The following is a 113654-nucleotide window of genomic DNA, read 5'->3' as shown; positions in this document are numbered from 1 at the left end:
CACTTCGGGCAGGTGGAGGAAGTGCCGGCGGGATTAACAAACTCGATTGGAACACGGTAAGAAAGTTTCCGAACAATCTTACCCCAAGTGGCGCGGGAGAGCTTCCGATTAAACCTCTTCGAACCGTTCTCCAGCATTTTGAACTTGTTCAAGTCCTCGAAGACGAAGATAGTGTCAGGAAACTCCCTTGAGAGCTGAACAGAGAGTTTATTCAAAAAGTCTTCGATTCTATTCCTTCTTCTCACCCAATACTTTTTCAACAACATACCAATCCTCTTCGGGGCCTTCCGCTGGATGCTCTTGAGTCTGTCAATAACCCTATCGTAAGTCTCCGAAATCCTGTGAAGTTCGCTCAAATCAACCTTAACCCAGCCCTTCTCAGGGTGATAAACGTCGAGGCTGAGCAAGTTGCTATCAATCCCAATTTTAATCTTTCCAGAGAACTCAACCTCTTCCGAGAAGGCCAGGTAAACGTCCTTATCCCTGATTACCAACTCTCCAACCTTCCAGCCCTTAACCCTCTCGTAGAACCACTCACCAGAAAAGTCGAGTTCAAGGTATTCTTCCCTCGGTTTGATTGTTATTCTGATTTTAGAGCCTTCAACCTTCATAAGAGTGGTCTTGACCCGAACAAACTTCCTCTTCACAACTGGTTTCTTTCTCTTCCTTCTTCCTTTGAGGTAATTCTGACGCCAGCTCTCAAGGATTGAGTAAGCGGTTTTTATTGCCGAATCAACGTAGTGTTTTGCAAAAGACCAGTTTTGAAGGAGTTTGTTTCTCAGTTCTCTCTTGAACTCGCTGGATTTTGGGAAATAGGGGATTAATCGTGTCGTCTCATAATACTTGTATTTTCCTTTTCCAACTGAGTACCAGTGTTTCACCCTCTTCTCCTTCCAAACCGTGTTATCCCATATTTCATCAATCGCCTGTTGGAGTAGTCTTCGATAGGCCATGAGGAGGTTTTCAACGTCCCAATTGTGCTTCACTCTGTATGTGAGGACGATTTTCACTCGCTTTCAACCTCCGCTATGAGTTTCTTAGCGCCTTCCTTGAGTTTTTTGTATTTGGGGGAACGCATCCCGTAAAGTTTTCCTGCAAAGTGGCTGATTATTGTAATCAAGTCTTCAATGAGTTCTTCCCTCGGCGACTTTTCCTTCTCGTTGATGGCGATTATCTCTGCCCCGTGTTGCTGGAAGAAGAATTCAAGCGTTTTGAATCCAAAACGGGTGAGCCTATCTGGACAAGTGATGATGACTTTCGAGACTTCGCCTTTTGCGACCAGTTCGAGGAGTTTAAGGTAGTTTTTCCTGTTCTCGTTTAATCCAGAGCCGATGTCCTTGAGGATTTGGATTTGCCATCCTTTTTCTTTCGCATACTCTCTTATCGTCTCGATTTGACTTTCCAAGTCGTCTTTTTGTGTGTGGCTGGATACTCTTGCGTAGCCTATGATGATGCCGTTTTCAGTTGTTTCTCCGAGAAGGCGTTTGATTTCGTTCTCTGGAATTCTTCTCCGCCCACCAGGGGTTCTGACTACTTTGATTTTCCCTTCTCTGTCCCATTTCTGGATTGTTTTTGGGTGAACTCCGAGTATTTCACTCGCCTGTTTGAGAGTGTAGAGTTTTTCCTTCACTACCATATACTCACAATTAATCACAAAAACTTTTAAAGATTCCGCTCAAAAAGAACAGTCAGCGAAGGCGAAAACTAAATAAGATTTCCCATCTTTCCCCCATCGGTGAGAGCCGGGTGGAAGAGTGGGACGAAATCGAGGTTCCAAAAAACGTCAAGGACATATTCGTTGAGATGAAGAACACCGCAGAGCTGATGGTTGACCTCGCGTACTCCTCGGTACTCTTCAACGAGGAGGAGATGGCCGAGGAAGTGCTTGAACTTGAGGAGTACCTCGACCTGCTCAACTATCACCTCATGGTCCACGCGGTTCTGGCCGCGAGGAAACCCAGGGAGGCGGAGCAGATAACGTCCATACTCCACATGGCGCACGCCATAGACGACATGTCCAACGCGGCCGCCGACCTGGCGAAGATGGTTCTGGAGGGGGTGGAGCTTCACCCTGTCATAACCGAGGCGATACTGGGGAGCGAGGAGATAATAGGTAAAATCTACGTCTCGGCGGACTCACTGCTCGTCGGCAGGACTCTTGAGGAGCTTGACCTCGCGACCAACACCGGCGTATGGATTGTCGCAGTGAGGAGAGGCAAGCGCTGGATTTTCGACCCCGATGGGGACTTCAAGATATTCCCCGGCGACATACTCATAGGCAGGGGCACGAACACGTCCATAGACTACCTCAAAGAGATAGCCAGGGGCAACATAAAGGTGATGGGCAATGAATGAGCTTGAGGAGATTAGGAACTGCCTCATAGAGATGAAGGACCTCTCATCCCTCATGGTCGACCTGGCGTTCTCCTCCGTCATGTACAACAGCGAGGACATAGCCGAGGAGGTCTACCTCCTCGAAGAGCGCATGGACGAGCTTACGCTCAAAGTCAAAAGGCTCGCCCTGAGGCTCGCCAAGAAGGAGGATGATCCCGAAAAGCTTCTCAGCGTCATAGATATGGCCGAAATAAACGAGCAGATAAGCGACGCGGCATACAAGATATCCGACCTCGTCCTCCGCGACGTCGAGCCTCACCCGATAATCAGAAAGATTATGGAGGACACCGAGGAGGAGCTCGGCAGGGTGACGGTTCACAGTGGCTCCGTTCTGCACGGCAGGACACTCGAACAGCTCAAACTTCCAAGCAAAATAGGAACCCGGATACTGGCAATAAAGCGCGGGACAAGGTACATCTACAACCCTGGAAGAAACGACACAATACAGGAAGGCGACGTTCTCATAGCCGTCGGTTCCGACCTCGACAAGCTGAGGAAGCTCGCCGGCGAGGAAGTGGAAGAGGAGTGAATTATTTCTTTGAATTTCCCTTTATATCTGCGTCAGTTACCAGGCCCCTCGCGTAGGGGCACAGTTCCCTCAGCGGACACTCGCTGCATTTCGGCCTTATCGGGTTGCATATCCTCTTCCCGTGGTCGACCATCGCGTGGTTGACGTAAATCCATTTCTCGTAGGGGATTAGCTCTGCAAGGTACTCCTCGACCTTCTCCGGCTGAACCCTCGGTGGGGCCAGGCCGAGGCGCTTGCTTATCCTGTTCACGTGGGTGTCAACGGGTATGGCCTGCCTCCCAAAGCCATAAGCGAGAACTATGTTGGCACACTTCCTTCCGATCCCCGGGAGCTCCATAAGTTCCTTAATGTCGTCCGGCACCTTTCCGCCGTATTCTTCGAGGATTATCCGCGAGGCCTTGACAATCCACTCGCCCTTGGTCTTCCAGAGGCCGACCCCGTTCTTCCTCAAAAACTCCTGCATCTCCTCGACGGGCGTTCCTGCTATCCTTTCAATATCCCCGTATTTCCTGAAAAGCTCCCTCCACACTTTATAGGTCACCTCGTCCCTCATGCGCTGGGAGATTATGCAGTGTATCAGCGTTCTATATGGATCGCCGATGAGGAGCTTCTCCCTCGGGTAAGTTTCCATCAGAATCTCGACGATCTTTTCCGCGCGTTTTTTCTTCTCCTCCCAGCTTTCATCAAAGGTGAACATGTCAAGGCTTAACGAGCCTGATTTTGCTTCTGCCATGGATTATCACCACTGTCCCTTTGGAGGCCCTAACTCCTTTTAGGTCATCGAACTCACCGCTATAAATCTTTTGCCCATTATGGTTCAGAATCAGAACCTTTCTTTCGAGCAGGATGACGAATCCTTTCTCAAAGGGAACCACATCTTTAACGGGCTCATCGAACTCAAGATCTATCACTTCCATGCTTCCGGTTGAGAACTCTATCCTCGTGTTTCCCCTGACTTTCAGAGGTGAGGGCTCAGCCAGGAGAACCTTGAATCGCAGCGGCTTTCCAAGGAGGTCTACCTCAATCTCCTCTCCAGTTCTGACCTCCATCCCCATGAGCTTGCTCCGTATGAGTTCCTCGAAGTCCGCCGGCAGTTCTGCTTCAAATAGAGGTTTAAGAACCAGCTTCATGCTACCACCATTGGATAGGTGGGAGGGAAGGTTTATAAGGATGACATATCGACCGATATATCGGTGAAGCAAATGGAGCGTCCAAACTTTCGTGGACATATGAAAGTTCTCATCCTCAACCTTCTCAGGGAACCAAAGCACGGATATGGGATAATGTCCGAGCTGGAGAGGCTGTACGGAATAAGGCTGAGCGCCGGAACCGTGTATCCGATACTCTCCTCCCTGAGGAGGAGCGGCCTCATCAAAGTCGCCGGAACGGGAGCGAGGGACAGAAAGGCCTACGTCATAACGGAGAAGGGCCGGAAGTATCTTGAGGAACACACGGGGGAGCTTGAAGAGGCCAAACGCAGGATGCGCGCCTACAGGGTCTTCCTCGAACTGGGGGGAGACGAGCTGAAGGCCGCCTTCAGGGAGCTGTTTGAGTCGGTTGATGAGCTGACCGAGGAGCAGAAGACGAAAATTCGGAAGCTCCTCACCGGATGCGCCAGAGAGTTGCGCCTGATCCTTCTTGGAGGCGAGTGATATGAGCGCAATTGAAGTTGAGGACCTCGTGAAAAAGTACGGCGACTTCGAGGCCGTCAAGGGGATTTCATTCAGGGTCAAAAGGGGCGAGATATTCGCCTTCCTGGGGCCGAACGGGGCGGGAAAGACCACCACCGTCCACGTCCTGACGACCCTGCTCCGGCCGACCGCTGGAAGGGCCATCGTAGCCGGCCACGACGTTGTTAAAGAGCCAATAGCTGTGAGGAGGAAAATAGGGATAGTCTTCCAGGATCCAAGCGTTGATAGGGAACTTACCGCCTACGAGAACATGCTCATCCACGGCAGGATATACGGCCTGAGCGGAAACGAACTGAAGGAAAAAATCGAGCGCCTCCTCAAGTTCGTTGAGCTGTGGGAGTTCAGGGACAGGCCCGTCAAGTTCTTCTCCGGTGGGATGCAGAGGAGGCTTGAGATAGCGCGCTCGCTCCTCCACGAGCCTGAAATCCTGTTCCTCGACGAGCCGACGATAGGCCTCGACCCGCAGACGAGGGCGCACATCTGGGACTACATCAGGGCCATGAAGGAGGAGCAGGACATGACGATATTCCTCACCACGCACTACATGGACGAGGCCGAGCAACTCGCCGACAGGATAGCGATAATGGATCACGGGAAGATAATAGCGGAGGGGACGGCTGAAGAGCTGAAAAAGCTCGTGGGGAGCGACATTATCTACCTGAAGCTCCAGGCAAGGGAGGAACTGAAGTGCCTCAAGGCGGACTTTATCAGGGGGTGCAGGCTCCTGCCGGACGGGCGGGTCAGGCTCGACGTTGAGAACGCCGCGGAGTCCCTGCCGAGGCTCTTTGAGCTCGCGGAGAGAAACGGGGTCAAAATACTTGAGGTAACTTACCACAGACCGACCCTCAACGACGTCTTCCTCCACCTGACGGGGAGAGAGATAAGGGACGAGGGCGGCGAGCAGAACGTGGCAAAGATGATTATGCGGGCCAGGAGGAGGTGAGTTGCATGCAGGTGTTTGCCACGATGATATACCGTGAGCTCAAGCGCTTTTCCCGCTCCCGCGCAAGAGTTATAGGGAGCCTCATTAACCCGCTCATCTGGCTCATCTTCTTCGGAAAGGGATGGGCCGGCGTCTTCGACAACCCCTTTGCGTCTCAGATATTCGGCGGCGTTGACTACATGACCTACCTCGTTCCGGGAATAGTAGCGATGACCGTCTTCAACATGAGCTTCATGCAGGGCATCACCCTCATCTGGGACAAGCAGTTCGGCTTCCTTAAGGAGATTCTCGTAGCCCCTGCCAGCAGAACGGAGGCAATACTCGGGAGAATCACGGGAGGAGCGCTCATGGCCATGATACAGGGGGTCATAATCCTCGTGCTCAGCTTTTTCCTGGCCGACCTAAACATGAGCGGAATCCTTCCAGCGCTTGGAATGAGCTTTCTCGTCGGAATAGCGATAGCCGGCATGGGCGTTGCCATAGCCCTCAAGATGACGAGCATGGAAGGCTTCCAGATGATAGTGACCATGATAATGCTCCCGATGACCTTCCTCAGCGGAGCGTTCTACCCGATAAGCACTATGCCGGAGTGGATGCAGTGGCTGGCCAAGATAAACCCGCTGACCTATGCGGTAGATGGTTCCCGCTACTACCTCGCGGGTGTCGAGCCGGCCTTTGGGATAGTCACGGACTGGGTGGTTCTAGCCGGCCTCGCCGCGCTGTTCGCAGGAGTTGCCGCCCTCGGCTTCAGAAAGGCGACGATAGACTGAGGGATGTACTTATTTCTATTTTCAATCGAAACCTTTTTAATATTTCAAGTTCCAAAAACCTCGATGCGGAATGGATGATATGATCTCCGCCGCGATCCTGCTGATGGTCGGCGTCCCTTTCTTCGGCATCTATCCAACCTACCTCTTCAGGAAGGGACGGCTCTCGCCGGAATCCCTGGCAGTTTACCTAACTTTTACCGCATGGGTCGTTATGCTGGCCTTCGGGGCAATCCTCGACAGCGGGTTCTTTGTAATCGGCTCCTTTGCGTTGATGGTGGCTGCGGTTCTACTTGCCATTGCCTTCCGAAAGCAGATGCTGAGGGACGCCTACTCGGTGGAAGTTCCCCCGGACGAACCCCTCAGGCTCCGCTGGCTGGTAATGCTCAACTCCTCGTTCTGGGTGTGGCTCGCGTACCGCCGCGGAGCAACGTTGGCGGCAGCCCTCGACGTTCTCACAACATACCTTGCCGTTCTGGGGACTATATCCCTGCTGAATCACTTTCTCGGCGGCCACTTCCCCCTGAAGTCCTTCGCGGTGCTCTATGCGGTCATAATGGTTTTCCAGTTCAGAGGGTCCTACAGGAGGCTCTACGAGAAAACGAAAAAAGATTGAACCTATGCCTTTCCTCTGAACTTCTCGTAACTTATTCTGAACGCCTCCAGGACGGGGAGCTTTTCGCCGGCGAAGAAGCTCAGCATCGCGCCGCCGCCGGTTGAGACGTGGCTTATCCCGGTGATGTTGTGCTGGTATATGCTGGCTATGCTGTGGCCGCCCCCAACAACGCTGAAGGCCGGGCTCTCCCCGATGGCCCTGAACACGCCGACGGTTCCAACGGCGAACTCCTCCCTCTCAAAGACACCCATCGGCCCGTTGGCGACTATTATCTTCGCCCTCATGAGCACCTCGCGGTACTTTTCAACCGTCCTCGACCCTACGTCGAGTATCGGATGCTCGTCGAAGAGACTCTTCTCACCGCCCAGCAGGTCAACCTCAACGCGCTCCCCCCTGTACTCGACGGCGAAATCCACTGGCGTCCTGACGTATGGATAGAACTCGTCCAGTATCCCCTCCGCCCGCTCGACGAGCTCAAGGAGGCCCCGCTTTGCCATGAACTCCAGGTTTGCATCACCTATGTGGAAGCCCTTGGCGAGTGTGAAGACGTGGGCAACAAGCCCCCCGGTGAGGATCAGGTCGGCGCGGCCGTTTCTCAGCACGTTCTCGGCAACCCTTAGGGAGTCGTCCACCTTTGCCCCACCGAGGACGTAGACCCTAGGTTTCTCCCCGGTCCCGTACGCCCTTGTGAGCGCCTCGACCTCCCTCTCCATTAGAAACCCCATTATCATAGGCTTCAGCCTTGCAAAGCCCACCAGGGACGGCTGGCTTCGATGGGCGGCTGCAAAGGCATCGTTCACGACGTAGTCTATGAGCGGTGCCAGCTTCTTCACGAAAAAAGTCCTCTCGCAGTCCTCAATGGGCTTGTATTTAACCTCCTCCGCTGAAAAACGGAGGTTTTCTAACATGAGCGCCTCGCCGGGTTTTAGCGCCTTTATCCTCTCGCGGGCGTAATTACCAAAGATGTCCTCGACGTATTCAACTTCCTGACCAAGGAGACGGCTCAGAATCTCAGCATGCTCTTCGGTGGTGATGTAGTCGCCCTTGTATGGCTTGCTCTGGTGGGTGCCTATAACGACCTTTGCCCCGTGTTCAAGGAGGTATATTATCGTCGGGAGAACCGCCCTGAATCTGGCGTCGCTTATTATCCTCCCATCCTTGACGGGAGAGTTTAAGTCGGCCCTCAAAAAAACGGTCTTGCCGTGATAGCTGAAGTCCGTGAGCCTGAACATTCCATCACCATCGCGGTGTTAAATTTCACCCGTTAAAAACTTATTTTGAACACCTCTAGTGATAATGAATTTCCGGGGAAAGAGATTTATAAAATGAGATTCAAAAATACGTCAGTGTCTGATTCCGCTCTCATGGGTGAGAGTGATGCCGTGGACCCAGGATATAATAATGCTTGCGCCAGAGGACGTTCTCATTGAAAACGTAATCGAACTGCTGAAGAGGATGGGGTTCAGAGACTATGAAAGGGTTTCCAGCAAGAAGGACTGGGGAATAGACATCGTGGCCATAAGGGATGACCCCATAGCCGGCATGGAGAAGCTTGTGATAGCCGTTCACCGTAAGGGACTCGCTTCATCACGTGACGTCAATGTCTTCGCAGACTTGGTGGAGAAGTACAAGGCCGACAAAGGGATACTCATCTCAACCGCGGGATTCACCAAGGACGCCAAGGTGCTCATATCGAGGGAATACCGGGGAAGGATAATTCCGTGGGACGGGGAGAAGCTGGCCTCGCTGTTCCATAACTACTCCGTTGAACCTCCCGAGGAACTTGTGAGAATGGCTGAGAATGCCAGAAAAAAGCCCGAAAAAAAGAGTGCTCTCAACGAGTTTGAGCTCGATGCCCCCCTTCTCCACGACTTCTCTGCCGAGAACGTGTTTAAAAAGGTGGCGTCCTTTGCTTCTTCCAGGTATCCGGTCAAGCCCTCCGAGATGAGCCTCCTCTCCCTTTCCGTAACTCTGTCCAGCGCGTACATATTCTCCTGGTCCATTGAGGAGGGCAACCAGAAGGATAAGGCGGTCGTGTTCTCGGGCGATAAAATTGTCCTCCGAGCAACCGAGGACAAGAATCTCAGCGTCCCGGTAACAAAAGCCTTGCTCAACGATGCGTCCGCCATTAGAGCAACCGAGAGAGACATAGAGGTTCCAATAAGCCCAAGCGAGGCAGTCCTGCTGCTCAAGGAAAGGGCCGCCGGGGAGCTGAATGTCCCGGAGGGGAAGATATCAATCCACGAACGAAAGAAGGTCTACGTTCCAAAGCTTGCCAAACTCGACCTTAAGGTGGGAGATAACAGGGCAAAGGCCACTGTAAATCTGGAAACTGGTGAGGTTCGGTTCGATATAAGCCCCTTACCCGATGAGTACTTTGTCAGGAAAACCGAGGAGATGGTGTTCGAACAGACTGGGGAGGAAGTGCTGGAGAAAGAACTACGGAGGGAGAGAGGGAGGGTCAGGATCTCAGGTAAGACCAAGAGCTTCTCCTTTGAAATGACGTTCAATGAGTATACCGGGAGGCCTCTCAGTCTCGAAGCCCTTCTGAGTGATGAGGCTCTGGACGAGCTGTTGAGGAAGGTGTACCCGGATGGGAAGGTCATTAACCTTGAGAAGGGCAGGAAAGTGGCCGTTGCAGATATCCTCCTCTCTGACGGTATAGCGGTTCTTGAGGTAGATTTGACGAACGGCCAGCACAGGGAGATTAGGAAGCTTCCTTCTCCTGATGAAGCCTTCAAAAACGCCCGGGAGGTTATAGAGGCAAACTTCCCGCTCAGAAACCTTGAGATGAAGTCCCACAGGGTGCTTGAACACAAATACCTTGAGCTGGCCCTTGAGAGCCCCGACGGGAAGGCAACCGTGAAGGTGGACGGTGCCACGGGGGACGTCCTCGATTACCTCGTGGAGATAACCCCCGAAAGAGCAAAGGAACTTGTCGCCGAGAGGTATCCGGATTTTGAGATAGTCTCGGTGGAAGGAAACGAGGCCGAGTACACACTGAAGGCTGAGAACGACAGACACGTGGTAACCATAAGGCTGAGCAGGGACGGGAAGCTTGTCGAGGAGGTAGACCGCGTTCTTAGACGGGAGCTGGCGGAAAAAATAGCCCTGGAACGTGCCAGGGAGATTGACGAGGAGGCTGGAATAGACTCGATTTCTCTGGATGAAAACTGGAATGTGGAGTTTGCCGGAAAGACCAAAATAGGAAACCTGACTCTCCACAGGGCCACAGGGGAAGTTCTCAAAGAAAACGTGCGCTTCACTGAGATGGCCATTGAGACCATGTACCACGAACACCTGAGGAAGACCTTCGGCGAGGAAGCCCTAACAACGGAGAGGCTCACACACTATAAGGACAGGGGATACATAAACATCAAGGTCTCTGGCAGGGGGAAGTTCTACTATGCGAGGATAGACACAAAAACGGGCAAAATACTGAGCGAAGACACCGCACCGATAAAAGGAATAGCGGCAAAGCTAAAGCGGCTCCAGCTTGAGAGCAAATACAAATGATCACGTCATCAGCATGTTCTCTATCATTTTTATTGCTTCCACTATTTTCCTCTCCGGCTTCTCCTCGTTCTTTGGAATTTCAAGGTTGATTACGAGCCTCTCTTCCTTGCTGTCCTCGAAGTCGTAGACCTCAAGCTCCTCGACCTCAACGTCCTCAAAGATGCTCTCTATCTCTGGGCTGATGATCTTCTTGTCGTTGCCGTAGACCTCAACGCGCACCACGTCCTCGGTGGTAGAGGCCACCACCACTATCTCATACGCACCAACCTTTTTGGTGAACCTGAGCACACTCCCATAGCCCTCCACGTCCTCCCTGAAGCCGAGCTGGTGCATGGTGCTCCTTATGGCTTCGGTCTTGCTTTTTATCCTGTTAAGAATCCTCTCGCGGAGCTTGTAGCTCTCCCGGAGGGCCTTCTTTATCCCCTCCCCTGCCTCTTCAACCGTACCCTCCCATATGCCGATGACCTTTATTCCAGAGGATGTCGGTTTGAGCTCTATCTTGATGGAATCAACGTCGAAGTCTCGCAGGTCATCTATTTTAAGCTCGCTGAGGGTGAGGATATCAAACTCCATCCTCACGATGTCGCCGAAGGCTTTACCCTTGAACTTCACCTTCATCACCATGGAGGGCTTATGGAGATGGTTTAAAAACTCTTCCATGGGAGGTGCCGGGAGAACTGTAAATACAAGAAAAAAGAGGGGAGGGTCACTTCCTCCTCCTGAGGAGGAGCGGGACGAGTGCAAGGCCAACGAGGGCAGCCGGACCGCAGGTGCTTCCGGTAGTGCCCTGGGTGGCGCTTTCGGTGGTGCTCTCTGTGGCGCTCGTTGTTGGGGTGGTTGTCTTGGCCGTTCCCCCGACGGTGTAGGTGGTCTCGCCGGTGTTGCCGTAGAAGTCGGTCGCTATGACCTTGATGGTGAACTCGCTGGCGTCAACACCTGGAACCTCGGTGAAGTAGGTGGCCGAGACCTCCGCTGGCTTCATTGAGAACGCCGGGTATTCAGCTATGACCTTTCCGTCGCTTATTATCTGCACCTTCATGTCCCTGATTCCAACGTTGTCGCTGGCGCTGATGTAGACCTTGAAGGCCTTGCCCGGCTTGGGCTTGCTGGGCGAGAGGTAGCCGACCTTGACTTCAGGCGCCTTGGTGTCAGCTTCCTTTACAACGGCTATCTGGCTGATTCCCTCCGGGACGGTGACGTTGAGGAGCATGTAGTATGTTCCACCTATCTCCTTCTCACCGAGAACGGTGTAGGTTATGTTGGTCGCCTGGGGGTCGACTTTGGCTCCAGCGGGTATCTGGAGGGCTATCGGGCCGCTTATGCTCTTGCCGAGCTCGTTGATGAACTTGACCGCAGTCCCGTCCTCTCCGTCCTGGCGGAAGACGATGAACTTTTGCGGAACCGGAAGGGAAACGGGGTTGTCCTTGTCAAATATGTCCCTGAGGAGGTACGGGAACTCAACGGTGCCGTTGTCGTAGACGTATATTATCTGGGAGCCGTACCAGCTGGGCTTGGTGTAACCCCTCTTTTTGTCGGTCTCACTAACAGGATTGCTGGTCTTGTCCGGCGCTCCTGTGGTGGTAAGTGCATAGAACCAGTGCTTCTCACCGTTTTTGTCAATGTAGAGGACGGGCTTGTCCTTGTGGATGTGGCCGCTGAGGACGAGCCTGACGTTGTACTTCTCGACCATCTGGAGGAAGTACCTGGCTATGTCCTCGTACTCGCCGTTCCTGCCAACCCAGTCCCAGCTGGCGAGCTTCTTTATCTGCTGCCAGTCGTTGTCGTCGAAAGCAGTGAGGTTCTCCACCACTCCACCGTTGAGCCTGCTTATGTACCAGAAATAGTGGTGGACAAACACGATCGGTATCTTGTCGGGGTGGCTCTTGAGGACATCTTCCATCCACTTGAGCTGCTCCATGTCCGGGTGCCTCTCCTCACCGCGGCTGTCGAGGCCTATGATGAGGAAGTTCCCGATGACCCTGTAGAAGTAGCTCGGGCCGACGTATTTGTTGTAGTACTTCGGCGGATGGTCGTGATTTCCTTTAACTGCCATGAAGGGGGTTCCCGCTGCGGTTGCGTGGAGGATTGTTTCGTCGAGGAGCTCATAGCCACGCCTGTCGCCGTTGGTGTCGACGTCATCACCGGTGGCGAGGATGATGTTTATGACGTTTGTCCCGTCCTGTCCGACCATACCGTAGTAGGTCATGAAGCTGTCTGTTGCTGTGTAGCTGTGGAGTGCTATCGGGTTCTTGCAGTACTCAAGAATGCCGGTTAGGCTCTTCTGGAAGTAGTCGCCGCAGACGAACCCCATCTTTGACCCGCTCGTCACGTGGAGGTCACTTCCATGGGCTATCTTGAGAACCGTCGGGGCCTTTTTCATGACCCATACGCCGTTGGGGATCGTGATCTCGCCCTTGTCGCTCTTGACCGCGAGGAAGTAGACGTCTGGCTCAACGTTTTCGGGTATTTTAGCCTTGACAGCCCCGTTCTCCGTTCCGACGATCTCCAGATTATACGGGCCGTGCAGTATTGAAACTATCTGCAGTTCCTGGATTGTAACGCCCTCCGCGGGATATATCTCCACGGTGTCACCCGGCATGCCTATCACAGGCGCTCCCGGCAGAGGCTGAATCAGGATGTCCCCTGGAGTGGCTGGAGTCGCTGCCCACACCGTGCTCGCTGGAATCGCTGCCAGTGTAAAAAGGGCTATCAACAGGGAGATTATTTTCCTGCCCAGCATAGCATCACCAAAAACATCGTTGCAAAAATAGGTTATAAGCTTTCCTTTGCAGGAGTCTCTGTGGAATTCTGGCCAAAACTGGCCTCCGCGGTTTCAACCATCCTCTTGGCAACCTCGGAACGTCCACCAAAGCGTTTATACATAAGGTAGTTCAACATCACATCATCGTGGAGCCGCTTTGCAACGTCAAGTTTTCCCTTCCTGACTGCCACAAGGAGTCTTGTGAGGTGAACCGCCATCTCAATGAGGTGGAAGTCCGCCCTGCTTATCGGCCTCGGCGGCAGGGTACCATCAATCTCCCCCTCTGGGGTGAGGCTACACTCCAGAACGGTGGCCGACCCAAGTTCGTCATTGTGGGGCTCCTCCATGAACTCAACCCTCCCGTAAACACCCGGAAGGCCCGCTATCCAGCGGTAGCCGTCACTTTCTTTGAACTCAGTCTGCACAGGAAAGTTGAGGGCGAGTTTAACAATGAGTTCGGCGTCGTTGGTTACCTGTATCGAGGCCCTGGGGTGGTCTTGTATGTCCTCTCTACTTTTCCCGCCGAAGAGTTTGAAAAACAGTCTATTCCCCTTCCTTACAACGCCGACGGGAGTGACGTTCGAGCGAGTGACCAGGAGAACCTCGTAGACCTGACCCTCGTTGAAGAAGCCAATGAGCTCCATGACACCACCAGGGGAGAATAGAAAAGGAGAATTTAAAGCTGCTGCTTCGGCAGGACGATGATGTCGTCCCTGTTCACATAGAACGTTACCGGTTGCGTGGGCCTGAGCCCTCCGATGTCCCTGTCGCTGATGGTTCTGGCTATGATCCTCGTCTCGCCGAAGAGGCCGACGACCTCAATGAAGAATCCGTAGTACTCGACGAGGTCAACGGTTCCGGTGAATGAGACCGCGTTCTCGACCGGCTTGAGCTTTATCCTCTCCGGCCTGATGACTATGACGACGTCGTCGCTCTTTTCAGTGTAATGGAGGCCGTCAAGCCTTATCCCTTCGAATTCAACGGTGACCTTGTTGCCGTCCCTCTCCACGACCCTGGCGGGGATGACGTTGGTCTTGCCCATGAATGAGGCGACGAACTCCGTCCTCGGGCTCTCGTATATCTCCCTTGGAGTTCCGACCTGCTCGACGGTGCCGACGTTCATCACCGCTATCCTATCGCTTATCGCCATGGCCTCCTCCTGGTCGTGGGTGACGTAGATGACGGTGATGCCCAGCTCGCGCTGGATCCTCCTGATCTCGGAACGCATCTCAAGCCTGAGCTTGGCATCGAGGTTGCTCAGCGGCTCGTCGAGGAGGAGAACCTTCGGCTCGACGACCAGCGCCCTAGCTATGGCGACACGCTGCTGCTGACCACCGGAAAGCTGGGTCGGGTACCTGTCCTCGAAACCGCGGAGCTTGACGAGGTCAAGGGCCCACTCGACCTTCTTCCGTATCTCTTCCTTGGGGAGCTTCTTGAGCTTGAGGCCGTAGGCGACGTTGTCAAAGACCGTCATGTGCGGCCAGAGGGCGTAGTTCTGGAAGACGAGAACGGCACCGCGCTTGCTGGAATGCAGGTAGGTGACCTCCTCGTCGCCGAAGTATATAGTTCCGCTGTCCGGGAAGTCGAGGCCGGCTATAATTCTCAGCGTCGTTGACTTTCCACAGCCGCTCGGTCCGAGCAGGGTGAAGAGTTCCCCCGCTTTTATGTGGAGGTTTATCCCCTTAAGGGCGACCGTTTCTCCGAAAGTTTTAACGATGTTCTCAAGCTTGACGTCAACCATTTCAACCACCTCATGTGAGACCTATGAACGAGTACCTCTGCTTGGTTATCACGTTGGCAAGGACTATGGCGATTATCTGAACCGTCATTAGGAACACGCCCAGAGCTGCCGCCAGGTTGGCGCTTCCGACGGCGCTGGTCATGAGCTCGACCATCCTTGCCGTTATCGGGTAGTAGTCCGGGTTGATGGAACCCAGGGTGATGCCGACGCTGGTCTCGCTCATACAGTAGACGAAGCTCAGCATTGCCCCTCCGAGGAGGTTGAGGAGTATTAGGGGTATGAGGATCCCGGTTAGGGCCTTCCACCTGCTGGCACCGAGGTTGAGGGCAACTTCCTCAAGCGAGACGTGAACCTGCTGGATTCCCGCGGAGATGGAGCGCGCCGCGAAGGGCAGACGTCTGATAGAATAGGCCAGCACCAGCACCATGGCCGGGTTGAAGCCGAGCAGGTTGGTCGGGTCGAGGGGCGTGTCGGGGAACACCTTGGCGAAGAAGAAGAAGTAGCTCATGGCAATGACTATTCCCGGAACCGCTATCGGGATGGTCGCAAGGCTGTCGAGCACCGGGCCGAGTTTGCTCTTCTTGAACCTGCTGGATGCGTATGAGGCGGTGAGGGACAGGAGGATTATGACCACTATGGCCACGGTTGAGTACATGACGCTGTTGAGGATCACCCTCTCGATGTCGGGCTGGGTTATGATGCTCTTTATGTGTGCCGTGGTAAAGCCGTCGGGCCACGTGCCGGCCCAGCTTTTGCTGAAGGCCAGAAGGACAACGCCCACCTGGGGGAATATAGAGATGAGGAGCATCGGCAGGACTACAAAGTATATGAGGATGGCCTGCCAGCCCTTGGGCTTGGCCACGCGGGGCTTCCACCTTCCGCCCTTGCTGAGCATCGCGTACTGCCGCATGCTGACGTACTTCCTGATGCCGAGGAACATGAGTATCGCTATCGTGAGCATTATCAAAGCGAGTGCCGCGAGCTGTGGGCTACCGACGTTGAAGCCGCTGGTGAACGCGCTGTAGATCTGGAAGGACATGAGCTTCCTCGCGAGCGGGTTGCCCTGGAAGACTATCGGTGCCGCAAGGTCCTCAAGGCTGAATATGCCGACGAGGGTCGCTCCGGCCGCAATTCCCGGCAACGCAAGGGGAAACGTTACCGTCCTGAAGAGGTGGAACCCTCTGCTTCCGAGGTTCTCCGCCTGCTCCTCAAGGGTCGGGTCAATGTTGATGAAGCTGGCATAGGCGTTGAGGTAGACTATCGGGTAGTACGTCATGGTCTGGGCGACGATTACACCGATGAGGCCGTCGATAACGATTCTGTGCGGGAACACATGGAGGATGTCGTAGAAGATCCAGTTAATGAGCCCGTCTGGGAGGAACATCTTCTTAACGATGAAGACGTTCACGAAGGGGGTGACGAGAAGCGGTACGAAGAGCAGGATTCTGACGATGTTCTTGCCCGGAAAGTCGTAGCGGGCCATGACAAAGGCGAAGATCGTCCCCAGAATCGTCGTCAGTATCATGACGCTGACGGACACTATTATTGAGTTCAGAATGACACCGAAGTCTACGCCCTGGACGTAGTATATCTGCTCACCGTTGGGCATCGTTATCAGCTGCGAGAACGTCCCTTCGGGGCGGAAGCTGATGTAGTAATCCGAGGTCAGTATGCTCGTGAACCAGTGGAGGGAAAAGCTGCCGTTGTACTCAAAGGCCACCGCCAGCATTGCCAGCACGGGAATTATCAGGAACGCCACGAGGTACAGAAGGGGTATCATGAACGACGCAGTCACAACAGGGTCGAAAATAGGCGTTCCAAAGAGCCTCTCGCTCCACTTGCTAACTCTCATGGGTTATCGACCTCCCGTCCTCTTTGTGTATGTGCAACACTCCTTTGCTTCTCGCATGGTCTCAAGGGCCATATTTAAACGTTTCCAAAGCATTCTTGCGCCGGGCACATAGAAATTAGGAAAGGCAAAAAGGGAGAATTTCCAGAAAAATGTCAAACTCATCCGGTGATCTGCTTGAGGTCCTGGAGCACCTTGTTGTACTTGTCCATCGCCGCCTGGCGCCATGCCTGGACGAGCTGATCCTGGAAGTTCCTGTCCTTCACAATCCTGTCGTTGATGCTCTTGGCGTACTCCTCGGTGAAGGTGACGGTCTTGCCGGTCTCCGGATCCTTGAACTGTATCGGTGCGGTGAGCTCGTCCTTGAGCTGCTCAAACTGCTCCTTGGTTATCTTTCCACTCCTGTAGGCCTGGACTATGGCGACCCACGCGTTGTGGAGCTGCTGGTTCGGGTCAACGAGGGTTGCCTTGAAGTAGTACTGAAGGGCACTCACAGTTTCGAGGGCCCTCTTGTCATCGAACGGGATTCCCTGGGCGCTGGTGGCGTCCTGGTAGGCCTTCTTAAGGGCCGGCCTGGCCTCGCCGTAGGTCTGGCCCTCGTGCTGGCCCTTGAATATAACGTCCGCGTAGACCTTTGTTATCTTCATGTCAAATATCTGCGGGTTGATGGGCAGCCTGTTGACGTCCGGGCTCATCCAGACGGCCTGGCCCTCGGTGAGAACCCAGTAGATGAAGGCCTGGGCCGCCTCGGGGTGCTGGGCTTTGGCAAGGAGTGCTATCGGGTCGCCGTTGATTATGCTCTCTCCCTTTGGAACAACATAAAGACAGTCGGGGTTCTGCTGCATGGCGGTGTACCCGTAGAAGTCAATGGTGTTTCCTGCGGCGATTTCGCCGTTTATAACTGCATCTCTGACGGCGTCACTTGCCATGTACACCTTGGAGTTGGCAGCTATGAGGGTCATGATGCGCCATCCCTGGTCCCATCCAAAGGCCTGGAGGATGATCTGGTATATCCTGGTGTTGGAGGTGCTCCTCGTCGGGTCGGCTATGCCGTACTGCGGTGGGTCAAGAGCCCAGTCCTCACTGGCAACGTCCTCCCACTTCTCGGGCATCTTGAGGTTCCACTTGGCGAGCTGCTTCTTGTTGACGGTGAAACCGAAGGATGAAAGTGCCGCGGCGATCCAGTAAACCTTGTCACCGTCCTTCCTAACCATGGGCATTCCGGCGAGCTCGGTCGGTATCGGGTTGCCGAGGAGGTCGAGTACTTTCTTATCAGTTATCGGGGCAAGGTATCCTGCCTTGTAAAGGTCGTCGAAGAGGGTCGGCCCTCCTCCCCAGCCGACATCGGCGCCCTTCTGGATGTAGCTGGGCCAGAGGCTCTCGGGAACCTTGATGAACTTGAGGTCTTTTATGTTGTACTGCTTGGCTATGTCGCTCTGAAGGAAGGCCTGCTTTACCATGTACTGGATGGTCGCGTCGTGCCTCGTGACGACGACGAGGGTTATGCCCTCGCCAGAAGTCCCTGTGGAGGTCTCCCCTCCGCCTATACATCCGCTGGCCACTATGCTGAGTGCAAGAAGAAAGATTATACCCACCGACACGATCTTTTTCATTTTTACCACCCTGCTATGTCAATCAGCTGAAGTTGGCAAAACACAATAAAAAATTAATGGTTCAAATGACAGAAGAAAGGAAGGGAATCACTTCCTCCTGAGGAGGAGCGGGACGAGTGCAAGGCCAACGAGGGCAGCCGGACCGCAGGTGGTGCCTCCGGTTTCACCGCCTTCGGTGGTTTCGCTGCCAGTTTCAGAGGCCTCGCTGGTCGTTTCGCTTGCGGTCTCCTTGCCGAGCTCGCCCTGGACGTAGACTGCCCACTTAATGAAGTTGGAGACAAACTGCGGGCCGTCGAGCTTGACCCCGTGGTACTCGGGTGCCCACATTGGCTCGTAGCCACCGTAGGGGGTCTCACCGCTGACTATAAGGACGTTCTTCATGTCCGGGAAGAGCTGGACTGCCATGAGCGGGAACTGGCCGGTGTCGCCGGCAGTGTAAGCGTTGGCAGCTGGATCAGTGTTCTCAACGATCTGGCCGTCCTTACTGCTGGTGACGATCACATATATGTTCTCAATGCCGCCTCCGACAGGGAGGGGCTTCCAGTCGCCGTTCTCGTCGTAGTAAGCGACAACACCCGGGCCGTGGAAGAGGACCTTTCCGCCGTTGGCGAGGTCCTTGGTTATCATGTCCTTCTCGGGAGTGTCCGGGTCGGGGTTAACGAGGCCGATGACACGGTATCCGGCACCGGCGTTGCTTGTTGCATCCTCAACTGAAGCCTGGTCAACACGCAGGTTGGCGCCGATGGCGTCAAGAATGGTGTCAGCAAAGTCAATCCTGTTCGGGCCGTCTCCATAGTCGGAATCAGCGGCAACCCAGAGGATCCTGTTTCCATCGTTCCACCACTGGACGATGGCCTGTATTTCATCAGGGCTGAAGGCCTGGCTCGGCTGTCCAAGGATAAGGAAGTCAACGTCCTTAATCGCGTCGTAGGTTATCTTGTCGCCGACGTTCTGGATTCCAAGCGTGTCGGCAACGGCAGGGTCGCCGATGTAGACCCAGTTGAAGTCGCTGAGGGTCTTTATCATTCCCTCCGCGAGGACGTTGCCGTCCCTGTCGGTCAGAACTGCCAGTCCCTTGTCGCTCTCGCCGTGGGCGAGGTCAACGCCGATTGTCGTTGCACTTGCCATGGCAAAACCAAAACACCAAAGAACACAAACACTGCCATTATTATTGCAGCCTTCCTCATGGTATCACCGGGTTATTTACGCTCCATGAAGTTATAAATCTTATGAATCCGAACTTTAACAGCCTGGAAAAACTTCCGTAAAGTCCTTAAAGGCTTATACCGTTCAGGCTTCAGGTGGTGAGTATGGATATTGAGAGGAAAATAGAACTTATCAAGAGGAAGCCCACGGAAGAGCTCCTGACGGAGGAGAACCTCAGGCACCTGCTTGAAGTTGGTGTCCCCATGCAGCACTACATCGGATTTGAGATAAGCGGTTACATTCACCTCGGAACCGGGCTTATGGCTGGAGCGAAGATAGCCGACCTCCAGAAGGCTGGAATCAAGACGAGGATATTCTTAGCTGACTGGCACAGCTGGATAAACGACAAGCTCGGTGGAGACCTTGAGGTCATCCAGAAGGTCGCGCTGAGCTACTTCAAGGAGGGAATGAAGCAGAGCATTAAGGTAATGGGCGGCGACCCGGACAAGGTCGAGTTCGTTCTGGCCAGCGAGATACTGGAGAAGGGTGACTACTGGCAGACCGTCATAGACATCTCCAAGAACGTTACTCTGGCAAGAATGATGCGCTCGATAACGATAATGGGCAGGCAGATGGGTGAGGCCATAGACTTCGCCAAGCTCATCTACCCGGCTATGCAGGTTGCTGACATCTTCTACCAGGGGGTCACGATAGCCCACGCCGGAATGGACCAGAGGAAGGCCCACGTTATAGCCATTGAAGTCGCTCAAAAGTTGAAATACCACCCGCTCGAGTGGAATGGGGAGAAGCTCAAGCCGGTCGCCCTGCACCACCACCTCCTCCTGGGCCTGCAGGAGCCGCCGGTCTGGCCGATAGAGGACGAGGAGAAGTTCAAGGAGCTAAAGACCCAGATGAAGATGAGCAAGAGCAAGCCTTACTCAGCCGTCTTCATCCACGACACGCCGGAGGAGATAAAGCAAAAACTCAGGAAGGCCTTCTGCCCGGCCAGGGAGGTCAAGTACAACCCGGTTTTAGATTGGGCCGAGTACATAATCTTCCGGGAAGAACCAGTCGAGTTCACAATACACAGACCTGCCAAGTTCGGCGGCGACGTCACCTACACGACCATCGAGGAGCTCAAGAGGGACTTCGCCGAGGGCAAGCTCCACCCGCTCGACCTCAAGAACGCGGTGGCAGAATATCTCATTGAGCTCCTCAAGCCGGTCAGGGACTACTTCGAGAGGAATCCAGAGCCGCTTGAGCTGATGCGGGAGATAAAGATCACCCGCTGACTTTTCCTTCCCTTTTAGCTGGTGGAGCCGATGCCGGGGATAGACGAGAAGGACAGGGAGATACTCAGAATCCTCCGGAAGGAGGGCAGGATAACCCTCACAGAGCTCGGGAAGAGGGTTGGCCTGTCCCCGGCGAGCGTGAAGAACAGGGTAGAAAAGCTGGAGAAGCTCGGGGCAATTAAGGGCTACTCCGCCATCGTTGACCCAGCCTTCCTCGACGAATACGTTCAGGCGTTTTTTGAGCTGAAGCTTGCCATAGACGACCACACCGTTGACCCAATTCTGAGGCGGATTGCTCGGCTGGAGGAAGTTCAGAGCCTCTACCGGCGCAGCGGTGAGAGGCAGATACTCGTGAGGGCGAGCTTCCACGATACGGATGAAGTCAAGGCCTTCGCCGGAAGGCTCAAACGGCTCTTCGGCAAAAACTTGGAGCGGGTTGAAGTCACACTTATAATAGATATCTTTAAGGAGAACTGGGTGCCCAGTGAGAGCAAGAGGCGCTGATCGCTTGGCGAGGGAGTGGGGATGCTCTTCGTCGTGAGGCCCGGAAGAAAGAAAAACGAGCTTGAGGCTTTCTTCATTGAGAACGAGCCCGAAAAGCTCTCACAGATGAGGAACCTCAAAGCCGATGCTATATACCGCTTCATAATGCGCGAGGGAAGGCTCTTCAAGGTCCTTGAGGGGAGCAACTACAGGAACCCAAAGGAGATTGAGAAACTTCTCCGTGGGGCAAGGATAGTCCTCATAAATGCGGGCGAGTGGGAAGACTACTTTAAGAGAAGGCTCCAGAACAAGCGCGTTGAGAAAGCCGAGCTCTGCCGCCTCTGCCTCCTCGACGGCAGGGTGACCGTCCTCACCGAGGGGAACCGCATTAAATACCAGGGCGAGTACATCTGCGAGAGGTGTGCGGAAGACGAGCTGAAGAGGGAGCTCCGCTTCAGGTTCAGGAGCGTTGCAATGTTTGACCAGGCTAGAAAGCTCCTCGACAGGTTTAGAGACCTTGATAAAGTTCTCTACGCCTTCGACCCGCGTTTTGACCCTACCGGGCACCCGGAGATAACAAAGTGGGACGAGCTGAAGGCCAAACACGTGCGCGTTGAGAAAGTCCACCTTGACGAGCTTCCGCTTCCCGAGAAGTTCAAATCCGTTCTCAAAGCTGAAGGCGTTAACGAGCTCCTCCCCGTCCAGAGCTTGGCGGTAAAAGGCGGCCTTCTTGAGGGTGAGAGCCTCCTTGTGGTTTCAGCCACTGCGAGCGGTAAGACCCTCATTGGCGAGCTGGCCGGTGTCCCAAAGGCCATGAAGGGCGGGAAGATGCTCTTCCTCGTCCCCCTCGTTGCCCTGGCAAACCAGAAGTACGATGACTTCAAACGGCGCTATTCCAAGCTCGGCCTCCGGGTGGCGATAAGGGTTGGCATGAGCCGCATAAAGACCCGGGACGAGCTGGTTGTGGTTGATACTGGGATAGACGCGGACATAATCGTCGGAACCTACGAGGGAATAGACTACCTCCTCCGCGCCGGCAGGAAGATCGGCAACATCGGAACCATAGTGATAGACGAAATCCATATGCTGGACGACGAAGAGCGCGGGCCGAGGCTGGACGGTTTAATAGCCCGCTTAAGGAGGCTCTACCCAGATGCCCAGTTCATAGGCCTGAGCGCCACCGTCGGGAACCCTGGCGAGCTGGCCAGAGAACTCGGGCTGAAGCTGGTGCTCTACGACGAGAGACCGGTCGATCTGGAGAGGCACATAATCATAGCGAGGAACGAGAGCGAGAAGTGGCGCCACATAGCGGTTCTCTGCCGTGCTGAGGCGATGAGGAAATCCCCGCAGGGCTACAAGGGGCAGACGATAGTCTTCACCTTCTCGCGCAAGAGGACGCACGAATTAGCGGCTTACCTCACGAGCAAAGGCCTTAGAGCCAAGCCTTACCACTCCGGCCTGCCCTACAAGCAGAGAAAGCTCACCGAGATGGAGTTTTTGGCTCAGAGGCTCGACGTTGTGGTCACCACAGCCGCCCTTGGAGCAGGTGTGGACTTTCCGGCCTCCCAGGTAATCTTTGAGAGTTTGGCCATGGGCAACAAGTGGCTCACCGTCAGGGAGTTCCACCAGATGCTCGGCCGTGCCGGAAGGCCCCTCTACCACGAGAAGGGCAGGGTCTACCTCATAGTCGAGCCCGGGAGAAAGTATTCTGCCCAGATGGAAAGCTCGGAGGACGAGGTTGCGTTCAAGCTCCTCACCGCTCCAATCGAGCCAGTAATTGTGGAGTGGAGCGACGAGCTTGAACAGGACAACGTTCTGGCCCACTCCTGCGTCTTCAACCGCCTTGACGTCATCGAGGATGTCCAGTCCAGATGCCTCGGCGCCAACCAGAGCGCGGAAAAGGTTCTCGAAAAGCTTAGGGAGTTCGGCTTCGTCCGGCTTAGAGGGCCGGTTGTTGAGGTCACGCCCTACGGGCGAGCTGTGAGCATGAGCTTCCTCCTGCCCACGGAGGCGGCGTTCATAAGGGACAACCTCGGAAAGAAGCCCGCCCGGTGGATGGCCGTCAAGCTCCTCCCATTCGAGAACCTCTACCTGAGCGGGACGCTCCAGAGGGAGCTTGAGGGCGCAGTTAGGGGAAGGCTGAGTGCAAACGTCTTCTCGCCAAGCTTCGCTTCCATCCTTGAGGAGCTCGACAGGGTCATCCCGGAGCTCAGCCCCAACGCGGCGGAGAGGCTCTTCATGCTCTACCAGGAGTTCTTCATGTGTCCTGAGGAGGACTGCACCGAGCACGCGATGGAGCGCGTGAGCGATATGATAATCGAGCTGAGGAGAAACGGCAAACACCCGACGCAGATAGCGGAGCACTTCAGGAAGGTCTACGGGCTGATAGTCTATCCGGGCGACGTCTTTACTTGGCTCGATGGCATTGTGAGGAAGCTTGAAGCAATCGAGAGAATTGCAAGGGTCTTCCGTGTCGGGAGAGCTGAGAAAGAAGCAAAAATCCTGAAGATGGAGATTGAAGAGGGCAAAGTTAGTAGAGAAAACCAAAGAGGAAGAGGGGAACGCGGTTATCACCGGTAACTATGCCGTCGGAGACTACGTAATCCGGCCTTTGTCCTCTCCCCTTCCCAGGACCGCCAATTTCAAATATCTTTCCTGCCACCACGAAGTCCGGTTTCTTTGTGAGCCGAGAACTCTTGGGATAGCAGAGTCCAACCTGCCGCACATGGTTAACGAAAAACTCCTCACGGAGCGAGCCCAACTCCACTGAAAAGCCCTTCCTCTCAAAAAACCTCCTGAGCGGTACTGTCAAATAAAGCTTGGGTTCCTTTCGAATGTTCTCGCAGGGAAGAACCCTGATTATCAGCCCAGCTTTTTCCAGGTCGGAGACGAGCCTTATGGCAAGGGTCTTTGATATTTCGAGGCTCTTGGCTATCCTGGAATAGTTGGCCTCAAAGGGTTTAGACCTCGCAATGAGATAGAGCAACTTGAAGGCATCTTCCTCGTATTTGACACTAACTTCCCTCAATGCAGCCATATCTTCGAGGATAACCTTCCTCAGAGAGTTTTCGAGTGCGTCAAAAAAGCCCCCATCTGGATACAGTACTCCCCCCTTCAGCATGTACTCTTTCCACATAGGCTCGTATTCCATGTACCGGTATGTTGTCTCGAATGCCTTCGAGAGGATTTCATCGAGAGACAGTGGTTGGATATCAGCCCCCCTCTTTATGTTAAGCCACTCCCTAAACGATGCCGGAGGGAGTTCTTTGAGTACCACCCTTCTTGAGAGATCGGCGGAAGAATGCAGTATATCTATGGCAGAAGATCCAGAAAAAAACACCCGGACCTCGTGCTCATCATACAGGGTTTTCAAATCTTCTTCCCATCCAGCCTTTCTGTGTATCTCATCGATGAAGATGTTCTTAAAGCCCATGCCTTGGAGCTCTTTAACGATTTCATAAAGTGAATAGGGCTTTAAAAGCGTTGAATCCGCAGAGAAATAGACGCTCTTTTCTGTCTCAAAGGCCAATTGGAGAAGAAGCACAGTTTTTCCAACACCTCGAATCCCTTTTACCCCAACATAGTACTCTTTATCTATTTCTTTTAGCTCACTGTAAAGAAATCTTCTCTTTGGGAATCTTGAGGCCCACTTCATCAACCTCTTACTCGTTGAAACTATCGAGGAAATAATCCTGCTCTCCACAGTGTCCACCATTATTCTCTTTGGCACAATCTTTAAAAATATTGTCTTCGAGTGAAGACAAAATTCAACAATTTTGTCTTCATGGAAAAACAAAATTCAAACCTGGAGCACCAGCTGGGCCGGGTCCCTTATGGCCGGGCCCAAGCCGAGGATGTATATTGCGAGATACCAGAAATAGCGCTCCTCTTCGTCGGGCACGAGGTACCTGAGCCCGTAGTAGACCACTACGAGTATCAGCGTTATCCATGGGTAGTATGAGTACGCCCCCAGGTAGTTCACCAGGATGTTCTCCAGCCAGTGCACCTCGCGGTAGCCGTAGAAGTGGATAGCAACGACGGTCGAGGCTATATCGAAGTAGTGTGCCAAGACAGGGTAAAGGTAGAGCCTCTCAAAGGGCCTCCACCGGTAGAACGCGAAGACCGCGGCAAAGCTGACTGCGGTATGGATGAGGGTCAGCCCGTAGGGCTCCCAGCTCTTGGCGTTGGTCACCAGGAGGTAGTTGGCCCAGAGCGCCAGAAGTGCCCCCCACGCAATGGTTATCCTGGGGTACATCTCCATTTTTGCGTCCGCCGCGAGGGCGGGGAGTATCAGGATGAAGGCCGTAAAGAATATGCCCGGTGTCAGTATGAGGGGGTTCTTTGGGAGAACTCCCCCGTCAACGAGCGCCCTCACCGTCGAGCCAAAGATGACCATTGGTGTAACCGCCAGAAAGAGCCTCTCGTCGACCTTTATCCGGAGGGGTTTGATTATATATTTATATGAGTATATCACTCCAAGGCCCAGCAGGAAGGCGTAGACGAATGTGTTAATCGGGTTGTAGCCGCTCCTCGTGAACATCGGCTCCCAGAAGTAGCGGTAGAGAAAGTCCATCAGGGATTCCAGCATTTTTTCACCCCCAGATGAGTCCCCCTACCCCTTTAAAGGTCTTTTGGGAGCAAAAAGGAAAAGCTGATAAACTTGGATGTTTCAAAAATTAAGGGGTGATGTAATGCCGTACGGGCCTGCTATGGTTTTTGGGATGGGTGCTGTAGCTATACTGGGCTTCCTGCTGGCGCTCTTCATAGCGGCGCTGTTCCTGTGGATGGGGGCAAAGCTGATTGGGATCCATGACGCCTCGATAGGGAAAGCAATGATCGCAATACTCGGCGGAGGCATCCTGGCGGCCATTGTTGGTGCCCTGGTTGGAGTGGTTCTGGGGCCGTTTGGACCAGTACTGGGTTTCTTGGCCAACATCTGGGTCATCAAGGCAGTGTTCAATACTGACTGGCTCAGGGCCTTCTTGGCATGGTTGCTCTCGGGGATTATAGCCATCCTGGTGATGGGAATCCTCGCGCTCCTGGGACTCTTCACAATCGGTGCCCTCGCGGCGCTCTGAGTTTCTATTTTTGGGCAAGGTATAAATATCCCCAGCGCACTAAGCTATGTGATGCCTATGTTCTTCAAACCGGCCGAGCTCCAGCCAAGGGAGGTCAAGCCATTCGATGCGTTTCCCCTCTCGTTTGCCGAGGGGAGCATGTCGGCCATGATAGCGGCCGATGGGCTCGCCGAGACCGTCTTTTTGTACCATCTCATAGCAAATGCCCTTGAGAACGGCCCCGCCTACCATATCGGCCCGGGGGCATCGTTTTCCGTTAAGGTTCTGAAGCGCATCGCTGAGGACGTCTCGAACCTCTACGCAGGCAACGTCTACTCCGTTGAGGAGCTCCTCCAGGCGTTAAACGTCGTTGAGGATGGGTCCCTTGTGGTGGTCTCGCTCTTTCCAGCGCTCCTCAACCGGTCCGCCGGGGGAATAGTGGAGGTTAGAAAACTGGTTGACAGAAAGGGGCTCATTCTGGTTCTCGGACACTCAACCATAGAGCTCAACGAACTCGACCTTCCCGGGGAGTTCAGGCGGTTCTATGACCTTCCGGAGATTTTTGATGTCCTCGCCGTACTGAGAACCAGCTCCTACCGCGGCCACTACCGGCTCAACATGACAGTTCTCAGGGCACCTCCCGATTATGTCTCCGCCGTTGGTGACCACTCGATACCGATTGACTCCTTAATAAAGCCCCTGCTCTAGCCGTACATACTTATATGCCCCAGTCCAAGGCCGTAGCGGACGTAGAGCGCCAGTGCAAAGAGTAGCAGGAGGACGGTCATGGCGAGATAGTCCTTACCCCTCATCTCGATGTCGTAGAGAAACGTCCTTTTCTTGGTGGCACCGAGGGCGCGGCTCTCTAGGGCTATGCTCAGCTCGTGAGCAGTCTTGAGAGACGCCACAAGAAGGGGTATAAGGACTGCGCTCATCCTCTTCATCCTGACCAGGAAGTTGCCCTTCTCCATCTCCCATCCCCGGCTCTTCTGGGCATCCATGATGTTGCCAGTCAGGATGTAGAGGGTAGGGATGTAGCGGAGTGCTATTGAAATCGTCAGGCCGAACTCGTAGGGCATACCCAGCTTCACAAAGCCGAGGATCAGGTCGCGCTGGCTCGTCGTCATCAGGAGCATGAACGTCAGCAGGGCGAAGGTCAGCAGGCGCATCGAGAAGGAGATGCCGAAGAGAAGCCCCTCAAGCCTCGGCTTGTATATCAGGGGCCATATCACAATGGTTATAACAACTATCGGGATGAGGGGCTTCAGAAGGCGAAGCACCTCCCGGATTTCAATCCTTCCAAGAGCTTTGGCCGATATGAGAGTGAGAAAGAACAGCGGGATCAGGAAGAGGGGGTCATTGTAGAGCATTATTGCGGCAATCCCGGCGAGGGTCCCGATTATCTTGACCCTCGGGTCGAGGCTGTGAAGCAGGGAGTCCCTCTCAAAGTAGAAGGGGTATATCATCGCGAACCACCCGCCAGGACGTTTATGACCTCCGAGGCGCTCCTAACAAACCCTATTCCGAGTTTTTCACTTATTCTGAGGAGCTCCGGTTTTTCAAGCCCGTACTCATGAAGTTCGAGGGAGAAGAACTCTTCCACAGGGCCGTCGAAGACCTTCCTGCCCCGGTGGAGCAGAACTACCCTCTCGGCCAGCTCCAGGACCAGGTCCATATCGTGGGTGATGAGGAGTATTCCATGACCGCTTTTTCTCAGTTCGCGTATGGTCTTGACGACTCCTGCGGCGTTTCTGGCGTCCAGACCGGTAGTAGGTTCGTCCAGAATTAGGTACTTCGGCTTCATGGCCAGGACGCAGGCTATAGCCAGTCTCTGCTTTTCACCACCGCTGAGGGAGTACGGTGTTCTCTCTTCGTAGCCCTCAAGGTTGACGGTCTTCAGTGCCCACCTCACCCTGCTCTCGACCTCGTCCTCATCCAGGCCGAGGTTCTTTGGGCCGAATGCAACCTCCCTGAAGACACTCTCCTCAAAGAACATGTGCTCCGGGTTCTGAAAGACGTAGCCGACTATTCTGCTCAGCTCTGCGACGGTATGCTCCCTTGTGTCCATTCCATCGACGATTACCCTCCCCTTTGTGGGCTTCAGGAGGCCGTTGAAGTGCTTTGCCAGCGTCGTCTTTCCGCTCCCGTTCTGGCCCACCAGAGCCACTATCTCCTCGCCCATTTCAAAGTCTATGCCTCTCAGGGCCTCTCTCCCGTTCTCGTAGACATGCCAGACGTTCTCAGCCCTCAGCATCGCTTTCAACTTCCGACTGCTGATTTAAAAAAGTTCCCAGTGAGAGCTTGAGTTCCCTGAACAGCTTCCTGGAGACATCTATGAGTGTGGGCGCCCTTCCGAGCACACGTGCCATGGACGTCGCATCGTCCGGCACAGGATTGGAAACGTTCAGCCCAACCCCGATGATGGCGTATCGAACCATATCCAGCTCCCCTGCCGCCTCCAGAAGGACGCCCGCTATCTTTTTTCCTCCTGTATAGATCCCCTCCTCAAGAACCTCCACAGGGATCCTGTAACCTCCCAGGGTTCTCGCGACCGCTTTGAGGGAGGGCTCCATGAGGTTTCCGACGTCCGTAAGCCTAATCCCTGGCCGCAGAATCACCGAGAAGTACAGGCCTCCCCTCCTCGAAAGCCACCGCCCTCCCCGACGGGCCCTTCCTGCGGTCTGCTCCTCCGCTATGACAAACGTCCATTCCGGTTCTCCCCTCTCAGCCAGCCTTTCCGCGACCTCCATGGTTGACGGTGTCTTCAAAAGGTAGTAGCTTCTGACGTCAAGCTCCCAGGGATATGGCTTTTCGGGGGTGGAAACGAGCCGGTACCCCTTTCCTGTGGTCTCTATGCCGTATCCGAGGGCCTGGAGCTCTTTAATGTGCTTCCATACGGAGACCCTCGAAACTCCCAGCTCTCTTGCCATATCCTCCCCGGATACCATCTCCCTGCTCCTCATCATGGACAGTATGCCCCTCTTAACGGGACTGTCCTTTATCAGCCCCCTCATACCGACCAATTTTCGTTAACTAAAACGTTTTAAAGATTAACGGAAGTGCTCCCGGATGGTGGTCAAATGAGAGCACGCGATGTAGCCTTTGCAGGTCTCTTCGCGGCCCTGACTGCAGTGGGGGCTCAGATCAGCATTCCAGTGGGGCCGGTTCCAGTAACACTTCAGGTGTTCCTCGTTCTCCTTAGCGGACTCGTTCTTGGGGCAAGACTCGGCTTTTTGAGCCAGCTGGTTTACGTTCTCATGGGTGCCGTGGGCATCCCGGTATTTGCCAACTTTCAGGGAGGGTTTGCAGTCCTCTACGGGCCAACCGGTGGATACATAGCGGCCTTCCCCATAGCGGCATTTCTTACAGGTTATATAACCGAAAAATCGGGGAGAAAAACAGGAATGGTCCTCGGCTCCCTTGCGGGGGTTGGGGCCATATACCTCCTCGGCTGGCTGAGACTCGGCCTGTTCCTCGCGGGAGACTTCCACAAAGCGTTTCTCCTCGGGGTGCTGCCCTTCATCCCCGTGGACGTTATAAAAGCCGCCCTGGCGGTTTTGATAGCCGACAGGGTAAGAAAAGCAATGGATTTGGGGTGATGGCGTCACCGGTCCGCCATCGCTTCTTCAAGTATTTTTACGGCCTGCTTCTGATGAAGCGCTGCCTTTCTCAGGTCTATGAAGATGTAGATTCTCGGGAAGTTCGCCACAACCGGGCCGTACTGGCTTGCGTTGGCGTAATAATCAGCGGCGGTGTCGTTCTGGATGGTCGCCAGTCCCAGGGTCTCGTTGTCCATGCCTCCCGCAAAGGCCTCTTCGTACAGGGCGTTGTATCTCTCAAGGTTCCTGTGGTACTGGGTGTAGTAGTAGAAGTTGAAGAGCATCACGTTTATTCCCCTCTGGATCGGCATCTCCGGAGCCGGTGCCGTCTGAGAATATCCGAGGTTATTCATGACCATCTCGGTGTAGAACGCTTTCCATTCGGGGCCTCTTCTGGCAACGCTGTACTCAATGGTCAGGCCGGTGACGAAGACCCTGCCGTTCCCGAGGGTGTATATTGCGGTACTTGGCTTGCCGTAGTCTGGGCTTCCGGTGGGTGCCTGGACGGTTATTATCTCTGCATCGGCCGGGAGGCCGACGAAGTAGCCGTGGCTGGCGTAGCTGCTGTAAAGCGTCGTGTTGTTGGCTATCACATAATCGTAGCTCGAATAGCTCCGCACTATCGTGACGTTCCTTGGGAGGGGTGTCGTCCAAAGCCCTCCGTTCCATCCCCAGTTGGCGGCATGGATCTCAAGAACCTTCCCTGCCCTTACGTACTCTTCCAGCTTGCCCATCTGGGGCCCTATCTGGTCGTAAAAGCTCTGGGGCTGGTCGCTTACGACAATAATCATATCGTACGCGTCTATGAGCCCTTGGGCCGTCTTGTTCTGAAGCTCAGTGCTTGTCATGACATCATACGGAACCCCCATGTCGGTGAGGGTATCCTCAACCGCCGGCGAGTTCCATGCGTCCACGTTCTTCAGTATCAGCACGTTGTATCCGCTCAGCGGTTTTGCAGAAACGGCGGGGGGGCCCAACACCGCCATCAAACTAAACAGTACTAGCAGCGAGAGCGCTGCGCTCAGAATTTTTTTCATAATAAATCTCTCCTTTTGGTCCGAACCGGGCAGAAGAACCTGTGGAGCCCTGCCCTTAATATATTGTAGGTCTTACACTATTTAAGTATTCTTGCATTAATTTGGGAAACCTCCAAAGTGAATTTGCATCACAGCTTCCTGAGGGTCTCGGCCGCGAATCTAACGTCAAAGGAGTTCCTCACTCTGAAAAAGCTCAGCGTCACCTTGGGGTTCCTCTTCGCCAGCTCCTCAATGGGCAGTGGCTCGTAGTCCAGGAACTCTGCTATTCTGCTCAGGTTCCTGTAGCCCTCTGCCAGCGCCGCTTCTATGGCGTCCATGAGGGCATCAGGCTCGTAAATTGCGTGCGTGACCTCCGCCGTCCCGTCCTTCCAGACCGGTATCAGCGCCTCCGGTTCATTCTCATAGAAGAGCCCGACCATGTAGTTAACAAAAAACGGCATTATCAGTGGCATGTTCCCTTCGGCCAGAAAGAAAGGCCCATCCGGAAGGGCCTTCAGAAGTGCTTCCATCTTGCTCCTCGCGGAAACAGGAAGGGGATTTGAAACGTGGAGGGAATAAGTTTTGAGCTTGTCCCTCCGAACTACCGTGATGACTTCGTCTGTCCTCTTGCTCATGAGGAGCCTCTGCTCGGTGAGCTTAACAACGGGCTCGCCCGCAACGGGGAGGGTGTAGTTCTCCCACCGCTTCTCTGGAAACGCCAAGATGTACGCCCTCATGGGCGGAACTAGGGCGGGCTGTTTAAAAACCTTTTTCCGGCTTCCTGTCATTTATACAAGTTTTTCTCCAAAAATTTGAATTATGTCAGTTCTTTGTCGGTTTGGTTGGAGAAACAATGCTAAAAACGATGGGTACTCAGCACTTCGACAACGTATTTATTCCCTTCTTCAAGAGCGACCAGATGGATAGAGGGGAGACGTTGAGTTAAGTTTTAATACTCCCCCACTGAAGAACTCACGGTGCGGTGCCATGCTCACGGAGTTCATACTGGGTTTAGTATTTACCCTCACATGGGCAGGATTCTTCATTTTGGTAGGACGACAGAGAAGCACCGTGAAGGCATCGCGGGGTGTTTTTCTCCTGTTTGTGGCAATGGTGACAACAAACTATCCCAAATGGCAAACTGGTGACCCTCGGCTGGTTTCTGGGCCTTATTGTGGGATTTCCACTCGGCTTGTGGATAGTTCGGAAAGTTGATCCAGAGAAACCAACGGAAGAATCTGCGGTGGCCATGTTCCTGCTCGGCCCGTTGGTTTTGGCGGCCCTTCTAGTCTTGGGCCTGATGCCCTGAGTGAGAGTTCCGTGTAAACGCTAAAACTCTCCGATAAAACGTGGGAATCCAGAGGCTACAAGCGCCCTGGAGGTTAATAAAACTGGGATTATATGCTCTGAAGTTTTAGATCTCCAAACTCTCCTTTTATCCACTCGAAGTGTTTATCTTTCGTGACGAGCGTCAACTCCCGGTTTATCGCAACCGCAGCAACTATCGCATCAACCGCTGGAACTGAAGTTCCTTTTCTGACCATCGCCTGAGATACCTTGATTGCCAGCAGGTAGTCTTCGAGGCTCGGCGTTATCACGGTCAGGCCGAGCTCAAGCGCCCTCGGAAACTCCACAACGTTGAGAACCGTTGTGTATCCTTTGAGCTTTTTGCGAGATTTTACAGCCTCAATCAAGACGTTGGTGTCGTAGAGAGCCTTTTCCATTCGGCATCCCTCGTCTCTTTGAGTGCTTTCTCGTACTCGCCAACTGGTGTGCTCTCAAGCTCCTTCCTAAACTCGTCTCCAAGGAGCGAGAGCAGTTCGTCCGAGCTAAGCTCCTCGGCCTCAATTTTCGCGAGGTATTCCACTATGGCTTTCCTTGCCACCTCGCTCCACTTTATCTCCGGGTGCTTCCTCATCCTTCGGTAGATGTCTGGCGGGATGGAGAGTGTTATGTTTGGCATGCCATCACCGCACAGAAATATGTGGATTCACGTATTTAAGGGTTACTCCACTAAGGAAAAGAGAGAAAAGTCATTCCTTCAGCCACCTCTCCATCCACCCTGCTATCAGCTCCAAGCGCTTAACCCTGTGCTTCGGTTTGCCGGAGCGGCTGAGGTCGTGGTTCTCTCCGGGGAAGATGGCAAGCTCAACGGTCTTGCCCAGGTGTTTGAGCGCCGTGTAGAACTGGAGAGCCTCGGGAAGCCAGCAGCGGTAGTCCTCCATCGAGTGGATTATGAGCAGGGGCGTTTCAACGTTGGGTGCGTACTTCAGCGGGCTCTTCTCCCAGTAGCCGTCGGTGTTGCTCCATGGGTCGCCGCCTATCTGATCGGGCGCGAAGAAGTAGCCGATGTCAGTTGTACCAAAGAAGCTCACCCAGTTGGAGATTGAACGCTGGGTTACAGCGGCCTTAAATCTGTTTGTGTGCCCCACTATCCAGTTGGTCATGAAGCCGCCGTAGGAGCCGCCGGTGACGCCAATCCTCTCCGCATCGATGAAGTCGAAGCGCTTAACGGCTTCGTCAACGACCTCCATCAGATCCTGGTAGTCCCTTTCGCCGTAGTGCTCCCTGATGTCGGCGAAGTCCTCGCCGTAGCCGTCACTCCCGCGTGGGTTGGAGAAGATTACAACGAAGCCTTTCGCTGTTAAAACGTGGAACTCGTGCATGAAGGAGTAGCCGTAGGCTGTCTTAGGCCCGCCGTGGATTTCCAGAACGGCCGGATACTTTTTGCCCGGCTCAAAGTCAACGGGCTTCATAATCCACGCGTCAATCTCAACGCCGTCGCTGGTCCTGACGGTGAAGTGCTCCGGCTTCGAGAGCTTGTACTCCTTTATCCAGCCGTTGAAGTCCGTGACCTTCTTTTCCTTCCCGTCACGGAGAACGTAGAGCTCCGTTGGAGTGACCGCGTCCTGGGCGGTGAAGGCTATGTAGTCCCCAATGGCAAAGCTCTCGACGCTTCTATCGCCGCCGATGACGCGCTCTATCTTCCCCTCAAGGTTTACCCTGAAGAGGTTCGCCCTCGGGCCATCCGTTGCCACGTAATAAACCCAGCCGTCCCTGAAAACCAGCTCCGCCCTCTGGCTCCCCCTGACGTCGCAGTTGAGGGAGTTGTAGGCCGAGCGGTCGAGTTCCGAGGTGAGCTTCCTCATCTCGCCCGTCTCCGGGTTGTAGTGGTAGATGTTGGTGTTTGTGGGGATACCGCGCTCCCTCGTGTTTGCCTTGAGGATGAACGTGCCGTCGTCGAGGGGAATGAAGTCCTGGACGCTCCACTCTCCGGGGGTGAGCCTTTTCGCCTTCCTGCCCTCAAGGGCGTAGAGGTCGCTCACCATGGGCTTCCTCTCGCGGTCTTCCTGGGCAATGAAGTAGAGTCTGCCCTTGTGGAAGCGAACCTGCGAGACGTCGAGGTTCTTGGGGGTTAAGCGCCTTTTTCTGCCCGTCTCGATGTCCACCAGATAGACGACGCTCCTCTTTCCGTAGACCCAGCCGACACCGTTGAACCAGAAGGGAATCTCCTTGATGACGTGGACGTCGTCCTTCGGCTTCTTCTCGATGTCCACTGGCGTGACGACCGCTATGCCCTTTCCGTCCTCGGTGAAGCGGAGGTTTTTAATCCCATACTTGAACTTCACTAAAAGCCTCGCCTCGCCGCCGTCGGTTGGGATTACATACAGCTCGGCCTCCTTGCTCTCCTTGTCTCGCTTCGAGGTGAATGCTATGAGCTTTCCATCGGGGGAAAAACGTGGGTTTCCGTCCTTCTTTCCCGCCGTAAACGGCCTGACCTTTCTCCCATCGTAGATGTAGAGCCTCGAGAAGTAGTCGTCCTTTTCAAGGCTTATCTCCGTGACCTGAAAGACGAGCCTTTTCCTGAAAGCATCAACGTTCCCAACGAGCCTGAACTTCCCGAGGTCTTTAATATCCAATCCCTTAGCCATAGACGCCACCGAACTAACATCGGCCTTTTTCGTATAAAAGCTTAGCGTTTCGACAAGCATCTAAAAATCATGGACTCTTAGGCCATTCGTTTATTCCGAAGACTTCCATATTAATAGCCTTGTATTTATTGAGTATTTTTTGATATTTATCCTCGCTGGTATCTAACTCTCCAACAAATTCCTCCAGAGTTCCACTCCATAATTTTTCTCCATACGTCCGTATCTTTCTGAATAGGGTTCTCCAGGGTTCTATTAGTTCTTCAAATTTCTGGATATCTTTAGTTGTTGCATTAAACATCTCTTGGGATCCAATCAGTATGAGTTTCTCTTTCATTCTACTCATAGCAACATTGAGCCTATTGGGGTTAAATAGAAACTCTAAAACTGCACTTATATATGAGGGGTCACTTGCCGTGAGGGAGATAATTATAATGTCCTTTTCTCCTCCTTGGAATCTTTCCACGGTGTCAACTTGAACGTGCTCTAACCCAAGCTCTCTAAGAAGGCTTTTAATCTGAGCTCTCTGCGCCTTGAATGGCACAACAATTCCTAACTTATCCTTGGATGTGTATTCTTTTGGAAGCTTTTTGACAATTTCACTAATGATAATTTTTTCAACTTCGTTGACTTTAGTTGATTTGTTCTCATCGTGAAGTACTAAGGTTACAGGATATTCGGGATTGATTACGCTGGCTATGGGGGTTGTGTCAGGATTGTCCCCTAATCTCTCGATATATTTTAATAGTCCTTCTTTGAATTTCTTTGAGTCCTCTTTTAGTTTTTCTATTTCGTGTTTCTTGCTTTTAAGTTCGATATTGTCATGTATATAGAACAAATCTGTGAGCATATCAGCGACAATCTGAGGTAATCGGTATGTCTCATTGAGTCTATGGAACGGTAGAATGTCCTTTTTCAGGTTGTTGTATTCCCATAAAGGAGGGTCCCTATAGAGAACTTTCTTGAACTCTTCTCTTTCCGATTCTGAGAGTTCTCCACGTAAAAATCTTATGAAATTGATAGCAGACAGGAATGGTGTATGCTGTTCGATTGTTTCGCGATCTTCATGTTCCCAGTCATGTTGCTGAATAGGTTGCATTTGTCTATGATCACCAACTAGTAAGACTTGTCCATTTTCTTTGAGAAATGAAGTTGCTAAGAGAAACATAGGCAAATCCATCATACTTGCCTCATCAATTACAATTAAATCTGGATTTAGAGAGATTTTTTGAACGAGAATAAACAGTGAACTTGTAGTTCCAAATATTAACTGTACATTTTGGTTATCCCTATTGAGTATATTTAAATTTTTTGTACGGTTATAATTTATAAACGTTATTAAGCCCTTATCCCTTAGTTTTTGGATATCTTTCTTTATTTTTTTACTTTGTCCTGAACTATTCACTAATCTATATATTCTGACACGATTAAGGAGTTTTTTTCTTGTTTGGGTATCTAAGTGGTCTAAAAGTCTGATAGTACTAATCAAAGCTTCATTAACTGCTCTGTGGGATATTCCAGTTACAAAGATAATAATTCTCTTGTTTTGTTTTAACGCTGAATATACTCTACTCCAAATTGCTGGGGCTATTGCATAAGATGTTTTACCTGTTCCTGGAGGACCCTGAAGAGTTACTAGGGACGTGTAACATTCCTCAATAAATTTTCTTTGATCAGGGTTTATATACTGCTGGAGATATCTATCAATGAATTCCCGAATGTCTTCTTTATTCCATGGAGGCTTGATAAACATTAGATTACTTAAACTTTCAGATATTATTTTAGACTGATATACATCCTTCAGTTGATTATACAAAATGTGTTGAATTTCACCCTCACTTAACGCAACAAGGATGCTGTATGCTCTTGATGAATTTATATCATCAATAGCCTCATCAATGACAATTAAATCTCCATTTTTTATTCTTTTTTGGGTATTTTTTATACCTTTGACCTCAAGAATATTTCCATAATCTTTTTTCTTGTGATTTGTTTGTTTCTGTTGTGATATGAATGAATCTAATGAGCGTTGTTTATTATCAATAAATTTCACATATAAATGATCATTATTAACAAATTCATAATTGCTAAGTGAAAAGGGATTTTGCAATTTTAGGGATATCCTTATTTGTTTGCTTTCATATTCTTCAATAGATTGAATAAATCCCAAAATTGAATATTTTATTGAACTAGGATCTTTGTACTTAGTTACCTGCCTTAGATTACCATTCTCATAAACTACAGGTGTAATAACAACAAGAGAATCTTCAGACAATGATATTGGAGCATCCATTAAATTCCATTCTTGTTCCTCTGAGAGAGGCACGTGACCCGTTATTACTACTACTTCTCTTCCATCTTCTTTCTTCTTTTTAATCGAGTCAATCTTAATTAAGAGCGATTTTCCAGTACTACAGCGTTCTTTAATTGGAAGTCTGTAGTACTCCTCCATATTCTCTTTTTTTGTCTGGTATTCAAGTTTTTGATACTCTATTAAGACTTCTGCTAGGGAAATGTCTTCAAAGCCGATACGTTCCAATTCACTAATGGGGATAGGCTCTTTCCTTACGGTGGTATCCTTAGACCACTCTGGAATACTTCTTTCGATGTGTCGTACTGCCAATGCAAGATACATAGCGAATTTTTCAAGATGCCGTCTTCCGGAGTTTGTGTCAATCTTTTCCCAAAGATATTTGAGAGGGATCTGTTCAAGTTCCCTATTCATAACTGGATAAGCTCTGTTGGAAATCCTTGAGATTCCATCAGGAAATATATCAGAAAGCTCATCAAGTATCAGTTTTTTGTCTGTATTATCACAGTTTTTTCTTGCTGCAATTTTAAAAATCTCTTCAAATTCAGTTTTTATTTCGGGATCCCATTCAAACCATCCCCCATTATCTTTCCAGTAGTAGTGGGCTACAACTGGGATTATTCCAAGTCCAGGAAATCGTAATGCATGCCTTTTTGATATCTCTTCTTTTATAATGGAGACCATTTCTTGATCAATTTCTTTTCTTAGTCCAAGTAACCATCTAATGCTCTTGTAATATGTTAACTTGTTTCCATGTCTTTTTACAGCATTCATTAATGCATCTCGCTGGAATCTGCTATAGAAATAGAGGTGAACAAACACATAATCGTCGGATTTTTCGGAGGAGGGCTGAGTGAGATTTGGTCTTACTTCTTTTATCGCCTTGAATAAATCCTCAAAAAATTCATCAATTAGTTTCATTTCAAACTCGTTCATTTTGTGTTCATCATCAGAAAGTTCCGGGATAATCTTGACAACACTTCTTAGTTTTTGTGAGAGAGTATTTTCAACAGTAGCACTCAGTATTGCAAGTCTATCATGCACGGGATCATACTGAACAAAAATATAAACGCGAATTAGGGATCCTGAAGGGTATTTTGGTATAGGAACCCTCTTTTCTCTGAGTTGCTCTTCATCGTAGATGTCCCTTGGCAGATTATATCCAGATCCATGTATCCAATCGGAAAAATTATCTGGATTACAATTTAACTCCCTTACAAGCCGATATGCACCCTGAGCAAGTTTTTGGAGATTTGCTATGTTCAAGCGGCTTAGTATATTGTTCACTAAATGTTCTTTGCCTTTTTGAGGTTTAAACGGCTCAAATTTTGTAGGGAGCATTCCAAGCCTCGATGGTTTTTTTGGATGCGGAGGATACTCATATAAATCTGCTAAATCCTCTAAAGTACTAATACCTAGTTCCTCTAAAATTTCCTGATCGCCAGGCCGAATACCCAACAATTCGAGACCTTTCTTTTCTACAGCTTCTTTGATACAGAATGCCTCATATGGACATTCTTGACATCTCTTGCTAATCCAAAATCTAGGAATCTCCCTTCCAGTTATTATCCTGTCAAAAGTTCCATCCTTTTTTAGGGCATTCTCTAAAATTTCAACATACGTTCCTGCGTCGTCGGGGAATTTGAGTTTTTTTATGTGGTTAAGCCCCAAACCAAGATTGTTCTTTTTCGTTATAACAGAAACATAAATCTCCAGTGAACGTCCCTGATTTTCTATTTTCTTGTGAACAGCATCATAAATCAGCTTTGCATACATTATAGCTTGAAGTCTATGATGAAACTTTTCCTCATTGGTAAATTTTGCTTCAAAAACCCATATCTCTGTTTTTTGCTCGTAGTGTCTTACCAAAACAATATCAGCTCTACCTTCAATAGTATAAATTCCAATTCGGCCATTTAAAGAAGGCTGGGAAAATATGCAGGCTTCCCCCTCGTACTCTTGTTTATTGATTATGTAGTTTACTAACTCTTCAAAACTGCTATTATTCTGTATCCCTGAAGGTTGGGTTATCTGTGCCAATATTCTTTGTTGAGATTCCTCAAAATTTCTACCTTGTCTTCTCAATACTTCATCAATTTCTCCTTTCAAGCGTTTTCTTATTTTCTTATCTAGAATCCTTGATATTCTTTCAAGTTCATTCTTTCTACTTAGCCAGAAGACATATTTTGGACATTTATCAAGCTCAAAATATTTGGCAATCTCACTTGGATGTAGCGTTAAGCTTACTCTATTCATAATAACTGCCACCTTCATTTTATGAGAAAGTACGTAAATATTTTTAAATCTAACGTGAGGCTTTGAGATTAGGGGTTAATCATGTCTGCTCGTCCAAGGTCACTGCAGGAATTCACATTTTTCCCCGTGGTCAATTTTATGACAGGTCCCCCGGGAGTTCTTCGAAATGGGGGCATATGGAAATCTATTAAACGGGGGATAATACACGAGTTAAAATTGCCCGCAATTATGACTCAAGTTCTTCACTTTGTGGATTTTAATCTCAATGAAAAGAGCTTTAATGAATGGTTTAAGGATGGAAAGACATTAAAAGACTGGATTATACAAGAGAATCCAACTTATTCCCCTATCCTTTTCGCAGATAGTGGTGGTTTTAAACTTCTGTATAACCGGGAGTATGATTTGTCAAAGTACCAACTTAAAGCAACACCCGAAAGCGTTTTGGATTTGCAACTTAAACTTGGTGCAGACTACGTTGCATCTTTGGATTATCCAATACCCCCTGGACTAAATAAGGAAGAAACTAATGAAAGAATGGAAAAGAGCATTATGAATGCTGTACGCCTGATGGAATTAGTATATGATTCACATGATGTGGATGTTTTTCCGTATCTTGCTGTCCATGGCAGATCCTACGAAGAAATTCAGTATTATGTCAAAAGATTGTTCAATCTCCTTGAGGAAACCGGATTTAATGAGTATTCCCACTATCCTTTTGGGTTGGCCATTGGTTCAATGGTTCCAATAAAGAACCATTATGAGCTAATCGTTGAGATAATAAAAGCTCTCAAGGACACATTAATTGAGATAAATTCTGACCCAGAAAAAATCCCCATACATGTTTTTGGGATTTCTGGAAGGATAACTCCTTTCATGTATTATTTGGGAGTAAACAGTTTTGATAGTAATACATATGTCAAAGCTGCCCAAAATCTTCAGTTTTTTGTTTCATACACTCAAAAAAAGAAATTTTACATGATAACCAACAGAGATTTGGATTTATGCCCATTTTGTAATTGTATCAGAGGACGAAATCTTCAGAAAGCAAAAAAGATACTAAAGAGCAAAAGTTACTCTCGATATAGCCTCCATGGGAAAGAAGTAATCAAGTCGGATATCTATGGTATAATTGCACTTCATAATCTATCTGTTCAATTGAATCTTATAGGAGAACTGAAAAAGTACAATCCTAAATCTCGCGAGTTTAAAGAGTGGCTTGTTGGATATGCAAATAGTGACAACAAGCTTTTGAAAGTAGTTGCTAAGTTATCAACGATTGACGAAGACTTCATCGATATTGCTACTAAATTTAAGTTGAAACTTCCGAAACTCCCCAAGGGTCAGTTTTATGCCCGGAGAATTTCATTAAAGCGTGATCCTACCAAGTTTGACATAACGAAAACACCATATAGTGTCCCTCCAGAGAAGAGAGTTATTTTAATCTTATCCTGCACTCCAGAAAAACCATACTCAAAATCTACAACACACAAGCTTATTTTTAGATATCTCCAGGAGCATGGTGTTAATATTAAAAAAATTGAAAAGGTTACTCTCTCTGGAATGTATGGTCCGGTTCCCCAGAATTTTGAAAAAGAAACTTCGATATTGGAATACGACTTTGTACTATCTTCTCGCACTCCAGAGGAGCAAGTAAGTCTCGTATCTACTCGGCTGAAGGAGTTTCTGGAAAACCATGCGCGGGATAAATGGGTTGTTGCGTACATTGGGAGTGGAGCATATAGGAAGATTATCCAGAGAGTTCAAAAAGAGTTAAAAGGAAATATTTCCATAATTCTCCTTCCAGATGAATCTCAACTGAGAAGGAGAGTTAATTCAGAAGTTAGAAAAAAGACTCATCTAAGGACTCTTGTAGCGACATTAGAGAAACTATTAAACACAGGTACTGAACCTTTTTAAACCCCCCTTCTCCCTTTTATCCGGGAGGTGGCGGCCGTGACCGTCAAGGTCCGCTTTGATAAGGAAGTGAGAGACTACGCCAAAGGCGAGAAGGTTAAGGATCAGGTTCTCAGGCTCACCGAGACGGCTTTAGCCCAGGCGCTTGAGAAGTTCCACAGGAGAATGATAATCATAGAGGGAGACACACTGAGGAAGGCGGAATTAGCGGGAATCCTGGCCGGCGCATCGGCCCGGATTCTCGGGGATGTCCTTGATGAGCTCAAGGAAAAGCGTCTCCGCGACGAGAGCGAGGATAAAATTGAGGTCCTCTACGCGACGGACGCGCTCGGCGAGGATACCTTTGGAAGGAAGCGCTACGAGGCTTTCAGGAAGCACTTCGACCTTTTGGCAGGGGGTGCCGAGGTAAAGGCGGTTACCTTCAAGCACACCCGCGACATTCTTGGCAGAACCTATGACTTGCTCGTCCTGGACATGAGCTACGACTATTCCCCCAACGACCTCGGGAGGATTATAGAGACCGTCCGCGGCGGCGGGTTCATCTTCATACTCGCCCACCCATTCGAGAAGTGGAAGAACATGTGGACGGGCTTCCACAAGAGCCTCGTCACGCCGCCCTACACGATAGACGACGTCAAGAAGCGCTTCAACAGGCGCCTCATTAGGAAGTTCACCGAGCATGAGGGCATCTACATCATCACCGAGAACGGAAAGCTCAGGAAGAAGCCGAAGAGGAACAAAACTCAGGCAAAGATCAGAGCGAGGAAGGGCGTTGAGATTCCCGAGGAGACTATCTTCCCGCGCGAGCTCTACGAGATGGCACTCACAGAGGGACAGGTTGAAGTCCTTAAGGCCTTTGAGGGTCTGGTTGAGGAGGAGGGCATGCTCGTCCTCACCGCTGACAGGGGCCGTGGAAAGAGCGTCTCCGTTGGAATAGCCGCGATAGGCCTCGCACTGGCGCTCAAGAAGAGAACCAGAATAGTCGTGACTGCCCCCGAGCCGGAGAACGTCCAGGCCCTCTTCCGCTTCGCCAAGAGGGCCTTAGAGAGGCTCGGGTTCAAGCCGCACGTCGTCGAGGAGAGGGGCCTCATCAAGGAGCTCTACGCGAGGAAGATCGGCCTCCGCTATTATCCCCCCGCTGAGGGCTACAAAAAGACCGCCGACCTGTACATCCTCGATGAGGCTGCTGGAATCCACGTCCCGATACTCCACAGGTACCTCAGCAAGCCGCGTGTGGTGTACTCCTCCACCATACACGGCTACGAGGGAGCGGGAAGGGGCTTCTCGGTCAAGTTCCTGAAGAGGGCCAGGGAGAGAAGGCAGTTTAGGGAGCTCCACATGGAGGAGCCGATACGCTATGCCGAGGGCGATCCCATAGAGAAGTGGCTCTTTGACGTTTTGCTCCTCGATGCCGAGCCAGTTGAGCTTACCAATGAGGACTACGAGCTCATAACGAACAAGGAGGTCTACTTCGAGGAGCCCGACCTCGACGACTGGTTCGAGAACGACAGGGATGATCTCAGAAACTTCGTCGGCATCTACATCCTCGCCCACTACCGCAACAGGCCGAGCGACGTTGCCCTGCTCGCGGACGCGCCGCACCACAGGGCGAGGGTTCTCCGCCTCAAGAACGGCAAGATAGTTACGGCGATTCAGATAGCCGAGGAGGGCAACATACCCAAGAAGGTCATCGAGAAGATGGCGAAGGGCTACAAGCCGCGCGGCAACATAATCCCGGACATGATGGTCAAGCACCACATGGCGAAGGAGTTCGCGAAGCTGAGGGGGTACAGGATAGTTAGAATTGCCACCCACCCGGACGCGATGGATATGGGACTTGGAAGCAAGGCGCTGGAGCTCCTTGAGAAGGAAGCGAGGGAGAAAGGCCTCGACTGGATCGGCTCGGGCTTTGGGGCGAGTGAAGAGCTCGTCCGCTTCTGGGTCCGGAACGGCTTTGCGGTAGTTCATCTCAGTCCAGCCAGAAACCCTGTTAGCGGCGAATTCACCGCTATAGTCCTCAAGCCGATAAGCGAGAGGGCGAAAAAGATCATCAAGAAGGCCAACGACGAGTTCCGCATAAGGCTGACGGAGTGGCTGGGCGATACCCACCGCGAGATCGAGCCCGAGATAGTCAGGTGGCTCTTCGAGACGCCCTTCGGGGAGGCGGTGGATTACCCGATACACCTCACGGACGTCCAGAGAAAGCGCCTCGACGCCTTCACGGGCAAGGTTCTCACCTACGACACCGTGGTTGACGCCGTTAAGCCCATCGTCAAGCTCTACTTTCTCGACGGCTGGATGAAGCCCTACCTCGACGAGAGGCAGATAAGGCTCCTCATCTACCGCGTTCTTCAGGGGCACAGCTGGGAGGAGGCGGCAAAGCTGATAGACAGAACCGAGACCTTCACCATGATAGAGGTGCGCGATATCATAAGGGGCCTCTGGTACTACTATAAGAGGGTCATCTCATGACCCTAAACTAACTTTTTATAGGATTGGTGCATAGTTTCCTCGGTATCTCTGGTGTATCCATTCCAACGGTGACTCCTATGCCGGGCGGCAACTGGGAGAAGATAATCTCGATAACGAAGGATGGCATGAGGAGCATAGGAACCATGAGACGAAAGATAGGCCGCGGTAAGAGGATAGCCCTGCTCATCGACGGCCCGAACATCCTCAGGAAGGAGTTCGGTGTCAAGCTGGAGGACATAGTTGAGGCCCTGGAGGGGCTGGGCGACCTCAGGGTCTCCAAGGTGATACTGAACCAGTACGCTCCCCAGGGGCTCATAGAGGCGGTATCGAACCAAGGATTTGAGGCCATCGTCGTCTCGGGTGAGACAGGCGTCAAGCTCGCCGTCGAGGCGATGAGGGAGATATACAACCCCAACATCGACGTGATTGCGCTCGCAACGAGAAACGCCGAGTTCCTGCCGGTGATCCTCAAGGCCAAGGAAAAGGGTAAGGAGACCATAGTGATCGGCATCGAACCGGGCTTTTCAGCGGCTCTGAAGCACGCGGCGGACTACACCATAATCCTTGAGGGCGGTGAGGGGAGATGAAGGAGCGCTTCTTTAGGGTTCTCAGGCGCGGGGAGAAGGAGGTCAGGGAGGTCAGCACCCCGGAAAAGCCAAAGAAGAAGAGGAGCATAGGCCTAATCATCGACGGCCCTAACATCCTCAGGAAGGAGTTTGGGATAAAGCTGGAGGACATAATAGACGCCCTTGAGAGGATTGGAAAGCTCCGCGTCGCCAAGGTAGTCCTCAACCAGTACGCTCCCCAGGGGCTCATAGAGGCCGTCGTCAACCAGGGGCTTGAGCCGATCATAGTCGCCGGCGACACCGACGTCAGGATAGCCATAGAGGCCATGGAGCTCATCTACAACTCCGACGTGGAGGTAATAGCCCTTGCCACCCGCGATGCCGATTTTCTTCCGATAGTCAACGAGGCGAAGCGCAGGGGAAAGGAGACGATAGTCATAGGAGTTGAGCCGGGCTTCTCTGTGGCGCTCCAGAATGCGGCCGACTACGTCATCAAGATGGAGGGCAAAGGCGAAACCCATGAGTTCAAATAAACTTTTAAGCTTTCTTTCCAGCCCTACTCTGGTGGGAGAAAGTGATAGTTGAAATCATACTCTTCGCGCTAGGCCTCGTCCTGCTCATCAAGGGGAGCGACTATTTTGTTGAAGCCGCCTCGCGCGTTGCAAAGGGCTTCGGGGTGAGCGAGTTCCTCATAGCGCTCGTTCTGGCCAGCATAGCCACCACCCTGCCGGAAGTTACGGTCTCGGCAATCTCATCCTACCAGGGAAAGCCCGACATAGCGCTGGGAAATGCGATTGGAAGCGCACTCGCGAACATAGCCCTGATCCTCGGTGTGTCTTCCCTTCTCCGCCCCCTGAATGTGGAGAAGACCGCCTGGAAGAACTCCCTCTTCATGATAGCCGTCACAGCATATGCGGGTCTCTTGATGTACGACGGCAAGATAAGCCGGCTCGACGGGGCGAGCCTGATACTGATATACTTCGGCTTCCTCTACTACCTCTACCGGAAGCACATGACGCTTGAGGAGCTCCCCGAGGGCGGGCGCGGAAACCCGAAGAGGGATGCCCTCATAATGTTTGGAAGCGGCATTCTCGTCGTGACCGGTGCAAAGCTCGTTGTGGACAGCGCCGTCACGATGGCCAGGGCCTTTGGAGTCCCCGAGGTCGTCATAGGCCTCACGATGGTCTCCATTGGAACGTCCCTGCCGGAGTTCACAAACTCCCTCATGGCGACCCTCAAACGGCTTCCAAACATAAGCGTCGGCAACATAATAGGTGCTAACATCCTGGACATCCTCATGGTCATCGGCATAGCGGCTCTCATAAACCCGATATACGTCGACTCCACCATCTACACCTTCACCCTGCCGCTGACCCTCCTGGTCATGGCCATACTGACGGCAGTCCTTCGCTTCACCGGCAGGATAGACAGGCTTACTGGGGGAGTACTGCTGGCTATCTATTCCTACTTCCTCTACGTATACCTCACCGGGGGCGTCCACCTGCCGCAGGGCTGACCATTCTCTATTTCCCTAATATTTTTTAGGACACAGTTCTGGGGCGCAAAGCTTTTTAATCCCGTCTATTACCACCTTATGAAAACCCAAAACCTGTTCATGGAGGTGGAAAAATGAGAAAGCTTGCCACCCTGCTGCTTACCTTCCTGCTCCTCGGTGCCCTCGGGGCGGCAAAGCCCGTTAAGGCCCAGGAGCAGCTGACTGTTTACTCCTACGACAGCATAGAGTGGTGGATGAAGGAGATCGTTCCAATCTTCGAGGAGAAGTACGGCGTCAAGGTCAACCTCGTCCTCATCGGCGACGCAGGAGAGGTTCTCAACAGGCTCGTCCTTGAGAAGGACAACCCGCAGGCCGACGTTGTGGTCGGCATAGACAACAGCTACATGGCCAAGGCCATCGATGCCGGAATACTGGAGCCGTACAAACCGGCCAACGCTGATGTCATCCCCCAGTGGATAATCGACAGCTTTGACCCGACGTTCCACCTCACCCCCTACGACTACGGCTACATAGCCATCAACTACCGCAGGGACATGGTCCAGAACCCACCGGCAAGTCTAGAAGACCTCACCAAGCCCGAGTGGAAGGGCAAGCTGATAATCGAAGACCCGCGCACCAGTTCGCCGGGAATGGCCTTCCTCCTCTGGACGATAGCGGTCTACGGCGACGACTGGCTGAACTACTGGGAGAGGCTCAAGGAGAACGACGTCCAGATAGTCGAGGGCTGGAGCGCGGCCTGGAACGCCTTCACCAAGGGTGAGTACCCGCTCGTCCTCAGCTACGCCACTTCCCCGGCGGCGACCGTTTACTACGACAACAACACCAACGTCGGTGCCGTTGCCTTTAAGGAGGGCAACTACCTCCAGATAGAGGGGGCCGGAATAGTAAAGGGCGCCAAGCACCCTGAGCTGGCCAAGAAGTTCATCGAGTTTCTCATCAGCGAGGAGGCACAGGAGAAGCTCCCCCTCAACCAGTGGATGTACCCGGTTAACAAGAACGTCCAGATCCCCGAGGTCTTCAAATATGCGGTAAAGGTTGACAAGCCCGTTACCGTTGATCCCAAGGAGATCGAGAATAACTACGACCTCTGGCTCAAGCAGTGGACCCAGCTAATGGTGGAGGGCAAGAGCCCAGAGGAGATAACCGGAAAGACGACCACCGAAACCGGTGGAGAGTCCAGCAACTCAAGCATCTGCGGGCCAGCACTCATAGTTGGCCTTGCCGTCCTTCCGCTCTTTCTCAGGAGGAGGCGGTGAGATTTCTCCCTTTTCTCTCCACCGCAACTTTTATAAGAGCGCTCCAAAAGGATAGGAGCGAGGGCCCGTAGCCTAGCAGGATAGGGCGCCGGCCTTCTAAGCCGGAGGTCGCGGGTTCGAATCCCGCCGGGCCCGCCATAGCAAACTTTTGCTTGGCAAAAGTTTGATCAAGGTTCGTGATTCTTCTTGAGTGGGCTTTCCATGGGAGGCTCTTACTCAACTTACCGTTCTGGTTTTGGAATGCATTCTCCTCTGGCTTTTTTCAAGGAGTTTACTTCACCCCACTCATCCGGAGCGCTAAACAAAAGTAAACCCCTGCTAATCGGCTGAATTAAGACTGCATTCCTCTCATAAATTCCAACTCAAACGCAAAACCTTGTAACAAGAAAAATTGAGGAGGAATCACGAACTTTGGTCAACCTTTGTCCAGCAAAGGTTGCTACGGATACAGCCTGCTCGGCGTCCTCGGGAAGAGGGTGGCCCAGCGGACGTGGTCGAGCTTCAGCACCCACGCAACGAGCCTCTCAAGGCCCAGTCCAAAGCCGCTGTGCGGAACTGAGCCGTACTTCCTGAGGTCGAGGTACCACTCGTAGTCCTTGGGATCCATGCCCTCGTCGAGAATCCTCTGCACGAGCTTGTCGTAGTCGTCCTCACGCTGTGAACCACCGATGACCTCGCCGTATCCCTCCGGCGCGAGCATGTCCGCCGCGAGAACCTTTCTCGGGTCGTCTGGATCCTCCTTCATGTAAAAGGCCTTGATGTGCTTCGGATAGCCGTAGACGAAGAAAGGACTCTCGAACTCCTGGGTCAGAATGCGCTCCTCGTCGGCGCCCATGTCCTCGCCCCATTCTATGTTCACGCCCTTGCCCTGGAGGATGTCTATAGCCTCGTCGTAGCTTATCCTCGGGAAGGGCGGAACCGTGTTCTTAAGGGTGGTGAAGTCCTTCCTGAATGTCTCGATGTCGCTCTTCCTGAGCTCCAGCGTCCTCTGCACCATGTAGCTCACCAGTTCCTCCTCGACCTTCATGATGTCCCAGAGGTCCATCCAGGCTCCCTCAAGCTCGAGGTGCCAGAACTCGGTGAGGTGTCTCCTCGTCCTGCTCTTCTCCGCCCTAAAGCTCGGCGTGAGCGACCAGACCTTCTCAAGGCCGAAGATTGCCGCCTCAAGGTAGAGCTGTGCCGACTGACTGAGGTAGGCCGTCCTGTCGAAGTACTTGAGCTTGAAAAGCGTCGCTCCGCCCTCAACCGCTCCGGTGACGAGTATGGGCGGGAAAACCTCGTACCAGCCGTCCTGGAGGAGCCACTCGCGAGCGGCCTGCATCATCGTCGCCTTGACCTTCATTATGCTGGCGACCTTCGGGGAGTGCAGGTGGAGGTGCCTGACGTCCAGCAGGAACTCGTCGCTCGCGTCCTTCGTTATCGGGAAGAAGTCAACGTTCTGGACGACCTCTATCTTATCTGCCTGGATCTCGACACCGGTGGGAGCGCGGGGGTCGGCCTTAACGGTGCCCTCCACGATGATGCTGGACTCTATTCCGACCTTCTTTGCTTCGGCGTAGGCTTTCTCGCTCAGCTCCTTCTTGAATATAGTCTGAACGATTCCGCTTGAGTCACGGAGGACTATGAACACCTTCTTTCCAACTTCTCTCTTCCTGTAAACCCATCCGGCGAGTTTAACACGCTTGCCTTCCATATCGGGCCGAACATCGGCGCAGTAAACCTTATCAATCATCATTACCACCTCCAGAGGCTTTGAAGGGGGCTTTATAACGGTAGCGATTGGGCTAAGAAAAGCGTCAATTTATCCAGAGCGGAAATGCCCCAATTCTGTGCTCGACCACTATCATCAACGGCATGGGTGTAGGTTTGAAAACCCTAATTTAAATCCTTTGTTTCATTGATTGTCATCTCATCATACGTTTGGAGATTTTGGCTAAAATATGACGACATACTGTTTTGGGCACTATTGAAGGGATTGTAGGTAATCCAACCATTAGATAGATTTTATCCAAACTGGAGAAACCTTCAATAATGGAATATTCATTGGTGTAATAATTACATTTTGATAAGTTGAACGGCGCCATTAGTTCACAAATCGTAACACTTATATAGTATTGTGCCCAACATATCCCGGTGGGAATTGGATAGTCTTTAATTATTGTGGGGTCGTGGTGGGGGGATGTTCAAATGTTTATTGATCCCTTTGTAATACGCTCCATTAATCGCAGCGAGTTAAGGAAGAGGATACTCTTCTACCTCGATGAAATATATCCCACCCCCACCTACCTCTCTGAAATTGCAAGGGTGGTTAAGTCAGACCCCTCGAATGTGAAGGGTGCCCTTATCGGCCTTGGGAACAGGTACAACGGCCACAGCTCCCTTGTGAGCCTCGGTCTCGTTGAGGTCGTCATCGAGAAGGGCTTCAAGTACTACCGGCTCACCGAGTACGGAAAGCAGGTCGTCAAGCTCCTGAAGTCGTACCACTCCTATTATTCAAGGTACACATGAGGTGAAGGTAATGAACGCACTGATCGAAGTCCTCGACAGGAACCTCGAAGCGATGACGGACATCTCACTCGCACACCTCTTCAAGCTCGGGCTGAAGCACGACATCTTCCGCAGGCTTACGAGCGGAGCGACCCGCGAAGAGCTTCTGGCAGCGATTCCGGTGTCCAACAGGGATTACCTCGGAAAGCTCATCGACACGTACGTTGCCCTTGGCATCGTCGATGAGTCCGACGGCGTGCTGAGGGTTCCGGGCTTCTCATACGAGTTTAACCTAAGTGCCGAAGACGCCGGAAGGTTGCTCTCTGACTGGGTTCAGGTGCTTGAGGAGATATACAAGATGGCGGACTACGCCTTCATATCCGCGGAGCACCCGAAGATACTCATGGACTTCGACAAGGGTGCCGACTTCTGGGACATGCGCCTGCTGATGGAGCTCAACAGAATCTACCGACAGCTTCTCATAGACCTGCTGGGCCTTGAAGATGGGGTGAGGGTCCTTGACCTCGGCTGCGGCTCCGTTTCCCCCGTGGAGCTTGGGGATGCTGTGGGGCCCAACGGGAAGTACGTTGGAGTCGATTTCTCGCCGGGGCTTCTGAGCATCGCACAGACCCGCATCAGAAACGCCCGGATGGACTGGGTGCTCCTGAGGGAGATGGACATAAGAAAGCTCGTGGTCAAAAATACCTATGACGCCGTTGTGATGAGCTTCGTCCTTGAGTACTTGGAAAATCCGGGTGCGGCGGTTAAAAAGGCCATTGGTACCCTGAATCCGGGAGGGAGGCTCGCCATAGTTGAGCCGTTCAGGGACAACTATCCGCTGATAGCTGCCATGGAGTTCTTTGAGAGCCTGACGAGGGAATTTGTCCGCTTCCCGAGCTCAACCGAGATCATCCATGCCGTGGAGGAGAGCCCCTACGATGTAAAGGTCGACACCCTCGGGAAGTCTGTTCTGTTGGTCACGCGTCTGGTGTGACCCCCTGTCTTCACGCCCTTCAAGAGTATGTTGGAGATTTTCCCAATGTGTCTTTAATTATTCACAGTAGTATCGACCTACATATGTAGGTACACCAGTTTCTACATAATTACCAACAAAAAATCGATTTATATCCAAAGATCACTAAGATATATTGCAAAATCCCTAATGGAGGTGCCAGGATATGAAGTTGCTGAGGAAGAAGAGGGGTGCCATTGGTATCGGTACCCTGATAGTTTTCATAGCCATGGTTCTAGTGGCCGCAGTGGCTGCCGCGGTTCTCATCAACACCAGCGGCTACCTCCAGCAGAGGGCGGAGGCCACGGGCAGGCAGACGACCCAGGAGGTTTCAACGGGCATAAAGATCGATGCGGTGACCGGCTACGCTCCGAGCGCGAACAACATGACCCTGATGACGATCCAGGTTTCCCTTAACGCCGGAAGCACCCCCATTGACCTCAACCAGACCAAGATCTACCTCGACAACGGCCAGAAGCAGGTCGTTCTCTCCTACGGAAACGCCAAGGCTACCATAAGTGGCGACATGTTTGACACGACCTCGCCCGCCTGGAACAGCACCAAGGTTGACGGAACCCACTTTGGAATTCTCATTGTCCAGGATGCCGACAACTCCCTCAACGGGAACATTCCGACCCTCACCACCGGCGACATAGCCCTGCTCACCATCAACCTCTCCGCTGTCTTCGGCGGCGTTGAGCCGAGGACCCCGATAACCATTAGGGTAGTTCCGGAGTTCGGTGCTCCGGGCTTCACCAAGGTCATCACCCCGACCGCCTACGGTCTCAGCACCACCGACAAGATTGTCGACCTCAAGTGAAGCCTCTGCCACTTTCCTTTTTCCATAACTTTCCTCGCGGGTGGTTGGAATGTCGTTTTCGTACCTAAAGAACAAGTTCAAGAAGAAAAAGGAGGGGGAGGATAAGCCCGAGGACAACAGGGAGATAATTAAGCTTGATGAGCTGGGACAGGAAGCCGCGGAGGAGGCCGCCCAGAAGAGAAAAGAGGAAGAGGAGCTCCTTACCCAGGTGATGACCAGGGTAAACGAGATCGAGAACGACATTCCTAGGATAAAGGTGAGTATAGACACCCTCAAAGCCCAGATTAACGAGCTCCGCGAGGAGATAGACCGCCTGGATAAGGTGATTAAGGACGTTATGGTGCTCTACGAGATAGTCTCCCAGCAGATCAACCCGTTTAAGGATGTTGATTCCGCTAATCCTCTCCTTGGCGAGATTCAGGAGTTGAGTGAGGAAATTGAGAGGTTGAAGGCCGAAATTGCTCAAATAAAGTCCGATCTGAGGCTCCTTGTGATCGATGGTATGGATCTTGATGACCTGATATACGAAGCCATGTCGGAGGGAGGGGCATGATTACCGAAACCGAGATTGATGAAAGGCTTAGGCGCCTCAGGGGGAAAGTTCCGAACTTCCTGATTGACGACCTCAAAGACCGTCTCATGAAGAAGCGCGACATACTGACCCCGGAGCAGGTTGACAGGATAGTTGACAAGGTACTCCGCACCTACGCAGGTCAGATCGAGAAGCTCTCCCGGCTCGACAGTCGTGTGGATGAGATTGGCAGGTACCTGGAGGAGATACGCAACCATCTGATGAACCTTTCCCAGACGGCTCAGGCTAATCCGTCCATGTTGGAGGAGGCACAGTATCAGCCAATGGGAGGGACCCAGGCTGTGGATTTCGGTGAAATCATGGGGGCCGGAAATAGCGGCGGTTTCAGTGAGGGGTCCCTCGGCAGTGAAAGTCCTGTGGCTGAAGAGGCGCAGTCCCCCGAGCCTCCTTCCCAAAACCAAGCGGAGGTAGTGCCCATGGAGAAGGAGTTTGAGCTTACCAGAGGATTTGAAATACCCCCTGAACTTAAGGATGTACTTGTCAGTCCACCACGCACCAAGGCAAGGCTCGAACACATCCCCAACGACATGGTCTCAACAATGATGGCACTGAAGTGGCTGGGCTTCCTCATAGACAGGGTGGGGATGCAGAACCTCGAAGAGGTGCTTGAGTTCTACTACCAGATCGGCTGGATCTCAGAGGATGTGCTGAACACCCTGCTCAGATACGCGGAGGGCATAAGGCCCCACCACAGGGAGCCGGACTGGAGGCCGGACGAGAAGCTCACGATACAGGATCATCTGGTTTCGCTGCTCTTCATCGAGAGGCTCAGGGGTGTCAGGATAACCCGGGAGGTGCTGGACGCGATAGAGAGGGAAATGAGGGTAATCGGAAGGGTGCTCGAAGACGTGTACGGCGTTTAGGGGATTCCCATGGGGGTCAGTGTGCCAGCGGCCTTTGCAGTGCTGCTCATAGCGATGCTGGTTTCCTTCGGAATGCTCTACGTATCCAGTGAGAATGCATATTCGATGGTTCATAAAGCGACCGAGGACTACAACCAGATGGCGCTCAGGGCAAAGACGTCCGAGCTCGAACTCACAGGCTACAACTATACGGTGGGGACTGGGTTCTATGACATCACATTCAACATCACGAACCGGGGGAGCACCCTATCACCGGTGAGGTGGACGTACATACTCGATGGTATTGTGACCACCACCTCGGTCGTGGCCCCAAGCAGGGAATACCTCCTCCCTGGGGAGTGGACGACCGTAACGGTTCAGAACCTCCAGACGGACCCCACGATAACGTATTCCCTCGTGGTGAGCACTGAAGTTGGCTGTGGGCTGAAGATAAAATGGAAGTGGGTCGGAAACACGACCAACGGATCCCCGCAGGTGGTTAGCAGTGCCTGGTACTGCCCTGTGGAGGGGTAACGATGGCGAGTTCAGTGGTCTCGGAGCTTGTACTGTTCATCGTGTCACTGCTGGTAGCGGGCATGGTAGCTGGGGGTCTGTACGTGGTCACTCAGGATATTTCGAGCGGAATTCTTGTGAAGGGCCAGGACGTGGCGACCAGTCTGCGAACTAATTTTGAGATAATTAACGATCCCGAGAACATACCCGTTTCTGGTTCCTCGTACATCTTCTACGTCCGCAACGTCGGTAAGGACTCATTCTCCTTTGACTCCAACTCGGTTATCGTGATGATAGATGGTGCGATAATCCCCCCTGCTAACCTGACTTTTGACCCAACGGGGGTGCTCGCACCATATGATATCGGCAAAATCTATGTCCCGACCGCGTTCATCTCATCGCCCGGCTATCATAAGATCACCGTTGTCATAGAGACAGGAAAGAGAAAATCCCTCGTGTTCGAGGTGGGGTGATGACCATGGGGAGCCTCCTTAAAATCCAGATACCCAACGATGAGCTTCACAGGCGCCTTGGTGGGGGAATCCCTGCGGGGAGCATAGTCCTGATAGAGGGGGACAGGGGGACGGGTAAGTCTATATTCTCCCAGAGGCTCCTCTACGGCCTTTTGAAGAACGACCACACGGGAACCTACGTTTCCAGTCAGTACACCACCCCTGAATTCATAAACCAGATGGAGTCCCTCGGTTACAGCATAATTCAGGAGCTGATAAAAAGACGACTAATGTTCGTCTCCCTCTACCCCCTGCTTGTCGGGGTCTCCGACAGGAGAAAGTTCCTTTCAAGGTTTGTCGGCGAGCCCAGACTGTGGAAGAGCGATGTCATGATTATCGATTCCCTCTCGGCGCTCCTTCCTCCGGAGCTGGACATGGAGGAGATACGGGCGTTTGCACTGCACCTTAAGAGGCTGAGCTCCCTCGGGAAGGTCACTATAATGACCGTAAACCCCTCCGACATAGACCCGGAGTTCCTGAAAATCCTGGAGGAGGCGTCGAGCCTTCTCATCAGGCTCAGCGTGAAGGTCTTTGGGGGAGACCTGAAGAACTCGGCCACCATAGTGAAGTACAACAACGCGATGGGGATCTTCCAGAAGATAATACCCTTCAGGGTTGAGCCGAGGGTTGGATTCATAGTCGAGATCGCCGCGGTGGTGTGACATGCCTGTTGGGAAGAACGTCAGCGACAGCATCGAAGCTGCAATGGCCCGGAATCCTCATTTGAGGGCATACATAGACCGGTTCGTCAAAAAGACGGGCAAGTTTCCAGAATTCTATCCCCAGCTCAGCAGGGACATGAAGGACATAAAGTATCCAAACATAATCTACCCCGTTGGAGACCCGATATTTATCCACATCTACGGCGATATAAACACCGAAAGGAGGTACATAGTTGTAGAGCCGAGGATAACCGGTCCGGAGGAAGAGAAGAAGTACGACATCCTTAAGGACAAGATACTGGAGCTCGCGCCGGAGAAGAGAATTCCTGAGGACAGCGAAGAGTTCGAGCGCTTTCTGGATGACCTCATGGACGAGGCGCTTAGTAGGATTGGCAGAGGACTGTTCAGCCGCAAGAGGGTCTCGTTCACCGCGGAGGAGGTTGCAAAGTTCCGCTATCTCCTGAAGAGGGATATCGTTGGCATTGGACCTCTCGAACCTCTCATGCGCGACCCCTACATAGAGGATATCCACATAATAGGTGCCAACTACGTCTCACTCATCCACAAGATCTTCGATGCGATGGAGACCAACATAACCTTCGGCGACAACCTCCGATTGGCCGACTACTTCAAAAACCTCAGTGAGAGGATGGGGAGGCCGGTCAGCGACAAGAACCCCATAGTTGACGGAACTCTTCCCGATGGCTCCCGTATCAACATCATCTACTCACCTGACGTCAGCATCCAGGGTCCGAGCGCAACCATCCGTAAGTTCTCGGCGACTCCGCTGAGCGTCGTCCAGCTCGTCAAGTGGAACACATTCTCGGCGGAGGTGGCTGCCTACCTCTGGCTGGCCCTTGAGTACGGCATGAGCATCTTCGTCTGCGGTGAGACGGCGAGCGGAAAGACCACAACTCTCAACTCGATAATCCCGTTCATCAAACCAGACGCTAAAATCTACACCGCGGAGGACACGCCGGAGGTTGTGGTGCCCCACAAGAACTGGCAGAGGCTCACCACCAGGGAGCGCGGACCCGAGGAGAGTAGGGTTACGCTCTTCGACCTCCTCAAAGCGGCCCTGCGTTCGAGGCCAAACTACATCGTCGTCGGTGAGATCCGTGGAGCGGAGGGTGCCATAGCCTTCCAGGCCATGCAGACGGGACATCCTGTTATGGCAACGTTTCACGCCGGCGATATAAGAAAGATGATACAGCGCTTCACCGGTGCCCCCATAAACATCCCCGTCACTTTTATTGACAACCTCAATATAGCCCTCTTCCAGCAGGCCGTTTACGTCCGCGGCAGGTTCCTGAGGAGGGTTCTAAGCGTTGTTGAGATTGAGGGCTACTATGAGGAGCTCGGTGGCGTTGCAACGAGGAACGTCTTCGAGTGGGATTCAGTAACGGACAGGCACATCTTCCGTGGGATGAACAACTCGTACATCCTGGAGAGGAAGATAGCCGAAGTTGCGGGCTATGAGGATCCCAAGGAGATATACAACGAGCTCTTCCTGAGGGCGCGGATAATCAAGAGGATGGCGGAGCTCGGGATAACGGACTACCACGCCGTGCACCGCGAAATCAAGGCGTTCTACGAGAAGGGAATCGAGGGACTGAGCTTCAGGCTGTGAGGTGGTGGAATGCCGGGGGAGAAGGCTGGGATACTGGCGCAGTCTGGCATCACGATGCACGAATACTTCAGGAAAGTGCTCCTGCCCAGCCTGGTTGGTGCCATGGCACTCTTCGCCGCGGTCTTAGTGCTCAAGAGGTTTGTTACCCTCTCAAACGTGATAACCTTTGCTCTGTACGCGATTCCACTCCTGCCCCTAATCTACGCTGTGGGATACCCGTACGCCAAGATAAGCAACAAGAGGGTTCAGATAAACTCGAAGATCCCGTACTTTGCCACGTACTTCGCGGTTCTCTCTACGAGCGACGTCAGCAGGAGCGAGCTGGTTTGGAACCTCGCCACGGAAAAGATACTCGAACCCATAGCCAGCGACATGAAGAAGGTGTACTACCTCATCGCCAAGCTCCACAGGGGGATGCCCGAGGCCCTGAGGTTCCTGGCCAGGAGGACGCCCAGCAAGGTCTTTGCGGACTTTCTGGACAGGCTCGCCTATTCCCTCGACAGCGGTGTTGAGCTCAGGGACTACCTCCTTCAGGAGCAGAAAACGGTTATGGACGACTACGAGACCTTCTATGAGGGAACCCTCTACGACTTGGACGTCTTTAAAGAGGTGTACTCCTCCCTGATAATCTCCGTGGTCTTCATGGTGACTTTCATAATCATCGGCCCAATACTGACCGGGCAGGACATCGTCAGTCTGAGCGCTTTCATGTTCGTTCTCGTCCTTGCCACTGAAATAGGAGTGCTGCTTGTTATAAAGTACAGGATGCCGGAGGACAAGATATGGGCCGACTACGCCATGACCTCCGAGAGGAAGGCCAGGTTCATTAAAGCCGCCCTGATATCCTTCGCAGGAAGTGCCGTCGCGGCTATCGTCGTTGTTCTCGTTATACGGCCGAGATTCAACATTCCTCTCCTTATTCAGGTGGCCATAATACTCTCCCCGGTCATGTACCTTGGCAAGGTTCTGGAGAAGGAGGAAAAGGCCATTCTGATAAAGGACGAGAACTTTCCGGCATTCATGAGGAGCCTCAGCTCGTCTTTGGCCGCGAGCGGCGCTGCACTCCCCCTCGTGCTCAAGTATCTCAGCTCCCACGACTTCGGGGTCCTCACAAGGGATATACGGAACCTCTACCGCAGGGTCTCCATGAGAATAGACAACAGCAAGTCCTGGCGCTACTTTACGATAGACACCGGGAGCTGGCTGATAGGTATCTTCTCTGAGATATTCAACAAGAGCATAAAGCTCGGTGCCGAGCCGGATTATGTTGGGATGGTCATCTCAAGGAACTTTGAGCGCCTGATAAGGCTCAGGAGAAAGCGTGCACAGACAGTTGCCAGCTTCAGGGGGGTTATTTATGGAATAACCGGTGCTTTTGCCTTCTCTGTTGCGGCAGCCTTCCAGGTTGCGGTTTACATGAACCAGCTCTTTTCGAACCTGACCATTCAGGGGGACTTCCTCCAGAATATAATATTCGTTCCCTCGAAGAGCGGTCTTGAGGTGACGAACTACATCCTGATTGTAATACTGATAACCCACTGCCTCCTTTCCGCGCTCTCTATAAAGTTTGCGGACGGGGGCCATATCGGGATTACTGTCTACTACTTCGTTGTCCTCGTGTGGCTGGCAGCGCTTGGCCAGTACATAGGAACCGTTGTGATGGGCAAGATGATGACCTTTTCCTCCCTTTCGGGGGTTTTGATGGGCACCCTGGGGGTGATGCCATGAAGAAACTGCTTGTTCTCGTCCTAGTCCTCATTCTGTTGCCCGGGGTCGCGGCCAGTTCATCACTAAGCGGGTGGCTGGCTTTTCCGCTCAAGATGGGCCATGAAAGCGGAGAAGTTTTAGTTAATGACATATCACTCAAGGACGGCTCGGTGCTGGCGTATCCCGGCGGTGTGGGCATGCGCGTTGTGCCCATCGGCGGCCGTATCGTGTGGGATGACTATTCGTTCTCCCTTTACGACGTCATATACACGTCCGAGGCCATGTACCTGAACACAACCTATGAGTTTCCATATCTCTTGGAGGGCGAGAGGCTCATCGCGGGTAGATACGAACTGCTCATGAAGTCCGTGAGCGAGAATGGGGGGGTTTTGCAGATAACCAGCGGGAACATCTCGAAGGAAATTAACTGCCCCTCCGGAAAGGAGGTCTCCTTCGACAGCCTAAGGATATCTCTGACGCCGATGCCGCTTCTCTTCAACGGATACCTGAGAAGGGGTCAGAACGTATCGGTCGGCGAGTGGGACGTTGTGTTCTACAACTACACGGTTTCCTCTCGGGACGGCCAGCTGACGGAGGTAGTTGACGTCCGCGTCAACGGCAGGCAGTATCTAGCCGAACCGGGGGATACGATAGACACGGGGAGTCTGGTCATAGGCATTGGAGAACTGGTGGGTTCGGAGTACCTCAAAGCCTCCATAAGGTTGAAGGGCGCATACATCCGTGTTAAGGTCCTGCCCTCTTTTGAGGGATGGCTTAGGGAGGGGAAAACGGAAAAACTTGGGCCCTATCTCCTAAGGATAGACAAGGTGTTTGATGGCAGTGCCTATGTGTCAATAATGAACCCCTGTGGCAGGGTCATCAAGTCGGGCTTTATATCCGTGGGCAACTTCTCGTCGGGGCTCTACTACGGCGGCCTTCTCCTGGGAGCGACGGCCTCCAGAAGGCGTGACGGGGCTAGGGAAATCCACGTGGTTGCGTTCATAGACGAGGCCAAGCTACCAAAGGTAACCGATGTGGCACTCCTCAACGTTTCCTTTATTGCCCCGGACAACGCCACGCAGTTTACCCCATTCGACGCGGAGGTCATCATAAAGAACGAGGGACCGAGCGACCTAAGGTACGTCGGGCTGAACATCGACCTCTCGAACGGATTCCGCATCTTAAACGATTACCCGAGGTATCTGGAGGAGATTCCAAAGGGCAAGACGGTTGAAGTTCCCCTCAGGATACTTCCTGAAAAAGCGGGAAACCTGACCCTCGGCAGTGTGGTGGTTGTGGGCCACGCTCCTTACGCTCTTTCCTGCTACGGCGTGGAACAGGTAAGCTTCAGCTCCGAGAAACGGGAGATAGAGGTCACTCCCGCCGAGATCGGCTACCGCATCGTGGTGTCGGCACCGAACGGTACCGTTGGCTCAAGGATTCCCGTAAACGTGACCGTGATAAACACCGGAAACACCGAGCTTTCTTTCACCCTTACCCTGGCACTTCCCGGAGGTTTTGGTTCCATAGCGGAGAACTTCACTGCCCACGGAAAATGGCTGACGAGAACGGACACTCTCTCCCCAGACGAAAGCCGGGTGTATTCTATCACCGCAATCCCGCTGGCTCCCGGTCAATATGAAATCAGCGCCGGGGTTGAGAGCCACGGGAGGGTGTTCTACAACTCCACCATCATAACGGTGGGGGAGAACTCTCCAGCGCCGACCCCCGAAAACGCCTCCGTGGTAAAAAACACCAGCTCAACCTGTGAGCCGAAAGTGGTCACGAAGATAATAAAAGTGCCCGTGCCCAGCAACGAGAGCAACGCAACCACCACAGCCTCAGGGGAAGGAAGTTCCCTGAAAGAAAGGCTTATCTATATTGGAGGCTCCTTCGTGGGTGGGATAGTGTTCATCCTGCTCCTTGCGTGGATAGCCGCCAAGATGGAGGAGGGGTAAACCCAAAACTTTAACTTACTTCTCACCTAATTCTCCCCGGTGGGAGCATGAAGGCACTTGTTGGAACCCTCGTGGACGGGGAGGGCGTTAAGGAGAACTCCGCGGTTTTAATAGAGGGGTCTGTAATCAGAGACGTTGTTCCGGTCGGGAGGTTGGGTGAGTACGGCATCGACGAGGTCTACGGGGGGAGGGGATATATCATCCTGCCAGGCCTTGTGAACGCGCACACCCACGTCGCGATGGCAAAGTTCCGGGGGCTCGGAGAGGACGTTCCTATCGAACAGTGGCTCAACGACGTCATCTGGCCGGCGGAGCTTGAGTGGACGCCGGAAGAGATTCGTCGCTGGGCCCTTCTCGGAATGGCGGAGGCCCTGGCAAACGGCTCGACGGCGATAAACGACCACTACTTCTTTGCGGACGAGATAGGGGAGGCGGCAAGGGAGCTCGGAATCAGAGCCTTTATAGGCCAGACTATGATGGATTTGGTGGAGTTTCCAATTGCTGAGCCAGAAGAGGGTTTTAAATTCTTTAAGCGCTGGAGCGGGAATGATGAGCTTGTAAAACCCATCCTCGCGCCCCACGCCACAAACACTGTCTCACTTGAGCTGATGGAGGAAATCGGCGGCTTTGCTCACGAGAAGAACGCGTTAATCCACGTCCACCTCTCCCAGAGCATGGCGGAGGTTGAGACGGTAAAGCGGCGCTACGGCCTAATGCCCGTGGAGTACCTTGAAATGGCCGGTGTCCTGGACGATCACCTGATCGGCGTCCACGGCATCTACCTGAGTGAAAAAGAGGTTCCCCTCTACGCGAAGAGCGGCGCCACGCTCGTCCACTGCTCGCTGAGCATGGCAAAGCTCGAAGGCAGGATAGCCCCGATAATCGAGCTGGCCAAGAACAGAACGAACATAGCCCTCGGCAACGACTCCCCGAACCCTGTTGGACTCATGGATCCCTTTGAGGAGATGCGCTTTGCTGCAGTTCTCAACAAGGTCTGGCGGAGAAGGACTGACGTTGCCAGTGCCAGGGAGGTCTTCCGCTGGGCGACCGCTGGCGGTGCCAGAGCTCTGAAGCTGAAGGCGGGCCTGATAAAACCTGGATATCTTGCTGACCTCGTGCTGATAAACGCAAGAAAGCCCCAGTTCCTTCCGGGGGAGAACCTGTATTCCCACATCGTCTACTCAACGAGGGGCAGTGACGTCGAGCTTGTGATGGTGAACGGGGAAGTGGTCTACAGAAACGGCCTGTTCATAATGATAGGGAAAACCCTGGAGGAGCTGTGGAAAGAGGTCAGGCCTTCCGGACGATGAGCTTGACGCCGTCAACGTCAACGACCTCGACGGTTTCGCCTATTTTCAGCTTTTCGTCCCCCTCGGCCAGGGCTATCCATCTGTCTCCCTCAAGCTCGACTATGTAGTGCTCCCTGCCTATCTCGACGACCCTTCCGTGCTTGCCCTTAAGCTCGAAGGTGTACTTGCCCTTTCCGGCATCCCGGACGTCCCTCTTTATGTACCTGCCAACGAGGATATAAGCCACAACCGCAGCTACGAGGGCCAGGACAAAGCTCTCGGTGAAGTTCACGCCAAAGCCCAGCAGGAGACCGAGGACCACCATTGCCACTCCGATTGGGGTTATGAACGCGGATACCATCATGTCGAGGACTATTACGAGCAGTCCAAGAATCAAAAGGGAAATTGGGAGGATATCCATCCGCACCACCGGTCTAAATCACTCCATCATGTTCTTAAGCTTTTTCAGCTCGTCCTCTGAGGGGCTGATCGATGCGCTCTCATTTCCTGGGTTGTCCCCCTTGGGGGGCCTGGGCTCCGGGAGGGGAGTCTCCTTGACCTTCTGGAGTATCCTCAGCAGACCGATGAGAGCTTCCGTGTCGTAGGGCACTATCAGGTTGCCGTACTTTGCAAGCTCTGGCATCTTCTCGATGTACTGGAGCGTGAGGTACTTCTCGTCTGCCTGGCTCAGAGCTTCGAGAACCTTCCTTATCGCCTCGGCCTGGCCCTCCGCCACGAGTATCTGCCTCTGCTTCTCACCCTCCGCCTTGAGTATGGCAGCTTGCTTCTGTCCCTCCGCTTCCTTAATGGCGGCCTCCTTCTTACCTTCGGCTATAAGTATCATGGCCCTCTTTTCACGCTCGGCCGTCATCTGCTTGGCCATCGCGTCCTGAATGTCCTTGGGCGGGTCTATGCGCTGTATCTCGACGCGCGTAATCTTGACGCCCCAGCGGTCGGTTATCTTGTCGAGCTCCTCCCTCAGCTTGGCGTTGATTATGTCCCTTCCGCTGAGGGTCTCGTCGAGCTCCATCTCACCTATGATGGCACGGAGGTTTGTCTGTGCGAGCTTGATTATGGCCATCAGGAAGTTGCTGACGTTGTAGATGACCTTTATGGGGTCGAGGATCTGGTAGTAAACGACGGCATCGACGGTGACGACCACGTTGTCCTTACAGATGACCTCCTGGGGAGGCACATCGACGACGTGCTCGCGCATGTCCACGACCTTGACGCGCTCCATAAAGGGGATTATGAAGTGTATTCCCGGCTCCAGGATTCTGTTGAACTTTCCGAGCCTCTCAACGAGGCCCTTCTGGTACGGGCGGATAACCTTTACGCTCAGCAGGAGCATTATCAAAAGAAAAACACCCAGTATGACCAGCGCGGCACCAGCGAATACTGCCATTACCATCGCCTCCAGTGATTTTTCATGGGACATGAAGTTAAACTGCTTAAAAACTTTGGGGAGATACTACACGAGCAATCGCCTTTATAAACCCTCGCTCCATTCTAAGCGCGGTGAGAGAAAATGGGAAGGCCGGTCTTCCTCGGTAAAGCACATGTTTACTGGTGCGAGAAGTGCAACGTCCCGCTCATCGGTGATAGCTGTGCCGTCCACGGAAAGGGGGGTGTATTCCGCCTCAACATCACACCTCCGGGCGACTTAAGGTTCGCCTTTGAGAAGGACATCGAGTTCATACGCTCGGTCTTCAGGGAGCACTACGGCGTTGACCTCGGCGAACTCTTTGATGGAAAAATCGTCCTCCTCAACAAGACGCCTGGAGAGGACGACTCCTACGAGATAATTCTCGACGGCTACGTCTTCGGCTGGATACGCTTCGACCCGCTGGAGCTGAAGTGGAAGCCAGGTTTAAAGGTTGAGGGTGCCATTGCCCTCTGGAAGCGCTTTGGAAAGTCCATGAGGAAGTGGATAATCGTCGATGAAGGGGCCATAGACCCGATTCTGGGCGGCTCCAACCTCCTGCCGGTTGGAATAGTTGAAGCAGAGCAGAGCATACGGAGAAACGACGACGTAATCCTCGTCTCTGAGAGCGGTGAGGTTATCGCTACCGGCATAGCGAAGAAGGACTACAGCGCGCTGATAGCCAGGGAGCGCGGAACCGGCGTCAAGGTGAGGCGGCAGAAGAGCGTAAACTACCGCGAGGGAAGGAAGGCCACGATGGAAGATGTGCTGAGGGCCAACTCCATCGAACTTGAGAAGAAGGTGATGGAAGCGAGGCGCTTCATGAGGAAAGTTGCCACCCGCTACTCCGACCTTCCGGTTGCGGTTGCCTTTTCGGGCGGCAAGGACAGCCTGGCCGTTCTCGGTCTCGCTCTTGAGGAGTTCGGCGAAGATTTTACCGTCTTCTTCAACAACACCGGCATAGAGTTCCCTGAAACGCTTGAATACGTCAAGGAGCTGAGGAGGGAGCTTGAGCCGAAGGGCATAAAGTTCATCGTTGCCGATGCCGGCGATGCGTTCTGGCGCGCCCTTCACGTCTTTTCCCCACCTGGTAGAGACTACCGCTGGTGCTGTAAGGTGACGAAGCTTGGCCCCATAACGATGGCGATAAAGGAGAACTACCCAAAAGGCGTTCTCATGTTCGTCGGCCAGAGGAAGTACGAGAGCATAAAACGCTTCAAGCAGCCCCGGATATGGAAGAACCCCTGGGTGCCGAACGAGAGGGGGGCATCGCCGATATTCCACTGGCGCGCGCTGGAGGTCTGGCTCTACATCTTCAGCAGGAACCTTAAGTACAACCCGCTCTACGCGGACAGGCTTGACAGAATAGGCTGCTTCCTCTGTCCGAGCGCTTCGCTTGCCGAAATCTACACCCTCAAAGAAGAGAAGCCTGAGCTGTGGGCCAGGTGGGAGAACGAGCTCAAGGTCTGGGGGAAGCGCTTTGGAATGCCCGACGAGTGGATAACCTACGGCTTCTGGCGCTGGAAGAAGCTGAGTAAGGGGGAGAAGGCGATAGCGAGGGAGCTGGGCGTGGATGTTCCGGAGGAACGCTCCTGGGAGCCAGTGAGGTACTCCATCGAGGAAACCGATGACAGCTTCGTAACCCGCTTCAACACCGTTATAAACCTGAGAAGGGTTAGGGAAGTTGCTCCAATCCTCGGGGAGGTTGAGGAGGGCGAAAACTACATAAGGGCGGGCGATGTTACATTTAAACCAGACGGGGCCTATACGGGTGACTCTCAGGAGGCCCTGCAGGCTTACTACCTCGTCAAGAGGGCCTACGAGTGCGTCGGCTGCGGCGTCTGCGTCGGCAAGTGTCCCGAGAATGCCCTCAGCATCGATCCGAAGAGCAGGAAAATCGTTGTGAACGGTGAGCTCTGCACCCACTGCAGGGAGTGTATGGACGTATGCCCGCTCCTAAAAATCAAAAACCCCTCGGAAGGAAGTCAGCTGTAATCGGGTTATTCCTGATTCTGACTCTCCTTTTCCTCCCGCTTGTCGGTGCCCAGGAATATGACTACGAGATAAACGCCTACGCGGTGTATTTTGAGGTGGTTAGTCCGGATAACATCAAGGAAACCATTGAGATAGACGTGACATCCTACACCAACCTTACCCAGTACGTTATCTACACTGACTACCCTGTGGAGAATGCCAGCGCCGTGCTGGACTTAGGAAACACTGTGGAGAGAATTAACGTCACAGTCAGGCAAGTCCTTGGGGGAACCAACGCAGTATATATGACGTTTCCCATGATCAGGCCTGGCCAGAGCGCCCGAATAAATCTGGCCTTTACAACCCGCGGCATGATAAGTGAGAACGGTGAGAAGCAGCAGTTCACGTACTACGTTAAGTTCAGCCAGCCGGTCGGGGTCTTTCACATGCAGCTGCTCGTCCCGAAGGGCTACGCCATACTCTCGCCGATAATTCCCTCGCCCGACAGGGTTGAGAGCTCAACGGACAGACTCCTCCTCGAATGGAAGCGCAGTAACATTCGTCCTGGGGACGAGTTCTACTTCATAGTGGGCTTTTCAGGGGAGATAACCGTTCCAAAGCCGCCCTCCCCGTGGCTCTACGTAGGTGTTTTCATTATTGGTCTCCTCATTGGAGGCGGGAGCGTTTACGGCTACATCCTTTATCGCGAACGGAAGCGCGAGGAGGAGCTCACTCACCTGAGGAGCGACGAGGAGAAGATACTCGCCATGCTGAGGGAGGGCCCGATCCTTCAGAGCGAACTCGCCGATAAGCTCGGCGTTTCAAAGGCCAAGGTCAGCATAATCCTCCGCGAGATGGAGGAGAAGGGGCTGATAACCCGCGTGAAGGAAGGGAGGACATACAGGGTTTTCCTGAGGGAGTGAGGCAAAAGTGGTAGAGTCCACTTTGCCAAAATCCTTAAATGTGGTAAAGCTAAGTTTACCATGTGGTTAAAATGCTCCTGGAGGAAGTCATCACCGAGTTCCACGAGTTCAGCATACCTGAGACAAAGGAGAGAGCTCGAAGTGCCCATAACGTTGATGTGGCTGTTGTCCTCTTTGGATTAAGGTGAGTAGGAAAAACCCACCTCCTGTACAATGCAATGCAGAAGCTCCTCCGGTCGGGAATGCCGATGAGAAGGCTTTTCTACATCAACTTCGAAGATGAGAGGCTGGAAGGATTGAAGGCGGGAGGCCTCTCCAAAATAGTGGAGCTGTACCACAAGTTAAATCCTGACGCCGACATTATGTACCTGTTCCTCGATGAGGTTCAGGAAGTTGAAGGATGGGAAAAGTTCGTCAGAAGGCTCCTTGAGAGAAAAAGGGCCAGGTATTCGTAACGGGTTCCTTGTCGAAGCTTCTTTCCAAGGAAATAGCCACATCTCTTAGAGGTAGGAGTTTGAGTTTTCGACTGTTTCCGCTATCGTTCAGGGAGTTTCTGTTCTTCAAAGGTTTTGATTACTCCGAACCACTAACAGAAGCACGCAGGGGCAGGCTTAGGGGGTTTTTGGAAAAGTACGTTCGGTACGGAGGCTTTCCCGGGATAGTGGATTCCTCTGAGCTGATAAAGATCAGAACCCTTCAGGAATACCTCGATCTCATAGTTTACCGCGACCTGGTTGAAAGGTACGGAGTTGAGAAAACAAGGGCCATGAAGGCGTTGATGAGGGTTGTTGTGAGAAACTTTGCCAGAAAAATCTCCATAAGAAAGCTCAATGGCCTTCTTGCTTCTACCGGCACAAAGCTGAGCCGACCAACGACCTCGGAGTACTTCTCCTACCTGGAGGATGTAGGTTTTGTAATCCCAATAAGAAAGTATCACCCAAGCGAGGTAGAGTCGCTAAGGAGCACTCCGAAGATATACCTCGCCGATACTGGCTTTGCAAGTGCCTTTGGTGTTGAGGACAAGGAGTACAGAATCGAGAACATAGTGGCGGTGGAGCTCCTGAGGAGGAAGCACTACTTCGAGCCAAGGCTTGAAGTTCATTACTGGGACGATGGGAGGGGAGAGGTTGATTTCGTGGTTTCGAAGGGGTTTAATGTTGTTGAGCTTATACAGGTCAGTTACGACGTCGATGACACGGCAACAATGAACAGGGAGATTAAAGCCCTTCTAAGAGCCTCAGAGTCGCTGAGTTATAAAAAACTGACCGTTGTGACATGGGACTACGAGGACATTCACCAGGTTGGGAGAAAGACCATCAGATTCGTTCTCCTCTGGCGGTGGCTTCTTGAGAAACCATTTTACTATTAAATCTCGTATATACATGACAATGTCCAAAATTTGTGCTTAGTAACTACAAAGCGAAAATTTAAATATTTTGGTTACCGAGTAGGTTTGATCACCCTTGGAGGGGGGCGAATGCGGCATGGGATTGTTTGGTTCGTGATTGGAGTCTTGGTTGGTAGTCTCTTTTTAGTTTCCGGTACACCAACACTGGATACTCGTTCTGGAATTTCGGAAGGCAACAATATTCCGGCAATCAAGGAGATACAATTCAGAAAGATTGTCCTTCCCAACCATACTGCATTTGTTATCTTTGGAAGTCCTGAACGGCCTTTGGCTCCCGAGGATATTGCGAATAGAATACAGAAAGCTATTGAGTCCCTCCCAACCTCAGGACGGTATAAGGTATATGCACTTCCTCTAGAGGTACCCGGGACAAAAATTGTAGGATACAGCATAAAGGTATCCCCTGAGGGAAGGGTCAATATAAAAATCCAGAGGATTACAGAGGACTATTCTGGAGACATTGCCAAGCTTTACCAAGAGCTTGAGATGTGGGCCAGGTCTCCCATGACATTTGGGAATGATATTAGAACCTTCAAAGAGGCGGGTATCCCCGAGAATATGGAAGCAAAAGCTACGGCAATTACAGGGAAGGACATAATAATGCCTACCGGAACTTCTGAGCCTTACTGGTACGACTTTGGACCAATAGAAGACGAGACTTTGAGTCCCCCGGCAGGAAACGTTTACGTAAAAGTCCACTACCGAGCACTTAAAAATGACCCTGACCCATCGAGGGAGTATTTCATGGTATCTGGGGCAGTATCTAGTGATGGCGCCTACTTCAAAAGTGAGCAGGGATACTCTCTGTATCCTCTGAATCCTGATTACTGCTGTTACAGAACCAAGAAAGGTGTTATAACCCAGTATTGGAACTTGGAACCATCATTGAATCCACAGCTTGGTGAGATAGCCCCCGGCAGTACACAATACGGCTACAAGAGTATTCAGGTACAATTAGGTGCTTATGGGGTTGGGGTATCGTTTAATGTTGAAGTACCAAAATACAAGATGGTTCCGGTATCAGATTCCAGTCAAGAACTTGTTAAGTGGTATCTCTACTTCGATCCGAATTCCGATAATGCCAAATATACGTTTTCAACAATGGCCGGTTCTGTTGCCAGCTTTGATGAATTGGCATTGCATGATGGAAACTGGCACAAAATAGTTCAAGTTCAGTACGACGTGACCTTTGAGGCATCGATACCGGATTACTGGTACTTCGACTCAAAAACGGTCAGTGTCGGCTGGATTTGGATGATAAAAGTTGGGTGAGTCTTTCTTTATTTTCATAAGACAAGTCTATTTGCATTTTTGAATACTTTTATAAACGCCTTCCCTATTCTTCCATCTGGTGAGAGATATGGAGGAGTATTTTATCTGTTCAGAATGCGGTAGCGATGACGTCGAGGTAATCAGGGAGAGAGGAAGGGAGCTGATGCTCCGCTGTAATGAATGCGGCAACGTCTGGATAATCACCCTGCCAAAGATGGTCAAGGTTCCCCTCATCGTCAGTAAGCACGAGAGGAGCTTTAAGAGCGAGGTCGAGCTACCGGAGGGTGAGGAGATAAAGGTCGGCGACATCGTCGAGACCGAAGACGATGAGGTCAGGATAACCGGAATAGAGCTCGAAGGAGACAGGAGGGTCAACAAGGCCATGATAGGGAAGATTAAAACGCTGTGGGGCGAGAGTTTGACCTACCCGAAGGTCATCAAGGTCTCCATATACCTCCCCAAGGGCGTTACCCAGGCCTTCAAGGTGAAGGTGCCGAGGAACGAGGAGTTCGTCGTCGGCGAGGTGCTGGAGGTCGGCGGCTACACCTTCAGGGTCGAGAAGATTAAAACGGAAACCAAGATGCTCCACCACGGAAAGGCGAAGGCTGATAGAATAGTCGCCCTGATGGGGCACCAGATACCGCGCGCGAGGGCAAGACGGAGCCTGGAGATATACAGGGGCTACTCCAAGGAATCCGCGTGAAAGACCCGGGCGTGATGAGCCTTTCTTTTTCCATCCTGACCCTTTAGGGAATGAAGAGCTTGGCCGCTGCTGATATCGAAATCCTTTTAAAGCCTCCTCCGGAATTGAGCACGCAAAACTCGATGAACGATGAGGTTTCGGAGGGATGAAGGATGGCGAAGCCAAGCTACGTCAAGTTTGAGGTTCCGGCCGAGCTTGCTGAGAAGGCCCTTGAGGCTGTTGAGCTCGCTCGCGACACCGGAAGGATTAGGAAGGGTACCAACGAGACGACCAAGGCCGTTGAGAGGGGCCAGGCCAAGCTCGTTGTCATCGCTGAGGATGTTGACCCTGAGGAGATAGTTGCCCATCTCCCGCCGCTGTGCGAGGAGAAGGAGATTCCGTACATCTACGTTCCGAGCAAGAAGGAGCTCGGCGCCGCCGCTGGAATCGAGGTTCCGGCCGCGAGCGTCGCCATAATTGAGCCCGGCAAGGGCCGCGAGCTCGTTGAGGACATCGCTATGAAGGTCAGGGAGCTCATGAAGTGAGCTCCTTTTCCTTCCTTCACTCACGGAAAAGTTTAAGTTCATCCGTGCGAGGGATTTTTAGGTTAAGGGGTGTGAGAAATGAGCGACGAAGGATACCCGGCTGAGGTTATTGAGATCGTTGCCAGAACCGGCGTCACCGGTGGCGTTACTCAGGTCAAGGTCAGGGTTTTGGAAGGCCGCGACAAGGGCCGCGTCATAAGAAGGAACATCAAGGGCCCGGTCCGCGTCGGCGATATAGTCATCCTCAGGGAGACCGAGCGTGAAGCCAGGGAGATCAGGGCTAGGAGGTAATCGCGATGGCCAGGTGGAACGTCTGCTCTTACTGCGGAAAGGAGTTCGAGCCGGGAACGGGCAAAATGTACGTCAGGAACGACGGCAGAGTCCTGTTCTTCTGCTCCAGCAAGTGCGAGAAGTACTACTTCATGGGCAGGAACCCGAGGAAGCTCAAGTGGACCAAGGCCTTCCAGGAGGCCAGGCTCCAGAGGGCCAAGAGGAGAAAGTGATTTCTTTCTTTCTCTTCCCGTTTCTGTCTTGGCGTTTCTTACGCCTCAAGTACCTCCAAAAAACCTATTAACCACCCGGCCAACTAACTTCGGTGTTGCCAATGGCCGAGAGGAAGATAGAGAGGACACTCGTTATACTGAAGCCCGACGCCGTTGTAAGGGGTCTCGTGGGTGAAATAATCAGCCGTTTTGAGAAGCGCGGACTTAAAATCGTCGGGATGAAGATGATATGGATTGACAGGGAGCTTGCCGAGAAACACTACGAGGAGCACAGGGGCAAGCCCTTCTTCGAGCCGCTCATAGACTACATCACCAAAGCGCCTAGTGTTGTAATGGTGATCGAGGGACGCTACGCCATAAGCGTCGTCAGGAAGATGGCTGGTGCCACCGATCCGAAGGATGCAGAGCCCGGAAGCATAAGGGGCGACTACGGCCTCGACGTTGGCGATGCCATATACAACGTCATCCACGCCTCCGACAGCCCTGAAAGCGCCGAGAGGGAGATAAACCTCTACTTCAAGCCAGAAGAACTCTTTGAGTATTGGAAGGCCGCCGACTGGTTCTACCACACCCACGCAAAGGGAAAGAGGGAGTACATGGACAGCATGGACTGACCATGAAATGTGGAGGAGAGTCAGCCTATCACGAACCCTCTTTTTCCCTTCTGGTTCCTTCTAACAAATTCCACGTATTCATCCATAACCTCCCTACACGTTTCAGGGAGGAGCGAGCGCGTTCCTCTGACCGTGGCGATTAAGATGGCCATATACAGGAGCAACATCAGAGGGACGAGAATCAGCGCAGTTACGAAGCCCTCCCCAAGGATTATCCCGACTGGAAGAGGAATGAGGCCCACCAGATACAGGGCGAGGCGGAACCTCCCGGTTTCCGGAAGTTCGGAGAGACACTTTACTACCTCTCTCCAGCGGGGAAAATCGCGACGGGCTTTTCCGCCCACTATGATGTACCCCTTGAGCCTGTAGATTGAAAGGCTTTCCTCATCGGTTAGGCATTTAAGACCTAGCTCCTCTGCGAATTCCCCGAGCTCCCCGTGACAGGGTTCAGCGTTTAACCAGCCCAGCGGGTTCTTTTCGGAGAGCAGAACGAGGGCCGAGTATAGCATCAGACTTGGTAAAGCCAGGAGGGGAAGTGCGCTTGATGCAAGAGCCATCCCCGTGCCGAGAACCACCCAGAACATTGGGGAGATGCCGGAAAACTCGTCCACTGTCAGGGATTTCCCGCCTCTGAGCCAGAGGTAGGCAACGACGATGAGAATTGCCAAGAACGTCTGGATGCCTATCAGCTCCCCTGGAGTGAAATCACCGAGTGGTGTGGAAAAGAAAACGTTTCCGATATCCTTCCAGTCACCGTAGAGGCCGTCCGCGATGAGGTACGTTAGCAGGGGGTGTTGAGGGCCATCGTTAGCTCATAGCTCCTTCCCTTCAGCTTCCCGAGTACGAGGGCCGTTCCCAGGCAAACAATTAACCCGAGTGCGAGCGCTATCATCCAACCACCGTGAAAACTTACGAGTAAACCTTTTAATCCTTCCGCCGGCGAACCTTTAAAAGCCCCCACCGGAGTTAAGCTCAGAGGTGAGGACGATGACGAAGAGAATTAGGCAGCCAATTATTGCGGTTCTCGGACATGTTGACCACGGCAAGTGCCTCCTGCCAGAAGAGAAGGTTATTTTACCCGGACTTGGGCCAGTTGAGCTTGAAAGACTCTTTGCATACTCGGGAGAGGTTGTTCACAGGGATTCTGAAAAGGAGATCAGAAAACTGGAACTGCCCGTCCCGGGAGCGGTTTCCAGCGGTGGAATAGGGCTTGTGAAGGGAACACACGTATGGCGTCTCAGGCATAGGGGCAAGATGCTCAGGGTAAAGCTCAGGAACTGGCACAGCGTTTCCGTAACACCGGAGCACCCGTTCTTAACCACCAGGGGCTGGATCCGGGCCGAAGAGCTACGCCCTGGAGATTATGTTGCAGTTCCAAGGAAAATCCCCGATACTGATGGGGACTTTGAGGGCTTCGTGAGGAGAAAGCTTTCCGTTGAAGAGCTCATAGTAAGGTTGAAGGAAGAAGCCCTTGAGGAGCTCGGAAAGTACTTCAGGGGCGAGAGGGACTACAAGGTCAAAAAGAACGTCTTCAGGGTAGAGGACATTGAAAAACTCCGCCTCTGGGATGAAGTCGAGAGGGTAGCTTTCACCCCAAGGATCCACCGCTCAGGAAAGCCACTTCACTACATCAAACTTCCAAGGGGCAATGAAGAGTGGAGGTCGCTCTTCTACTTTGCCGGTGTCATGTTTGGCGATGGGAGCCAGGACAAGATAGCCAACAACGACGTTGAAGTCTTTGAGAGGCTCAAGGGGATAGAATCCCTCGGGGTGGAGCTCGTAAGGGTCAAGAGAAGAACCTCATGGGAAATTGAGATTAGAAAGGGCAAGAACGCGTTGATACGACTCCTCAGGGTTCTATTTGACTATCCCGAGAAACAGAAAGCGCGGAGCATCAAGGTTCCCAAAGTGCTGTTCATTGCACCGAGGGAATACGTCGCCGAGTTCCTGAGGGGGTACTTTGACACCGACGGCTACGTTAACCTGAAGGATGCCAGAATAGAGATAACCAGCGCCTCGCAGGAGTTCCTTGAGGACCTTTCACTTGTTCTGTTGAGGTTCGGGATAGTCTCAAAGCTCTACCGCTCGAAGTACACTACCCTCGTAATCTCGGGAAGAAGAAACCTCAAGGCCTTCAGGCATTTCATAGGATTCACCGTGGAAAAGAAGGCGAAAGACTTGGAGGGAGCCATCGAAAAGAGCAAGAAGAGCGAAACTTACCCTATATTTGAGGAACTCAAACGCCTCAGGCTCCTCTTTGGCTTCACGAGGACGGAGCTGAACTCGTTCGTTCCGTTTTACTCAAAGTATGAATCAATGGAGGCTCCGAGCTACGAGACCCTTATGAGGATTCTCGATGCCATAGAAAATGGCTCACCAAGCCTCTCCAGGAAACTTGCAGTCCTTGAGGGCAAAATCAGAGACCGTAACTACCTGATTGCCCTTGAAAAGGACGGCCTCATAAAGGATGGAAGACTGACCGAACTCGGAAGGGAACTCCTTGAGGTCTGGCGCAACAGGGAGTTCGACTCAAGGGACGTGGAATACGTCCGCAACATAGTCGAGAACTTCGTTTTCGTCCCCGTTGAGAAGATCGAAGAGTTTGACTACGACGGCTACGTGTATGACCTCACCACTGAAACCCACAGTTTTGTAGCCAACGGTATACTGGTGCACAATACCACGCTCCTTGACCGCATCAGGCGCACGAACGTCGCCGGCAAGGAGGCCGGTGGAATAACCCAGCATATAGGCGCGACCGAGGTTCCTATCGACACCATAAAGCAGCTCGCCGGTCCGCTCATCAAGCTCTGGAAGGGCGAGATAAGGCTCCCTGGCCTGCTCTTCATTGACACGCCCGGTCACGAGGCCTTCACGAGCCTGCGCGCGAGGGGAGGGAGCCTTGCCGACCTGGCCGTCCTCATCGTGGACATCAACGAGGGCTTCCAGCCCCAGACCATAGAGAGCATCGAAATCCTCAGGAGGAACAGGACACCGTTCATAGTTGCCGCCAACAAGATAGACAGGATAAAGGGCTGGAAGGTGGAGGAGGACGAGCCTTTTCTCGTCAACATCAAGAAGCAGGATCCGAGAGCTCAGCAGGAACTCGAAACCAAGCTCTGGGAGCTGATAGGCACGTTCTACGAGATGGGCTTTCAGGCCAACCGCTTTGACAGGGTGCAGAACTTTACGAGAGAGCTTGCGATAGTCCCGATTTCGGCAAAATACGGCATAGGCGTTCCGGAGCTGCTCGTGCTCATAGCCGGTCTGAGCCAGAAGTACCTTGAGGAGAAGCTCAAGATAGAGGTTGAAGGGCCTGCACGCGGCACAATCCTTGAGGTTAGGGAGGAACTCGGCCTCGGGACAACGATAGACGTCATAATCTACGACGGAACGCTCCACAAGGACGACACAATAGTGGTTGGCGGCAAGGACAAGGCGATAGTCACTAAAATCCGCGCACTCCTCAAGCCGAAGCCCCTCGACGAGATACGCGATCCAAGATTCCGCTTCGACCAGGTTGACGAGGTCGTCGCTGCTGCGGGAATAAAGATAGCCGCCCCCGGTCTTGAGGAGGCCTTAGCGGGCTCGCCGGTTATAGCGGCCCGCTCGGAGGAAGAAGTCGAGAAGGCCAGGCAGGAGATTCTGAGCCAGATACAGAGCGTCGTCATAAGCACCGGCAAGGTGGGCGTCATAGTCAAAGCAGATACCCTTGGCTCGCTCGAAGCCCTCAGCAAGGAGCTCGGCGAGAAAAACATCCCCATAAGGAAGGCCGACGTCGGGAACATCAGCAAGACCGACGTCATGGAGGCTTTGAGCGTCCGCGAGGAGGAAGAGAAGTACGGCGTTGTCCTTGGCTTCAACGTCAAGGTGAACGAAGACGCTGAGGAAGTTGCGAAGGCCAAAGGAGTGCCCATCTTCACCGGCAACATCATCTACAAGCTCATTGAAGACTACGAGGCCTGGGTCAAGGCTGAGGAGGAGAAGAGGAAGCGCGAGCTGCTCAAGAACGTCACCTTCCCCGGGGTGATAAGGCTCTATCCGGACGAGCGCTACGTCTTCAGGAGGAGCAAGCCGGCCATAGTTGGTGTTGAGGTCGTTGAGGGGAGGATAAGGCCTGGCGTGGTTCTGATAAAGCAGAACGGGGAGAAGGTCGGAACGATAAAGTCCATCAAGAACAAGAACGACTTCGTTAGCGAGGCCAAGAAGGGCGATGCCGTTGCGATAGCCATCGAGGGAGCAATCGTCGGCAGGCACATACACCCGGGAGAGACGCTCTACGTCGATTTAAGCAAGAACGACGTCATAATCCTCGCCAAGCAGCTCAAGAACGAGCTCGACGAGACGGACATAAAAGCCCTCAAGATGACGGCGAAGGTTAAGGCCCAGAAGGACCCCTTCTGGAAGGCGGTTTGAGTTCTCAGATTTCTCTATCCTTTCCCTTTGAACCTTGGCCCATCGAGATCCTCCAAGTCCCATACAAGATAGCCTTCAGCTCTTAACTCTTTTTTTCCTTCTAAACTCTTAGCCACCAGTCCGTAAGCCTTTCTCCAGCCATCCAGTCCCACAAGCTCGCCCTTCCTCTTTAAGTCCTTCAGAATCCCTCTCGCCTCCCTCTCGCTCAGATCCTTCCACTTGACTTCAATGAGCAAAGCCCTCTTCTCCATCTCGTTCAGAGAGACGATATCAATCTCCTCGCCTTGTCTCCACCATCTGCCAAGCTTCGTGAAGCGGAAGCTCGTGAGCCTTAAGAAAACTTCCGGATTCCTGGTGAGTTTCTCGAAGACGGAACCCATATAGGCGTTAAAGTCGCTCTTCGAGCGCTCCCAGACTTCCTCCGCGAGGCCTGCCTCAAGGTAGCTCCTGTTCGGGAGCACGTATCGGAACCAGAAGGCGAAGTAGTTGTCGGCTATGGAATACAGACCTCTCTTGCTCGCCTCCTTCGGTGTCGCGGTTACCGGGACTTCGCGCTTAACTATTTCAAGCCTCTGGAGGACGGAAAGATACTTTGACACGAGGCTCTTGTCGAGACCCGTTGAGCTCACTATCTCGCCGAACCTGCTCCTCCCGCTCGCTATCGCCTGCAGTATGGCGAAGTAATTTGCCGGTTCTCTGAGCTCTTCTCTGAGCAGAAACTCCGCCTCCTCGTAGAGAAACGCTCCCTTGGAGAGAACTCTCTTGACCACGTTCTCGTCGAAGCTTTTTTCTGGGCTGAACTGGAGCAGATAAGCTGGAATTCCCCCAGTGATGCCCCAAACCTTGACGAGTTCTTCAACGCCATAGCCGGGAAGAAACTCCCCGATGTGGAAGAAGGGGATCTCCGTCAAACGCCACTGCCCGGTTCTCCTTCCGTAGAGGGGGCTTTTATAGGCCAAAACCTCGCTTTCCATCGCAGAGACACTTGAACCGCAGAGGATGAGCATTATCCTTGTCTCGGACAGTTTCAAATCCCACGCCTTCTGAAGGAGCGAGAGAACAGGGCGGCGGTGCTCAACCAGCAGGGGGAACTCGTCAATTATCAGGATCACTCTCTCATCACCAATTCTTTCGGCGAACGCCATGAGGAGCTCGTCTATGTCCTCGAAGACAATCTTCCCAAAGAGCCTGTCCCCGAGAAATTCCGACAGGAGTCTCTGGAGCTCCTTCAGGTTGTCTCTGTAGGGCTTTTCCGTTGCCAGAAAGTAGACATGAGGTTTATCCCTTGCAAAGTGAAGAAGCAGTTCAGTCTTGCCTATCCTTCTTCTACCATAGATTACAAGAAATTCTGCCCTGTCACTGGAATATGTCCTCTCAAGGAACTCCAGTTCGCGTTCCCTGTCTATGAACTTTTGTCTACTCATGAGTATAATACTCGCGTTTCAATTATTTAAAAGTTTTGGAGCTCCGAAGTTCCCCATTGGAACCCGTCGTCCGTTCAGAGGAGAAAGGTTTTCAAGAGTTCAGTCACGATTATGATAATGAAGAACGAACCATTTAACACTTTCTCACCAGCTTAACAACAGCCTCAACGTGCGGCGTGTGGGGGAACATATCCACTAAAACCGCCCCCTCAACCCTGTAATTCTTCGCCATGTGGTTCTCGTAGTCGAGCCTGAAGGCTTTGGGGTTGCATGAAACGTAGACGATTCTCTCAACGCCACTTTTCACCAGCAGTTCAGCCGTTTCCTTCAGCCCCTTCCTCGGCGGATCAACCACCGCCGTGTCGTAATCGCCGATCGACGTTTCCTCGGCCCGGCCAACTTTAAAGACGGCATCAACACCGTTTAGCCTGGCGTTTTTTCTAGCCATTTCCACAGCGAAGGGGTTGAGCTCGACTCCCTCAACGTTAAACCCCCTCTTTGCCAGCCAGACACCGAAGGTTCCGACGCCGGAGTAAAGGTCGAGGACTTTTTCGCCATCGGTGAAGCCCTCAACCGCCCTGAGGAGCAGTTCCAGGGCGTAGCTGTTGGTCTGGAAGAATGAATTCGGGTGGATGAGGTAAGTTACATCCCCGATCCTCTCGCGTATGAAGGGATCCCCACCAATAAGCTCAGGATTTCCCCTCGGATCGTCCCGCTCGTCCCTCTTAACGCTCCAGTAGAGGGAATCCGCGAAGGAGAAGTAGTCTCTGAAGGCTTCGGCAGCATCTTTCGAGGGTTTCCTGTGGGCAATGAGGTTCACCATCACCTCCCCCGTGAACTTGCCCTCTCTGACCTGCAGGTAGTGGACGTCGCCAGCTTTCCGCTTTAAGTTCCAGGGCTTAAGCCCCATCTCAGAGAGAAAATCTCTGAGGGCACGGAGATATTCAGCCGTTCTCTTCGAGAAAACCGGGCATTCCGAAAGGTTCACCACCTCCGACGGGCTTCCGTACTCCTTGAGGCCGATTCCAGCGGTTGTAACGATGAAGTTGCTGATGTTGCGAAACCCCCAGATTTTGGGCGAGCCCTTAATCTCCGCCTCTATCCCGGTAATCCGTTCGAAAACCTCCGCTTTAAGCCTCAGCTGCTCCCTGTACTTCAACTCCTGCCAGAGGCAGCCGCCGCATCTCCCAAAGCGGGGACATCTCGCCCTCTCCCTGAGTGGAGAGGGTTCGATGAGCTCAAAGTCCTTTGCAAGAAGTCTGCCGAAGCGCCTTTTGGTTCCTCTAACCCTCACCTCGTCGCCGGGATATGAGAACGGCACGTAGATCAGCCTTCCGCCCGTTTCCAGTATTCCCAGACCGTCGTCACTTATCCCCTCTATCCTCCCTCCTATCATGGAGCCCATTTGGATTTTATGGCTTAAGAACGTTCTTCCCAGATAGCGTCGGAAAGGAAAAGAATGGAGCGTCAGAATTTCCTGTGATAGAACTCCGCGAGCCTTTTGACGCCCTCCAGTATCTCTTCCTCGCTCGGCCGTGAGAAGTTGAGGCGGAGTGCGTTTCCTCCGCTCTCGTCGGTGTAGAATGGTTTTCCTGGCACCGTTACGACTCCGGTTTCCTCCATGAGCTCCGAGGCAAAGACCATCCCGTCTGCTCCCTTCGGCAGGAAGAGCATCACGAACATTCCCGCTATCGGCCGCGTGAATTCTGCCTCCGGGAGGCCCTCTTCGAGGGCTTTAAGCATAGTGTCCCGTTTTCTTTTGTACCCGGGCAGTGCCTCTTTTAGGTGGTATTCCTCGAAGTAGCCGCGCCTTATGTACTCCAGGGCTATATACTGGGAAATGGTGGGGGCGCAGAAGTCTATGGGGGACTTCCCCATGAGAACCTTCTTTCCTATGGCACCCCCGGCTATGAGCCAGCCGATCCTGAAGCCAGTCCCCATGACCTTGCTGAACGTCCCGACCACGATGACCCTTCCGGCGCCGTCCATGGCCTTCAGCGGCTTTGTTTCTCCCTCGTAGCGCATGAAGTTGTATGCAGAGTCTTCCACTATGAGGAGGTCGTGCTCCTCGGCCACCTCCAGCAGGGCCTTCCTCCGCTCCATGCTCATGGTGATCCCCATGGGGTTCTGTCCCGTTGGGATGGTGTAGATGAACTTGACCCTCTCCCCCCTGCTTTCAAGCTCCCTAAGCTTCTCTTCGAGGAGGTCTACCCTCATGCCGTCCCCGTCCATTGGGATTCCCACTATTCTGGCCCCAAGCTGCTCGAAGGCCAGGAGGCTGTTGATGTAGCTCGGGTTCTCGGTTATGACTATGTCTCCGGGGTCTATGAGAACCCTTCCCAGGAGGTCTATCGCCCCGGTTCCGCCCACCGTGATGATTATCTCTGATGGATCCACTGTGTAGCCCTCGTATTTTTTGAGGAACCCTGAGAGCTCTTCCCTCAGCTCAGGGATGCCGTTTGCGGGGGTGTACATGACGGACTGGGGAACTTCCTCAAGGACTTCCCTGGCAAGCTCCCCGAGGACTTTCCGGGGTATGAGGCCGGGATCTGGGTCGCCCGCTGAGAGGCTTATGAGCTTTCTCCCCCCGGCCCTGAGCTCCGCGGCCTTTTTCATGACCTCCGCCAGTGCCGACCCTTTAATCCAGTTTGCCCTTCCGGCCAGAAACTTTATCTGCTCCATATCACTCACCTCAACATGGGTGACAGCATTTAGATTTACGTCGAAATGATATATAAGGGTATTCGGGTGATGGGAAATGAAGCCTAAGGTCTTCATCACGCGCGCCGTCCCCGAGAACGGCATCGAAATGCTGAGGGAGCACTTTGAGGTCGAGGTCTGGTCGGAGGAACACGAGATTCCAAGGGAAGTCCTGCTGAAGAAAGTTCGGGACGTGGACGCTCTGGTTTCTATGCTCAGTGAGAGGGTTGATGGTGAGCTGTTCGATGCAGCACCGAGGTTGAAAATAGTCGCCAACTACGCCGTCGGCTACGACAACATAGACGTTAAGGAAGCGACACGGAGGGGAATCTACGTCACGAACACCCCGGACGTTCTTACCAACGCGACCGCCGACTTCGCTTGGACCCTTCTGCTTGCCACCGCGAGGCGCTTAATTGAGGCGGACAGCTTCACCCGCTCCGGCGAGTGGAAGAGGAAAGGAATAGCCTGGCACCCGCGCTGGTTCCTCGGCTACGACGCTTACGGAAAGACCATCGGCATAGTCGGCTTCGGAAGGATCGGCCAGGCAATAGCGAGGCGCGCGAAAGGTTTCGGGATGAGGATACTCTACAACTCCCGCACGAGGAAGCCAGAAGTTGAAAAGGAGCTCGGCGCCGAGTTCAAACCGCTGGACGAGCTCCTGCGCGAGAGCGATTTCGTGGTTTTGGCAGTCCCGCTGACGAGGGAAACTCACCACCTCATCAACGAGGGGCGGCTTAGGCTGATGAAGCCAACAGCGATACTCGTGAACATAGCGCGCGGAAAGGTTGTCGATACAGAGGCGCTCGTTAAGGCGCTCAAAGAGGGCTGGATTGCCGGGGCCGGCCTGGACGTTTATGAAGAGGAGCCGTACTACCACGAAGAGCTCTTCAGCTTCGACAACGTCGTCTTAGCCCCGCACATAGGGAGCGCGACCCACGGTGCAAGGGAGGGAATGGCTGAGCTCGTGGCGAGGAACCTCATAGCCTTCAAGAACGGCCAAATCCCCCCGACGCTCGTGAATAGGGAAGTGGTGAATGTCAGGAAGCCGGGGTTCGAGTGAACCTCTCCTTTCCTTTTCAAGGTGATGATGACGACACCCTCGTCTGACCCGTGATGAACTGGACCCGTGCCTGAGCCTAAAGAAGTTCCTTAAAGCGCTTGGCATCCCGACACATGTCCGAGTTGTTAAAGAAGACGAAGCTCTCCGAGCGGTTCCAGCCGAGAACCCTTTCCCTTATCTTCTGCAGCTCCCCTTCACTGTATGTGTGCCTGTAAACAATCTTCCCGTTCTCGTAGCGCCCGTGAAGCCTGTAATAGTTTGTCTCTCCTTTGTGGAGTGGAATCCGCACGAGCGGGTCGGTTACGTCTATAACCCCGAACTCCCTGACGAAGCGCTTGACGTTTTTTCGCTCCAGCCCCTCAGCTCCACCGCTATCTCAAAGTTTTTCCGCTCCGCCATTTCAAAGAACCTCCCCGTGTTGATAAAGCTCTCCTCGCTCTCCCTGAAGCTCCTCGGGAGCTGAATCAGAATAAAGCGCGCCCCTAAAATCTCAGCCTCCCTCAGCGTCAAACGCCAGAAGCGGAGCACCTCGCTGTTGGGTCTTAACAGGCCTACTTCCCTGCCCGGCTTAACGTTGCTCCTTCTCCAGGTCGGGCTGCTCGGCGGGTGGGTTACTCCCTGAAAGGCCTTTATTGCAAAGGTGAAGTCCCTCGGAGCCTCCTTCCGCCAGCGTTCGAGCGTCTTCTCCTGAATGATTCGGTAGAAGGTCTGCTGCACCTCTATCGCGTCGAAGTCGCGGTAATAGCGGGAGTGGCTCTCGCAGAAGCCGCATGTTCCGATGTGAATCACCTTAACTCCTCCAGGAGTTTGATCAGTTCCGAGGTGTTCACAACGTGGATTTGCGTTATTTTCTTTAACCTTTTGTCATTGCTCCAAAGAGGGGCATTGAGTTTCAGCGAAAGTGCAACAAAGGGGACATCGTCTGGATCCGGAGTTATCCTCTCGGCAAGGGATATGAACTCCGCGTAGTCTTTAATAGGCCACAGTCTTATCCTTTCGCCCATCTCATAGAGTATCTCGTAAAACTGCACATCAGAGATTTTTGCTTTCCTTATGATAACATCTCTGTAGTTTTTCAGTTCTCCAATGGCAAAGAGGGGAGAATGGAGTTCAAGCTCATAGGCAGACAGATAAATCAGTTTCCTCGTCTGACTTTCTTTTTTAAAGATAGAGAAGAGAACGTTGGTGTCAACGACAAGCTTCAGTACCAACCTCTCTCCCTCGCGCGCCGCTTTAACTCCCTACCCATCTCAATGGCCTCGTCATCGGACAGCTCCGAATCTTTTAGGAGCTCGTCCAGCTCCTGAAGCCGTTTGTGCGACTCTTCCAGCCGCCTGGATATGCCGAGCACTATCCTCTTAAACGTCTCTTCGTCAACGCCATTTGGAACGGGAACGTTTATCACCTTCATTCCACTCCCCATACTGCCCATAGGAAATTGATGTTAAAATCTTTTGGCTCCGAAACATATAATACCCCCAGTTTACCAGCTACCCACATGAAGCCACCCGAAAAAATCCTCCTCGTTACTGGGAAACTCGCCGAGCCGCTTGTTAGAAAGTACGGGAAAGGCCGCGACGTATTCGTTACGCCCGTGAGCGTGGCGGCATTCCTCACCCCTGAGCTTATAGTACGTTACCTGAAAAAAGCCGGCATAAGGAGCGAGGACTACGACCTGATCCTAATTCCCGGTCTCGTCCGCGGTTCGGCTCAGCCTATCGAAGATGAGCTCGGAATCCCTACATTTAAGGGCCCGAGAAACGCGGTTGATTTGCCCCAAACGCTTAAGGCCCTGAGCGAGGGCTTCAAGCTCAGCAAAGAACTCCCGGCGGATGAGCTCTTCTCCTTCGATGCCCTAAAGCGCGTCGAGGACATAAGGAATAAGACCAGAAACAGGCGCTACATAGAGAAGGCCCTCAAAAAGCCGTGGAATATCATGATTGGCAACCTTCCGGCTGGGAGAGACTTCCCCGCGAGGATCTTAGGGGAAGTGGTAGATGCTCCAAAGCTAGGGATTGAAAAGGTCATCGAAAAGGCCCTTTACTATCTCCGCGAGGGAGCAGATATAATCGACATCGGCATGGTGGCGGGAGAGACTAATCTCGATTTCATTGAGCTAATCCCTGAAATCCGTGAGCGACTTATAGAGAACGGCTTTGAAGTGCCGATAAGCTTTGACTCCCTCAACACCTCTGAAATCGAGAAGGCCTTAATCTACGCCGACCTCTTCCTCAGTGTTGATGGGGGCAACCTGGAGGAGCTCATGACAGAGAAGCCTGTCGTTTTGATCCCGACCAATCAGAAGAAGGGCTTTTTCCCCACCAGACCTGCTGAGCGTGTTGAATTTCTTGAGAAACTGAAGGAGAGAGCCATCGACCTCGGATACAGAACGGTAATCCCCGACCTGATTTTGGAGCACGTACCCCATCTGGCGCGCTCAATAGCGGCCTTCCAGCTCTACCGCGAGAGGAATCCGGACGACGTTCTTTTAGCAGGTGTCGGCAACGTGGTTGAACTCTGCGACGCGGACAGCGTCGGGATGAACGCCCTATTGGCTGGAATTGCGAAGGAGCTCTCGATAAGTCTGCTCCTCACGACCGAGACGAGCGCCAAGGCAAAAGGTTCCGTTCGGGAGCTTAGAAGGGCGGTGGACATGAACCTCTTTGAGATGCCGAAGGATTTGGGCTTTGGCCTGCTGATCCTCAAGGAGAAGAGAACCCCAGACTGGCGTTTTGAACCCGCTGGGGAAGTCGTTAAGGCAAGGGAAAGGCCGGTTCAGCTTGAGCCCCTCTATTTCCGGATTTGGGTCGAGCACGGGAAAATCTGGGTCAACGCCCACCGCGGAACCGATCTAATCCTCACGATAGTCGGCGAGGAGCCGAACGCGATAATCGACACGATCCTTGAGCACTTCAGGATTTCCCCGAGGCACGCATTCTACCTCGGCCGGGAGCTTGAGAAAGCCCATACAGCGCTAAGGCTGAGGAGGAGCTACGTCCAGGAGGTCGGGCTCTTTCCCGATTTCTACTTCGGGCATAACATTTAACTCCTGGAGGCACAACTTCCCATGATGCCCTATGCTGAGGGGAGTCTTTGTTCCGCACGTCACACCCTTCGACGAAAGGGAGGATGTAAACGGGGAGGCTCTAAGGGAGCTGGTTCACCGCTTCGAGGATGCCGGCCTCAGCGGCCTCGTGACGCTGGGGAGCAACGGTGAGTTTCCGTACCTGAGCTTCGAGGAGAAACTTGAGGTCGTCGGAATAGTCCGTGAGGAGAGTTCCCTCCCGGTAATAGCCGGTGCCACCGAGAACTCTACAAGAGAAACTATACGCCTCGGAAAGGCCCTCCTTGACCTCGGCGCTGATGCCCTCCTCATCGGCCCTCCCTACTACTTCAAACCATCCCAGGAGGAGCTCTTCGCCCACTACTCAACGCTCGCCGACAAGCTCGACGGCGAAGTCCTCATATACAACGTCCCCAGGTTCACTGGGGTTAACGTTCCACTCGACATCATCGAGAGGCTTGCCGGGGAGCACTCGAACATAATCGGCATTAAGGACTCAAGCGCGAACATGGGGAGGATAACCGAGCTCCTGAGGCGCATGGGGGATGAGTTTACCGTCCTCGCGGGAACTGCCGACGTTATGTATCCCTCGTGGGTCATTGGGGCGCACGGGGCAGTTGTGGCCGTTGCCAACGTCGTTCCGGAGCTCTGCGCCGAACTCTACGGGGCATTTAAAGAGGACGACCATAGGAGGGCGAGGGAGCTCCAGCTTAAGATAAACCTCGTCAACGAGGTCGTTGTGAAGAGATACAACCAGATAAGCGCGATAAAGGCCGCGATGGGGATGAGGGGCCTGAAAGTAGGGAAGCCCAGGTTTCCATCCCTGCCGCTCGGTGAAGACGCGCTTGGGGACATAAAGGAAGCCCTGAAGACCGCTGGAGTGCTTTAAATTTGGGGCCGGCTGGGCTGCCTTTTTCACTCAACCCTGAGGTTCTGCATCGCGGGCTTTCGGAACAGCTCGTCCAGCTCCTGCCTCCTCGCGCTCACCACCTCTAAGAGCCCTCTGACCTCGCTGTTTTCTGGATATTTTCTTCTCAGGCTCACCAGTATCCCCTCAAGGAAGCCCATGATGGAGACCTTTATGAAGTCCTCGCCCTTCTTAGTCTCCAGCCCCTCGTTGAGCCTCAGGAATGAGTCGAGCCTTGCTATGAGCGCTTTTTCGTTCAGATCTTCGAGCAGTTTCCTGACCCCCTTAACCTCAGGCACATCAACTGGCATTCCATCACCCCCTAAAGCTTCAGTCCAAAGAAATCTACCACATTTCTCTCGGTTACCCTCTCGACTTCCTTGAAGTCTGCCCCTTTAAGCTCCGCCACTCTCTTCACCGCGTACTCCACGTTCCAGGGGTAGTTCCTCTCCCCCTTATAAGGGCTCATGTAAGGCGCGTCCGTCTCAAGAACCATGCTTTCCAGGGGCAGGACTTCCGCTACCTCCCTAACGGCAGGTATGAAATCGATTCCGGTGTTCACGCCGATTATGTGGCCACCCTCAGCTATCTCCAGTGCGAGCTCCCTCGGCCCGCTGTAGGAGTGAAAATAAGCCTTAACCCCTGCCCTCTGCACGGCTTCAAAGACCTCCAGCTCAGCATCACGGGCGTGGAGAACCACGGGAAGATTAAGCTCCACCGCCAGGTCAAGGAAATGGTGGAATATCTCCCTCTGGTTTTTTCTTTCCTCCGGGGTCTTGGCGTAGTAATAGTCGAGGCCTATCTCTCCGATGGCAACTATCTCGTCCCTGTGCCCTATGATAAACTCTTCGACCTTTTTGACCTTCTCCCAGTTGCCCCTCCTCGCTTCGTTGGGCGCGTAGCCGAGCGTCGGGAAGATAAACCCAAAGTATGGCTTTAGGAGCTCCCAGCTTTTCCAGACGTGAAACTTGCGGTACTCTGTGATGGAATCGACAACTGCCCTTAGACGTTTTCTGCTCTCTTCAGCGATCCTCGGCGCGTCCTTCTTGAACATCTCTATGTGGGCGTGGCTGTCTATCATATTCCTGGCTTTTGTTGGGGATAGAAAAGCTTTTCCATAGTTTGGGGTTTTATTGTTAATGGAGGGTGAAGGGTGGAGGCTGAACGCGAGCCCAAAAAAGTGATGAAAGAGATCGTGGATAGGCTTCAGGATAAGTCCCCAAAGGAACTCCTGAGCTACGCTATTTTCAACGAGGAAGAGGAGGTAAAGTACTACTCGAAACTGGCCCAAAAGGCCAAAAGGGCCAGCATTAAAGCACTGTTTATCAAGATGAGCGAGGAGAGCAAAGACCACCATGACTGGCTTTACAACCTGTTCAAAAAGCTCTATCCTGAGGAAGAGCCTGTAAAAGTCGACGCTCCCCCTGTTGAGGTTGCCCCATTTTACCCGGAGTTCGAGAGCGTTGAAGACTACCTCTCTGTCCTTGAGTACTGCATGGAAAGCGAGTTGTTCGCAAAGAAAACCTACGAGGTCCTTGCTAAAGCAGCGAAGGACGATGAAACCAGAGTCTTTGCCCTCAACCTGGCCGTTATGGAGGAAGAGCACTACGAGGAGATACGCAAGCTGTATGAGCTCATGCTGTCCCTGGAGGAGCAGAAAATCGTGCCCGCAACCCTTGAACCCGGCGCATACCTCTTTACCGACGAAACGAAGGCTAAGTACTTCCTGGTAGACCTTGCTGGCGGTGGCGTGAAGCTCTATGCTGTGGTCAGAGAAAAGCCCGAAAAGTTCTTGGAGCTGTTTGGTGACATCGATGTTAAGGTTCTCTGGGTGACAAAAACCGAGGCCAAGAACTCTATACGACCGAAGGAGATACCCATCCTTAAGAAGACGCTCTGTGATTTTATTGAGGAAACCATCGAACCGGAGGAGAAGAGAGCGGCGTTCATCCAGAACCTCGGGTACATTGCCTTTGAGCTTGGCTTCAAGAGCATGATGGACGTCATTCTTTATCTGAAAGACTGTGCAATCCTAAACGGGGGCTACTTAATCGTCACCGCGCTTAGAGATGCATTTGACAGGAGAGAGTGGGCGCTCCTTACCTCGGAGCTCCAGCAGGTTTCATAACTACAGTTTTCTGGTCTCCCACACCACTTTCCCATCTTTCCTTACGACCTTCAAAATCCGATGGTACGGTATCTGGGCCTCCCCGACGAAGAAGTAGCCGTGCCCGAGCTCGATCATCTCAACGGGAATCTTCTTGATGCCTCCATAGGCCCCGCGGTGCTCGATGACTATGTAGTAGTCGCTCTCATTCTCCCGCGGGTCATACTTTATCTTTGCCAGAACCTCCTTCACGGAGCCCTTCCTCATTAGAGCCACCCCAGGACTTCGTTGATGTTCCCCTTCCAGTCCTTTACAACCCACCCGTGGCCGGGAAGACCAAACTCGACCTCGTATTCGAGGAGTCTTTCGAGGCTCTCCTGGAGCTTCCAGCCGTTTCCAGTTGGCAGATCAGTCCTGCCGACCGTACCGTTGAAAAGGGTGTCTCCTGTGAACATAATCTTGACTTCATCATCGAGGTAGAGGCACGAGCTTCCAGCGGTGTGGCCGGGCGTGTGGATCAGCTCCAGCCTGAGGGAACCTATTCTGAGCTCATCTCCATCTTTAAGGCGGATGTCAACCTTCTGAGGCTCGAACTTCATCCCGTATGAATAGGCGAGGATGATGTAGTCGTCTCCCCGCTCCAGCGTTTTCGCCGTGACCTCGTGGGCTGCGAAGGGAACCTCCATCCCTTTCCCTTCAAGCCATCTTTTTAGTGCCACGTTTCCGCCGATGTGGTCGAAGTGCTCGTGGGTGTTGAAGATTACAATCCTTTTCACGCCGTTTAGGTAGCCCTCCCTCTCCCAGATTTCGGTGTAAACGTGCCAGTTGATCCCGGTGCCCGTATCGACTATCAGCACTTCGCTACCGTTTTTCACGAGGTAAACGTTGGAGTCCCAGCCTATGCCCCTTAGCATGACTGTGTGTGGTGGAATCTCAACTGGAACCAGTTCCCGCGGAAACTCTTCGATGGAGCTTATCCTCACGCTTTCACCTCCAAAGGGGCTCGAGGGGGGACCGCGTCTTCATCTCGGGGGGAGCGAGTCCCCGTCAGGAGGGATGAATCTCTTCATCGCCCATACACATTTCGGGGGTAGGTTATTAAATTTGTCTCAGCTCAGAGAATCTCGAAACGTCAAAAACCCTTCCGAGCTCTTCGAGGATAGCTTCATAGAGTCTTGGGTATCCCTTTAGCTTTTCCCTTCCGATGTTGATGTATTCTTTGAAGTTTCCGCCTCGGAGGTTCTCAACTGCAGCTAAAGCTATGTACCCTGCCCACCCAAGTGGATAGCCGGTGCTCTGGGCGATTCTTATCATCTCCTCGGCATCTTTTTGGGCCCCGTCAAGCTCTCCAAGGGCAATGTAGGAGAAGCACCTGTAAGCGAGAGCATCAACGGCCCTCCGATAGTTTCTGACCTTTAAAAAGTAATCCACTGCCTCTGTGGCATGTTCAACGGCCTTCTTATAGTTCCCCACAAGGTAATAAGCCTTGGAGAGCTCGGAGAGCGAGAGGTGCTCCATGAAGGACAGACTGTACGCCCTTGCGAGGTCTAAAGCCTGGGAATAGTACTTCAGGCTTTCCCCGTACCGTTCCAGCTCAATGTATATGTCTCCTATGTGGAGGAGAACGAGGCTTTCAAGCTCAGGATATGGGTTGAGCCTTTTTAATGCCCCCAGCTCGTTGAAGGCACTTTTGAGGGCCTTTTCAGGCTTTCCAAGGTAGAAGTTCAGCTTGGTGAGCTCCACAAAGTACCAGAAGTCAACCTCCGCGTCGTTCATGATTTCCCTCATCTTCTCAAACTCTTTGAGATATTTTTTACTTTCATCAAGCTTGTTGAGCTCTGTGTAAACATCCACCAAAGAGCTCAGCACATAAGCTTTGTGAATCCCTTCCAGTTCGTCCTTGATTTCAAGCCAGAGCTTTAATGCTTTTTCAAAGAAGCCCTTCTGGAAATAAATGCTGGCGAGCTCCTCCTTGGCGTACGGGTTGTCTTTTATGATGGATAAGACATTCAAGTAGGCATCGGGGAAATCTTGAACGATCCTCTTGAACTTTCTCAATCTCAATTCAACGAGCCTTTTGATGGTCTCATCATCCTTGAGCTTTACCGCGTACTTGAAGGCCTTCAAAAAGTCCCTGGCGTTGTTCTTCTCCAGGAGAAACCCTATGTACTTTGAGTAAAGTTTGGCCTCATCAACCTCCCTAACTTCACTCAAAAAGCCCCTGATGAGATCGTGGACGAAGTAAAGGTTCCCTCTTCTCTCGATGAGCCCCTTGTTCAGGAGGGAGTACAGGACTGAAAAAATGTTCTTTCCATAGAGCGCCTTTATTTCGTCGTATTCAAGGGGTTCATCAAAAAGAGACATGATCTGAAGCAAAAGTTTCTCGTTTTCCCTTAGCTTTTCATAAACCTCACTCAGGATAAAATCAAAGAAGCTCTCTCGTTTGAACTCCTTTCCCACATCGTAGGCTTCAGAAAAAAGAGTCAGGGCGAGGGGGTGACCAAACGTTACCTGGTATATCTCAGCAAACTCCTCAGAGCTTACGTTGATGCCTTTGGCTTTTATCAGTGAATACGCCTCCTTCAGGCTTAGGCCGGATAGACGTATGTAGAGGGCATTCAAACCGAGGTTTGGTTTCTCCCTTGAGGTCACCACCAGCTTCCCTTTATCGAGCTTCTCGGAAAGGAATGCAAGCAGGTGGAGTATCCTCTCATCCCTGCATTTGTGGAGGTCATCAATAACGATCTTTGCCGAGCTTTTCTCAACCCCCATCTAGGAGTAGCTCAAAGATGTCCCTCTCTTCCCTCCCTCCGGCTCTTAAATACTCGAGAAGGGCATCATAGCCGAGAGAGTTAAGGAACAGCCCAACCTGCCAGGCAAAGTAGTCAAGACTGTCCCCTTCGCTCATCTGGTACCAGAATGCATCACTGAAAAGCTTCGCCGCTAGGGCTGTTTTTCCAATCCCAGCTATTCCGTAGATTACTATAACGCTCTTCTCGGAGGAGGTGATTAGGTCAATTTCTTTTTCCCGCCCAACGAATATATCGACAAGAGGATGCCTGCTCTCCAATAGGGGAACCTCGTATCGGTCTCCCTTTGAAGTGCTGACAAGTATCTCCCCCGGCTCAAACCTTATCCTGATGTCTTCAACCTTGAGAGAATATACCTTGACGTTTTTCCCTCTAACCCTCATCCACCTGCCCTCGACGAGACCAGCTCTCTCCATCGCCCTTAAACGCCTTGAGACGTCTGTTTCATCCCTTCCCAGTATTCGGGCAAGCTCTCGCGGATTGAAGGAGCCAGATCTGAGGACGGAGAGTATCTCAAGGTTGGTCTCGTTGGACAGTAACTTAATTAGACTGGAGGCGTTCACGAGCAACACCTGACTCCAAGTTAGGCACAGCACATTTTTATATTCATCGCATTCTACCTTGGCAAATAACCAAGTAGTGCCGAACAGACTGTGCCAATGAGACAAAATAAAAAACAGGGTTTTATGGAGCCCCAAGGAGCTCAATGGCTTTTGTGATGTATATATACGCCTTCCGCATGTGTATGAAGGCCCTAACGTCCGCTGCAGTTAGATTTGCACAGTGCTCTTCAACCCAGCGGTACTCTTTCTTCGCGAGGACAAGGAGGTCTTTTATCCTTGCGAGGGTCTCGTTGTCGAGGTTCTGGGCAGAGCTGTTGTACAGGACATTGAATTCCTCAAGCGTCCTGTGGTACCACTGGTAGTATATGTAGGTTAGAGCTACGAACGACACCTGAGCCGTTCCCTGCCAACTGCTGGCGGTTTTGACCACAACGGTGAACTCAACCCCAGTTGAGTTGACGTTTCCAGCGGCATCATACGCATAAACTTCTATGGCGTGATGTCCCTCTCCCAGGGTTATTTTTGCCGTGTAGTACTCGCCATCGAATTCTAGGGTGATCCACGTTGAGCCGTCAACCAATGCCATGACCTTTTCAACCACGTGATCGTCACTTGCCCTAACTTTGATTTCTGTGACGTTCTGGTAGTAGGTCGTGTTCTCCGGAGAGATTATCTCAACTTCCGGCGGCTTCGTATCAGACGACACCGTTAGGGGCAGATAGTCAACGTTGTTGTCATCTATGACGTAGGGAACGTCGCAGAAGCCGTCTAAGTTCTTGTCCTCGCAGTCCTTAAGCTCGCTCCAGTAGTTTCCGCCGAGTAAATTGCCACCGAGGATGTTCTTGCCTTCCCTTTTCGTGACGTTCCAGTGGTTGGTAACGTTGCCAAGAACCTTAACGTTCCTTGCGTTGTCGAAGTAGTTGTTGTAGATCAAGTTGAACTTGGAGTTGCTAACGTAGACTCCAAGGCTGTTGTTGATAACCAAGTTTGAAAAGATTACATTGCTTCTGCTTCCAGGTCTTAGGTAGAAGCCGACCCCTCCGGAACTTATTGAGTTCTCCCACACGAGGTTTCCAGCCGAGCCAGTGTCGAGCTCCACCCCTGAGCCCTTGGCGTTCTCCAGGGTGTTGTGCGAAATCGAGGAGTTTACGGTGTCCTTCAGGTAAACGCCGTCCCCGGTGAGGTCTTTAATGGTGTTGTATGAAACCTCAGCTCCCCTTGAGTTTCTGACGTCTATCCCCTCGGCGGTGTTCCCGGTTACGGTGTTTCCGGAAATCCTGGCATTGACTGTGTTTTCCGCGTAAATTCCCGCCAAAAGCCAGCCCTTCAGGTTGAGGTTCACCACCGTGACGTTTTCTACGCTCTCCACCTTCACCCCGTAGAGCGCTAATTCTTTTCCGCTCAGCGTGTGGTTTTCTCCATCGAGGAGGACGTTGCTCGCGTTTATGAGTACCGCGTATTCCATCGAGAGGTTATCCCCGTCGGTTTCAAGCCTGTAATAGCCGGGCTCGTTAATGATTATCGGGAACTCTCCACCTATGGACTTCGGTTTGAACTTTATCAGGGGCAGGTAGTCGTAGGTGCCATAGGCTATTTGGTACGGCTCGTCCCCTACTCCGTCGAAGTTCTCATCGGTTCCATCGTACCTCTCCCAGTAGTTGCCCCCTATCAAAGGTCCTCCGACGATGTTTCTTCCCGGCCTTACCGTTGTATTGAATGAAACCCCACCCAGAGTGTGGGATATGTAAATGTCCCGGTAGTTGTCAAAGTAGTTGTTATAAACCGTCACTTCTTCAGATTTCTCAGCGTTTATTGTCAGGCCATAGGTGTTGTTAACCAGCCAGTTGGTGTGAACCTCTACGTTCTCCATAGTCATTGCTCCCAGAATCAGCCCGTAGTAGTTCTCCGCAAAGAGGTTGTTCGAGATAACTCCGTTCCCCATGCCCTGGTAGGGAACCGTCACTAGGAGACCGTACTTCGAATTTCTAACCTCGTTGCCCGTTACATTGAAGCTGCTGAGGTCATCTTTGCCCCCAATGTTTATCCCGGCCTCTTCAACGTTGTGGATAATGTTCTCCGCTATGATGACCTGCCCGTGTCTGCTCGGCGAGATGCACAGTCCCCAGGTGGCATTGCTTATCCAGTTGCCCTTTATTGTGGCTTTACCGTAGGCTTTGACGTTTATGGCTGTGTGGGAATTCTCAATCTCCGAATACATTATTTCAACGTCCTGAGCGGTTACGTCAATTCCCGTGAGCTCGTTCTCCACCTTTGCCCCCGAAATCTTCACCGAGACGGGCGAATAGAGCCTTGTGGGTTCTGCGTAGACGTCTATACCCGTCATGGAGGAGTTGCTCTCCACCTTTGAGACAACATCGACGTCGAGTAAAGTCGCGTTCGAGTACACCAGATGGAAGCCAAACGACAATAGCGGTGTGCTCTCGTTGACGATTTTTTCTGAGACGGGATCCTGGTAGGAATAATACACCCACTCCGCGCCGTGCTCCACGCGGGTGTTTTTGATTGATGCGTTCGACCTCAGGATTGCCACTCCCCAGCGTCCTTGAAAGCTTGAGTCCTCGATGGTGACCCTTGAATCTATGGCCAAAAGTGGCAGGTCTGTGAAGGCAACGTCAAGGCCTTTAACGGTGAACGTGCTGTTAACGGCTATTACCTGACCCGCGTTGCTTATCTCCACTCCCTCTTCGTTTTCGAGGTAAACCAAGGGCCTGCCGTTAACGGTGTTGTCCTCGACCCTTATGTTCCTCACCAGCGGCACCTCTGGTATGAGAAGTCTGTCGATGAAGGTTGAACCGTAATCCCCAGTGATGGAAAGACCGTTGTTGACGAAGGTGTTGCCCCTGACTATAACTTCCTCAACCCTAATGCTATTTCCCGTTCTGACAGGGAGTCCAAGGATAAGTCCCCCACGGGAGTTGTTTTCAATCCTGTTGCTGGTAATTTTTACATTTTTACTGTTCCAGACGTGTATTCCCGCAAGCTCGTTTTCGAGAATCTCGTTGCTCGTTATCTCCAGTCCGGTGCCGTTGACCACTATCGTAGCAATCGGCGAGTATCCTACGTTTATCCCGGGGAGCCAGGGGTAAGGACGCTCAAAGACTGGCACTGCATAGAAGTAGTAACCGAAGACGGGGTCGTAATAGTATTTGCCGCTCCATCCGAGGAGCCTTTTTCTCATTACCGCGTCATGAACCCTATTGTCTGCTATTCTGCCGTTTTCGATGTTGAGGGCAACAATTCCTCCACCTGAAGATGACATTTCGTTGTTTCCAATATCAAGTCCCTCAACCCCACTGGCAAGCACCGGAATCCCGAAGTTTTCAGAGAACCTGTTGCCCTCAATTAGGACATCCTTCGAACCCTTAACCCCAATAGAGGCGTAATAGTTTCTCTCGAAGCTGCTCTCCACTATCCTGACTCCACTTGAATCCTGGACGTAGATGCCTGCTATGCCCTCAAGCTCTTTAGCATTTATTCCCATTATCTCAACGTCCGAGGAACCTGACACAATAACAGGCGTTGCCTTGTAACTTTGAAACTCCAGCCCCTCAATCCTAACGTTGCTTGAGTTAACCACAAACACCTGGCCTGCATTGTTTATGAGGACGTTTTTCGCATTCTTCACCATCAGCACAGGCCTTCCGTTCACGGTCGTTTCCTTTACCTCAAAATCCGTAAAGTAGCCGTCAGTGCCAATCGTGGAGATGTAATCGTTAACGAGAACGTTTTTCTCTAGCTCATCCCTGGAGCGGAGGTAGATACCAATTCCAGCGTTATCGTGGATGTAGTTTCCCTTGATAGTGTTGTTCTCACCTTCGATGTCTATTAAAGCCCCGATATAGCCGAGGGGGGCGTGGTTTCTGGCCATGTCAGCTATATACCTGCAGGAGTCGCAGAAGGGGAAATACTCCAGAGTGAGTGGTCCGATACCGTTTCCAAAGAGCTCGTTGTTCTCTATCAATGAGTTGGAGACGTTGTGAAGGTAAAGCCCTATGCCGTAGAGGGGGAAGCTGGGAATTGCATAGGCTTCTACTTCCTTTCCGTTTGGCAGGGTGTAGGACACTTCCTCATAGGTATCCCTGTTGTCCGCTATTAAGTTGCCCGAGATGGTCAGGTTCTCCGCCGTTGATATTGCTATTCCCCACGTGTTGTTGGTTATCTCGTTTCCTGAAATTGTTACGTTCGAGGTGATGCCGATCCAGTAATCAGAGAGACAGTCCATGTCACACCCGAGTATCCCCTCATGTTCCCTGGCTTCGAGGATAATCCTAGATATGTTCTTCTCTCCGAGGACAACTACTCCAAACCTGTTGTTCCTCACCGAGTTGTTTATGAACCCGACCCTCTTTGATGCTACTATAGTCACTCCCTGCGTGTTGTTCACTATTTCGTTGTTTACGAGCGTTGATCCCGTGGCTATTGGAAGCTTATCGAAATAACCCACTTCCCTAACTGCCGGAACAGAAGTTAATATATAGATGCCTAGGTATGACCTTCTCACCGTGTTATTAGCTATGAGAAACGGGACTGTAACATTGCCTCCCGCTGTTACACCATAGATATGTACACTTATAACGTTGTCCTCGAAGGTGTTCTCCACGAGACCTGAGAACGTCGGCAGGACATCCCCTAAATACCCGAAGACGTCCCCTTCCAATATCCCTGGGTCCGATACAACCGGCCCGGTTATTGCGATGCCAACTATCGTGTTTCTTATGGTGTTGTTGTACAGGAGGAAGTTCGTCTTCTTCCCGGGGAGTACGCTGAACGTAACGTAGTGGTTGGAGTAAATCACCTCCAGGCTTGGGTTCATTATGTCCTCAACGGTATAGCGGAGTCCACTTACCCCCGTGTCCACCCCTACGTCCCAGCCGTCTATCACGAGGTTTCTTATCTCCTCTTCCATTGCAAACGTCTCGACGCTTTCAACATAGACCGCCGAGAGGGCCAGGGGAGGTCTTTCTTCCATGGGGATTTTTAGAATTATCGCTCTCCCGTTTCCGTCTATTATTACGCCTTTTGAGTAGATGGCTATGCAGGATAAACCCGCGTTGTTTCCCTCGTTGTCAAAATGGACTGGTATCAGCTGGCTGACATCGTTCACGACTATGTCGTTTGCGAGTTTGTAGTAGCCACTCTGGGTTATCATGGTGCACTGGGTTATGTAGCACGGGTTATCGGGCGTGCACTGTTGTTCTCCCTTCACAGGGTAAAACGTTCCCATAATGCTAAATACAAGGAGCATTCCAATGACGAAAGCTCCCAGCCTTCTCATACTCCTCCCCCCGTTAGGAACGGGAATGGATTGAAATAACGAAAGGGAACATTACTCATTCCTCCCGTTCTCCCCAAGGGCCTTCTCAAGCTGGAGAACAAAGAAAGCCTCCTCCGCTCGGAGGACTCTAACTACCGTTTCCTTATCGATACCCGTGTTCCTGCTTATGTACTCCACGAGCTCCTTCTTGATCTCCCTGAGCATTTTTCAACCCCTCTTCAGGGGGACGTTGAGGAGCACGAGTCCCATCAAAACCGTCTTTAAGGAGTTTGGTAGGCGGGTTTTAGGGCGTTTTTCGGACATCTGCATTGTCCCCATCAACACGACAGGGGGAGACGCGTCCGAAACCGTAATGAGGATGTTCATGGAACCACCCGTTTGAGAATAGGCCCCGAAATACTTAGCCCCTGGGTTTGAGGAAAACCTTCAAACCCTGGGGCGGGTTTATAAGGCCCTCTGAAAAACTGGTATTAGGTGACCCAAATGAAGACCGAGAGAGCCAAGGAGATACTCCTTCAGCTCTTGAAGATACCCTCTCCCTCTGGACAGGAAGACAGGATAATGCTCCACATTATGGAGTTTCTCCACAGGCTGAACTACGACGTCCACATCGAGAGCGACGGTGAGATAATAGACCTGGTCGTCAACCCTGAGGCCGAGCTCTTCTACGAGGTTCACGTTGATACCATACCGATTAGAGCCCAGCCCTTCGTGAGGGGCAACATCGTCTACGGAACCGGTGCGAGCGACATCAAAGGCGGCGCCGCTGCTATACTCCTTATGCTTGAGAACCTGCGCAGGGAAGGTAAGGAACTCAACGTCGGCATAGTTTTCGTCAGCGACGAGGAGCACGGAGGAAGGGGTTCTGCACTCTTCATGGAGCGGTACAAGCCGAAGATGGCCGTTGTCCTTGAGCCGACGGATTTAGAGGTTCATATAGCCCACGCCGGCAACATCGAGGCCTACTTTGAGGTGGACGGCAAAGAAGCTCATGGCGCCTGTCCGGAGAGCGGCCTTAATGCTATAGAGGAAACGTATAAGATGCTGGAGGAGATGAAGAACCTCGAACCCTTCAAGAGGAAGGGCAAGTACTTCGATCCTCACATCGGAATCCAGGAGCTCGTCTGCGAGAACCCGGTCTATCTAATCCCCGCTCTCTGCAAGGGCCGGCTTGAGGCGAGGCTTTTACCAGACCAGGAAGTCGAGGACATACTCGACCTGCTCGACCCGATATTCGACGAGTATACTCTCAAATACGAGTACACTGAGATATGGGACGGCTACGAGCTTGAGCCGGACGAAGAGATAGTTCAGCTCGCCAAAAAGGCGATGGAAGTTACCGACATAGACGAGTTCGGCGGAATGAGGAGCTGGACGGACGCGATAAACTTCATGTACAACGGGACGAGAACCATAGTCTTCGGGCCGGGCAACCTCGACATATCTCACACGAAGAACGAGCACATCGACGTGAGGGACGTCGTTACCGCCAGCGAGTTTCTGAAGGCGCTGAACGAGATTTACGGGAAGGGCGAGTGAGCTTTGCTTTTCCCTTTTTGAGCCAATGTTTTTTAAGGAAGACCCCGCCAGTTACTGGTGGGGGGCTAAATTTTCATTGAAACGTTATTGCGTGCATATCACACCCGTGCCTTCTCAATTACTGTTCCTTTTTTACCAGATTGGAAAACTAAAGAGGAACGAACCAGAAAGGCTGGGGGGGCTATAGGGCAAACAGGTCATCGAGCTCAAAGACGAGGAAACCTCTCTCTTCAAGCTTTTTCCTTCCCTCAACACCCCTTGCAATGAGGCCGAACAGCATCTCCTTCGTCCCTGTTCTGACGTATCTCGCCTTTCTTTCAAGACTTCTGAGGACTTCGCGGGCTCCATGGTAGGTCAGTTTACTCCACTTGACCTCGAAGAAGTACGCTTTGCCCTTCTTCAGCCCCACGAAGTCTATCTCCTCGCCCCTGCTCCACCACCTCCCGCCTCTCTCGAAGGCGAACTTTCTCCAGAGGAAATCGGCAGCGGCTGTTTCAAAGACCCGTCCCATGTAGTGGTCGAAGTTTACTTTAACGTCCTCAATAACCTCGCCATAGAGCTCCCGTTCAATCCTCTCCCTGTTCGGATAGACGAAACGGAACCAGAAGCGGAAGTAGTTGTCAGCGAACTCGTAGCGGGCGTTCCTCCTCTTTTCGGGCTCGAAGGCCGGGTGAACTTTGGTTATTGCCCTTATCCTTGCAAGGTTGTCGAGGTAGCGCGAAACAGTTCCCCTGTCGAAGCCCGTGAAGTTCACTATCTCGCCGAAGCTTGTCTTCCCGAAGGCTATGGCCTTGAGTATCGAGAAGTACCGTGCGGGCTCTCTGAACTCCTGCCTGAGGAGGAACTCCGCCTCGGTGTAGAGGGGGCTTTCCTTCTGAAGGAACAGCCTCTCGACGTTCTCCCAGAATGACAATCTTTCATCAAACTGCCTCAGGTAGGCAGGGATCCCGTCGGTTACGCCGTAGACCCTCAGCCAGTCCTCCGGAGAATAGCCCTGAAGGAACTCCCCAACGTGCCAGTACCTCAGCGGCTTAACGTCGAGCTGCATGGTTCTTCTCCCGTAGAGGGGGCTCTTGTGGCCGAGGAGCCTCTCCATTATGCCAATTGAGGAACCCACGAGCACGAGCTTAACCCTTGAGTTCTGGAGGTGCAAATCCCACGCCTTCTGGAGAAGCGAGGGGAACGCGGGATTCCCCTCAACGAGATAGGGGAGTTCGTCTATTACGACGACTCCTTTTCCTCGCTCCCCAAGGAGGCGGAACAACTCGACCCAGTCAAGGTCGGAACGGGCTATTACATCGTCCCCTAGAAGCTCAGCAACCTTTTTCCGGAACTCCGCGAGGTTCTCCCCCTCGCTTCTCTCGTCCGCGAGGAAGTAAAGGTGCCTGAACCCCTCGACGGACTTCAGAATGAGGGCTGTCTTTCCGACCCTCCTCCTGCCGTAAACCACTATCAGCTCGGCCCTCTCGCTTTCAAACGCCCTCCTTAAGGCTTTGATCTCGTACTCCCTGTCCACAAATTGTTGCATCATGATTAGACTAATCGTGTTGCAACTATTTAAGGATTTCCTCACGAGAACATGGTCTTTATGGAGTCACTGCCTTGAACCATCATTGGCCCTCTTCGTTCTTCTCCTCCCTCTTATCCACCCAGAAGCGCCTCGTCCTTATGAACTGCCGCTCCCGCTCCATGAGAGCGACAAGTAAAGCCTCTCCTCTGTACTGTGCCAGAAGCCTCGCTGCTGTGTCGGGCCCCGTCCCGTAGCTGGCTAACGCTAAAACAGCCTCAAAGCCATAGGAATCCACCAGATCAGCGGCTTTCAACAGCTTCCTGTAGGTTCTCTCCTCTTTCCGCTCCAGCGGCCTCCCGTGGCGAACTTTCTCCAGAACGGGAAGAAACTCTTCCGCGTCGATCGGGTGGGCAACGGCGAGCATCTTTGAGCCGCAGCGAGGGCACTGCCTCAGCTTTATGTTTTGTAGTCTTACAACCTTCGTCTTCGAGTGCCAGCCGCAGTTGGTGCAAACTAAAACGACCTCGTGGTCGAGCAATCTCTCCCTGAACAGTTCAAGTATCTCGTCCCTCTCCAGGACGCCGGAGAGCAGGAACTCGCCGCCGACCGTCATGTTGAGCTTAGCCGGAGTCGAAGGCTCCCTCCTGAGCTCGGTCTTCACCCTCATCGTGCCCCTCTTGAGCATCTCAAGAACCAGCTTCCCCTTCTTCACATCTACCTTGTCGTGGTAGAGCTCGTTGAGGGTTTCTCTCTCAATAACCGTCCCCTCGAAGAGCCTCTCGATTCTCCTTATCTTCGCGTCCCTTCTCAAAGCGCCGAAGCGCTTCGCCACGTTCAGCATGCGCCACCGGTAGGCGTGTGAGTCCCTGAGGGCTCTCGCCACTATGAACTCCAGAGTTTCGGGCTCCTGATAGAGGTAGCCCTTCACCTCCTCCGGGTTCAGCTGGAAGGGAGTCTTGAAGACTACCGCGTGGGCCTGTGAGCGGACGGAGAAGACTCTCCCGTAGCGCAGGATCAGGAGCGAGTGAACTAATCTCCCCAGAGCCTCGTTGGCCCTGTTCCCGAAATCGGCGTGGATGACGAGCGCCTTGGGCGTGCTCTCGACGACGATGTCGCGGTCGGTTGAGAATGGCTCGTCCCTGATTTCCCCAAAGGCCCTCCTCAGCTCCTCCTCGCTGAAATCGACCCCCTCCAGAAGCTTGAGCCCCTTCTCGAAGTCGAAAGCCAGCTCCCTCTTCAGCCGGCCGACATCGAGGGCAACGCTGAAGGGAACGGGGATCATCTCGCCCTCCCAGCTCGGTATCGCGCTCTCAAGGCTTTTACTCTCCTTGACCTTCAAAAGCCTTGCCTCGTCGTCTATTTTGAGCACTATCCAGCTTTTGCCGGACATCACGAAGTCCATGCCCTCCTCCAGATCCATGATAAAGCTCTCGTCTAAGCGACCTATGACGTGCCCGCTTCCAGCATCGAAGACCCTCCACGAGACCTCGTCCGGTATCGTCGAAAGGTTCTCGTAGTAGTACTGGAAGGCCCCCCTCCTCAGGTAGAGAAGGTTTTTCTCCTCGTCGTAGCCTATCAGCCGGGCATCCTCCAAAACGCGGAGAACGTCGAGGTAATCGCTCCAGCTCAAATCCCGGTAAACGTAGGCCCTCTTTGCTATCTCGTAGGGCCTCTCGCGCGGGAGTTTCTTGTACTCGATGAGCAGGCCGACGACGAAGTGCGCCAGGACGTCCAGACCTCCAATCGGCTCGACGGCCTCAAAGCGACCCTCAAGGGCGTGCTTCGCTATGACGAGGCTCTGGATGTAGTCCTCAACGTTGGAGGTTATGACGTAGCCCTCGCTGACTTCACCTATGCGGTGCTTGGCCCGACCGACGCGCTGGACGAGCCTGTTCACCTGCCTTGGACTCATGTACTGGATTACAACGTCAACGTCGCCTATGTCTATGCCAAGCTCCATCGAGGAGGTGCAGATTAAGGCTTTGATTCTGCCCTCTTTCAAAGCTTTCTCCGCCTTAATTCTGGCTTCCCTCGAAAGTGAGCCGTGGTGGACTTCAACCGGCTTCCCCCATGCTTTCAGCCGGTGGGTTAAGATCTCCGCGAACTGGCGCGTGTTGGTGAATATGAGGGCCTTTCCGTGCCCCTCAACTATCTCCCAGAGGAGCCGCAAGCGAGATGCTATCTCGGGTGAAAGGCTCAGCTCCCGGCCGAGCTTTTCGTCCTCTTCCGTAGGGGATGGATACAGCACGTGGAAGCGGTAGTGTTTCTTCCAGGAAGGTTTCACTATGATATCGGCTTTCAGCCACTCCCTAACTTCCTCTTCGTTGCCCACCGTTGCCGTCATGCCTATCCTCCTGAAGTCCGCTATCTCGGCCAACCGCTCAAGGCCGAGGAGGAGCTGGGCACCGCGCTTGTTATCGACCAGCTCGGCTATCTCGTCAACAATCACGAACTTGACGTTCTCAAGATGTTTCCTGAGCGACTTAACCGTCAGAATAACGCCCAGCGTTTCCGGGGTTATGATGAGCATCCCCGGAGGGTTCTTTGTCTGCTTTGCCTTCCTGTAGGCTGATGTATCGCCGTGCCTCACCTCAACCGTTATTCCCAGCTTCTTTCCCCACCATTCGAGCCTCTCAAGCAGGTCCCTGTTGAGGGCCTTGAGTGGGGCTATGTAGAGGGCTGAAATCGGTTTAAGCCCCTCTTCAAGGATTTCACTGAAGACGGGCAGAACGGCCGCTTCGGTTTTGCCGGAACCGGTGGGGGCGATGATCAGAACGCTCTTCCCGGAGCTAACCTCCCTGAAGGAATCCTGCTGGAGGCGGTTTAGCTTCCCGAAGCGTTCCCTGATGGCCTTTCTGAGGAGGGGGTGCATGGTTTAAGGGAGAATCTTCACCTCTTGAACTTTACTGTGTCCCAAAACGTTAAGCCGGGTTTTCATTTCATTGACTATGTTTTCCGGGAACCGAAGAACTCAAAATGTGTGCAAAGTATCAATGGTCAGTGTGTGCTACACTGAGCCGATGATAGTGTACCGCTAAAGAAAAGTTAATAACATTCCTTTTCTTCAACCCCTTTAAGGTGTGATGAATGGCCGTCAGTGTGAGGAATTCAGAAGGTGTAAGGCTCCTCATAGAGGAAGTCGCCAAGGCCGTTGGGGTCTCCCCAAAGGAGCTCCTTGAGTACTACGAGTGGAAGGCCAACCTTGAGAAGCTCAAAAAGACCCGAATGAAAGTGACGAAGGAAAAGGCCAAAAAAATCATTGAGGAATGGGGCAATGAGGAACCTGCAATGAATGAAGAGGGCGCAGTCAGGCTTTACTACAAGGCCAGGGAGGAGATAAAGAAATGGCAGCGAATAGAGAAAAAGCTGAAGGAACTCGGCCTCGAATAGTCATTGACACTTCAGTTCTAATAGCTGCACTCCTTTCTCCGAAAGGCCATGCTTTCGACGTGGTGAGACTTCTTGCAGAGGGAAAAGTCCGGCACTATTATTCCGGTTCAACTAAAAGCGAGTACTATAGGGTCGCGACGTACCCAAAAGTTGCCAAGCGAATTCCTCCTGCAATCTCAAGGACAAGAATTGATGCCGTTCTGGCCATGTCCACAAGAGTTACCGTAAAGCGCTCCTTCCAAAACTCGAAGGCTCTTCTTGAGACGGTTCATGACCCGAGGGATGTTCCGTTCCTCGACGTGGTGTACAACTCAAAGGCTGAGTTTCTGATAACGTACGATCGAAAACACCTGCTGAAAATGAGGGACAAGAACAAAAAATTCAAGTTGAATAGCCACGAATTCTACATCCTCAATCCCAAAGAGTTTCTCATGATGCACAATAAAGAATAAAACCTAAAGCGCCAAAATCCTTAACTCTTCGTTCCAATATTCCCTAATATCTGGTCAACCCATCCCTAAAGGATGAGGCTTTCGTGAGGGAACCTCCCGATTGAGGTGAGCACGAGCACAAAAACATCTCCAAAGCGTTCATTAATGGCCTAAAACCTCTCGTTGAGTTCCTCCAGGTACTCTTCCACCTCGCTCGCCCTTCCCTCGCCGAGGATTCCGGCCAGCCTTTCAACCAGTTCCTTCCGGGTGAGTATCCTGACAGTAATGGTATCTCCCTCGTGGAGTTCCTTTCCATCAATTAAGATGAGTTCCCCCTTTCGGTATATTCCCGGTATTACCTCAGACATGCACTCACCCATCTTTTGGTTTGTTCCACGAGTTTATAACCCCTACCGCTAACTTTATAAGCGATATATCGTCCGATACATCGGTGATGAACGGTGATAATCGAGAGGAACGGCGAAGCCTACGACCTAAGCTATGCAAAAAAAGCGATGCTCGTCGTCGTCATCCTCCCACTGCTCGTCATGTACACCGAGGCGATGCTTACCCCTGCACTTCCAACTATCCAGAAAGAATTTGCCGTAAACCCCAACGACGTCAGCTGGATTCTGACCATCTACCTCCTCGTCGGAACGGTGAGCGTGGCTTTGTTTGGAAAGCTCGGCGACATGTACGGCAAAAAGAGGATGTTCTTGGTTGCCCTCGGCTTCTACACCCTCGGCGTTATCCTCAACGGCTTTGCACCGAGTTTCGGGTGGCTCCTCTTCACGAGGGCTATACAGGGCTTCGGCATGGCGATATTTCCCCTCGCCTTTTCCCTCGTCCGTGAGGAGTTTCCTCCGGAGATGGTGCCTCAGGTTCAGGGAATGATAAGCGCCATGTTTGGAGTTGGGATGGTCATTGCGCTTCCCTTGGGTGCTTACGTCACCCAGAACTGGGGGTGGAGGTGGACTTACCACTCGGCGGCACCTTTTGCGGTTCTGATGTTCATCCTCGCATGGAAAATCCTCCGCGAGAGCCGTTACGTGAATCCAGGGAAGATCGACTGGCCAGGGGTAATCTTTCTGGTCTGGGCCGTCGTGCCTGCTCTGGTTGCGGTAACCCGTGCCCCGAACGTCGGCTGGACCGCGAGGGAAACGCTCGCCCTCTTTGCGGTCTCGGTAGTCGGTGCCTTTCTGCTTGTCCTCTGGGAGAAGCGCGCGAAAAACCCGCTGATTCCGCTTGACATAATATCCTCCAGAAACCCGGCCATAGTGAACCTTGGGATAATGTTCGCGGCCTTTGGAATCTCGATGATGAGCCAGGCCAACACTTACATCTTCCAGATGATGCCCCCATACGGCTTCGGCAAGAGCATCCTTGAGAGTGGCCTGCTCATGACCCCAATGGCCCTCGCGATGCTGATCGTAGCTCCCCTCGCAGGCAGGATAATGCCGAAAGTTGGGGCAAAGCCCCTCGCAATAACTGGCGCATTGATAGCAAGTTCTGGACTTGGAATACTCGCGAAGTACGCCCCGAACCTTCCGCCGAACCACCTCTGGGCCTTCGTTGGACTGATAACCTACGTTGGCGCTGGAATAACTCTGATGAACATCTCCCTCATCAACGTGCTCGTCTTCAGCGTCCCGCCGAGGGTCATGGGTGTGGCGACCGGTGCCAACAGCCTGTTCAGAAACTTTGGCTCGACGTGGGGACCAGCCATAGCCGGAACGGTTATGAGCACCTACTACATCCTCTTCCACCCGCCGGGTGCTCCGAGCTGGGTGCAGATAAAGGTGCCAACGACGAAAGCCTACGAGGTGCTCTTCGGCACTTCCGCTGGAATATACCTCTTCCTCGCCCTGCTGAGCCTTGCCATAGTGGAGGTCATGAAGGGCGGAAAGATTCGCGAGGTTGAAAACGGTGGAGAAAAGGAAATAACCGTCGGCTGATTTCTCTTTTCATTCTCCCCTGTATGCCTTGAGGTAAAGCTCCTTTATCTCCTCTGGCTTCGGCTCGACCGGGTTGAAGGCTATAAGCCCGTCGTGGTAGGTCTTCTCGGCCATCTCCTCGACCTTCGAGGCGAACGTCTCCTCGTCAACCAGCTCGCCCAGTTTTGGAACGCCAAGCATCTCGTTGAGCTCCTTGACAACCTCAATGAGGTCTTTAGCTGTCTGGAAGCCGAGCTCCCTCGCTATCTCAGCGTAGCGTCTCCTCGCGTAGTCGCTTTTGCTTGCGTTAAACTCCATCACGTAGGGGAGGAATACCGCGTTGAGTAGGCCGTGAGGGCCAATCCACGCCGCCTTGTGGCTCATAGCATGGCACAGGCCGAGGCGCGCGTTGAGGAAAGCTATCCCCGCCATCGTCGCCGCGTAGTGGACCCTCGCCCTGGCCTCTTCGTCGCCCTTAACTGACAAGGGCAACCACCTGTAAACGGTCTTTATCGCCTTGATCGCCATGGCGTCGCTGAAGGGGCTGGCAACTTTCGTCGTGTAGGCCTCTATCCCGTGGACGAGGACGTCAAGGCCGGAATTCCTCGCGACTTCAGGGGGCATCGTCCTCGGCAACCTGGGATCGAGTATGGCAACGTCGGGTGCTATCTCGGGGGTGACTATGTTGTATTTGACGCCGCCCTTCTTCAGCACGCTCGCCCCCGAAACCTCACTACCGGCTCCGCTCGTCGAGGGTATCGCTATGAGGAGTGTTTTGAGCCTGGGGACAGGCTTTGGCTTCGAAAACCTGTCTATGAAGGCAATCTCCCCAAAGTTCAGCTCTGGCGCGTCATAGAAGACTTTAAGGGCCTTGGTGGTGTCTATCACGCTCCCCCCACCCATAGCCACGAGAAGATCCGGCCCGAACTCCCGCACCTTGGGCAGGAACTCCTCTATGACCTCGACGCTCGGCTCCGCCGGAAGACCGGCTATCGAGAAGACCTCCGCACCGGCCTCCTTCACGTAGTCCTCGGCCTCGCTCAGGAAGCCGTGCCTCTTCATCGAACCGCTGGCAAGGATAAGAACGCGCTCGTGGCCTTTGACTTCCCTGGAGAGACGGCTCAAACTTCCCTCTCCCTCAATTATCCGGGTTTTCAGCCAGAACATCCCCACCACCGGGATTAAGTTGGATGGAGAGCTTTTAACGTTCTCGGAGGGTTTAACCACCGGTTTAAAACCTTCCGATTAAGAAACCCTTTAATCCTGGGGCTCAATTTAGGGGATGATGCGTGTTAAAGGTAAGATAATTGCAGAAAACGGCACGTTTCCCTTTGAGGTGCTGAAAACTGGCGGCGGAGTGTCGCTCCGGGTCGAGCTTTCCGAAGAACCCTTTGAGTATTCCACCGACTGCAACTGCCTTGAGCCATTGGAACTTCTCGGCCTCCTCCTGCCGGCCATAGAGGAAGAAATCGGGGAGATAAAGGGCGTTTTTGTTGAGGAGGTCGTTGAGGAAAAGAGGTCTCCCTTGGAACAGCTTAGAGGGGTGCTCTGGGGAAAACGTTTTATTGGTTGATGGCTAAACTTTAACCGGTGATGCCATGCCCCTCTCAGCGAGGCGCGTTCAGCTCATGATAACCTACCCCCACCTGAAAAGGTTCTTGAAAAAAGCTCCTCCAATCGATGAAGTTAGGGAGATTTTGAAATCCGTCAAGGGCGAACTTAGCGGTGAGATTCTCAGAGAGAGGGATGAGGAGTGGAGGTAGCGTTTTTTGATACCAGCGCGCTTGTGAAACGTTACCATATCGAACGCGGAAGTTCAATTGTTAATGAGCTTATGAGAAATTACATCGTTGCTATTTCAGAGCTGGCCATACTTGAAATGACATCGGCACTAAACAGGCGATTTCTTAGTGGGGAACTCACAAAACGCAAGCTTGATTGGGTTCTTGAAAGGTTTTACTCAGACCTTGAAGACTATGTGGTCGTTACAATCTCAAGCGAGACCATAAGCCTTGCGATCTCCCTTGTTCTCAAACATGGACTTAAAACCCTGGATTCCCTGCAACTTGCATCTGCCCTAAGGATTAAAGATGAGGCCTCGATCTTTGCCACCTTTGATGAAAGATTGAAAAACGCCGCGGAAAAGGAAGGCTTCACGGTTCTTCCTTGAAAAGCCTCTTCAAATTCCTCTCGAAGGGCGGGTAGACAACGCCCTGATCCGTGATTATTCCAGTGAGATACTTGTGGGGCGTGACGTCGAAGGCAGGGTTGTATACGTCCACATCTGGGGCAATCTTACAGCCACCGCAGGTGAGAACTTCCTCCGGCTTCCTCTCCTCTATGGGTATCTCTTTCCCGCTCTTGAGGCTCATGTCAATCGTTGACAGCGGTGCGACCGTGAAGAACGGTATCCCGTGCTCCTTCGCGAGAACTGCTAGTGTGTAAGTGCCAATCTTGTTGGCGAAGTCGCCGTTCGCTACAATCCTGTCGGCACCGACTATTATCGCGTCAACCTTCTCCTGCTGCATCACAAAACCGGCCATGTTGTCGGTTATCAGCTTTAGCGGAATGCCGTCGTAGTGATACTCCCACGCGGAAAGCCTCGCGCCCTGAAGGACGGGCCTCGTCTCGTCCACCCAGAGGAGCTTCAGCGTTCCGTCCTTGTGCATTACCCTCAGAACGGCTCCAACCGTTCCGAGCTGGACAGTTGCGAGGCTTCCGGCGTTGCAGTGGGTGAGAACGTTTCCCTCCGGCAGGGCCTCGGCTCCGTAGTGTCCCATCCTGAGGTTTGCTTCAACATCCTCGTCCGCTATTTTCTGAGCCTCGGCGACAATAATCCTCTTAATCTCACCGAGCGGGCTTTCAAGGTTCTCCTCCACGAGCTTTTTAATCCTGTTGAGGGCCCAGAAGAGGTTTACAGCCGTCGGCCTCGTGTTCTTGAGCCCCTCGTAGGCACGATAAAAGCCGTCCATGAACTCGTCCTTGGTTTTGGCCTTCGTTGTGTCCGCGTAGAGAGCCAGGCCGAAAGCGGCAGCCGCGCCTATCGCCGGCGCACCGCGGACCTTCATCGTGACTATCGCTTCCGCGACTTGGTCAACGGTCGTCAGCTCTATCGTTTTGAACTCCCCCGGCAAAAGGGTCTGGTCGATCATGATGACCTTTCCTTTCTCATACCTCACGCTTCTCGGAAGTCTCGTCAGCTCCTCTGGCCTGTATCTTACCTCCACAGCCACCACCCCAAAGGGTTTAAGGGAGGAGCTTAAATCTCCTTCGGTGGTTGAAATGACGCTGAGGATATTCGTGACCGGTTCGGCGGGAGTCGGGAAGACAACGCTGGTGGAGAGGGTTGCGAGGGAAGCCGACCGCTGGGGCTACCTCGTCGGTGGAATGATCACGAAAGAAGTGCGGAGGGGAGGAAGGCGCGTGGGATTCAAGATCACCGCACTCGACACGGGTGAAGAGGGAACCCTCGCGAGCCTCCGTGGAGCTTCGCGTCTGCCAGGGGTTCCCTTCGGGAAGTACGTTGTCCACATCGATGAGATAAACCGCGTCGGCGTTTCGGCGATAAGAAGGGCGCTCGTTGAGGCGGATCTGATAGTCATCGATGAGATCGGCCCGATGGAGTACAAGAGCGATGAGTTCATCTGCGTTGTTGGCGAGGTTCTGAAGTCGGAAAAGCCCCTCTTGGCCGTCGTCCACAGAAAAATGGCCGACAAGTTCCGCCCCCTTGGGAAACTTCATACACTGAGCGTCGAGAACAGAAACAGGGCCTTCGCTGAGGTGCTCGATGAAGTTATGAAAGAACTGAAGGGAGTCAGAGGTTGAGGCTGTCCTTACAGCTCTCACATATCCACTTCTCGCCGCCCTCTATGTAGACCTTGTAGAGCGGGCCGTACTGTCCGCAGAGCTCGCAGATTCCGTAGACCTCGGTCTCTTCCTCCATTTCGGTCTCTTCTTCGCTGCTGTAAGTGTTGAGCGCAGCGAGGAGATCAGCGGCGGTAACAAAGCCTATCGGCCTTCCGAGCCTGGTAACAAGAAGCCTCCTGATGCCCTTCTCCATCATCCTGTCAATGGCATCGCTTATGTCGTAGTCGTCCTCGATTGTTATTGGCTTCTTGGTCATGACCTCCTCGACCTTGACGGTCTTCGGATCGCGTCCCTTTGCGACGACCTTGTCGAGTATGTCGCGGTCGGTTATTATTCCAACGATCTCGTCGCCCTTAACCACAACGGCACTCCCTACCTTGTTCTTTGAGAGGATTCTGGCGACTCTGTGGACGGTGTCGTCCGGCTTGACGATGACTGCCTTCCTCTTAACCACTTGTCCCACGGCTATCCTAGGTGCCATTTTATCACCTCGCCAACGGGGGTTAGGAGAGAAACTTAAAAAGCTTTCTTCAAAGACGGCGCCTCAGGAAGTGTGAGGCAAGGAGAAACGTTAAGACGAACGCCGCAACGGCGAGAATTATTGGGACGTTTGAACCTGCACTCTCCACTGCATGGATTGGTGACGTCGTTGCCTGGGGGATTGCAGATGTGCTCGTGTTAACTGCCATCGGAACTATCGACTTTTCGGGCGTTGACATTACCGTCATGTTGCCAGCCTCGTATGTGGTGTTGGCTCCCGATCTCACCATAGGGGCCAGCAGGTCCTTTGAAATAGCGTACACTCCAGCGGAAATGAGGCCGGCTATCGAAAGGCTGATGACATGGAGCCTCTCAAAACCGAGAATCGCCTTCTTCTTTACCTTGGCGACGCTTTTTCTCGGGACGAGAAGAATCGGCCTGTTGGATGCCCTGTAAAGCTTGACCTCCTGCAGTCTCTTCCCGTACTTCTTCCCCGCAACTTCGATGAGGCCGACTTTAAGCATCTTGTCTACATGATATGACACAGTTGAAATTGGAAGTTCCAGTTCGCGGGATATCTCACTCATCGAAAGGGCCCGATCCTCTAGAAGATGAAGGATGGCTATCGCTTTTTCGTTTATCAGTATCTGTGCGAGTTCTTTCGCCCTTTCATCGTGGATGTCTATGGTTTCATAGTCCAAGCGGCGCCACCCGGGAAGAATACGGCGGGGACATATTAAAGCTTTTCACAGCTTCAAGCGAGCTTGAAGTTACCAGAATAGCGTGAGAGTAAAAGGAAAGGGAACCTAAATTCACGGCTTCTCAAGGATAATCTCGATGGTCGAGGTGTTGGCGGTCCTGCCGTCGGCAGTCGGGAGCTCCTCGGTACCGATCCTGATCTCCTTGACTCTGACCTCTGGGAGGAACCTATTCCTGACGATCTCGGCGACGTCAACGGCCCTGCTGATGGCCCTACCGCGAGCCTTGACGCTGACCTCCTTAGCGCCCTCGTTGAACTGGGTTATCACGGCGAGGACGTAGTTCATAACCGGCTTCTTTCCGATGTAGACGACATGCTCCTCTGCCATCTTTGGCACCTCCGGGAATTTTGTCGTTAACCTGTCGTGGGATTTTGGTTAAATACTTTTCGGTATTTTCCCTGCTTTATTGGACAATCCTGTGGCTTTAATGAATTAATCAAGTGTTCATCCATGCTCCTGCAAATTCATGTTAAGCGAAAGGTTTTAATGGCTTTAAATTGCCATATATCTGGTGATAAAATGGCCGTTCATCCCATTGATTACAGATACGGTAGCGAGGAGATGAGAAGAATTTGGGACGAGGAGAACAAGCTCCAGAAGCTCCTCGACGTTGAGGCAGCGTTGGCGAGGGCTCATGCGAAGCTCGGGAATATACCCGAGGAGAGTGCACGGGTTATCTCGGAGAGGGCCAACACAAAGTGGGTAAGGCTTGAGAGGGTTAAAGAAATTGAGGCCGAGATACACCACGACATAATGGCCGTCGTTAAGGCCCTTAGCGAGGTCTGCGGCGATCATGGAAAATACGTTCACCTCGGCGCTACTTCCAATGATATAATAGACACTGCCAATGCCCTCCTCATAAAGGAGAGCTTGGAGATTGTGAAGAACGACCTCAGGGAGATACGCTCGATCCTCAAGAACCTTGCCGGAGAGCACAAGTACACCGTCTGCATAGGAAGGACCCACGGTCAGCACGCGGTTCCAACGACCTACGGCATGAAGTTTGCGCTATGGCTCGATGAGATACAGAGGCATATAGACAGGATAGAAGAGCTGGAGAAAAGAATTTTGGTCGGTCAGATGAGCGGCGCCGTCGGGACGATGGCGAGCTTTGGAGATAAGGGCCTTGAAATTCAGCGCCTTGTGATGGAGGATCTCGGTCTCAGGCCTGCCAGAATAAGCAGCCAGATAATCCAGCGCGATGTCTATGCGGAGCTTATGATGGTTTTGGCTCTCATCGCCTCGACCCTTGACAAGATTGCCCTGGAGATAAGGAACCTTCAGAGGACGGAGATACTTGAAATCAGCGAGCCCTTTGGGAAGAGGCAAGTGGGCTCTTCAACAATGCCCCACAAGAGGAACCCCATACTGAGCGAAAAGGTGAGCGGCCTGGCGAGGGTTCTCTACTCCAACGTCATTCCTGCACTGCTCAACAATCCCCTCTGGCACGAGAGGGATCTGACGAACTCCTCTGTCGAGCGCGTTATCCTTCCTGAGAGCTTTGTCCTGCTTGACGAGATGCTCAAGAGCATGAAGAAGGTCCTCTCCGGGCTGGAGTTCTTCCCGGAGAACATTAAGAGGAACCTCCACATGACTCACAACCTCATAATGGCCGAGCCACTCATGCTCAAGCTTACTGAGAGAGGCATGGGAAGACAGGAGGCGCATGAATTGGTGAGAAGACTGGCGATGGGGGCGTTCTACGAGAAGAGGGACCTTATGGAGATCGCGAAGGAGAATGAGGAGGTCAGAAAGTTCCTCAGCGAGGAAGACTTTGAGAGCCTGAAGCCGGAGAACTACATAGGCATGGCACCGCAGATAGTCGATAACGTAATTGCCTATATAAAGGAGAAAGAGCGAAAAGAAGGGCTTTAATCCCTTTTTATTTGATTTAACGCCACAATACTCTTTTTGAATTTTTGGCCTGATGATGCCAAATGACTCTCAAATTTTTTGCTAAATTTTTACTTTTTAATTTAATTATAATTATGTCTCATTTTTATCGTTTTATTTTTGGTATCTTAAATGTTTGTCTTTTATTATCATTATTTATCGGTTATAACTTACAATTTAGAAAATTAAATTTCGGTGATTTTTGACCATCCGGGGTAGTACAAATGAGAATAGGTGTACAGGAGTGTCTATGCTAAGGGGATGGCGCTTCTCGATGAAGGGTACGACTCTACCTATACTGCAGTACATTCTTTCCCATGAACCCTTAAGGGGGACGTTGTTAATTAATCCCAGAGTGCTAAAAGTTTATTCTGAGATCGGGCTTTCATGGAACAAAATTCGGTTACAATTAAAGATGGTATATATGGTGCCGAAATCCTGGCACGGGCTTACTGGTTTCATCAAGGAATCTCCATAAAGCAGCAGGAGGGGTCAATAACGGCGGAACTTTATAGTTCCCTGAGTTGCCCCACTATAGTGGAAACCTTCATCCGCTGGTTAGTGTCGATTTAGGGATGTGCGGAGGGGTAGACTCCAAGCGCTGGGAACTGGTGGAACGTGTGCATCCGTTGTCCTTTCTATGAACATGATTGTACTTTAATTTTGGATATAAGGTACATTATATCCAATTCTGAAGTACAGGATTGGTCATTTTAAGGGGAATCCCACAGGACTATGATTGTCAAAAGTAAGGCAACAGACATTTAAGTGAGTAAAAGATCCCTGCAGTTGTTAGGGCCCTTTGTATAGTGGGGCATAAACTCTTGCGGATCAGCTCTGTTATAGGGCAATTCAAGACAGGTAACCGTGGCAGACTCGTGCCCGTGCCCCTCTGTTTCTGGGCTTCCTTGGGCCATTCATAGTGTCTGTAGCGCTCTCACGCCCGCTCAGAGGAACCACCTTTATTCGTAACCAAATTTTGGTTTGTGTTGTCTGGACTTATAGTGACTATCCTGGCTTTCAGTGATGTTCCCCAAACTGGGGTTTAATCCATTGGCTTGATGTCTGGATGTATACTCTTTTACCAGAATTTATTTTTTACAGTAGTAGATTTTTCAGATTTTTTAATGTTTTAAATAGTATTTTTATTTTTCCATTATATTTCGAAAATATACAATTAATCAAAATACTTTTATTCTAACTTTTTATAAGCGTTATTATTTCAATTCTGTAAGTTCTCATATAAATTACTTTTTCACATGGTTATAATTCACCCAAAAATTTGAGAGATAAAATCTGACACGGAAATTAGGAAAGCCTAAAAACAATAAGGCATTGAGGGGACTCTAATCGCCAGGAAATCCAGTAAAAGAGTTTAATCCGGCCAGTAGGCCTTCTCACGGCTTTTCTTCAGTCATCCCTTTGGGAACCTCGTTGCCCTGCGGCAGGATGATAAGCTCCCTTCCCTCAACCAGCATCTGAGCAACCTTTTTTCTAGCTGAGCTCAGCGCCCTCCACACCGTACCCCTGGAGACGCCCATCCTCTTCCCTGCCTCTTCCTGCGTTAGGCCTTCATGGTCTACCAGTCTGAGCGCTTCGAACTCCTCGTAGGTCATGAAAATCGGCGGTTTGGGTTGTCCAACGGGCGGCAGCGCGGGATAGAAATGTCTAACCTCTGGCACGAATCCGATCATCCTCATCTTCCTTCTTCTGCCCCTTCCGCGGCCCCTGCCCGGCCCCATTCCCATCGGCATAGTTATCGGATATCCTAACGACGCTCCACTTTATAGGCTTTCCGCCTCCACTGGCCTCCTCCCCTCGCGAGTTTCGGCTCGGCCCACAGGCCCGGTCTCGGGCCCGTTACCCCTACCGCAGAGCGGATTGGGGTTATTACTCAAAAGCCACCCTTCAGAGTTTTGGACTGCTCGTTGAGCAGTCCTTGAAAGGACGCCTACCGGCGTCAACCCTCTAATGCCAGAGGGTAACGTGAAACCCCTCATCTCATCGGGTCGCCTTATGGTGGCCTCTTCGAGGCCCTTATTAAACGGGAAAATATTTGATAGGTTCGAAGGTTTTGAAGGCTGATTAGGCAGTAACTGTTATAATCCCCCACTCCCAAGTTAACCTGGTGGGAAAAATGGCGTTTAGACTTTCCGAGAGGAAGATAGGCTGGCACAAGGACTTTGACAGCTCGCACTTTCTTGCACTCCCCTATGAGAGCAAATGCCTCAGGATTCACGGCCACACGTACAACGTTGACGTCGAGATATGGGGCGACGTTAATGAGAACGGCATGATCTTTGACTTCAACCACCTCAGCAGGCTCATAAAGCTCCTCGACCATAGGATTCTGGTGAGCGAGAACTGGGTCGTTGAGAGGGGGAACGGCAAGCTCATCATCGAGAAGAACGGAAAGAGGCTCGAACTTCCCGAGGACGAATCAGTAATCTTGGACAAGCCCAACGTTACGGCGGAGTACATAGCCGAGTGGTTCGCGGAGAGAATAGCGGAGAAGGCAGGGGACAACGTAAAGAAAATCCGTGTAAAAATCTGGGAGGATCCAAGGAGCTACGCAGAGGTAACCCTTGAGAGATGAGTTTTGTTGGCTTATCTAACAGCCCTTTCCGTTTTCTTTTGCTGTTTCTCCGTCAATACCGCACTTTTCCCGCAGGTTTCTGAGATTTGAGGAGGCTTTTTCTTCGAGCTCTGCGTAGTATTCCTCCGTGAACGTATCCTCCGCTTCAATGGTCAGGCTGTGGATCAGGGTCAGGTACGCGTTGGCAACATCACACTCTTCATGCTCCGCTATGGCGGGCATCATGTCCACCAGGTATCCTATGAAGCTGTGGAGTATTTTGAGCCAGTCTCCTTCATAGCCGTTCTCGTTGAGCCAGCCCT

General features: G+C 52.4%; 107 protein-coding genes, 1 tRNA gene and 2 pseudogenes (2 of these 110 only partly in view). 58 read left to right on the top strand and 52 right to left on the bottom strand.

What is annotated here, in order from left to right; all coding sequences use genetic code 11:
- Positions 1 to 1010, bottom strand: the 5' portion of a protein-coding gene (locus A3L14_RS08180; RefSeq protein WP_232473311.1) for a transposase. Its footprint begins 238 nt before the window's first position; 1010 of the gene's 1248 nt are visible here — the first part of the coding sequence; the start codon lies at positions 1008 to 1010; the stop codon falls past the left edge of the window.
- The gene (locus tag A3L14_RS08175) at positions 1007 to 1636 is read right to left on the bottom strand and encodes an IS607 family transposase (protein WP_055429553.1); all 630 of its coding nucleotides are present in this window, start codon (positions 1634 to 1636) and stop codon (positions 1007 to 1009) included. The genes A3L14_RS08180 and A3L14_RS08175 overlap by 4 nt, the downstream gene beginning before the upstream one ends.
- A gap of 110 nt (positions 1637 to 1746) precedes the next feature.
- Here A3L14_RS08175 and A3L14_RS08170 point away from each other — a divergent pair, with 110 nt between their 5' ends.
- Together A3L14_RS08170 and A3L14_RS08165 are read left to right on the top strand one after the other, a co-directional pair.
- Positions 1747 to 2355 (top strand): potassium channel family protein, encoded by a 609-nt coding sequence (locus tag A3L14_RS08170; protein ID WP_055429552.1) that lies wholly within the window; start codon positions 1747 to 1749, stop codon positions 2353 to 2355.
- Positions 2348 to 2923, top strand: a complete 576-nt coding sequence (locus tag A3L14_RS08165) for a potassium channel family protein (RefSeq protein ID WP_055429551.1) — start codon at positions 2348 to 2350, stop codon at positions 2921 to 2923. The genes A3L14_RS08170 and A3L14_RS08165 overlap by 8 nt, the downstream gene beginning before the upstream one ends.
- 1 nt (position 2924) lies before the next feature.
- Here A3L14_RS08165 and A3L14_RS08160 read toward each other — a convergent pair whose 3' ends face one another.
- Positions 2925 to 3656, bottom strand: coding sequence for an endonuclease III domain-containing protein (locus A3L14_RS08160; protein ID WP_055429550.1), 732 nt, complete (start codon positions 3654 to 3656; stop codon positions 2925 to 2927).
- Positions 3622 to 4053 carry a DUF6849 domain-containing protein gene (locus A3L14_RS08155; RefSeq protein WP_055429549.1) on the bottom strand — a complete coding sequence of 144 codons (432 nt, stop codon included), beginning with the start codon at positions 4051 to 4053 and terminating at the stop codon, positions 3622 to 3624. The genes A3L14_RS08160 and A3L14_RS08155 overlap by 35 nt, the downstream gene beginning before the upstream one ends.
- A 72-nt stretch (positions 4054 to 4125) precedes the next feature.
- On the opposite strand from A3L14_RS08155, the gene A3L14_RS08150 reads away from it, so the two are divergent.
- The 4 genes from A3L14_RS08150 (at position 4126) to A3L14_RS08135 (ending at position 6940) form a co-directional block, all read left to right on the top strand.
- Entirely contained in the window at positions 4126 to 4575 is a 450-nt protein-coding gene (locus A3L14_RS08150) for a PadR family transcriptional regulator (protein ID WP_055429548.1), read from the top strand.
- Between the two features lies 1 nt (position 4576).
- The gene (locus tag A3L14_RS08145; protein WP_055429547.1) at positions 4577 to 5557 is read left to right on the top strand and encodes an ATP-binding cassette domain-containing protein; all 981 of its coding nucleotides are present in this window, start codon (positions 4577 to 4579) and stop codon (positions 5555 to 5557) included.
- Between the two features lie 5 nt (positions 5558 to 5562).
- Positions 5563 to 6327 carry an ABC transporter permease gene (locus tag A3L14_RS08140; protein WP_055429546.1) on the top strand — a complete coding sequence of 255 codons (765 nt, stop codon included), beginning with the start codon at positions 5563 to 5565 and terminating at the stop codon, positions 6325 to 6327.
- 70 nt (positions 6328 to 6397) lie between these two features.
- Complete coding sequence (locus tag A3L14_RS08135; RefSeq protein WP_055429545.1) at positions 6398 to 6940, top strand: hypothetical protein; 543 nt, start codon at positions 6398 to 6400, stop codon at positions 6938 to 6940.
- A gap of 2 nt (positions 6941 to 6942) precedes the next feature.
- Here the strand turns inward: A3L14_RS08135 and A3L14_RS08130 are convergent, their stop codons facing one another.
- Complete coding sequence (locus A3L14_RS08130) at positions 6943 to 8172, bottom strand: phosphoglycerate kinase (RefSeq protein WP_055429544.1); 1230 nt, start codon at positions 8170 to 8172, stop codon at positions 6943 to 6945.
- A 145-nt stretch (positions 8173 to 8317) separates the two neighbouring features.
- On the opposite strand from A3L14_RS08130, the gene A3L14_RS08125 reads away from it, so the two are divergent.
- Positions 8318 to 10456, top strand: a complete 2139-nt coding sequence (locus A3L14_RS08125; protein WP_074631149.1) for a restriction endonuclease — start codon at positions 8318 to 8320, stop codon at positions 10454 to 10456.
- Here the strand turns inward: A3L14_RS08125 and A3L14_RS08120 are convergent, their stop codons facing one another.
- From A3L14_RS08120 to A3L14_RS08090, 7 genes are all read right to left on the bottom strand, one after another.
- Complete coding sequence (locus A3L14_RS08120) at positions 10457 to 11080, bottom strand: hypothetical protein (protein ID WP_055429543.1); 624 nt, start codon at positions 11078 to 11080, stop codon at positions 10457 to 10459.
- Between the two features lie 82 nt (positions 11081 to 11162).
- Positions 11163 to 13196 carry a metallophosphoesterase gene (locus tag A3L14_RS08115; protein WP_055429542.1) on the bottom strand — a complete coding sequence of 678 codons (2034 nt, stop codon included), beginning with the start codon at positions 13194 to 13196 and terminating at the stop codon, positions 11163 to 11165.
- A 32-nt stretch (positions 13197 to 13228) separates the two neighbouring features.
- Positions 13229 to 13861 (bottom strand): DUF447 domain-containing protein, encoded by a 633-nt coding sequence (locus tag A3L14_RS08110; protein ID WP_055429541.1) that lies wholly within the window; start codon positions 13859 to 13861, stop codon positions 13229 to 13231.
- A gap of 32 nt (positions 13862 to 13893) precedes the next feature.
- Positions 13894 to 14958 carry an ABC transporter ATP-binding protein gene (locus A3L14_RS08105; protein WP_055429540.1) on the bottom strand — a complete coding sequence of 355 codons (1065 nt, stop codon included), beginning with the start codon at positions 14956 to 14958 and terminating at the stop codon, positions 13894 to 13896.
- Between the two features lie 10 nt (positions 14959 to 14968).
- Positions 14969 to 16810, bottom strand: a complete 1842-nt coding sequence (locus tag A3L14_RS08100) for an ABC transporter permease (protein ID WP_055429539.1) — start codon at positions 16808 to 16810, stop codon at positions 14969 to 14971.
- Positions 16811 to 16968: 158 nt separating this feature from the next.
- Entirely contained in the window at positions 16969 to 18420 is a 1452-nt protein-coding gene (locus A3L14_RS08095; RefSeq protein ID WP_055429538.1) for an ABC transporter substrate-binding protein, read from the bottom strand.
- A gap of 87 nt (positions 18421 to 18507) precedes the next feature.
- A complete protein-coding gene (locus tag A3L14_RS08090) occupies positions 18508 to 19548 on the bottom strand; it encodes a CGP-CTERM sorting domain-containing protein (RefSeq protein ID WP_232473309.1) in 1041 nt (346 codons plus the stop codon).
- Between the two features lie 182 nt (positions 19549 to 19730).
- Here A3L14_RS08090 and A3L14_RS08085 point away from each other — a divergent pair, with 182 nt between their 5' ends.
- The 3 genes from A3L14_RS08085 to A3L14_RS08075 are packed head-to-tail and all read left to right on the top strand — an operon-like array spanning position 19731 to position 23921.
- Complete coding sequence (locus A3L14_RS08085) at positions 19731 to 20858, top strand: tyrosine--tRNA ligase (RefSeq protein ID WP_055429537.1); 1128 nt, start codon at positions 19731 to 19733, stop codon at positions 20856 to 20858.
- A 30-nt stretch (positions 20859 to 20888) separates the two neighbouring features.
- Positions 20889 to 21362, top strand: a complete 474-nt coding sequence (locus A3L14_RS08080) for an Lrp/AsnC family transcriptional regulator (RefSeq protein WP_055429536.1) — start codon at positions 20889 to 20891, stop codon at positions 21360 to 21362.
- Between the two features lie 21 nt (positions 21363 to 21383).
- Complete coding sequence (locus tag A3L14_RS08075; protein WP_055429535.1) at positions 21384 to 23921, top strand: DEAD/DEAH box helicase; 2538 nt, start codon at positions 21384 to 21386, stop codon at positions 23919 to 23921.
- On the opposite strand, the gene A3L14_RS08070 is transcribed toward A3L14_RS08075, so the two are convergent.
- A complete protein-coding gene (locus A3L14_RS08070) occupies positions 23872 to 25053 on the bottom strand; it encodes an ATP-binding protein (RefSeq protein WP_232473308.1) in 1182 nt (393 codons plus the stop codon). The genes A3L14_RS08075 and A3L14_RS08070 overlap by 50 nt on opposite strands.
- A gap of 87 nt (positions 25054 to 25140) precedes the next feature.
- A complete protein-coding gene (locus A3L14_RS08065) occupies positions 25141 to 25929 on the bottom strand; it encodes a DUF63 family protein (protein ID WP_074631153.1) in 789 nt (262 codons plus the stop codon).
- A gap of 103 nt (positions 25930 to 26032) precedes the next feature.
- On the opposite strand from A3L14_RS08065, the gene A3L14_RS08060 reads away from it, so the two are divergent.
- Positions 26033 to 26419, top strand: a complete 387-nt coding sequence (locus tag A3L14_RS08060; protein ID WP_055429533.1) for a hypothetical protein — start codon at positions 26033 to 26035, stop codon at positions 26417 to 26419.
- A gap of 51 nt (positions 26420 to 26470) precedes the next feature.
- The gene (locus A3L14_RS08055; RefSeq protein ID WP_232473305.1) at positions 26471 to 27106 is read left to right on the top strand and encodes a hypothetical protein; all 636 of its coding nucleotides are present in this window, start codon (positions 26471 to 26473) and stop codon (positions 27104 to 27106) included.
- On the opposite strand, the gene A3L14_RS08050 is transcribed toward A3L14_RS08055, so the two are convergent.
- Genes A3L14_RS08050 through A3L14_RS08040 form a run of 3 tightly spaced genes read right to left on the bottom strand, consistent with a single transcriptional unit; the run spans position 27103 to position 29412 of the window.
- The gene (locus A3L14_RS08050; RefSeq protein ID WP_055429531.1) at positions 27103 to 27864 is read right to left on the bottom strand and encodes an energy-coupling factor transporter transmembrane component T family protein; all 762 of its coding nucleotides are present in this window, start codon (positions 27862 to 27864) and stop codon (positions 27103 to 27105) included. The genes A3L14_RS08055 and A3L14_RS08050 overlap by 4 nt on opposite strands.
- Positions 27861 to 28652, bottom strand: coding sequence for an energy-coupling factor ABC transporter ATP-binding protein (locus A3L14_RS08045; RefSeq protein ID WP_055429530.1), 792 nt, complete (start codon positions 28650 to 28652; stop codon positions 27861 to 27863). The genes A3L14_RS08050 and A3L14_RS08045 overlap by 4 nt, the downstream gene beginning before the upstream one ends.
- Complete coding sequence (locus A3L14_RS08040) at positions 28639 to 29412, bottom strand: biotin--[acetyl-CoA-carboxylase] ligase (protein ID WP_055429529.1); 774 nt, start codon at positions 29410 to 29412, stop codon at positions 28639 to 28641. Before A3L14_RS08040 ends, A3L14_RS08045 begins: the two co-directional genes overlap by 14 nt.
- Positions 29413 to 29478: 66 nt before the next feature.
- Between A3L14_RS08040 and A3L14_RS08035 the strand changes: the two genes are divergently transcribed.
- Positions 29479 to 29997, top strand: a complete 519-nt coding sequence (locus A3L14_RS08035) for a biotin transporter BioY (protein ID WP_055429528.1) — start codon at positions 29479 to 29481, stop codon at positions 29995 to 29997.
- A gap of 5 nt (positions 29998 to 30002) precedes the next feature.
- Here A3L14_RS08035 and A3L14_RS08030 read toward each other — a convergent pair whose 3' ends face one another.
- From A3L14_RS08030 to A3L14_RS08005, 6 genes are all read right to left on the bottom strand, one after another.
- Positions 30003 to 30983, bottom strand: coding sequence for a pyrolysin (locus A3L14_RS08030; RefSeq protein ID WP_232473303.1), 981 nt, complete (start codon positions 30981 to 30983; stop codon positions 30003 to 30005).
- A 179-nt stretch (positions 30984 to 31162) separates the two neighbouring features.
- Positions 31163 to 31750 (bottom strand): molybdenum cofactor guanylyltransferase, encoded by a 588-nt coding sequence (gene mobA, locus A3L14_RS08025; RefSeq protein ID WP_055429587.1) that lies wholly within the window; start codon positions 31748 to 31750, stop codon positions 31163 to 31165.
- A gap of 660 nt (positions 31751 to 32410) precedes the next feature.
- Entirely contained in the window at positions 32411 to 32737 is a 327-nt protein-coding gene (locus A3L14_RS08020; RefSeq protein WP_055429526.1) for a PIN domain-containing protein, read from the bottom strand.
- Complete coding sequence (locus A3L14_RS08015; protein ID WP_055429525.1) at positions 32704 to 32976, bottom strand: hypothetical protein; 273 nt, start codon at positions 32974 to 32976, stop codon at positions 32704 to 32706. Before A3L14_RS08015 ends, A3L14_RS08020 begins: the two co-directional genes overlap by 34 nt.
- A gap of 70 nt (positions 32977 to 33046) precedes the next feature.
- Complete coding sequence (locus A3L14_RS08010; protein WP_055429524.1) at positions 33047 to 34945, bottom strand: S9 family peptidase; 1899 nt, start codon at positions 34943 to 34945, stop codon at positions 33047 to 33049.
- Between the two features lie 67 nt (positions 34946 to 35012).
- Positions 35013 to 39527, bottom strand: a complete 4515-nt coding sequence (locus A3L14_RS08005) for an AAA domain-containing protein (protein ID WP_083391967.1) — start codon at positions 39525 to 39527, stop codon at positions 35013 to 35015.
- Positions 39528 to 39590: 63 nt separating this feature from the next.
- Here A3L14_RS08005 and A3L14_RS08000 point away from each other — a divergent pair, with 63 nt between their 5' ends.
- The 7 genes from A3L14_RS08000 to A3L14_RS07970 all read left to right on the top strand — a co-directional run bounded on the left by A3L14_RS08000 (position 39591) and on the right by A3L14_RS07970 (position 47371).
- A complete protein-coding gene (locus A3L14_RS08000; protein ID WP_074631156.1) occupies positions 39591 to 41426 on the top strand; it encodes a tRNA-guanine transglycosylase in 1836 nt (611 codons plus the stop codon).
- A 36-nt stretch (positions 41427 to 41462) separates the two neighbouring features.
- The gene (locus A3L14_RS07995; protein WP_055429520.1) at positions 41463 to 43895 is read left to right on the top strand and encodes a tRNA(Met) cytidine acetyltransferase TmcA; all 2433 of its coding nucleotides are present in this window, start codon (positions 41463 to 41465) and stop codon (positions 43893 to 43895) included.
- 77 nt (positions 43896 to 43972) lie between these two features.
- Entirely contained in the window at positions 43973 to 44482 is a 510-nt protein-coding gene (locus A3L14_RS07990) for a TIGR00288 family NYN domain-containing protein (RefSeq protein WP_055429519.1), read from the top strand.
- A complete protein-coding gene (locus A3L14_RS07985) occupies positions 44479 to 44994 on the top strand; it encodes a TIGR00288 family NYN domain-containing protein (RefSeq protein WP_055429518.1) in 516 nt (171 codons plus the stop codon). Before A3L14_RS07990 ends, A3L14_RS07985 begins: the two co-directional genes overlap by 4 nt.
- Positions 44995 to 45035: 41 nt before the next feature.
- Positions 45036 to 45977, top strand: coding sequence for a calcium/sodium antiporter (locus A3L14_RS07980; RefSeq protein ID WP_055429517.1), 942 nt, complete (start codon positions 45036 to 45038; stop codon positions 45975 to 45977).
- Positions 45978 to 46090: 113 nt separating this feature from the next.
- The gene (locus A3L14_RS07975; RefSeq protein WP_055429516.1) at positions 46091 to 47233 is read left to right on the top strand and encodes a thiamine ABC transporter substrate-binding protein; all 1143 of its coding nucleotides are present in this window, start codon (positions 46091 to 46093) and stop codon (positions 47231 to 47233) included.
- A gap of 61 nt (positions 47234 to 47294) precedes the next feature.
- Positions 47295 to 47371, top strand: a tRNA-Arg gene (locus A3L14_RS07970).
- Between the two features lie 301 nt (positions 47372 to 47672).
- Here A3L14_RS07970 and asnS read toward each other — a convergent pair.
- Positions 47673 to 48965, bottom strand: coding sequence for an asparagine--tRNA ligase (asnS, locus tag A3L14_RS07965; protein WP_055429515.1), 1293 nt, complete (start codon positions 48963 to 48965; stop codon positions 47673 to 47675).
- A gap of 455 nt (positions 48966 to 49420) precedes the next feature.
- Between asnS and A3L14_RS07960 the strand changes: the two genes are divergently transcribed.
- The 12 genes from A3L14_RS07960 (at position 49421) to A3L14_RS07905 (ending at position 61278) form a co-directional block, all read left to right on the top strand.
- Positions 49421 to 49741 carry a helix-turn-helix domain-containing protein gene (locus A3L14_RS07960; protein ID WP_055429514.1) on the top strand — a complete coding sequence of 107 codons (321 nt, stop codon included), beginning with the start codon at positions 49421 to 49423 and terminating at the stop codon, positions 49739 to 49741.
- Positions 49742 to 49751: 10 nt separating this feature from the next.
- On the top strand, positions 49752 to 50714 hold the full coding sequence (locus A3L14_RS07955) for a class I SAM-dependent methyltransferase (protein WP_055429513.1): 963 nt from the start codon (positions 49752 to 49754) through the stop codon (positions 50712 to 50714).
- A 184-nt stretch (positions 50715 to 50898) separates the two neighbouring features.
- Entirely contained in the window at positions 50899 to 51552 is a 654-nt protein-coding gene (locus A3L14_RS07950) for a flagellin (RefSeq protein ID WP_055429512.1), read from the top strand.
- A 49-nt stretch (positions 51553 to 51601) separates the two neighbouring features.
- Positions 51602 to 52105, top strand: a complete 504-nt coding sequence (locus A3L14_RS07945) for a flagella accessory protein C (RefSeq protein WP_055429511.1) — start codon at positions 51602 to 51604, stop codon at positions 52103 to 52105.
- The gene (locus tag A3L14_RS07940; protein WP_055429510.1) at positions 52102 to 53007 is read left to right on the top strand and encodes a FlaD/FlaE family flagellar protein; all 906 of its coding nucleotides are present in this window, start codon (positions 52102 to 52104) and stop codon (positions 53005 to 53007) included. Before A3L14_RS07945 ends, A3L14_RS07940 begins: the two co-directional genes overlap by 4 nt.
- Before the next feature lie 9 nt (positions 53008 to 53016).
- A complete protein-coding gene (locus tag A3L14_RS07935) occupies positions 53017 to 53520 on the top strand; it encodes a hypothetical protein (RefSeq protein WP_055429509.1) in 504 nt (167 codons plus the stop codon).
- 2 nt (positions 53521 to 53522) lie between these two features.
- Positions 53523 to 53972 carry a flagellar protein G gene (locus A3L14_RS07930; RefSeq protein ID WP_055429508.1) on the top strand — a complete coding sequence of 150 codons (450 nt, stop codon included), beginning with the start codon at positions 53523 to 53525 and terminating at the stop codon, positions 53970 to 53972.
- A gap of 5 nt (positions 53973 to 53977) precedes the next feature.
- On the top strand, positions 53978 to 54673 hold the full coding sequence (locus tag A3L14_RS07925) for an ATPase domain-containing protein (protein ID WP_055429586.1): 696 nt from the start codon (positions 53978 to 53980) through the stop codon (positions 54671 to 54673).
- Position 54674: 1 nt separating this feature from the next.
- Complete coding sequence (locus A3L14_RS07920) at positions 54675 to 56303, top strand: type II/IV secretion system ATPase subunit (RefSeq protein WP_055429507.1); 1629 nt, start codon at positions 54675 to 54677, stop codon at positions 56301 to 56303.
- A gap of 9 nt (positions 56304 to 56312) precedes the next feature.
- Positions 56313 to 58031 (top strand): archaellar assembly protein FlaJ, encoded by a 1719-nt coding sequence (flaJ, locus tag A3L14_RS07915; RefSeq protein WP_055429506.1) that lies wholly within the window; start codon positions 56313 to 56315, stop codon positions 58029 to 58031.
- Positions 58028 to 59968, top strand: a complete 1941-nt coding sequence (locus tag A3L14_RS07910; RefSeq protein ID WP_055429505.1) for a hypothetical protein — start codon at positions 58028 to 58030, stop codon at positions 59966 to 59968. The genes flaJ and A3L14_RS07910 overlap by 4 nt, the downstream gene beginning before the upstream one ends.
- A 47-nt stretch (positions 59969 to 60015) precedes the next feature.
- A complete protein-coding gene (locus tag A3L14_RS07905) occupies positions 60016 to 61278 on the top strand; it encodes an amidohydrolase family protein (protein WP_055429504.1) in 1263 nt (420 codons plus the stop codon).
- On the opposite strand, the gene A3L14_RS07900 is transcribed toward A3L14_RS07905, so the two are convergent.
- Both A3L14_RS07900 and A3L14_RS07895 read right to left on the bottom strand, forming a co-directional pair.
- Positions 61259 to 61678: an NfeD family protein gene (locus tag A3L14_RS07900; RefSeq protein ID WP_055429503.1), complete on the bottom strand. Its 420-nt coding sequence runs from the start codon at positions 61676 to 61678 to the stop codon at positions 61259 to 61261. The genes A3L14_RS07905 and A3L14_RS07900 overlap by 20 nt on opposite strands.
- Positions 61679 to 61696: 18 nt before the next feature.
- Positions 61697 to 62662, bottom strand: a complete 966-nt coding sequence (locus A3L14_RS07895) for an SPFH domain-containing protein (protein ID WP_055429502.1) — start codon at positions 62660 to 62662, stop codon at positions 61697 to 61699.
- Positions 62663 to 62785: 123 nt separating this feature from the next.
- Here A3L14_RS07895 and A3L14_RS07890 point away from each other — a divergent pair, with 123 nt between their 5' ends.
- The 11 genes and pseudogenes from A3L14_RS07890 (at position 62786) to ndk (ending at position 70601) form a co-directional block, all read left to right on the top strand.
- Entirely contained in the window at positions 62786 to 64675 is a 1890-nt protein-coding gene (locus A3L14_RS07890) for a phosphoadenosine phosphosulfate reductase domain-containing protein (RefSeq protein ID WP_055429501.1), read from the top strand.
- Positions 64627 to 65577, top strand: coding sequence for a helix-turn-helix transcriptional regulator (locus A3L14_RS07885; protein ID WP_074631158.1), 951 nt, complete (start codon positions 64627 to 64629; stop codon positions 65575 to 65577). The genes A3L14_RS07890 and A3L14_RS07885 overlap by 49 nt, the downstream gene beginning before the upstream one ends.
- A 62-nt stretch (positions 65578 to 65639) precedes the next feature.
- Positions 65640 to 65765 carry a hypothetical protein gene (locus tag A3L14_RS12015; RefSeq protein WP_257789379.1) on the top strand — a complete coding sequence of 42 codons (126 nt, stop codon included), beginning with the start codon at positions 65640 to 65642 and terminating at the stop codon, positions 65763 to 65765.
- Between the two features lie 30 nt (positions 65766 to 65795).
- A pseudogene (locus A3L14_RS11945) lies at positions 65796 to 66073 on the top strand (ATP-binding protein); the annotation flags it as partial.
- An 18-nt stretch (positions 66074 to 66091) separates the two neighbouring features.
- A complete protein-coding gene (locus tag A3L14_RS07880; protein ID WP_232473453.1) occupies positions 66092 to 66946 on the top strand; it encodes an ATP-binding protein in 855 nt (284 codons plus the stop codon).
- A gap of 108 nt (positions 66947 to 67054) precedes the next feature.
- Complete coding sequence (locus A3L14_RS07875; RefSeq protein WP_055429500.1) at positions 67055 to 68257, top strand: hypothetical protein; 1203 nt, start codon at positions 67055 to 67057, stop codon at positions 68255 to 68257.
- Between the two features lie 88 nt (positions 68258 to 68345).
- A complete protein-coding gene (locus A3L14_RS07870; protein WP_055429499.1) occupies positions 68346 to 68960 on the top strand; it encodes an HVO_0476 family zinc finger protein in 615 nt (204 codons plus the stop codon).
- Positions 68961 to 69112: 152 nt separating this feature from the next.
- On the top strand, positions 69113 to 69484 hold the full coding sequence (rpl7ae, locus tag A3L14_RS07865) for a 50S ribosomal protein L7Ae (RefSeq protein WP_055429498.1): 372 nt from the start codon (positions 69113 to 69115) through the stop codon (positions 69482 to 69484).
- Positions 69485 to 69562: 78 nt separating this feature from the next.
- Positions 69563 to 69775: a 30S ribosomal protein S28e gene (locus A3L14_RS07860; RefSeq protein WP_055429497.1), complete on the top strand. Its 213-nt coding sequence runs from the start codon at positions 69563 to 69565 to the stop codon at positions 69773 to 69775.
- 5 nt (positions 69776 to 69780) lie between these two features.
- Complete coding sequence (locus tag A3L14_RS07855) at positions 69781 to 69987, top strand: 50S ribosomal protein L24e (RefSeq protein ID WP_055429496.1); 207 nt, start codon at positions 69781 to 69783, stop codon at positions 69985 to 69987.
- Positions 69988 to 70088: 101 nt separating this feature from the next.
- On the top strand, positions 70089 to 70601 hold the full coding sequence (ndk, locus tag A3L14_RS07850; RefSeq protein ID WP_055429495.1) for a nucleoside-diphosphate kinase: 513 nt from the start codon (positions 70089 to 70091) through the stop codon (positions 70599 to 70601).
- Positions 70602 to 70621: 20 nt separating this feature from the next.
- On the opposite strand, the gene A3L14_RS07845 is transcribed toward ndk, so the two are convergent.
- Positions 70622 to 71269 (bottom strand): hypothetical protein, encoded by a 648-nt coding sequence (locus tag A3L14_RS07845; RefSeq protein ID WP_055429494.1) that lies wholly within the window; start codon positions 71267 to 71269, stop codon positions 70622 to 70624.
- 319 nt (positions 71270 to 71588) lie between these two features.
- Between A3L14_RS07845 and infB the strand changes: the two genes are divergently transcribed.
- Complete coding sequence (gene infB / locus A3L14_RS07840) at positions 71589 to 75017, top strand: intein-containing translation initiation factor aIF-2 (protein WP_074631159.1); 3429 nt, start codon at positions 71589 to 71591, stop codon at positions 75015 to 75017.
- Positions 75018 to 75031: 14 nt separating this feature from the next.
- Here infB and A3L14_RS07835 read toward each other — a convergent pair whose 3' ends face one another.
- The 3 genes from A3L14_RS07835 to A3L14_RS07825 form a co-directional block, all read right to left on the bottom strand.
- Positions 75032 to 76441, bottom strand: coding sequence for an ATP-binding protein (locus A3L14_RS07835; RefSeq protein ID WP_055429493.1), 1410 nt, complete (start codon positions 76439 to 76441; stop codon positions 75032 to 75034).
- Positions 76442 to 76574: 133 nt separating this feature from the next.
- The gene (gene rlmD / locus A3L14_RS07830; protein WP_074631161.1) at positions 76575 to 77837 is read right to left on the bottom strand and encodes a 23S rRNA (uracil(1939)-C(5))-methyltransferase RlmD; all 1263 of its coding nucleotides are present in this window, start codon (positions 77835 to 77837) and stop codon (positions 76575 to 76577) included.
- 71 nt (positions 77838 to 77908) lie between these two features.
- Positions 77909 to 79123 carry an aminotransferase-like domain-containing protein gene (locus A3L14_RS07825; RefSeq protein WP_055429492.1) on the bottom strand — a complete coding sequence of 405 codons (1215 nt, stop codon included), beginning with the start codon at positions 79121 to 79123 and terminating at the stop codon, positions 77909 to 77911.
- Positions 79124 to 79199: 76 nt separating this feature from the next.
- Between A3L14_RS07825 and gyaR the strand changes: the two genes are divergently transcribed.
- Positions 79200 to 80204, top strand: a complete 1005-nt coding sequence (gene gyaR, locus A3L14_RS07820) for a glyoxylate reductase (RefSeq protein ID WP_055429491.1) — start codon at positions 79200 to 79202, stop codon at positions 80202 to 80204.
- A 76-nt stretch (positions 80205 to 80280) separates the two neighbouring features.
- On the opposite strand, the pseudogene A3L14_RS07815 reads toward gyaR, so the two are convergent.
- From A3L14_RS07815 to A3L14_RS07805, 3 genes and pseudogenes are all read right to left on the bottom strand, one after another.
- Positions 80281 to 80993 (bottom strand): annotated as a pseudogene (locus tag A3L14_RS07815) (DUF72 domain-containing protein).
- A complete protein-coding gene (locus A3L14_RS07810; protein WP_055429490.1) occupies positions 80990 to 81415 on the bottom strand; it encodes a PIN domain-containing protein in 426 nt (141 codons plus the stop codon). The pseudogene A3L14_RS07815 and the gene A3L14_RS07810 overlap by 4 nt, the downstream one beginning before the upstream one ends.
- A complete protein-coding gene (locus A3L14_RS07805; protein WP_143597790.1) occupies positions 81406 to 81627 on the bottom strand; it encodes a hypothetical protein in 222 nt (73 codons plus the stop codon). Before A3L14_RS07805 ends, A3L14_RS07810 begins: the two co-directional genes overlap by 10 nt.
- Before the next feature lie 75 nt (positions 81628 to 81702).
- Between A3L14_RS07805 and A3L14_RS07800 the strand changes: the two genes are divergently transcribed.
- Positions 81703 to 83250, top strand: coding sequence for a dihydropteroate synthase-like protein (locus A3L14_RS07800; protein WP_055429488.1), 1548 nt, complete (start codon positions 81703 to 81705; stop codon positions 83248 to 83250).
- Positions 83251 to 83281: 31 nt separating this feature from the next.
- Positions 83282 to 84157 carry a 4-hydroxy-tetrahydrodipicolinate synthase gene (dapA, locus tag A3L14_RS07795; protein ID WP_055429487.1) on the top strand — a complete coding sequence of 292 codons (876 nt, stop codon included), beginning with the start codon at positions 83282 to 83284 and terminating at the stop codon, positions 84155 to 84157.
- 26 nt (positions 84158 to 84183) lie between these two features.
- Here the strand turns inward: dapA and A3L14_RS07790 are convergent, their stop codons facing one another.
- Positions 84184 to 84486, bottom strand: a complete 303-nt coding sequence (locus A3L14_RS07790) for a DUF3216 domain-containing protein (RefSeq protein WP_055429486.1) — start codon at positions 84484 to 84486, stop codon at positions 84184 to 84186.
- Between the two features lie 11 nt (positions 84487 to 84497).
- On the bottom strand, positions 84498 to 85256 hold the full coding sequence (locus A3L14_RS07785) for a YchF/TatD family DNA exonuclease (protein WP_055429485.1): 759 nt from the start codon (positions 85254 to 85256) through the stop codon (positions 84498 to 84500).
- Positions 85257 to 85358: 102 nt separating this feature from the next.
- Between A3L14_RS07785 and A3L14_RS07780 the strand changes: the two genes are divergently transcribed.
- Positions 85359 to 86303: a DUF835 domain-containing protein gene (locus A3L14_RS07780; protein ID WP_055429584.1), complete on the top strand. Its 945-nt coding sequence runs from the start codon at positions 85359 to 85361 to the stop codon at positions 86301 to 86303.
- On the opposite strand, the gene A3L14_RS07775 is transcribed toward A3L14_RS07780, so the two are convergent.
- The 7 genes from A3L14_RS07775 to A3L14_RS11720 all read right to left on the bottom strand — a co-directional run bounded on the left by A3L14_RS07775 (position 86304) and on the right by A3L14_RS11720 (position 95317).
- Entirely contained in the window at positions 86304 to 86549 is a 246-nt protein-coding gene (locus A3L14_RS07775; RefSeq protein ID WP_055429484.1) for a DUF504 domain-containing protein, read from the bottom strand.
- Positions 86549 to 87265 (bottom strand): MBL fold metallo-hydrolase, encoded by a 717-nt coding sequence (locus A3L14_RS07770; protein ID WP_055429483.1) that lies wholly within the window; start codon positions 87263 to 87265, stop codon positions 86549 to 86551. Before A3L14_RS07770 ends, A3L14_RS07775 begins: the two co-directional genes overlap by 1 nt.
- A 115-nt stretch (positions 87266 to 87380) precedes the next feature.
- Positions 87381 to 89054, bottom strand: a complete 1674-nt coding sequence (locus A3L14_RS07765; protein WP_324615369.1) for a tetratricopeptide repeat protein — start codon at positions 89052 to 89054, stop codon at positions 87381 to 87383.
- The gene (locus A3L14_RS12040) at positions 89044 to 89655 is read right to left on the bottom strand and encodes a helix-turn-helix domain-containing protein (protein WP_324615386.1); all 612 of its coding nucleotides are present in this window, start codon (positions 89653 to 89655) and stop codon (positions 89044 to 89046) included. The genes A3L14_RS07765 and A3L14_RS12040 overlap by 11 nt, the downstream gene beginning before the upstream one ends.
- Positions 89656 to 89776: 121 nt before the next feature.
- Positions 89777 to 94951, bottom strand: coding sequence for a NosD domain-containing protein (locus A3L14_RS07760; protein WP_055429482.1), 5175 nt, complete (start codon positions 94949 to 94951; stop codon positions 89777 to 89779).
- 51 nt (positions 94952 to 95002) lie between these two features.
- A complete protein-coding gene (locus tag A3L14_RS11840) occupies positions 95003 to 95155 on the bottom strand; it encodes a hypothetical protein (protein WP_162840162.1) in 153 nt (50 codons plus the stop codon).
- 3 nt (positions 95156 to 95158) lie between these two features.
- Positions 95159 to 95317, bottom strand: a complete 159-nt coding sequence (locus A3L14_RS11720; protein ID WP_157628439.1) for a hypothetical protein — start codon at positions 95315 to 95317, stop codon at positions 95159 to 95161.
- 117 nt (positions 95318 to 95434) lie between these two features.
- Here A3L14_RS11720 and A3L14_RS07755 point away from each other — a divergent pair, with 117 nt between their 5' ends.
- Positions 95435 to 96490, top strand: coding sequence for a M20/M25/M40 family metallo-hydrolase (locus A3L14_RS07755; RefSeq protein ID WP_055429481.1), 1056 nt, complete (start codon positions 95435 to 95437; stop codon positions 96488 to 96490).
- A gap of 181 nt (positions 96491 to 96671) precedes the next feature.
- Here the strand turns inward: A3L14_RS07755 and A3L14_RS07750 are convergent, their stop codons facing one another.
- Positions 96672 to 98021: an ATP-binding protein gene (locus tag A3L14_RS07750; protein WP_055429480.1), complete on the bottom strand. Its 1350-nt coding sequence runs from the start codon at positions 98019 to 98021 to the stop codon at positions 96672 to 96674.
- A gap of 79 nt (positions 98022 to 98100) precedes the next feature.
- Positions 98101 to 100872 (bottom strand): DEAD/DEAH box helicase, encoded by a 2772-nt coding sequence (locus tag A3L14_RS07745; protein WP_055429479.1) that lies wholly within the window; start codon positions 100870 to 100872, stop codon positions 98101 to 98103.
- Positions 100873 to 101087: 215 nt separating this feature from the next.
- Here A3L14_RS07745 and A3L14_RS07740 point away from each other — a divergent pair, with 215 nt between their 5' ends.
- Together A3L14_RS07740 and A3L14_RS07735 are read left to right on the top strand one after the other, a co-directional pair.
- Positions 101088 to 101390, top strand: coding sequence for a hypothetical protein (locus tag A3L14_RS07740; RefSeq protein ID WP_055429478.1), 303 nt, complete (start codon positions 101088 to 101090; stop codon positions 101388 to 101390).
- Entirely contained in the window at positions 101345 to 101842 is a 498-nt protein-coding gene (locus A3L14_RS07735; protein WP_055429477.1) for a putative toxin-antitoxin system toxin component, PIN family, read from the top strand. The genes A3L14_RS07740 and A3L14_RS07735 overlap by 46 nt, the downstream gene beginning before the upstream one ends.
- Before the next feature lie 149 nt (positions 101843 to 101991).
- Here the strand turns inward: A3L14_RS07735 and A3L14_RS07730 are convergent, their stop codons facing one another.
- On the bottom strand, positions 101992 to 102189 hold the full coding sequence (locus A3L14_RS07730; protein ID WP_055429476.1) for an antitoxin family protein: 198 nt from the start codon (positions 102187 to 102189) through the stop codon (positions 101992 to 101994).
- A 93-nt stretch (positions 102190 to 102282) separates the two neighbouring features.
- Here A3L14_RS07730 and A3L14_RS07725 point away from each other — a divergent pair, with 93 nt between their 5' ends.
- The gene (locus A3L14_RS07725; RefSeq protein WP_198300087.1) at positions 102283 to 103776 is read left to right on the top strand and encodes an MFS transporter; all 1494 of its coding nucleotides are present in this window, start codon (positions 102283 to 102285) and stop codon (positions 103774 to 103776) included.
- A gap of 9 nt (positions 103777 to 103785) precedes the next feature.
- Here the strand turns inward: A3L14_RS07725 and A3L14_RS07720 are convergent, their stop codons facing one another.
- The gene (locus tag A3L14_RS07720; protein WP_055429475.1) at positions 103786 to 104922 is read right to left on the bottom strand and encodes an iron-containing alcohol dehydrogenase; all 1137 of its coding nucleotides are present in this window, start codon (positions 104920 to 104922) and stop codon (positions 103786 to 103788) included.
- 115 nt (positions 104923 to 105037) lie between these two features.
- Between A3L14_RS07720 and A3L14_RS07715 the strand changes: the two genes are divergently transcribed.
- The 3 genes from A3L14_RS07715 to A3L14_RS07710 are packed head-to-tail and all read left to right on the top strand — an operon-like array spanning position 105038 to position 105925.
- Positions 105038 to 105328, top strand: a complete 291-nt coding sequence (locus A3L14_RS07715) for a hypothetical protein (protein ID WP_232473301.1) — start codon at positions 105038 to 105040, stop codon at positions 105326 to 105328.
- Positions 105329 to 105353: 25 nt separating this feature from the next.
- Positions 105354 to 105518 carry a hypothetical protein gene (locus tag A3L14_RS11715; protein ID WP_157628438.1) on the top strand — a complete coding sequence of 55 codons (165 nt, stop codon included), beginning with the start codon at positions 105354 to 105356 and terminating at the stop codon, positions 105516 to 105518.
- Positions 105509 to 105925 carry a type II toxin-antitoxin system VapC family toxin gene (locus tag A3L14_RS07710; RefSeq protein ID WP_055429473.1) on the top strand — a complete coding sequence of 139 codons (417 nt, stop codon included), beginning with the start codon at positions 105509 to 105511 and terminating at the stop codon, positions 105923 to 105925. Before A3L14_RS11715 ends, A3L14_RS07710 begins: the two co-directional genes overlap by 10 nt.
- On the opposite strand, the gene mtnA is transcribed toward A3L14_RS07710, so the two are convergent.
- On the bottom strand, positions 105909 to 106982 hold the full coding sequence (gene mtnA, locus A3L14_RS07705; RefSeq protein ID WP_055429472.1) for an S-methyl-5-thioribose-1-phosphate isomerase: 1074 nt from the start codon (positions 106980 to 106982) through the stop codon (positions 105909 to 105911). The two genes, A3L14_RS07710 and mtnA, sit on opposite strands and share 17 nt — an antisense overlap.
- Positions 106983 to 107037: 55 nt before the next feature.
- Between mtnA and A3L14_RS07700 the strand changes: the two genes are divergently transcribed.
- Entirely contained in the window at positions 107038 to 107580 is a 543-nt protein-coding gene (locus A3L14_RS07700) for an NTPase (protein WP_055429471.1), read from the top strand.
- Here A3L14_RS07700 and A3L14_RS07695 read toward each other — a convergent pair.
- The 3 genes from A3L14_RS07695 to albA all read right to left on the bottom strand — a co-directional run bounded on the left by A3L14_RS07695 (position 107570) and on the right by albA (position 109190).
- Positions 107570 to 108103: a CBS domain-containing protein gene (locus A3L14_RS07695; RefSeq protein ID WP_055429470.1), complete on the bottom strand. Its 534-nt coding sequence runs from the start codon at positions 108101 to 108103 to the stop codon at positions 107570 to 107572. The genes A3L14_RS07700 and A3L14_RS07695 overlap by 11 nt on opposite strands.
- A gap of 49 nt (positions 108104 to 108152) precedes the next feature.
- Positions 108153 to 108803: an ArsR/SmtB family transcription factor gene (locus tag A3L14_RS07690; RefSeq protein WP_055429469.1), complete on the bottom strand. Its 651-nt coding sequence runs from the start codon at positions 108801 to 108803 to the stop codon at positions 108153 to 108155.
- 111 nt (positions 108804 to 108914) lie between these two features.
- Positions 108915 to 109190: a DNA-binding protein Alba gene (albA, locus tag A3L14_RS07685; RefSeq protein ID WP_055429468.1), complete on the bottom strand. Its 276-nt coding sequence runs from the start codon at positions 109188 to 109190 to the stop codon at positions 108915 to 108917.
- A gap of 192 nt (positions 109191 to 109382) precedes the next feature.
- Here albA and purB point away from each other — a divergent pair, with 192 nt between their 5' ends.
- The gene (gene purB / locus A3L14_RS07680; protein ID WP_055429467.1) at positions 109383 to 110738 is read left to right on the top strand and encodes an adenylosuccinate lyase; all 1356 of its coding nucleotides are present in this window, start codon (positions 109383 to 109385) and stop codon (positions 110736 to 110738) included.
- A gap of 1415 nt (positions 110739 to 112153) precedes the next feature.
- On the opposite strand, the gene A3L14_RS07670 is transcribed toward purB, so the two are convergent.
- Entirely contained in the window at positions 112154 to 112510 is a 357-nt protein-coding gene (locus A3L14_RS07670) for a DUF134 domain-containing protein (protein ID WP_055429466.1), read from the bottom strand.
- Positions 112511 to 112893: 383 nt separating this feature from the next.
- On the opposite strand from A3L14_RS07670, the gene A3L14_RS07665 reads away from it, so the two are divergent.
- Positions 112894 to 113352, top strand: a complete 459-nt coding sequence (locus A3L14_RS07665; RefSeq protein WP_055429465.1) for a 6-pyruvoyl trahydropterin synthase family protein — start codon at positions 112894 to 112896, stop codon at positions 113350 to 113352.
- Between the two features lie 15 nt (positions 113353 to 113367).
- On the opposite strand, the gene A3L14_RS07660 is transcribed toward A3L14_RS07665, so the two are convergent.
- Positions 113368 to 113654, bottom strand: partial view of a hypothetical protein gene (locus A3L14_RS07660; protein ID WP_055429464.1) — the 3' portion only. 283 nt of this gene lie beyond the right edge of the window; 287 of the gene's 570 nt are visible here — the last part of the coding sequence; its start codon lies beyond the right edge, outside the window; its stop codon occupies positions 113368 to 113370.

This window comes from Thermococcus thioreducens, from assembly GCF_002214545.1.
GTDB lineage: Archaea > Methanobacteriota_B > Thermococci > Thermococcales > Thermococcaceae > Thermococcus > Thermococcus thioreducens.
The sequence above is the reverse complement of the archived record's forward strand: the minus strand, read 5'-3'. Positions and strand labels throughout refer to the sequence as shown.

Coding starts and splice junctions, on each gene's coding strand:
- A3L14_RS08175 (WP_055429553.1), bottom strand. CDS start 1,636: ATGGTAGTGAAGGAAAAACTCTACACTCTCAAACAGGCGAGTGAAATA.
- A3L14_RS08165 (WP_055429551.1), top strand. CDS start 2,348: ATGAATGAGCTTGAGGAGATTAGGAACTGCCTCATAGAGATGAAGGAC.
- A3L14_RS08160 (WP_055429550.1), bottom strand. CDS start 3,656: ATGGCAGAAGCAAAATCAGGCTCGTTAAGCCTTGACATGTTCACCTTT.
- A3L14_RS08155 (WP_055429549.1), bottom strand. CDS start 4,053: ATGAAGCTGGTTCTTAAACCTCTATTTGAAGCAGAACTGCCGGCGGAC.
- A3L14_RS08150 (WP_055429548.1), top strand. CDS start 4,126: ATGGAGCGTCCAAACTTTCGTGGACATATGAAAGTTCTCATCCTCAAC.
- A3L14_RS08145 (WP_055429547.1), top strand. CDS start 4,577: ATGAGCGCAATTGAAGTTGAGGACCTCGTGAAAAAGTACGGCGACTTC.
- A3L14_RS08140 (WP_055429546.1), top strand. CDS start 5,563: ATGCAGGTGTTTGCCACGATGATATACCGTGAGCTCAAGCGCTTTTCC.
- A3L14_RS08135 (WP_055429545.1), top strand. CDS start 6,398: ATGGATGATATGATCTCCGCCGCGATCCTGCTGATGGTCGGCGTCCCT.
- A3L14_RS08130 (WP_055429544.1), bottom strand. CDS start 8,172: ATGTTCAGGCTCACGGACTTCAGCTATCACGGCAAGACCGTTTTTTTG.
- A3L14_RS08125 (WP_074631149.1), top strand. CDS start 8,318: ATGCCGTGGACCCAGGATATAATAATGCTTGCGCCAGAGGACGTTCTC.
- A3L14_RS08120 (WP_055429543.1), bottom strand. CDS start 11,080: ATGGTGATGAAGGTGAAGTTCAAGGGTAAAGCCTTCGGCGACATCGTG.
- A3L14_RS08115 (WP_055429542.1), bottom strand. CDS start 13,196: ATGCTGGGCAGGAAAATAATCTCCCTGTTGATAGCCCTTTTTACACTG.
- A3L14_RS08110 (WP_055429541.1), bottom strand. CDS start 13,861: ATGGAGCTCATTGGCTTCTTCAACGAGGGTCAGGTCTACGAGGTTCTC.
- A3L14_RS08105 (WP_055429540.1), bottom strand. CDS start 14,958: ATGGTTGACGTCAAGCTTGAGAACATCGTTAAAACTTTCGGAGAAACG.
- A3L14_RS08100 (WP_055429539.1), bottom strand. CDS start 16,810: ATGAGAGTTAGCAAGTGGAGCGAGAGGCTCTTTGGAACGCCTATTTTC.
- A3L14_RS08095 (WP_055429538.1), bottom strand. CDS start 18,420: ATGAAAAAGATCGTGTCGGTGGGTATAATCTTTCTTCTTGCACTCAGC.
- A3L14_RS08090 (WP_232473309.1), bottom strand. CDS start 19,548: ATGGCAAGTGCAACGACAATCGGCGTTGACCTCGCCCACGGCGAGAGC.
- A3L14_RS08085 (WP_055429537.1), top strand. CDS start 19,731: ATGGATATTGAGAGGAAAATAGAACTTATCAAGAGGAAGCCCACGGAA.
- A3L14_RS08080 (WP_055429536.1), top strand. CDS start 20,889: ATGCCGGGGATAGACGAGAAGGACAGGGAGATACTCAGAATCCTCCGG.
- A3L14_RS08075 (WP_055429535.1), top strand. CDS start 21,384: ATGCTCTTCGTCGTGAGGCCCGGAAGAAAGAAAAACGAGCTTGAGGCT.
- A3L14_RS08065 (WP_074631153.1), bottom strand. CDS start 25,929: ATGCTGGAATCCCTGATGGACTTTCTCTACCGCTACTTCTGGGAGCCG.
- A3L14_RS08060 (WP_055429533.1), top strand. CDS start 26,033: ATGCCGTACGGGCCTGCTATGGTTTTTGGGATGGGTGCTGTAGCTATA.
- A3L14_RS08055 (WP_232473305.1), top strand. CDS start 26,471: ATGCCTATGTTCTTCAAACCGGCCGAGCTCCAGCCAAGGGAGGTCAAG.
- A3L14_RS08050 (WP_055429531.1), bottom strand. CDS start 27,864: ATGATATACCCCTTCTACTTTGAGAGGGACTCCCTGCTTCACAGCCTC.
- A3L14_RS08045 (WP_055429530.1), bottom strand. CDS start 28,652: ATGCTGAGGGCTGAGAACGTCTGGCATGTCTACGAGAACGGGAGAGAG.
- A3L14_RS08040 (WP_055429529.1), bottom strand. CDS start 29,412: ATGAGGGGGCTGATAAAGGACAGTCCCGTTAAGAGGGGCATACTGTCC.
- A3L14_RS08035 (WP_055429528.1), top strand. CDS start 29,479: ATGAGAGCACGCGATGTAGCCTTTGCAGGTCTCTTCGCGGCCCTGACT.
- A3L14_RS08030 (WP_232473303.1), bottom strand. CDS start 30,983: ATGGCGGTGTTGGGCCCCCCCGCCGTTTCTGCAAAACCGCTGAGCGGA.
- mobA (WP_055429587.1), bottom strand. CDS start 31,750: ATGAGGGCGTACATCTTGGCGTTTCCAGAGAAGCGGTGGGAGAACTAC.
- A3L14_RS08020 (WP_055429526.1), bottom strand. CDS start 32,737: ATGGAAAAGGCTCTCTACGACACCAACGTCTTGATTGAGGCTGTAAAA.
- A3L14_RS08015 (WP_055429525.1), bottom strand. CDS start 32,976: ATGCCAAACATAACACTCTCCATCCCGCCAGACATCTACCGAAGGATG.
- A3L14_RS08010 (WP_055429524.1), bottom strand. CDS start 34,945: ATGGCTAAGGGATTGGATATTAAAGACCTCGGGAAGTTCAGGCTCGTT.
- A3L14_RS08005 (WP_083391967.1), bottom strand. CDS start 39,527: ATGAAGGTGGCAGTTATTATGAATAGAGTAAGCTTAACGCTACATCCA.
- A3L14_RS08000 (WP_074631156.1), top strand. CDS start 39,591: ATGTCTGCTCGTCCAAGGTCACTGCAGGAATTCACATTTTTCCCCGTG.
- A3L14_RS07990 (WP_055429519.1), top strand. CDS start 43,973: ATGCCGGGCGGCAACTGGGAGAAGATAATCTCGATAACGAAGGATGGC.
- A3L14_RS07985 (WP_055429518.1), top strand. CDS start 44,479: ATGAAGGAGCGCTTCTTTAGGGTTCTCAGGCGCGGGGAGAAGGAGGTC.
- A3L14_RS07975 (WP_055429516.1), top strand. CDS start 46,091: ATGAGAAAGCTTGCCACCCTGCTGCTTACCTTCCTGCTCCTCGGTGCC.
- asnS (WP_055429515.1), bottom strand. CDS start 48,965: ATGATTGATAAGGTTTACTGCGCCGATGTTCGGCCCGATATGGAAGGC.
- A3L14_RS07960 (WP_055429514.1), top strand. CDS start 49,421: ATGTTTATTGATCCCTTTGTAATACGCTCCATTAATCGCAGCGAGTTA.
- A3L14_RS07955 (WP_055429513.1), top strand. CDS start 49,752: ATGAACGCACTGATCGAAGTCCTCGACAGGAACCTCGAAGCGATGACG.
- A3L14_RS07950 (WP_055429512.1), top strand. CDS start 50,899: ATGAAGTTGCTGAGGAAGAAGAGGGGTGCCATTGGTATCGGTACCCTG.
- A3L14_RS07945 (WP_055429511.1), top strand. CDS start 51,602: ATGTCGTTTTCGTACCTAAAGAACAAGTTCAAGAAGAAAAAGGAGGGG.
- A3L14_RS07940 (WP_055429510.1), top strand. CDS start 52,102: ATGATTACCGAAACCGAGATTGATGAAAGGCTTAGGCGCCTCAGGGGG.
- A3L14_RS07935 (WP_055429509.1), top strand. CDS start 53,017: ATGGGGGTCAGTGTGCCAGCGGCCTTTGCAGTGCTGCTCATAGCGATG.
- A3L14_RS07930 (WP_055429508.1), top strand. CDS start 53,523: ATGGCGAGTTCAGTGGTCTCGGAGCTTGTACTGTTCATCGTGTCACTG.
- A3L14_RS07925 (WP_055429586.1), top strand. CDS start 53,978: ATGGGGAGCCTCCTTAAAATCCAGATACCCAACGATGAGCTTCACAGG.
- A3L14_RS07920 (WP_055429507.1), top strand. CDS start 54,675: ATGCCTGTTGGGAAGAACGTCAGCGACAGCATCGAAGCTGCAATGGCC.
- flaJ (WP_055429506.1), top strand. CDS start 56,313: ATGCCGGGGGAGAAGGCTGGGATACTGGCGCAGTCTGGCATCACGATG.
- A3L14_RS07910 (WP_055429505.1), top strand. CDS start 58,028: ATGAAGAAACTGCTTGTTCTCGTCCTAGTCCTCATTCTGTTGCCCGGG.
- A3L14_RS07905 (WP_055429504.1), top strand. CDS start 60,016: ATGAAGGCACTTGTTGGAACCCTCGTGGACGGGGAGGGCGTTAAGGAG.
- A3L14_RS07900 (WP_055429503.1), bottom strand. CDS start 61,678: ATGGATATCCTCCCAATTTCCCTTTTGATTCTTGGACTGCTCGTAATA.
- A3L14_RS07895 (WP_055429502.1), bottom strand. CDS start 62,662: ATGGCAGTATTCGCTGGTGCCGCGCTGGTCATACTGGGTGTTTTTCTT.
- A3L14_RS07890 (WP_055429501.1), top strand. CDS start 62,786: ATGGGAAGGCCGGTCTTCCTCGGTAAAGCACATGTTTACTGGTGCGAG.
- A3L14_RS07885 (WP_074631158.1), top strand. CDS start 64,627: ATGCCCGCTCCTAAAAATCAAAAACCCCTCGGAAGGAAGTCAGCTGTA.
- A3L14_RS07875 (WP_055429500.1), top strand. CDS start 67,055: ATGCGGCATGGGATTGTTTGGTTCGTGATTGGAGTCTTGGTTGGTAGT.
- A3L14_RS07870 (WP_055429499.1), top strand. CDS start 68,346: ATGGAGGAGTATTTTATCTGTTCAGAATGCGGTAGCGATGACGTCGAG.
- rpl7ae (WP_055429498.1), top strand. CDS start 69,113: ATGGCGAAGCCAAGCTACGTCAAGTTTGAGGTTCCGGCCGAGCTTGCT.
- A3L14_RS07860 (WP_055429497.1), top strand. CDS start 69,563: ATGAGCGACGAAGGATACCCGGCTGAGGTTATTGAGATCGTTGCCAGA.
- A3L14_RS07855 (WP_055429496.1), top strand. CDS start 69,781: ATGGCCAGGTGGAACGTCTGCTCTTACTGCGGAAAGGAGTTCGAGCCG.
- ndk (WP_055429495.1), top strand. CDS start 70,089: ATGGCCGAGAGGAAGATAGAGAGGACACTCGTTATACTGAAGCCCGAC.
- infB (WP_074631159.1), top strand. CDS start 71,589: ATGACGAAGAGAATTAGGCAGCCAATTATTGCGGTTCTCGGACATGTT.
- A3L14_RS07835 (WP_055429493.1), bottom strand. CDS start 76,441: ATGAGTAGACAAAAGTTCATAGACAGGGAACGCGAACTGGAGTTCCTT.
- rlmD (WP_074631161.1), bottom strand. CDS start 77,837: ATGATAGGAGGGAGGATAGAGGGGATAAGTGACGACGGTCTGGGAATA.
- A3L14_RS07825 (WP_055429492.1), bottom strand. CDS start 79,123: ATGGAGCAGATAAAGTTTCTGGCCGGAAGGGCAAACTGGATTAAAGGG.
- gyaR (WP_055429491.1), top strand. CDS start 79,200: ATGAAGCCTAAGGTCTTCATCACGCGCGCCGTCCCCGAGAACGGCATC.
- A3L14_RS07805 (WP_143597790.1), bottom strand. CDS start 81,627: ATGGGGAGTGGAATGAAGGTGATAAACGTTCCCGTTCCAAATGGCGTT.
- A3L14_RS07800 (WP_055429488.1), top strand. CDS start 81,703: ATGAAGCCACCCGAAAAAATCCTCCTCGTTACTGGGAAACTCGCCGAG.
- dapA (WP_055429487.1), top strand. CDS start 83,282: ATGCTGAGGGGAGTCTTTGTTCCGCACGTCACACCCTTCGACGAAAGG.
- A3L14_RS07790 (WP_055429486.1), bottom strand. CDS start 84,486: ATGCCAGTTGATGTGCCTGAGGTTAAGGGGGTCAGGAAACTGCTCGAA.
- A3L14_RS07785 (WP_055429485.1), bottom strand. CDS start 85,256: ATGATAGACAGCCACGCCCACATAGAGATGTTCAAGAAGGACGCGCCG.
- A3L14_RS07780 (WP_055429584.1), top strand. CDS start 85,359: ATGAAAGAGATCGTGGATAGGCTTCAGGATAAGTCCCCAAAGGAACTC.
- A3L14_RS07775 (WP_055429484.1), bottom strand. CDS start 86,549: ATGAGGAAGGGCTCCGTGAAGGAGGTTCTGGCAAAGATAAAGTATGAC.
- A3L14_RS07765 (WP_324615369.1), bottom strand. CDS start 89,054: ATGGGGGTTGAGAAAAGCTCGGCAAAGATCGTTATTGATGACCTCCAC.
- A3L14_RS07760 (WP_055429482.1), bottom strand. CDS start 94,951: ATGAGAAGGCTGGGAGCTTTCGTCATTGGAATGCTCCTTGTATTTAGC.
- A3L14_RS11840 (WP_162840162.1), bottom strand. CDS start 95,155: ATGCTCAGGGAGATCAAGAAGGAGCTCGTGGAGTACATAAGCAGGAAC.
- A3L14_RS11720 (WP_157628439.1), bottom strand. CDS start 95,317: ATGAACATCCTCATTACGGTTTCGGACGCGTCTCCCCCTGTCGTGTTG.
- A3L14_RS07755 (WP_055429481.1), top strand. CDS start 95,435: ATGAAGACCGAGAGAGCCAAGGAGATACTCCTTCAGCTCTTGAAGATA.
- A3L14_RS07750 (WP_055429480.1), bottom strand. CDS start 98,021: ATGATGCAACAATTTGTGGACAGGGAGTACGAGATCAAAGCCTTAAGG.
- A3L14_RS07745 (WP_055429479.1), bottom strand. CDS start 100,872: ATGCACCCCCTCCTCAGAAAGGCCATCAGGGAACGCTTCGGGAAGCTA.
- A3L14_RS07740 (WP_055429478.1), top strand. CDS start 101,088: ATGGCCGTCAGTGTGAGGAATTCAGAAGGTGTAAGGCTCCTCATAGAG.
- A3L14_RS07735 (WP_055429477.1), top strand. CDS start 101,345: ATGGCAGCGAATAGAGAAAAAGCTGAAGGAACTCGGCCTCGAATAGTC.
- A3L14_RS07730 (WP_055429476.1), bottom strand. CDS start 102,189: ATGTCTGAGGTAATACCGGGAATATACCGAAAGGGGGAACTCATCTTA.
- A3L14_RS07720 (WP_055429475.1), bottom strand. CDS start 104,922: ATGTTCTGGCTGAAAACCCGGATAATTGAGGGAGAGGGAAGTTTGAGC.
- A3L14_RS07715 (WP_232473301.1), top strand. CDS start 105,038: ATGATGCGTGTTAAAGGTAAGATAATTGCAGAAAACGGCACGTTTCCC.
- A3L14_RS11715 (WP_157628438.1), top strand. CDS start 105,354: ATGCCCCTCTCAGCGAGGCGCGTTCAGCTCATGATAACCTACCCCCAC.
- A3L14_RS07700 (WP_055429471.1), top strand. CDS start 107,038: ATGACGCTGAGGATATTCGTGACCGGTTCGGCGGGAGTCGGGAAGACA.
- A3L14_RS07695 (WP_055429470.1), bottom strand. CDS start 108,103: ATGGCACCTAGGATAGCCGTGGGACAAGTGGTTAAGAGGAAGGCAGTC.
- albA (WP_055429468.1), bottom strand. CDS start 109,190: ATGGCAGAGGAGCATGTCGTCTACATCGGAAAGAAGCCGGTTATGAAC.
- purB (WP_055429467.1), top strand. CDS start 109,383: ATGGCCGTTCATCCCATTGATTACAGATACGGTAGCGAGGAGATGAGA.
- A3L14_RS07670 (WP_055429466.1), bottom strand. CDS start 112,510: ATGCCGATGGGAATGGGGCCGGGCAGGGGCCGCGGAAGGGGCAGAAGA.
- A3L14_RS07665 (WP_055429465.1), top strand. CDS start 112,894: ATGGCGTTTAGACTTTCCGAGAGGAAGATAGGCTGGCACAAGGACTTT.